At 67.3% G+C, this 111066-nt stretch carries 110 protein-coding genes, 1 tRNA gene and 1 pseudogene (2 of these 112 running past the window's edge); 68 read left to right on the top strand and 44 right to left on the bottom strand.

The genetic code is table 11. The features are described from left to right. Positions 1-893, bottom strand: the 5' portion of a protein-coding gene (locus tag EJO71_RS03140; RefSeq protein ID WP_125946847.1) for a LysR family transcriptional regulator. It extends 4 nt beyond the left edge of the window; the window shows 893 of its 897 coding nt (coding positions 1-893); its start codon is at positions 891-893; its stop codon lies off the left edge, out of view. Between the two features lie 125 nt (positions 894-1018). On the opposite strand from EJO71_RS03140, the gene EJO71_RS03135 reads away from it, so the two are divergent. The 3 genes and pseudogenes from EJO71_RS03135 (at position 1019) to EJO71_RS03125 (ending at position 2980) form a co-directional block, all read left to right on the top strand. Continuing rightward, a complete protein-coding gene (locus EJO71_RS03135; RefSeq protein ID WP_125946848.1) occupies positions 1019-1762 on the top strand; it encodes an SDR family oxidoreductase in 744 nt (247 codons plus the stop codon). Between the two features lie 47 nt (positions 1763-1809). Continuing rightward, a pseudogene (locus EJO71_RS03130) lies at positions 1810-2706 on the top strand (SDR family NAD(P)-dependent oxidoreductase). 46 nt (positions 2707-2752) lie between these two features. Beyond that, on the top strand, positions 2753-2980 hold the full coding sequence (locus tag EJO71_RS03125) for a SlyX family protein (RefSeq protein WP_019656666.1): 228 nt from the start codon (positions 2753-2755) through the stop codon (positions 2978-2980). A 108-nt stretch (positions 2981-3088) separates the two neighbouring features. Here EJO71_RS03125 and EJO71_RS03115 read toward each other — a convergent pair whose 3' ends face one another. The 8 genes from EJO71_RS03115 to cyoA form a co-directional block, all read right to left on the bottom strand. Continuing rightward, complete coding sequence (locus tag EJO71_RS03115; RefSeq protein WP_125947402.1) at positions 3089-3706, bottom strand: hemolysin III family protein; 618 nt, start codon at positions 3704-3706, stop codon at positions 3089-3091. 130 nt (positions 3707-3836) lie between these two features. Beyond that, positions 3837-4385, bottom strand: a complete 549-nt coding sequence (locus EJO71_RS03110; RefSeq protein WP_125946850.1) for a response regulator transcription factor — start codon at positions 4383-4385, stop codon at positions 3837-3839. Next, the gene (locus EJO71_RS03105; RefSeq protein WP_240651239.1) at positions 4366-5823 is read right to left on the bottom strand and encodes an ATP-binding protein; all 1458 of its coding nucleotides are present in this window, start codon (positions 5821-5823) and stop codon (positions 4366-4368) included. The genes EJO71_RS03110 and EJO71_RS03105 overlap by 20 nt, the downstream gene beginning before the upstream one ends. Then, the gene (locus tag EJO71_RS03100; RefSeq protein WP_125946851.1) at positions 5777-6577 is read right to left on the bottom strand and encodes an SURF1 family protein; all 801 of its coding nucleotides are present in this window, start codon (positions 6575-6577) and stop codon (positions 5777-5779) included. Before EJO71_RS03100 ends, EJO71_RS03105 begins: the two co-directional genes overlap by 47 nt. Beyond that, a complete protein-coding gene (gene cyoD, locus EJO71_RS03095) occupies positions 6577-6981 on the bottom strand; it encodes a cytochrome o ubiquinol oxidase subunit IV (protein ID WP_093198007.1) in 405 nt (134 codons plus the stop codon). The genes EJO71_RS03100 and cyoD overlap by 1 nt, the downstream gene beginning before the upstream one ends. Next, positions 6978-7628 carry a cytochrome o ubiquinol oxidase subunit III gene (gene cyoC, locus EJO71_RS03090; RefSeq protein ID WP_093198004.1) on the bottom strand — a complete coding sequence of 217 codons (651 nt, stop codon included), beginning with the start codon at positions 7626-7628 and terminating at the stop codon, positions 6978-6980. The genes cyoD and cyoC overlap by 4 nt, the downstream gene beginning before the upstream one ends. Further along, entirely contained in the window at positions 7621-9624 is a 2004-nt protein-coding gene (cyoB, locus tag EJO71_RS03085; RefSeq protein WP_125946852.1) for a cytochrome o ubiquinol oxidase subunit I, read from the bottom strand. Before cyoB ends, cyoC begins: the two co-directional genes overlap by 8 nt. A gap of 1 nt (position 9625) precedes the next feature. Beyond that, entirely contained in the window at positions 9626-10651 is a 1026-nt protein-coding gene (cyoA, locus tag EJO71_RS03080) for a ubiquinol oxidase subunit II (protein WP_125946853.1), read from the bottom strand. A 180-nt stretch (positions 10652-10831) separates the two neighbouring features. Between cyoA and EJO71_RS03075 the strand changes: the two genes are divergently transcribed. The 3 genes from EJO71_RS03075 (at position 10832) to EJO71_RS03065 (ending at position 13250) form a co-directional block, all read left to right on the top strand. Then, positions 10832-12172, top strand: coding sequence for an MFS transporter (locus EJO71_RS03075; RefSeq protein WP_125946854.1), 1341 nt, complete (start codon positions 10832-10834; stop codon positions 12170-12172). Between the two features lie 62 nt (positions 12173-12234). Further along, positions 12235-12924, top strand: coding sequence for an HAD family phosphatase (locus EJO71_RS03070; RefSeq protein ID WP_125946855.1), 690 nt, complete (start codon positions 12235-12237; stop codon positions 12922-12924). Continuing rightward, a complete protein-coding gene (locus tag EJO71_RS03065) occupies positions 12921-13250 on the top strand; it encodes a hypothetical protein (RefSeq protein ID WP_125946856.1) in 330 nt (109 codons plus the stop codon). The genes EJO71_RS03070 and EJO71_RS03065 overlap by 4 nt, the downstream gene beginning before the upstream one ends. Here the strand turns inward: EJO71_RS03065 and EJO71_RS03060 are convergent. The 5 genes from EJO71_RS03060 to EJO71_RS03040 form a co-directional block, all read right to left on the bottom strand. Continuing rightward, positions 13193-14197, bottom strand: a complete 1005-nt coding sequence (locus tag EJO71_RS03060; RefSeq protein WP_125946857.1) for a 2-oxoglutarate and iron-dependent oxygenase domain-containing protein — start codon at positions 14195-14197, stop codon at positions 13193-13195. The genes EJO71_RS03065 and EJO71_RS03060 overlap by 58 nt on opposite strands. Further along, positions 14194-14937 (bottom strand): amino acid ABC transporter ATP-binding protein, encoded by a 744-nt coding sequence (locus EJO71_RS03055; protein WP_125946858.1) that lies wholly within the window; start codon positions 14935-14937, stop codon positions 14194-14196. The genes EJO71_RS03060 and EJO71_RS03055 overlap by 4 nt, the downstream gene beginning before the upstream one ends. Continuing rightward, the gene (locus tag EJO71_RS03050) at positions 14934-15644 is read right to left on the bottom strand and encodes an amino acid ABC transporter permease (protein ID WP_125946859.1); all 711 of its coding nucleotides are present in this window, start codon (positions 15642-15644) and stop codon (positions 14934-14936) included. The genes EJO71_RS03055 and EJO71_RS03050 overlap by 4 nt, the downstream gene beginning before the upstream one ends. Positions 15645-15660: 16 nt before the next feature. Beyond that, positions 15661-16356: an amino acid ABC transporter permease gene (locus tag EJO71_RS03045; protein ID WP_125946860.1), complete on the bottom strand. Its 696-nt coding sequence runs from the start codon at positions 16354-16356 to the stop codon at positions 15661-15663. Positions 16357-16460: 104 nt separating this feature from the next. Beyond that, positions 16461-17291 (bottom strand): ABC transporter substrate-binding protein, encoded by an 831-nt coding sequence (locus EJO71_RS03040; protein ID WP_125946861.1) that lies wholly within the window; start codon positions 17289-17291, stop codon positions 16461-16463. Positions 17292-17497: 206 nt separating this feature from the next. Between EJO71_RS03040 and fabV the strand changes: the two genes are divergently transcribed. Genes fabV through EJO71_RS03025 form a run of 3 tightly spaced genes read left to right on the top strand, consistent with a single transcriptional unit; the run spans position 17498 to position 20407 of the window. Continuing rightward, on the top strand, positions 17498-18694 hold the full coding sequence (fabV, locus tag EJO71_RS03035) for an enoyl-ACP reductase FabV (RefSeq protein ID WP_125946862.1): 1197 nt from the start codon (positions 17498-17500) through the stop codon (positions 18692-18694). Between the two features lie 27 nt (positions 18695-18721). Then, a complete protein-coding gene (locus tag EJO71_RS03030; RefSeq protein ID WP_125946863.1) occupies positions 18722-19141 on the top strand; it encodes a group II truncated hemoglobin in 420 nt (139 codons plus the stop codon). A 42-nt stretch (positions 19142-19183) separates the two neighbouring features. After that, positions 19184-20407 carry an FAD-dependent oxidoreductase gene (locus tag EJO71_RS03025; protein ID WP_125946864.1) on the top strand — a complete coding sequence of 408 codons (1224 nt, stop codon included), beginning with the start codon at positions 19184-19186 and terminating at the stop codon, positions 20405-20407. 25 nt (positions 20408-20432) lie between these two features. Here the strand turns inward: EJO71_RS03025 and EJO71_RS03020 are convergent, their stop codons facing one another. Further along, the gene (locus EJO71_RS03020; RefSeq protein WP_125946865.1) at positions 20433-21089 is read right to left on the bottom strand and encodes a Smr/MutS family protein; all 657 of its coding nucleotides are present in this window, start codon (positions 21087-21089) and stop codon (positions 20433-20435) included. Beyond that, the gene (radC, locus tag EJO71_RS03015) at positions 21089-21766 is read right to left on the bottom strand and encodes a DNA repair protein RadC (RefSeq protein ID WP_125946866.1); all 678 of its coding nucleotides are present in this window, start codon (positions 21764-21766) and stop codon (positions 21089-21091) included. Before radC ends, EJO71_RS03020 begins: the two co-directional genes overlap by 1 nt. Positions 21767-21872: 106 nt before the next feature. On the opposite strand from radC, the gene EJO71_RS03010 reads away from it, so the two are divergent. From EJO71_RS03010 to EJO71_RS03000, 3 genes are read left to right on the top strand one after another with little or no spacing between them, the layout of a single operon-like run. Continuing rightward, on the top strand, positions 21873-22316 hold the full coding sequence (locus tag EJO71_RS03010; protein ID WP_125946867.1) for an FKBP-type peptidyl-prolyl cis-trans isomerase: 444 nt from the start codon (positions 21873-21875) through the stop codon (positions 22314-22316). Then, on the top strand, positions 22313-23284 hold the full coding sequence (ispH, locus tag EJO71_RS03005; protein ID WP_125946868.1) for a 4-hydroxy-3-methylbut-2-enyl diphosphate reductase: 972 nt from the start codon (positions 22313-22315) through the stop codon (positions 23282-23284). Before EJO71_RS03010 ends, ispH begins: the two co-directional genes overlap by 4 nt. After that, positions 23281-24246 (top strand): threonine/serine dehydratase, encoded by a 966-nt coding sequence (locus EJO71_RS03000; RefSeq protein WP_125946869.1) that lies wholly within the window; start codon positions 23281-23283, stop codon positions 24244-24246. The genes ispH and EJO71_RS03000 overlap by 4 nt, the downstream gene beginning before the upstream one ends. Before the next feature lie 103 nt (positions 24247-24349). Here the strand turns inward: EJO71_RS03000 and EJO71_RS02995 are convergent, their stop codons facing one another. Further along, positions 24350-24751, bottom strand: a complete 402-nt coding sequence (locus EJO71_RS02995) for a VOC family protein (protein ID WP_125946870.1) — start codon at positions 24749-24751, stop codon at positions 24350-24352. 62 nt (positions 24752-24813) lie between these two features. Here EJO71_RS02995 and serS point away from each other — a divergent pair, with 62 nt between their 5' ends. From serS to EJO71_RS02970, 5 genes are all read left to right on the top strand, one after another. Then, positions 24814-26145: a serine--tRNA ligase gene (serS, locus tag EJO71_RS02990; RefSeq protein WP_125946871.1), complete on the top strand. Its 1332-nt coding sequence runs from the start codon at positions 24814-24816 to the stop codon at positions 26143-26145. Positions 26146-26204: 59 nt separating this feature from the next. Continuing rightward, a tRNA-Ser gene (locus tag EJO71_RS02985) sits at positions 26205-26294 on the top strand. A gap of 230 nt (positions 26295-26524) precedes the next feature. Then, entirely contained in the window at positions 26525-27898 is a 1374-nt protein-coding gene (gene chrA / locus EJO71_RS02980; protein ID WP_125946872.1) for a chromate efflux transporter, read from the top strand. Between the two features lie 11 nt (positions 27899-27909). Continuing rightward, complete coding sequence (locus tag EJO71_RS02975; RefSeq protein ID WP_125946873.1) at positions 27910-28824, top strand: Fe-Mn family superoxide dismutase; 915 nt, start codon at positions 27910-27912, stop codon at positions 28822-28824. Then, on the top strand, positions 28821-29276 hold the full coding sequence (locus EJO71_RS02970) for a chromate resistance protein ChrB domain-containing protein (RefSeq protein ID WP_125946874.1): 456 nt from the start codon (positions 28821-28823) through the stop codon (positions 29274-29276). The genes EJO71_RS02975 and EJO71_RS02970 overlap by 4 nt, the downstream gene beginning before the upstream one ends. A gap of 4 nt (positions 29277-29280) precedes the next feature. On the opposite strand, the gene EJO71_RS02965 is transcribed toward EJO71_RS02970, so the two are convergent. The 3 genes from EJO71_RS02965 to EJO71_RS02955 form a co-directional block, all read right to left on the bottom strand. Next, on the bottom strand, positions 29281-30330 hold the full coding sequence (locus EJO71_RS02965; RefSeq protein WP_276311637.1) for a DMT family transporter: 1050 nt from the start codon (positions 30328-30330) through the stop codon (positions 29281-29283). A gap of 100 nt (positions 30331-30430) precedes the next feature. Continuing rightward, positions 30431-31357 carry an OmpA family protein gene (locus EJO71_RS02960; RefSeq protein WP_240651240.1) on the bottom strand — a complete coding sequence of 309 codons (927 nt, stop codon included), beginning with the start codon at positions 31355-31357 and terminating at the stop codon, positions 30431-30433. 32 nt (positions 31358-31389) lie between these two features. Further along, a complete protein-coding gene (locus EJO71_RS02955; protein WP_125946876.1) occupies positions 31390-35103 on the bottom strand; it encodes an ESPR-type extended signal peptide-containing protein in 3714 nt (1237 codons plus the stop codon). A 498-nt stretch (positions 35104-35601) separates the two neighbouring features. Between EJO71_RS02955 and EJO71_RS02950 the strand changes: the two genes are divergently transcribed. Beyond that, positions 35602-36420, top strand: a complete 819-nt coding sequence (locus tag EJO71_RS02950) for a hypothetical protein (RefSeq protein ID WP_125946877.1) — start codon at positions 35602-35604, stop codon at positions 36418-36420. Here the strand turns inward: EJO71_RS02950 and EJO71_RS02945 are convergent, their stop codons facing one another. The 6 genes from EJO71_RS02945 to flgA form a co-directional block, all read right to left on the bottom strand. Next, positions 36421-37206, bottom strand: coding sequence for a 4'-phosphopantetheinyl transferase superfamily protein (locus tag EJO71_RS02945; RefSeq protein WP_125946878.1), 786 nt, complete (start codon positions 37204-37206; stop codon positions 36421-36423). 179 nt (positions 37207-37385) lie between these two features. Then, positions 37386-38204, bottom strand: a complete 819-nt coding sequence (locus EJO71_RS02940) for a winged helix-turn-helix domain-containing protein (RefSeq protein ID WP_125946879.1) — start codon at positions 38202-38204, stop codon at positions 37386-37388. 59 nt (positions 38205-38263) lie between these two features. Next, complete coding sequence (locus EJO71_RS02935; protein ID WP_240651241.1) at positions 38264-38686, bottom strand: YadA-like family protein; 423 nt, start codon at positions 38684-38686, stop codon at positions 38264-38266. Between the two features lie 4 nt (positions 38687-38690). After that, positions 38691-39149 carry a flagellar protein FlgN gene (locus EJO71_RS02930; protein WP_171022495.1) on the bottom strand — a complete coding sequence of 153 codons (459 nt, stop codon included), beginning with the start codon at positions 39147-39149 and terminating at the stop codon, positions 38691-38693. Next, positions 39146-39454 (bottom strand): flagellar biosynthesis anti-sigma factor FlgM, encoded by a 309-nt coding sequence (flgM, locus tag EJO71_RS02925; protein WP_125946880.1) that lies wholly within the window; start codon positions 39452-39454, stop codon positions 39146-39148. Before flgM ends, EJO71_RS02930 begins: the two co-directional genes overlap by 4 nt. 77 nt (positions 39455-39531) lie before the next feature. Further along, on the bottom strand, positions 39532-40236 hold the full coding sequence (gene flgA / locus EJO71_RS02920) for a flagellar basal body P-ring formation chaperone FlgA (protein ID WP_125946881.1): 705 nt from the start codon (positions 40234-40236) through the stop codon (positions 39532-39534). A gap of 222 nt (positions 40237-40458) precedes the next feature. Between flgA and flgB the strand changes: the two genes are divergently transcribed. From flgB to EJO71_RS02800, 24 genes are all read left to right on the top strand, one after another. Continuing rightward, a complete protein-coding gene (gene flgB / locus EJO71_RS02915; protein ID WP_125946882.1) occupies positions 40459-40869 on the top strand; it encodes a flagellar basal body rod protein FlgB in 411 nt (136 codons plus the stop codon). 27 nt (positions 40870-40896) lie between these two features. After that, positions 40897-41319 (top strand): flagellar basal body rod protein FlgC, encoded by a 423-nt coding sequence (gene flgC, locus EJO71_RS02910; protein ID WP_125946883.1) that lies wholly within the window; start codon positions 40897-40899, stop codon positions 41317-41319. 35 nt (positions 41320-41354) lie between these two features. Beyond that, positions 41355-42041, top strand: a complete 687-nt coding sequence (locus EJO71_RS02905) for a flagellar hook assembly protein FlgD (protein WP_125946884.1) — start codon at positions 41355-41357, stop codon at positions 42039-42041. A gap of 70 nt (positions 42042-42111) precedes the next feature. Continuing rightward, the gene (flgE, locus tag EJO71_RS02900; protein ID WP_125946885.1) at positions 42112-43332 is read left to right on the top strand and encodes a flagellar hook protein FlgE; all 1221 of its coding nucleotides are present in this window, start codon (positions 42112-42114) and stop codon (positions 43330-43332) included. A gap of 34 nt (positions 43333-43366) precedes the next feature. Then, complete coding sequence (locus EJO71_RS02895; RefSeq protein WP_125946886.1) at positions 43367-44113, top strand: flagellar basal body rod protein FlgF; 747 nt, start codon at positions 43367-43369, stop codon at positions 44111-44113. 56 nt (positions 44114-44169) lie between these two features. Next, the gene (gene flgG, locus EJO71_RS02890; RefSeq protein WP_125946887.1) at positions 44170-44952 is read left to right on the top strand and encodes a flagellar basal-body rod protein FlgG; all 783 of its coding nucleotides are present in this window, start codon (positions 44170-44172) and stop codon (positions 44950-44952) included. Between the two features lie 53 nt (positions 44953-45005). Beyond that, positions 45006-45677 (top strand): flagellar basal body L-ring protein FlgH, encoded by a 672-nt coding sequence (locus EJO71_RS02885; RefSeq protein WP_240651272.1) that lies wholly within the window; start codon positions 45006-45008, stop codon positions 45675-45677. A 152-nt stretch (positions 45678-45829) separates the two neighbouring features. Further along, entirely contained in the window at positions 45830-46888 is a 1059-nt protein-coding gene (locus EJO71_RS02880) for a flagellar basal body P-ring protein FlgI (protein ID WP_346428054.1), read from the top strand. A gap of 10 nt (positions 46889-46898) precedes the next feature. After that, positions 46899-47876 carry a flagellar assembly peptidoglycan hydrolase FlgJ gene (gene flgJ, locus EJO71_RS02875; protein WP_125946890.1) on the top strand — a complete coding sequence of 326 codons (978 nt, stop codon included), beginning with the start codon at positions 46899-46901 and terminating at the stop codon, positions 47874-47876. Between the two features lie 34 nt (positions 47877-47910). Continuing rightward, positions 47911-48423: a chemotaxis protein CheW gene (locus EJO71_RS02870; protein ID WP_125946891.1), complete on the top strand. Its 513-nt coding sequence runs from the start codon at positions 47911-47913 to the stop codon at positions 48421-48423. A 45-nt stretch (positions 48424-48468) separates the two neighbouring features. Next, positions 48469-50034, top strand: coding sequence for a methyl-accepting chemotaxis protein (locus tag EJO71_RS02865; RefSeq protein WP_276311639.1), 1566 nt, complete (start codon positions 48469-48471; stop codon positions 50032-50034). A 7-nt stretch (positions 50035-50041) separates the two neighbouring features. Beyond that, a complete protein-coding gene (locus tag EJO71_RS02860; RefSeq protein ID WP_125946893.1) occupies positions 50042-50323 on the top strand; it encodes a hypothetical protein in 282 nt (93 codons plus the stop codon). A gap of 13 nt (positions 50324-50336) precedes the next feature. Further along, complete coding sequence (locus EJO71_RS02855; RefSeq protein WP_125946894.1) at positions 50337-52058, top strand: methyl-accepting chemotaxis protein; 1722 nt, start codon at positions 50337-50339, stop codon at positions 52056-52058. A 77-nt stretch (positions 52059-52135) separates the two neighbouring features. Beyond that, entirely contained in the window at positions 52136-53701 is a 1566-nt protein-coding gene (locus EJO71_RS02850) for a methyl-accepting chemotaxis protein (protein WP_125946895.1), read from the top strand. Between the two features lie 15 nt (positions 53702-53716). After that, positions 53717-55333: a methyl-accepting chemotaxis protein gene (locus tag EJO71_RS02845; RefSeq protein ID WP_125946896.1), complete on the top strand. Its 1617-nt coding sequence runs from the start codon at positions 53717-53719 to the stop codon at positions 55331-55333. A gap of 44 nt (positions 55334-55377) precedes the next feature. Further along, positions 55378-55893: a chemotaxis protein CheW gene (locus EJO71_RS02840; protein ID WP_125946897.1), complete on the top strand. Its 516-nt coding sequence runs from the start codon at positions 55378-55380 to the stop codon at positions 55891-55893. Positions 55894-55956: 63 nt separating this feature from the next. Further along, positions 55957-57558: a methyl-accepting chemotaxis protein gene (locus EJO71_RS02835; protein WP_125946898.1), complete on the top strand. Its 1602-nt coding sequence runs from the start codon at positions 55957-55959 to the stop codon at positions 57556-57558. Positions 57559-57566: 8 nt separating this feature from the next. Continuing rightward, positions 57567-59267 (top strand): methyl-accepting chemotaxis protein, encoded by a 1701-nt coding sequence (locus EJO71_RS02830; RefSeq protein WP_276311640.1) that lies wholly within the window; start codon positions 57567-57569, stop codon positions 59265-59267. Between the two features lie 17 nt (positions 59268-59284). After that, positions 59285-61333, top strand: coding sequence for a methyl-accepting chemotaxis protein (locus tag EJO71_RS02825; RefSeq protein WP_125946899.1), 2049 nt, complete (start codon positions 59285-59287; stop codon positions 61331-61333). Between the two features lie 59 nt (positions 61334-61392). Beyond that, complete coding sequence (locus tag EJO71_RS02820; RefSeq protein ID WP_125946900.1) at positions 61393-63111, top strand: methyl-accepting chemotaxis protein; 1719 nt, start codon at positions 61393-61395, stop codon at positions 63109-63111. Between the two features lie 20 nt (positions 63112-63131). After that, complete coding sequence (locus EJO71_RS02815) at positions 63132-64853, top strand: methyl-accepting chemotaxis protein (protein WP_125946901.1); 1722 nt, start codon at positions 63132-63134, stop codon at positions 64851-64853. Between the two features lie 132 nt (positions 64854-64985). Next, positions 64986-66950: a flagellar hook-associated protein FlgK gene (flgK, locus tag EJO71_RS02810; RefSeq protein ID WP_125946902.1), complete on the top strand. Its 1965-nt coding sequence runs from the start codon at positions 64986-64988 to the stop codon at positions 66948-66950. 52 nt (positions 66951-67002) lie between these two features. Then, positions 67003-68214, top strand: coding sequence for a flagellar hook-associated protein FlgL (gene flgL / locus EJO71_RS02805; RefSeq protein ID WP_125946903.1), 1212 nt, complete (start codon positions 67003-67005; stop codon positions 68212-68214). Between the two features lie 136 nt (positions 68215-68350). Continuing rightward, on the top strand, positions 68351-70375 hold the full coding sequence (locus EJO71_RS02800; RefSeq protein ID WP_125946904.1) for a GGDEF domain-containing phosphodiesterase: 2025 nt from the start codon (positions 68351-68353) through the stop codon (positions 70373-70375). 26 nt (positions 70376-70401) lie between these two features. Here the strand turns inward: EJO71_RS02800 and EJO71_RS02795 are convergent, their stop codons facing one another. The 14 genes from EJO71_RS02795 to fliF form a co-directional block, all read right to left on the bottom strand. Next, entirely contained in the window at positions 70402-70710 is a 309-nt protein-coding gene (locus EJO71_RS02795) for a hypothetical protein (RefSeq protein ID WP_125946905.1), read from the bottom strand. A 331-nt stretch (positions 70711-71041) separates the two neighbouring features. Beyond that, positions 71042-71791: a flagellar biosynthetic protein FliR gene (gene fliR, locus EJO71_RS02790; protein WP_125947407.1), complete on the bottom strand. Its 750-nt coding sequence runs from the start codon at positions 71789-71791 to the stop codon at positions 71042-71044. Between the two features lie 77 nt (positions 71792-71868). Beyond that, positions 71869-72138: a flagellar biosynthesis protein FliQ gene (gene fliQ, locus EJO71_RS02785; RefSeq protein WP_125946906.1), complete on the bottom strand. Its 270-nt coding sequence runs from the start codon at positions 72136-72138 to the stop codon at positions 71869-71871. 38 nt (positions 72139-72176) lie between these two features. After that, on the bottom strand, positions 72177-72938 hold the full coding sequence (gene fliP / locus EJO71_RS02780) for a flagellar type III secretion system pore protein FliP (protein ID WP_125946907.1): 762 nt from the start codon (positions 72936-72938) through the stop codon (positions 72177-72179). Then, entirely contained in the window at positions 72935-73360 is a 426-nt protein-coding gene (fliO, locus tag EJO71_RS02775; protein WP_125946908.1) for a flagellar biosynthetic protein FliO, read from the bottom strand. Before fliO ends, fliP begins: the two co-directional genes overlap by 4 nt. After that, entirely contained in the window at positions 73357-73812 is a 456-nt protein-coding gene (fliN, locus tag EJO71_RS02770) for a flagellar motor switch protein FliN (RefSeq protein ID WP_125946909.1), read from the bottom strand. The genes fliO and fliN overlap by 4 nt, the downstream gene beginning before the upstream one ends. After that, complete coding sequence (gene fliM / locus EJO71_RS02765) at positions 73805-74803, bottom strand: flagellar motor switch protein FliM (protein WP_125946910.1); 999 nt, start codon at positions 74801-74803, stop codon at positions 73805-73807. Before fliM ends, fliN begins: the two co-directional genes overlap by 8 nt. 36 nt (positions 74804-74839) lie before the next feature. Continuing rightward, positions 74840-75343 (bottom strand): flagellar basal body-associated protein FliL, encoded by a 504-nt coding sequence (gene fliL / locus EJO71_RS02760; RefSeq protein WP_125946911.1) that lies wholly within the window; start codon positions 75341-75343, stop codon positions 74840-74842. Positions 75344-75502: 159 nt separating this feature from the next. After that, a complete protein-coding gene (locus EJO71_RS02755) occupies positions 75503-76942 on the bottom strand; it encodes a flagellar hook-length control protein FliK (protein ID WP_164546719.1) in 1440 nt (479 codons plus the stop codon). Positions 76943-76985: 43 nt separating this feature from the next. Beyond that, on the bottom strand, positions 76986-77441 hold the full coding sequence (gene fliJ, locus EJO71_RS02750) for a flagellar export protein FliJ (protein ID WP_125946913.1): 456 nt from the start codon (positions 77439-77441) through the stop codon (positions 76986-76988). Beyond that, positions 77438-78892 (bottom strand): flagellar protein export ATPase FliI, encoded by a 1455-nt coding sequence (fliI, locus tag EJO71_RS02745; protein ID WP_125947408.1) that lies wholly within the window; start codon positions 78890-78892, stop codon positions 77438-77440. The genes fliJ and fliI overlap by 4 nt, the downstream gene beginning before the upstream one ends. An 8-nt stretch (positions 78893-78900) precedes the next feature. Next, entirely contained in the window at positions 78901-79725 is an 825-nt protein-coding gene (fliH, locus tag EJO71_RS02740; protein ID WP_125946914.1) for a flagellar assembly protein FliH, read from the bottom strand. Next, positions 79712-80710 carry a flagellar motor switch protein FliG gene (gene fliG / locus EJO71_RS02735; RefSeq protein WP_125946915.1) on the bottom strand — a complete coding sequence of 333 codons (999 nt, stop codon included), beginning with the start codon at positions 80708-80710 and terminating at the stop codon, positions 79712-79714. The genes fliH and fliG overlap by 14 nt, the downstream gene beginning before the upstream one ends. Beyond that, positions 80703-82439 carry a flagellar basal-body MS-ring/collar protein FliF gene (gene fliF / locus EJO71_RS02730; RefSeq protein ID WP_125946916.1) on the bottom strand — a complete coding sequence of 579 codons (1737 nt, stop codon included), beginning with the start codon at positions 82437-82439 and terminating at the stop codon, positions 80703-80705. The genes fliG and fliF overlap by 8 nt, the downstream gene beginning before the upstream one ends. Positions 82440-82724: 285 nt before the next feature. Between fliF and fliE the strand changes: the two genes are divergently transcribed. The 24 genes from fliE to EJO71_RS02610 all read left to right on the top strand — a co-directional run bounded on the left by fliE (position 82725) and on the right by EJO71_RS02610 (position 107106). Continuing rightward, complete coding sequence (gene fliE, locus EJO71_RS02725; protein ID WP_125946917.1) at positions 82725-83042, top strand: flagellar hook-basal body complex protein FliE; 318 nt, start codon at positions 82725-82727, stop codon at positions 83040-83042. Between the two features lie 189 nt (positions 83043-83231). Next, on the top strand, positions 83232-84890 hold the full coding sequence (locus EJO71_RS02720; RefSeq protein ID WP_125946918.1) for a FliC/FljB family flagellin: 1659 nt from the start codon (positions 83232-83234) through the stop codon (positions 84888-84890). Positions 84891-85059: 169 nt separating this feature from the next. Beyond that, positions 85060-85401, top strand: coding sequence for a flagellar protein FlaG (locus tag EJO71_RS02715; RefSeq protein ID WP_164546720.1), 342 nt, complete (start codon positions 85060-85062; stop codon positions 85399-85401). A 69-nt stretch (positions 85402-85470) separates the two neighbouring features. Next, positions 85471-86916: a flagellar filament capping protein FliD gene (gene fliD, locus EJO71_RS02710; RefSeq protein ID WP_125946920.1), complete on the top strand. Its 1446-nt coding sequence runs from the start codon at positions 85471-85473 to the stop codon at positions 86914-86916. A gap of 45 nt (positions 86917-86961) precedes the next feature. Further along, on the top strand, positions 86962-87381 hold the full coding sequence (fliS, locus tag EJO71_RS02705; protein ID WP_125946921.1) for a flagellar export chaperone FliS: 420 nt from the start codon (positions 86962-86964) through the stop codon (positions 87379-87381). A 28-nt stretch (positions 87382-87409) separates the two neighbouring features. Next, a complete protein-coding gene (locus EJO71_RS02700) occupies positions 87410-87742 on the top strand; it encodes a flagellar protein FliT (RefSeq protein WP_125946922.1) in 333 nt (110 codons plus the stop codon). A gap of 43 nt (positions 87743-87785) precedes the next feature. Then, on the top strand, positions 87786-89087 hold the full coding sequence (locus EJO71_RS02695; protein WP_125946923.1) for a flagellar hook-length control protein FliK: 1302 nt from the start codon (positions 87786-87788) through the stop codon (positions 89085-89087). A gap of 5 nt (positions 89088-89092) precedes the next feature. Next, positions 89093-89380: an EscU/YscU/HrcU family type III secretion system export apparatus switch protein gene (locus tag EJO71_RS02690; RefSeq protein WP_125947409.1), complete on the top strand. Its 288-nt coding sequence runs from the start codon at positions 89093-89095 to the stop codon at positions 89378-89380. 324 nt (positions 89381-89704) lie between these two features. Beyond that, positions 89705-90073, top strand: a complete 369-nt coding sequence (flhD, locus tag EJO71_RS02685; RefSeq protein ID WP_240651844.1) for a flagellar transcriptional regulator FlhD — start codon at positions 89705-89707, stop codon at positions 90071-90073. Continuing rightward, positions 90070-90660: a flagellar transcriptional regulator FlhC gene (gene flhC, locus EJO71_RS02680; protein ID WP_125946925.1), complete on the top strand. Its 591-nt coding sequence runs from the start codon at positions 90070-90072 to the stop codon at positions 90658-90660. Before flhD ends, flhC begins: the two co-directional genes overlap by 4 nt. Before the next feature lie 78 nt (positions 90661-90738). After that, on the top strand, positions 90739-91599 hold the full coding sequence (gene motA, locus EJO71_RS02675) for a flagellar motor stator protein MotA (protein ID WP_125946926.1): 861 nt from the start codon (positions 90739-90741) through the stop codon (positions 91597-91599). A 42-nt stretch (positions 91600-91641) separates the two neighbouring features. After that, positions 91642-92514, top strand: a complete 873-nt coding sequence (motB, locus tag EJO71_RS02670) for a flagellar motor protein MotB (protein ID WP_125946927.1) — start codon at positions 91642-91644, stop codon at positions 92512-92514. A gap of 25 nt (positions 92515-92539) precedes the next feature. Next, complete coding sequence (gene cheA, locus EJO71_RS02665) at positions 92540-94597, top strand: chemotaxis protein CheA (RefSeq protein WP_125946928.1); 2058 nt, start codon at positions 92540-92542, stop codon at positions 94595-94597. A 20-nt stretch (positions 94598-94617) separates the two neighbouring features. Further along, positions 94618-95910 carry an HDOD domain-containing protein gene (locus EJO71_RS02660; protein WP_125946929.1) on the top strand — a complete coding sequence of 431 codons (1293 nt, stop codon included), beginning with the start codon at positions 94618-94620 and terminating at the stop codon, positions 95908-95910. A gap of 99 nt (positions 95911-96009) precedes the next feature. After that, positions 96010-96846, top strand: a complete 837-nt coding sequence (locus EJO71_RS02655; RefSeq protein ID WP_125947410.1) for a CheR family methyltransferase — start codon at positions 96010-96012, stop codon at positions 96844-96846. Then, on the top strand, positions 96843-97484 hold the full coding sequence (cheD, locus tag EJO71_RS02650) for a chemoreceptor glutamine deamidase CheD (protein ID WP_125946930.1): 642 nt from the start codon (positions 96843-96845) through the stop codon (positions 97482-97484). Before EJO71_RS02655 ends, cheD begins: the two co-directional genes overlap by 4 nt. Next, on the top strand, positions 97481-98569 hold the full coding sequence (locus EJO71_RS02645; protein WP_125946931.1) for a chemotaxis response regulator protein-glutamate methylesterase: 1089 nt from the start codon (positions 97481-97483) through the stop codon (positions 98567-98569). The genes cheD and EJO71_RS02645 overlap by 4 nt, the downstream gene beginning before the upstream one ends. A 40-nt stretch (positions 98570-98609) precedes the next feature. Next, positions 98610-99005: a chemotaxis response regulator CheY gene (gene cheY, locus EJO71_RS02640; protein WP_164546721.1), complete on the top strand. Its 396-nt coding sequence runs from the start codon at positions 98610-98612 to the stop codon at positions 99003-99005. Between the two features lies 1 nt (position 99006). Beyond that, on the top strand, positions 99007-99648 hold the full coding sequence (cheZ, locus tag EJO71_RS02635; protein WP_125946932.1) for a protein phosphatase CheZ: 642 nt from the start codon (positions 99007-99009) through the stop codon (positions 99646-99648). A 132-nt stretch (positions 99649-99780) separates the two neighbouring features. Continuing rightward, positions 99781-100932 (top strand): flagellar biosynthesis protein FlhB, encoded by a 1152-nt coding sequence (gene flhB, locus EJO71_RS02630; protein WP_125946933.1) that lies wholly within the window; start codon positions 99781-99783, stop codon positions 100930-100932. Further along, the gene (gene flhA, locus EJO71_RS02625) at positions 100929-103031 is read left to right on the top strand and encodes a flagellar biosynthesis protein FlhA (protein ID WP_125946934.1); all 2103 of its coding nucleotides are present in this window, start codon (positions 100929-100931) and stop codon (positions 103029-103031) included. Before flhB ends, flhA begins: the two co-directional genes overlap by 4 nt. Continuing rightward, positions 103028-105532, top strand: a complete 2505-nt coding sequence (flhF, locus tag EJO71_RS02620; RefSeq protein WP_125946935.1) for a flagellar biosynthesis protein FlhF — start codon at positions 103028-103030, stop codon at positions 105530-105532. Before flhA ends, flhF begins: the two co-directional genes overlap by 4 nt. Positions 105533-105542: 10 nt before the next feature. Beyond that, positions 105543-106346 carry a flagellar biosynthesis protein FlhG gene (locus tag EJO71_RS02615; RefSeq protein WP_125946936.1) on the top strand — a complete coding sequence of 268 codons (804 nt, stop codon included), beginning with the start codon at positions 105543-105545 and terminating at the stop codon, positions 106344-106346. Between the two features lie 25 nt (positions 106347-106371). Beyond that, entirely contained in the window at positions 106372-107106 is a 735-nt protein-coding gene (locus EJO71_RS02610; RefSeq protein WP_125946937.1) for an RNA polymerase sigma factor FliA, read from the top strand. 12 nt (positions 107107-107118) lie between these two features. Here EJO71_RS02610 and EJO71_RS02605 read toward each other — a convergent pair whose 3' ends face one another. Genes EJO71_RS02605 through EJO71_RS02595 form a run of 3 tightly spaced genes read right to left on the bottom strand, consistent with a single transcriptional unit; the run spans position 107119 to position 108519 of the window. Continuing rightward, complete coding sequence (locus EJO71_RS02605; RefSeq protein ID WP_125946938.1) at positions 107119-107457, bottom strand: hypothetical protein; 339 nt, start codon at positions 107455-107457, stop codon at positions 107119-107121. 53 nt (positions 107458-107510) lie between these two features. After that, complete coding sequence (locus EJO71_RS02600) at positions 107511-107753, bottom strand: hypothetical protein (protein WP_125946939.1); 243 nt, start codon at positions 107751-107753, stop codon at positions 107511-107513. A gap of 4 nt (positions 107754-107757) precedes the next feature. Beyond that, complete coding sequence (locus tag EJO71_RS02595) at positions 107758-108519, bottom strand: SDR family oxidoreductase (RefSeq protein WP_125946940.1); 762 nt, start codon at positions 108517-108519, stop codon at positions 107758-107760. A 151-nt stretch (positions 108520-108670) separates the two neighbouring features. Between EJO71_RS02595 and EJO71_RS02590 the strand changes: the two genes are divergently transcribed. Together EJO71_RS02590 and EJO71_RS02585 are read left to right on the top strand one after the other, a co-directional pair. Then, positions 108671-109624 (top strand): 2-hydroxyacid dehydrogenase, encoded by a 954-nt coding sequence (locus EJO71_RS02590; protein WP_125946941.1) that lies wholly within the window; start codon positions 108671-108673, stop codon positions 109622-109624. 22 nt (positions 109625-109646) lie between these two features. Continuing rightward, positions 109647-110720, top strand: a complete 1074-nt coding sequence (locus tag EJO71_RS02585; protein ID WP_125946942.1) for an L-idonate 5-dehydrogenase — start codon at positions 109647-109649, stop codon at positions 110718-110720. Between the two features lie 24 nt (positions 110721-110744). Here EJO71_RS02585 and EJO71_RS02580 read toward each other — a convergent pair whose 3' ends face one another. After that, positions 110745-111066, bottom strand: the 3' portion of a protein-coding gene (locus EJO71_RS02580) for a LysR substrate-binding domain-containing protein (protein WP_125946943.1). Its footprint extends 605 nt past the window's final position; 322 of the gene's 927 nt are visible here — the last part of the coding sequence; the start codon falls outside the window, past its right edge; it ends in the stop codon at positions 110745-110747.

The raw sequence follows: 111066 nt of genomic DNA, 5'->3' as shown, positions 1-111066 counted from the left end.
GCTGCTTCGGCCGCCTCGAAGATGTCGCGCAGCCACTGCGTGAACACGCGCACGCGCGACGACAGCTGCCGGTTCTGCGCATAGAGCACCGAGACCGGCATCGGCGGCGGCGCGAAGCCGGGCAGCAGCACCTTCAGCCGACCGTCCGCCAGCTCTGCGGCCACGCGGTAGCGCGGCACCTGCACCAGCCCCAGGCCGGCGACGGCCGAGCCGGTGTACAGGTCGGCGCCGGTCACCGAGACGATGCCGCCGAGCTGCACGCTCGTCACCCGCCCATCGACGGTGAATTCGAGCGGCACCGCCTTGCCCGTGGCGCTGGAGATGTAGTGGATGGCGCGGTGCGATGCCAATTCCTCCGGGCTGCGGGGCTCGCCGTGCGCCGCCAGGTAGGCCGGGCTCGCGACCGTGACCTGCGGCAGCAGCGCCACGCGCCGCCCGACCATCGATGAATCCTGCAGCGTGCCCGCGCGCAGCACGCAGTCGACGCCTTCGCGCACCAGGTCGACGAGGCGGTCGTCCTCGCCGATGTGCAGCTCCAGCTCGGGGTAGCGGGCCAGGAAGCCCGGCAGCGCCGGCACCACGAAATGCCGCGCCAGCGTGCCCTGCAGGTTCACGCGCAGCAGGCCCTTGGGCGCCGCGTCGCGGAACAGGCCCTCGGCCTCCTCCACGTCGGCCAGCAGCCGTACGCAGCGGCGGTAGTAGGCCTCGCCGTCCTGCGTGAGGCGTACGGTGCGGGTGGTGCGCTCCAGCAGCCGGGTGCCGATGCGCTGTTCGACGCGCTTGATCAGGTTGGTGACGGTCGCGCGGGGAATCTGCAGGTCTTCGGAGGCCTGCGTGAAGCTCTGGCGCTCGGCGATGCGCACGAAGGCCTGCATTTCCTGGAAGCGGTCCATTGGCGTCGCCGGGTTTTATTGTTGAAGTAAATGGAATGGTAATGGCAAATGGCGGTTGATTATCTTTTGAATGGAACGATCGAAGATTCGCTTCACCAACCAACCACCACTGTGAAGGAACAGCCATGACCCACTCATCCCAATCCAAGGTCGCCATCGTCACCGGCGCCTCGCGCGGCATCGGCGCCGCCGTCGCGCAGCGCCTCGCCAAGGACGGCTTCGCGGTCACCGTCAACTACGCGTCGAGCCCGGCGCAGGCCGAGGCCCTCGTGGCCGAACTGCAGGCTGCGGGCGGCAAGGCCATGGCCGTCAAGGCCGACGTGGCCAGCGCCCAAGAGGTGCGCGCCATGTTCGACGCCGTCGAGGCGCAGTTCGGCAAGGTCGACGTGCTGGTCAACAACGCGGGCGTGCTCAAGACCCAGCCGCTGGCCGAGCACACCGACGCGCTCTACGACCAGACCTTCGACATCAACGTGCGCGGCACCTTCAACACGCTGCGCGAGGCCGCCGGGCGCCTCAACGAGGGTGGGCGCATCGTCAACTTCTCGAGCACGGTGCTCGCGCTGAACCTGCCGGGCTATGCGGTCTACAACGCCACCAAGGCGGCGGTGGAAGCCTTCACGCAGGTGTTCGCCAAGGAACTGCGGGGCCGCAACATCACGGTGAACGCCGTGGCGCCGGGGCCGATTGCCACGGCGCTCTTCCTCGACGGCAAGACCGAGGAGCAGATCCAGAGCTTCGCGAAGGCGCCGCCGCTGCAGCGCCTGGGCCAGCCCGAGGACATCGCCTCGGTGGTCTCGTTCCTCGCCGGCCCCGATGCGGGCTGGGTCAACGGCCAGATCCTGCGCGCCAACGGTGGCCTGGCCTGACGGGCGGCGAGCGTCCATCCGAAACGAATCAGACGGAGAAATCACTCATGCAAAAGCAGATCGTCCTCGTCACCGGTGCGGGCACCGGCATCGGCAGGCTCAGTGCGCAATCGCTGGCCGAGGCCGGGCACGTCGTCTACGCGTCGATGCGCGACATCGCGGGTCGCAATGCCGGCCGTGCCGCCGAACTGCGCGCGCTCGCCGCGGCCAAGAACATCCAGCTGCATCCGCTCGAACTCGACGTGCTCTCGCAGGAATCGGCCGATGCGGCCGCCGCGACCATCGTGCGGGAGCAGGGCCACATCGACGTGGTGATGCAGAACGCCGGCCACCTGGTGGTCGGCCCGACCGAAGCCTTCACGCCCGAGGAGATCGTGAAGGTGTTCGACACCAACGTGCTCGGTGCGCAGCGCGTGAACCGCGCGGTGCTGCCGCATCTGCGCAGGCAGGAGTCGGGCCTGATGCTGTGGATCAGCAGCACCACCACCAAGGGCGGCTTTCCGCCTTTCATGGGTCCCTACGGCGCGGCCAAGGCGGCGATGGATTCGCTGGCCGTCACGCTGGCCTACGAGATCGCGCGCTTCGGCGTCGAGACTTCCATCGTCGTGCCCGGTGCCTTCACCCGAGGCACCGACCACTTCCCGAGTGCGGGCAAGCCGGCCGATGCAACCACGGCGGCGGCATACGCCCGCTACGACGGCCTGATGGACCAGATCGGCGCACGCCTCTCCGCGCTGACGCCCGACAACGCCGACCCGTAGGCCGTGGCCGACGAGATCGTGCGCATCGTGGGCCTGCCCGCCGGTACGCGGCCTATGCGTTCGCTGATCGACTTCGTGGGCGACGGCGCGGCGGAGGTGTTCGAAGTGTCGGAACGCGTGCGCATCGAGTTCGCGAAGCGCATCGGCATGGGCGACCTGCTCGAGGCGAAGGTGCGGCGCTAAGCCGGGCGTCACAAAGGGTGGGGCGGTCTTCCTGTCCAATAGCGGCATGGAAAACCCGTCCCACGACCTCATTGCCGAACGCGTGACCGAGCTCGAGATCAAGTCGAGCTACGCCGAAGACCTGCTAGACCAGCTGAACATGACGATCTACCGCCAGCAGCAGCAGATCGACAGGCTGATCTTGCAGGTCACGCAGCTGAAGGAGCAGATGCAGAGCTCAGGTCAGGATGGCGCCGCACGCAACCCACGCGACGAACTTCCTCCGCACTATTGATCGGAGATTTTTCGCGGAGCGCCGCGGAACCGGCTTTGCCGGGCCGCCGGTGCTGCCGCCGGTGAGGGGGTTGGCGAAGCGACACGAAGTGCGCGAAGCCTGGGGGAGTTACCCATGTGCGTGCCAGAGCACGGCGAAGAAGTGGCAGGTGCTGCCAGCGAGCACGAACAGGTGCCACACCGAATGGGCGAAGCGCACCTTGTTGTCGAACAGGAACACCACCGCGCCGGCCGTGTAGAACAGCCCGCCGGCAACCAGCCAACCCAGGCCCGCCGCCGACATGCGCTCGTACAGCGGCACGGCCGCCATCAGCGCCATCCAGCCCATCGCCACGTAGAGCCCGGTCGACCACAGCGGATGCTGCAGCCGGTTGAACAGCTTGGCGCTCACGCCCAGCGCCGCCGCCGCGCTGATGGCGCCGAACAGCGTCCAGCCCAGCGGGCCGCGCAGCACGCCGAACACGAAGGGCATGTAGCTGCCCGCGATGAAGAGGTAGATGGCTGCATGGTCCAGCCGGTTGAACCAGGCCTTGGCACGGCCGATGGGCAGCGCGTGGTACAGCGTGGAGATCAGGTACAGCACGATGGCCGTGCCCGCGAACAGGCTGGCGCCGACCACGCCCGCGGCCTGGCCCTTCTGGGCCGCGCTGTAGACCAGGATGGGCAGCGAGGCGATGGCCAGCGCAAGGCCCAGGCCATGGCTCAGCGCGTTGAAGAGCTCTTCCATCGCCGTCTGGTCGCGCGCCGCGAGGACGGAGGCTTTGCTGCGTTGAGAGGCGGTGCGTGTCTGCGAGGGAAGGGAAGAAGTCATCGTCGATCCGTGCGCAAGGGTGGTTTGTCTGATGAAAGCCGGTTGGCTACTTGACCTGCTGCTTGCCCAGCTTGCGCGCCAGCGTGCGCCGGTGCATGCCGAGCCTGCGCGCGGTCTCCGAGATGTTGAAGCCGGTCTCGGCCAGCGTCTCGTGGATGCGCTCCCATTCGAGCGTCTTGATGGAGGTGGAGCGGTTGGTCAGCTCCACCTCGGTGGTGCCGGTGGCGCGGCCGAAGGCGGCCTCGATGTCGTCGGTGTTCGAGGGCTTGGCCAGGTAGTGGCAGGCGCCGAGCTTGATGGCTTCCACGGCAGTGGCGATGCTGGCGAAGCCTGTCAGCACCACGATCAGCATCTTCGGGTTGTGCCGGTGCAGCATCTGCACGCAGGCCAGGCCCGATGCCTCGCCGTTGAGCTTGAGGTCGACCACCGCGTAGCCGGGCGTGGCGCCGGCCAGCAGGGCTTCCACTTCAGCGAGGTTGCTCGCATGCGTCACGCCATAGCCGCGGCGCTCGAACGAGCGGCCGAGCGCGCGCGCGAAGGCGCCGTCGTCTTCGACGATCAGCAACTGGCGCTGCTCAGCTTCTGTTTCGCTCATTGCCTTCCATTCCGATGGTCCTGCTGGCGGCGGCGAGGGCTTCCTCGTCGTCCGCGTCGTCGTCCACTTCCGTCTCTTCTTCCTCGAGCACGATGGCCGCGAGCGGCAGCGTGATCTTCACGATGGCGCCGCCCTCCGGCCGGTTGGCCGCGGCGACGCGGCCGCCCACGGTACGCGCCACGTTCACCACCAGGAACAGCCCCAGCCCGCCGCCCGCGCGGCCCTTGCTCGACTGGTAGGGTTTGCCGAACTCCTTGAGGATGGCCGGCAGGAAGCCGGGGCCCGCGTCGGTGACGGTGATCGTCAGTGCGTCGGCGTCGTGCGCCGCCTCGAGGCGCAGCCAGTGCGGCGACGCCTCCAGCGCATTGTCGAGCACGTTGCAGATCATCTGCTTGAGGGCAGAGTCGGAAACCATGGGCAGGTCGCGGCCGAAGCGGTTGTCGTACTCGAAGTCCTCCACCGGGCGGGTGGTGCGCCATTCCTCGACCAGATCGTCGAGGAAGGTGCTGACGGTGGTTTCTTCCGACGATTCGCCGCGCGCCTCGCCGGCCGACAGCAGGATGCCGCTCACGATGCTCTTGCAGCGCTGGATCTGCAGTTCCATCTCGGCAACTTCGGTCAGCAGCTCGGGATCGGAGCTGAAGTGCGGCAGCCGGCGCCAGTCGCCGAGGATCACGGCCAGCGTGGCCAGCGGAGTGCCCAGCTCGTGCGCCGCGCCCGAGGCCAGCAGGCCCATGCGAACGATGTGCTCTTCTTCCGAGGCGCGCTGGCGCAGGTCGGCCAGCCGCGCGTCGCGCGCGCGCAGGTTGCGGCTGATGCGGGTGATGAAGATGACGAGCAGCGCCGCGTTCAGTGCGAAGCACACCAGCATGCCCTGGATGTAGGGGCTCCACAGGCCCCGGTCATGGTCCAGCGGCAGCGCCAGCGGGCGCGAGAACAGCGCCAGCCCGGCGAAGCAGATGCTGGTGATGACGACCATGGTCCAGGTCGACCAGGCCTTCAGCAGCACCGCGCCCAGCGTCACCTGCAGCAGGAACAGGAACACGAAGGGGTTGGTCGCGCCGCCGCTCAGGTAGAGCTGCGCCGTGAGCGTGGCCACGTCGACCAGCAGTGCGAGGAACAGTTCGCCGTTTGTCACGCGCCGGTGGCTGCGCGAGCGCAGCAGGCTCACCATGTTGAAGAGGGCGAGGCAGGCCAGCACCTGCAGCATGTGGTCCAGCGGCAGCCGGATCTCGAAGCCGTAGTGCACCACCAGGATGGTGGCGACCTGCCCGACCACGGCGAACCAGCGCAGCTGTATCAGCTGCTGCATGTTCTGGTGGCCGATGGCGTTGTCCAGGCTCGCGACACCGGCGCGCGGGGCGTGCAGCTCGCCCGCGACCGCGGCGGACTCAGCCGTCGCGGCGGGCATCTTGGGTGACGGGGCTGGCGTCGGCATGGGCCGCATTTTCGCTGCGCCGCACGAACCAGGCTGCGATCAGCACCATGAGGGCCAGGCCATACCAGGTCAGGGCGTAGACGAGGTGGCTGTTGGGAAAGGCAATGACCGTCAGGCCACCGGCCGGCCAGGCGGGAGTGTCGGCGCCGGTTGCGGGGGCTTGCGCGGCCTCGGCATCGACGAAGTAGGGCGCCGCGTCGTTCAGGCCGCGCGCGGCCGCAATGGCCTGCACGTCGCGCGAGAACCAGCGGTCGCCTGCCGGATCGTTCTTGCGCAGGAAGCCGCCCTTGGGCTCGGTCAGTCGCAGCAGGCCGGTGACGGTGGTTTCGCCCTGGGGCTCGGGTGCGGTGCGGGCCGTGCGCTTCTGCGCTTCGGGCGGCACGAAGCCGCGATTGACGAGCACCACGCTGCCGTCGGCGCTGTTGCGCAGCGGGGTCAGCACCCAGAAGCCGGCGCCGAGCTTGGTGCTGGCCTGCACCAGCGTCTCTTTGTCGTGGAGGAAGGTGCCGGCAAGGCGGACATGCCGGTATTCGTCGTTGGCCGCGTTGACCGTGGGCCATTCGGTTCGCCCGGGCGGCGTGGCCGCCGGGGCATGCACGCGCTGGTCGACGCGTGCGATGAGATCGAGCTTCCAGGCCCTGCGCTCGACCTGCCAGGTGCCGAGCGCGAAGAACCCGGCGAAGGCGAGGACTGCGCAGACCGCCAGCGCCACCCGTGCGGCGGTGGAGCGCTGGCGGGCGGCCTGCTCCGCCATCAGGGCATGTTCTTCATGTCGTGCATCGAGTGCGGCATCATGTTGGTGTTCATGTGGTACATGACCCACAGCGAACCGGCCAGCGTGATGACCACGAGCACGAGCGTGAAGATGAGCGCCAGCATGTTCCAGCCGCCCTCGGACTTGGCGTCCATGTGCAGGAAGTACACCATGTGCACCACGATCTGCACCACGGCGAAGGCCAGGATGACGAGCGCGGTGGTGTTGGGCTTGTCGAAGACCTTGGCCATCACGAGCCAGAACGGAATGGCGGTGAGGATCACGGCCAGCACGAAGCCGGTCATGTAGCCCTTGAAGGTGCTGTGGCTCACCGGGCCGTCGTCGTGCCCGTGGTCGTCGTGGCCATGTGCGCCGTGGCCGGCGGTTTCGGTGTGCGCGCTCATTGCAGCGATCCCATCAGATACACGAAGGTGAAGACGCCGATCCAGACCACGTCCAGGAAGTGCCAGAACATCGACAGGCACATCAGGCGGCGGCGGTTGGCGGCGGTGAAGCCGTGCTTGGGCAGCTGGATCATCAGCACGATGAGCCAGACGATGCCGAAGGTCACGTGCAGGCCGTGGGTGCCCACCAGCGCGAAGAACGACGACAGGAAGGCGCTGCGCTGCGGGCCCGCGCCTTCGTGGATCAGGTGCGCGAACTCGTACAGCTCCAGGCCGATGAAGCCCGCGCCCAGCAGGCCGGTGATGGCCAGCCAGATCAGCATGCCGCGCATGCGGCGCTTCTGCATCTCGAGCACGGCGAAGCCGTAGGTGATGGACGACAGCAGCAGCAGCGAGGTGTTGATCGCCACCAGCGGCAGGTCGAACAGGTCGGCGCCCGAGGGGCCGGCCGCATAGCTGCGGCCCAGCACGCCGTACACCGCGAACAGGCAGGCGAAGATGAGGCAGTCGCTCATCAGGTAGAGCCAGAAGCCCAGCAGCGTGCCGTTCTCGGGGTGGTGGTCTTCGTTGCGGACGTTGAAGACCTCGAACGCGGGCGCGCTCGCGGCCACGTTGCCAGGGGAAGAGATAGCGGTGGTATTAGACATTGGCAGCCAGCAGGCGCGTGCGCGCGTCTTCGGTGCGGACGACATCTTCCGCGGGGATGTAGTAGTCGCGCTTGTAGTTGAAGGTGTGGATGATCGTGGCGGCGAGCATGGTGACGAAGCCGATGCCGGCGACCAGCCACATCTGCCAGATCAGGGCGAAGCCGCACACCGCAGCCAGCGCCGCGATGATGAAGCCGGCGGCCGTGTTCTTGGGCATGTGGATCGGGCTGAAGCCTTCCAGCGGGCGCTGGTAGCCGCGGGCCTTCATGTCGGACCAGGCGTCGTTGTCATGCACGCGCGGCGTGAACGCGAAGTTGTAGGCCGGCGGCGGCGACGAGGTCGCCCACTCCAGCGTGCGGCCGTTCCACGGGTCGCCCGTGGCGTCGCGCAGCGATTCGCGGCGGAAGAAGCTCACCACCAGCTGGATGATGAACGAGGCGATGCCCAGTGCGATCAGCACGGCGCCGAAGGCGGCGACCTGGAACCAGATCTGCAGCGACATGTCCTGGAAGTGGCTCATGCGGCGGGTGACGCCCATCAGGCCCAGGATGTACAGCGGCATGAAGGCGAACCAGAAGCCGACGATCCAGAACCAGAACGAGCACTTGCCCCAGAACGGGTCGAGCTTGTAGCCGAAGGCCTTCGGGAACCAGTAGGTGATGCCCGCCAGCATGCCGAACAGCACGCCGCCGATGATCACGTTGTGGAAGTGGGCGATCAGGAACAGGCTGTTGTGCAGCACGAAGTCGGCCGGGGGAACGGCCAGCAGCACGCCGGTCATGCCGCCGATCACGAAAGTGATCATGAAGCCGATGGTCCACATCATGGGCAGCTCGAAGCGGATGCGGCCGCGGTACATGGTGAAGAGCCAGTTGAAGATCTTCGCGCCCGTCGGGATCGAGATGATCATCGTCGTGATGCCGAAGAACGAATTCACGCTGGCGCCGGAGCCCATGGTGAAGAAGTGGTGCAGCCAGACGAGGTACGACAGGATGGTGATCACGACCGTGGCGTACACCATCGAGGCGTAGCCGAAGAGGCGCTTGCCGGAGAAGGTGGACACCACTTCCGAGAAGATGCCGAAGGCCGGCAGGATCAGGATGTACACCTCGGGGTGGCCCCAGATCCAGATCAGGTTCACGTACATCATGGCGTTGCCGCCGAGGTCGTTCGTGAAGAAGTTGGTGCCTGCGTAGCGGTCGAGCGACAGCAGGGCCAGAACGGCGGTCAGCACCGGGAAGGCGGCGACGATCAGCACGTTGGTGCACAGGGCGGTCCAGGTGAAGACGGGCATCTTCATCATGGTCATGCCGGGCGCGCGCATCTTCACGATGGTGGCCAGCAGGTTCACGCCGGAAAGCAATGTGCCCACCCCCGCTATCTGCAACGACCATATGTAGTAGTCGACCCCCACGTCAGGGCTGAAGAGAATGCCCGACAGCGGCGGGTAGGCCAGCCAGCCGGTCTTGGCGAACTCGCCGACGAACAGCGACGCCATCACGAGGCCGGCGCCGAAGGTGGTCATCCAGAAGCTGAAGTTGTTCAGGAACGGGAAGGCCACGTCGCGCGCGCCGATCTGCAGCGGCACCACGAAGTTCATGAGGCCCGTGACCAGCGGCATCGCCACGAAGAAGATCATGATCACGCCGTGGGCGGTGAAGATCTGGTCGTAGTGGTGAGGCGGCAGGAAGCCGGCGTTGTCGCCGAAGGCGATGGCCTGCTGGGCCCGCATCATGAGCGCGTCGGCGAAGCCGCGCAGCAGCATCACCAGGCCCAGGATGATGTACATGATGCCGATCTTCTTGTGGTCGATGCTGGTGATCCAGTCGCGCCACAGCATGCCCCACAGCTTGAAGTAGGTCAGTGCGCCCAGCACGGCCAGGCCGCCCAGGATCACGCCGGCAAAGGTCACGAGCAGGATCGGCTCGTGCAGGGGAATCGCCTCCCAGGTGAGGCGGCCGAAGACGAGCTTCGTCAGGTCTAGGTTCTGCAACATCTTATTCTTCGGTGGTGCACATCGCGGTGACGTACTTGCGCTTGGGCGTATCGAGCGAGTCGATGTCCCAGGCCTGCTTGGTGGCAACGTTGAAGGCGCCGGGCTTGCCCATGCCGCCGCTGGCGTCGATGGCCATCATTTCCTTCATGCACATCTTGTTGCGGTCCACGCACTGGTTGAGGATCGCGTCGTACAGGTCGGAGGCAACGGTGGGGTAGTGGCGCACGGGCTCGCGCTCGCTGGGCACTTCGAGCTTCTTGTAGAGATCGCGCGAGAGTTCGCCGTCCTTGCCGGTCTTGACCTTCTGGACCCACTGGTCGAAGCCTTCGTTGCTCAGGCCGTGGAACTTGAAGCGCATGCCCGAGAAGCCGGCGCCGCTGTAGTTGGCGGAGAAGCCTTCGAACTCGCCCGGCTTGTTGATCACCGCGTGCAGCTTGGTCTCCATGCCCGGCATGGCGTAGATCTGGCCGGCCAGCGCGGGGATGAAGAAGGAGTTCATGACCGAGGAGGCCGTGATCTTGAAGGTGATCGGGCGGTCCACCGGGGCGGCCAGTTCGTTCACCGTGGCGATGCCCTGCTCGGGGTAGATGAAGAGCCACTTCCAGTCGAGGGCCACCACTTCGACCGTCAGCGGCTTGGTTTCCGCCGGGATCGGGCGCTGGGCGTCGAGGCGGCGCAGCGGCTGGTAGGGGTCGAGCACGTGGGTGCTGATCCAGGTGATGGCGCCCAGCGCGATGATGATGAGCAGCGGCGCCGCCCAGATCGCCAGCTCGAGCTGGGTGGAGTGGTCCCAGTCGGGGCTGTAGGTGGCCTCCTTGTTCGACTGGCGATAGCGCCAGGCAAAGAAGATGGTCAGGGCGATCACCGGAATGATGATGATCAGCATCAGCACGGTGGAGACGACGATGAGGCGTCCCTGCTGATGGGCGATGTCGCCGGAGGGGTTCATCAGCACCGTGTTGCAGCCCGCCAGTAGCATGGCGGAGAGCAGCAGGAGTGCTCGGCGAAGGTTCTTGAGGATGTGCATGCCGGGGGAAAAGAGGTGCAGGGGCGACGCAAAAAGACCCCACAATCTACGCTCGAAGACGGGTTTCGCCTATTGGACGTTTTGTCCTATGGCGGTAAATGTGATTCGGTGCGACGCTCTGGGGTCTCCCATGGTCTTATGGTGTCGCGCCGCGGCGTTACACCTGAATTACAGCAAGCAATGACGACGTCCAGCATCATTTCGCAAGGCGCACAGCCGCTGCCGAATCCGGCCGATCACGGCGGCGCCCGGCAGGGCGACGACCACTCGCACATCGCCCCCGGCGAGATCGCGGTCGGTGTGGTCATCGGCCGCGCCTCCGAATACTTCGACTTCTTCGTCTACGGCATCGCCTCGGTGCTGGTGTTCCCGGCGGTCTTCTTCCCGTTCGAGCAGCACCTTGAGGGTGTTCTCTATTCGTTCCTGATCTTCTCGTTCGCCTTCATCGCACGTCCGTTCGGAACTGTCATCTCGATGATGATCCAGCGACGTTTCGGGCGGGAAGCCAAGCTCACGCTGGCGCTTTTCGTGCTGGGCACCTCCACCGCCGGTATCGCCTTCCTGCCGGGCTATTCGAGCCTGGGCTTCACGGCCATCGTGCTGCTGTCGGTGTTCCGTTTCGGCCAGGGCCTGGCGCTGGGCGGTTCGTGGGACGGCCTGCCGTCGCTGCTGGCGCTGAACGCGCCCGCCAACCGCCGTGGCTGGTACGCCATGCTGGGCCAGTTGGGCGCTCCCATCGGCTTCTTCATCGCCAGCGCGCTGTTCGCCTACCTGTACTCGAGCCTGCCGTCGGAAGACTTCCTCGACTGGGGCTGGCGCTATTCCTTCTACGTGGCCTTCGCGATCAACGTGGTGGCGCTGTTCGCCCGCCTGCGCCTCGTGGCCACCGACGAGTACTCGCGCCTGCTCGAAGAGCGTGAACTGGAGCCCACCAGCGTGACCGAGTTGGTCAGCTCCCAGGGCAGCAACATCCTGATCGGCGCGTTCGCCGCGCTGGCCAGCTACGCGCTGTTCCACCTGATCACGGTGTTCCCGCTGTCGTGGATCACGCTGTATTCCGACCAGTCGGTCACCGAGTTCCTGGTGATCCAGATGATCGGCGCGGCCTTCGGCGCTGCCGGCATCGTGGCTTCGGGCCTGCTGGCCGACCGCATCGGTCGCCGCTTCACCCTGGGTGGCCTGGCTGCCGTGATCGCGGCCTTCAGCGGTTTCGCTCCCACGCTGCTCGACGGCGGCCGCATCGGGCAGGACATCTTCATCCTGCTTGGCTTCGTGATCCTGGGCCTGTCGTACGGCCAGGCGGCCGGCGCCGTGACTTCCAACTTCGCGCCGAAATACCGCTACGTCGGTGCCGCGCTCACGGCCGACGTGGCCTGGCTGATCGGCGCGGCCTTCGCTCCGCTGGTCGCCCTCGGTCTCTCGGCCCACTTCGGCCTGGCCTACGTGAGCGTCTACCTGCTGTCGGGCGCGATCGCCACGCTGGCGGCGCTGGGACTGAACCGGGCGCTGGCGCGCGACTGAGCGGTTCTTCCAGAATCATCCAAAAGGGGCCGTTTCGGCCCCTTTTTCATTAGGATGCCCCGATGTTCACCGCTGCAATCTTCGACATGGACGGGCTGCTGATCGACTCGGAGCGCCCCATCATGGCTGCCTGGATCGAGGCCGCCCGCACGCTCGACATCGAGCTTTCGCACAGCCAGTACCTGCAGGTGGTGGGGCTGGCCACCGCCGAGTCCGAGCACATCCTCGCATCGCTGCTGGGCGGGCCGGACGCCTACGACCACGCCGTGGCCCATGTCCGCCGGCGCCTTCAGCTGGAGCGCTCCGACGGTACGCCGCTGTTCCCCATCAAGCCCGGCGCGGCCGAGTTCCTGGCCGCGCTGCACGAACGCGGTACGCGTTGCGCCGTGGCCTCGTCGTCGACCAGCGGGCAGATCCAGGCCTGCCTGGGCAGCCTCGGCGTGCTGCATCATTTCTCGGCCTTCGCGGGCGGCGACGAAGTGGCGCGCGCCAAGCCCGACCCGGCGCTCTACCTGCTCGCGGCCGAACGACTGGGCGTGGACCCGGCGGAATGCATCGCCTTCGAGGACAGCGAGAACGGCGCCAAGGCCGCGCTGGCGGCGGGCCTGCGCGTGGTGGTCGTGCCCGATCTGAAGCACCCGCCCGCGTCCATCGTCGAGCGGGCGTTCCATGTGCTCGATTCGCTGCACGATGCAGTCGCGCATCTGCCGCGCTGGTTTCCGCAACCGGCGGAGAGGCAGCAGCCCGCATGATCAAGATCGGCATGCTCTGCCACGTGGTCGACAGCTGCCTGGCGTCGCCTTTCACGGAGCGTGCCGTGGGCCGGATCGTGGAAGTGGCCTCGCTGCCCTACGAGGCCCCCAGCGAGCGCTACCTGCCCGGCACCTACTACGACGTGCTGTTCGAGGGCTGGACCTTCTACTGCCGCAGCGACAAGCTCGTGCCCATCTCCGACCCCGATGCCGAGATCGAGCGATGGGAAGACGCCTTCCTCGATGAGCCTGGGCCTGCTCCAGCCATTCAGAGCACTTCGTCGCGCAACTGCGGAAACACCTTCGACACCTTCGCGAGCAGGTAGTCGCCGTAGCGCCCGCGGAAGGCGTGGACGTTGGCGCGGTCCCAGCGCTCGGCGCTGTCGTCGCGAGCCTCCGCGCCCGCGAGACCCTCGATGCGCTGCACGCGCGCCTCGAAATTCGGATCGAAGAACAGTGGGAACGACAGCCGGTCATGCCCCGAGGTGTTGCGCTTCACGCGGTGCGGCGTCGACTTGTAGAGCCCGCCGGTCATGCGGTCGAGCATGTCTCCGATGTTGCAGACGAACGAGCCCGCCACCGGCGGCGCATCGATCCAGCCGCCGGGCGTGTTCACCGCGAGACCGCCGATGTGGTCCTGGTGCAGGATCGTCAGCAGCCCGTAGTCGGTGTGCTCGCCCACGCCCCACTGCACGTCGAGACCTTCGGGCACCGGCTGAGACGGGTAGTTGAAGAGGCGGAACAGGATCAGCGGATCGGCCGTGTAGCGCTCGGCGAAGTAACCCGCCTCCAGGCCCAGGCTCAGCGCGATGCCTTCCATCAGCCGGTGGCCCAGCTGCGTGACGGCTGCCATGTACTCGAGGATGGTCTCGCGAAAGCCCGGCACGTCGGGGAACAGGTTGGGCCCGTGCACCGGCGTCTTTGCCTGCACCAGCGGATGCGTGGCGGGCAACTCGGTGCCGAGATACAGGCCTTCTTTCCAGTCGGGCCGGCCGGAGGTCAGCTCGCCGCCGAGCGGAAAGTAGCCGCGCCACGCGCGCCCGCCGAGGGCCATGCGCCACTGCATCTTGGTTTCCTCGGGCAGTTCGAAGAAGCGGTGGCTCAGGTCTTCGAGCCGCTTCACCAGCGCGGCATCGACGCCGTGGCCGGTCACGTAGAAGAAGCCGTGGGCGCGGCATGCGGCGCCGATCTGCGCGGCGACGGCGTCGCGCCCGTCCGTGCCATCCACGAGTGCGGCGACGTCGATGAGGGGGAGGGTGGTGTTGTCGGTCATGCGTCTCTCGCAAAAGGCGATCGGATGTCGGACAGGAACTGCTGCGCGCGCGGATGCTGCGGCCGGTTGAAGAAGTCGTCCGGCGTGGCGCGCTCCAGCACCTTGCCTTCGTCCATGAAGAGCACGCGGTCGGCCACTTCGCGAGCGAAGCCCATCTCGTGCGTGACGCAGACCATGGTCATGCCGTCGCGCGTGAGGTCGCGCATCACCAGCAGCACCTCGCCGACCATCTCGGGGTCGAGCGCGCTGGTGGGCTCGTCGAACAGCATCAGCGGCGGCTGCATCGCGAGCGCGCGGGCGATCGCCACGCGCTGCTGCTGGCCGCCCGACAGCTCGCCCGGCCATGCATTGGCCTTGTTCGACAGGCCCACGCGGCTCAGCAGCGCCATCGCGCGCTCGTCGGCCTGCTTGCGCGTGAGGCCGCGCAGCTGCATCGGCGCCATGGTGCAGTTCTGCAGCACCGTGAGATGCGGGAACAGGTTGAACTGCTGGAACACGAAGCCGATGCGCGAGCGGAATTCGTTCACGTCCAGGCCCGGCGCGTGGATGTCCTGGCCGTCGACGACGATGCGGCCCGACTGGATCGGCTCCAGCCGGTTGAAGGTGCGGATCAGCGTCGACTTGCCCGAGCCCGAGGGCCCGCACACGACGACGACCTCGCCCTTGTGGATGGTCTCGGTCACGTCGACCAGCGCGTGGTAGCTGCCGTACCACTTGTTGACTTTTTCGAGTTCGATCATGCGGACACCTTGGGTGCGACGGTGGACATGCCGCGGCGCGCGAGCCGGCGTTCGAGCCAGTAGGCGAAGCGCGACAGTCCGAAGCACAGAATGAAGTACGTGCCGCCCAGGATCAGGTAGATCTGCGCGGGCTTGGTGAACACCTGCGTGTTGATCTGCGTCGCGATGAACGACACCTCGGCCAGCCCGATGATGTAGCCCAGCGAGGTCTCCTTGATGGTCGAGACGAACTGGTTCACCAGCGAGGGCAGCATGCTGCGCAGCGCCTGCGGCAGCACCACGAGGCGCATCGCGGCGCCGTAGCCCAGGCCCAGCGCGCGGGCGGTTTCCATCTGCCCGCGCGGCAGGCCCTGGATGCCGGCGCGCACGATCTCGGCGAGGTAGGCGGCGTCGAACACCACCAGCGCGATCAGCATGGTGGTGAACTGGTCTGTCTTCACGCCGGTGACGCTGGGCAGGAAGAAGTAGGCCCAGAAGATCACCATCAGCAGCGGCAGCCCGCGCACCACGTACACGAAGCCCGTGACCGGCCAGCGCAGCCAGCGCCACGGGCTCACGCGAGCGAGCCCGAGCACGATGCCCAGCGGCAGCGCGAGCACGAGCCCGCAGGAGGCCAGCAGCAGCGTGAGCACCAGCCCGCCGAGCGGGCCGTTCGGGTACTGCCCGATGAGGAAGTAGACCCAGTAGTCGTTGATGATCTGAAGCATCGCGCCGTTGCCTTCCTCAGATCGTCCGCACCGGATACCGGTGGTGATACCAGGTGGCGATGGCCGTGATGGCGAGCGACACGCTCAGGTACGCCGCGCTCGCGAACGCGAAGGACTCGAAGCTGCGGAAGGTCGCGCTCTCCACCTGGCCGGCCTGGTACATCAGCTCCGCCACGCCGATCACGGTGGCGATGGAGGTGTTCTTCCACAGGCTCAGCGTCTGCGAGATCAGCGGCGGAATGGTCACGCGCAGCGCCTGCGGCAGCACCACGCGGCGCATGGTGGCCAGGTAGCTGAAGCCCATCGCCCGGCCGGCCTCGAACTGCACGGTGGGAATCGCGCGGATACCGCTGCGGATGTCTTCCGCCATGAAGGCTGCCGTGTACAGCGCGAGCGCGATGATGGCGCTGTAGGCCTCGATGTGCCCTGCGTAGAGCCACTGCTTGATGCCCTCGGGCAAAAGCTCGGGCGCGCCGAAATACCAGAACAGCATGTGCGCGAGCAGCGGGATGTTGCGGATCGACTCCACGTACGCAAAGCCGAGCCAGCGCAGCGGCGCGAGGGGCGACAGCCGCAGCAGTGCCACCACCAGCGCGATGGGCAGCGCCAGCACCAGCGATGCCGCGAGCAGCTGCAACGACAGCAGCAGGCCCGCGACAAGCATGTCGTGGTACTTGCCGGTGAGCAGCAAGGAATAGTCGAACAGGGGCATGGGGGGCGACAGTATCACCGCCGCGAGGGGCGGGGGCCGCTGGCCCCGTCCCGGCCCTCCCCGAATGGGGAAGGCGAAAGGCAAAGTCCCGGGAGGAGGGCGGATCAGTCGATCTTGTCGCTCTCGAGCTTGAAGTCGCGGGTCTGGAAGCCCGAAGCCGTGTCAGGGCCGTACCACTTGATGAAGATCTTCTGCGCCTCGCCCGACTTCTCGAGCTCGCGCAGCGTGTCGTCCACCACGGCCTTCAGGCCGGTCTCGCCCTTCTTGATGCCGATGGCCAGCGCCTCGGTGCTCAGGTTCTGCTTGAGCACCACGTACTGCGCCTTCTGCGGGCCCAGCTTGGCGTAGCTGCGCAGCAGCGCTGCCTCGTCGTCCACATAACCCACGCCCTTGCCCTGCTGCAGTGCCTGGAAGGCCTGCTGGCTCGTGTCGAAGGTCACGACCTCGACGTTGGGCACGGCCTTGCGGATGTTGGGCTCCTGCGTGCCGCCGCGGATGGTCAGCACCTTCTTGCCTGCGAGCTGTGGCACTTCGCTGATGCCGCTGTCCTTCTTCACGATGGCCTTCTGGCCGGTGACGAAGGTGGTGAGCGAGAAATCGATCTGCGCCTCGCGCTCCTTGTTGTGCGTGAGGCCGGCGGCCACCAGGTCCACGTGGCCCTGCTGCAGTTCCGGAATGCGCGCGGCCACAGCGATCTGCTTGAGCACCGGCTTCACGCCGATCTTCTTGGCGATGGCGTTCACCAGGTCCACCTCGTAGCCGACGATCTGGCGCGTCTTCGGATCGACGAAGGTCGCGGGCTCGTCGGTGCCGAGCACGCCGACGACCAGTTCGCCCTTCTTCTTGATGTCGGCCAGCTGGTCGGCGTGGGCGACGGTGCCGAGCAGGAAAGTGGAAGCGGCGACGGCCGCGGCTGCAATCAGGTTCATGCGCATGTTCTTCTCCTTGGTGGAAAGCAGAGGGGCGAGACCATATCAATAAAACCCCTGATTATTAAATCGTCAATCGACATATGCATATGGTTAAGCTGAAGGCCGCCTTTTCGGGCTGGGTTAAATTCGCGGCGCAAAAAAAAGCGCTTCGGGCGCCTTTCTCCCGGTCCTTCCCGCCTTCCTCCAGCATCTCTTCGAGCGAGATCCTCATGATCATCAAACCCCGCGTGCGCGGCTTCATCTGCGTCACCACTCATCCCACCGGCTGCGAAGCCAACGTCCGCCAGCAGATCGAATACGTCAAGGCCAGGCCCGCCATCGAAGGCGGTCCGAAGAAGGTGCTGGTGATCGGCGCATCGACCGGCTACGGCCTGGCCGCGCGCATCACGGCCGCCTTCGGCTGCGGTGCCGACACGCTCGGCGTGTTCTTCGAGCGCGCCGGCAGCGAGACCAAGCCCGGCTCGCCCGGCTGGTACAACACCGCCGCCTTCGAACGCGCGGCACACGCCGAAGGCCGCTACGCCAGGAGCATCAACGGCGACGGCTTTTCCGATGCGATGAAGCAGCAGGTCATCGACACCATCCGTGCCGATCTCGGGCAGGTCGACCTCGTGGTCTACAGCCTGGCCGCGCCGCGGCGCACGCATCCGAAGACCGGCCAGGTCTTCAACTCGGTGCTCAAGCCCATCGGCAAGGCGGTGAACCTGCGCGGTCTCGACACCGACAGCGGGACCGTGAAGGAAACAGTGCTCGAGCCCGCGACGCAGGAAGAAATCGACAACACCGTGGCCGTGATGGGCGGCGAAGACTGGCAGATGTGGATCGACGCGCTGCAGCAGGCCGGCGTGCTGGCCGACGGCGCGAAGACCACGGCCTTCACCTACCTGGGCGAGCAGATCACGCACGACATCTACTGGAACGGCTCCATCGGCGCGGCCAAGAAGGACCTGGACCAGAAGGTGCTGGACATTCGCGCACAGCTGGCAGCCAAGGGCGGCGACGCACGCGTGTCGGTGCTGAAGGCGGTGGTCACGCAGGCCAGCTCGGCCATTCCGATGATGCCGCTGTACCTGTCGCTGCTGTTCAAGGTGATGAAGGCGCAGGGCACGCACGAGGGCTGCATCGAGCAGGTGCACGGGCTCTACGCCGAAAGCCTCTACGGCGGCACGCCGCACATCGACGAGGAAGGCCGCCTGCGCGCCGACTACAAGGAACTGGCGCCGCAGGTGCAGTCGCGCGTGCTGGAGCTCTGGCCGCAGGTGACCGACGCCAACCTCGACGAGCTCACCGACTTCGCGGGCTACAAGACCGAGTTCCTGCGCCTCTTCGGCTTTGCGGTGGAGGGCGTCGACTACGAGGCCGACGTGAACCCCGATGTGGGCATTCCGGGCCTCGTGCAGGTCTAGAGGACGCCTCAAGGGATACTTCCGCCCATGCAGATTCAAGAAAAGCCGCCCGCCGGCACGCCGTTCGACTGGATCGGCGGCGAGCCCAAGGTGGAGGCGCTGGTCGAGCGCTTCTACGACCTGATGGACCTCGAACCGGCCTATGCGCAACTGCGCGCCGTGCACGGCACCAGCCTCGACAACGCGCGCCAGCGCCTCTTCTGGTTCCTGTGCGGCTGGCTGGGCGGGCCGCAGCACTACACAGACCGCTTCGGCCATCCGATGCTGCGCGCGCGCCACCTGCCGCAGAGCATCGGCGGCCACACCATCGGCATCAAGGAGCGGGACCAGTGGCTGGCCTGCATGGATCAGGCGATGGGGGAGACCGAAGTGCCCGAAGACTTGCGCGCGCGTCTGCGCGACTCTTTCTTCAAGACCGCCGACTGGATGCGCAATCGCGGTGAATGACCGCCGGCCAGAACACACAACGACTTCGAAAGACGCTTCTCCATGAATTCCATCGTCATCATCGGCGGCGGCCACGCCGCGGCCCAGCTCTGCGCCGGCCTTGCTGAAGCCGGGCAGGGCGCGCGCGTGCACCTGGTCTGCGAGGAGGCTTGCGAGCCGTATCACCGGCCGCCGCTCTCCAAGGCATTCCTCAAGAGCGCGGAGGAAACCACGCAGCCGCACAAGGCCGCCGACTGGTATCGCGAAGCGGGCATCACGCTGCACCTGGGCGATGCCGCCGTTGCGATCGACCGCGAGGCGCACACCGTCACGCTGCGTTCGGGCGCGATCCTGCCGTGGCAACAGCTGGTGCTGGCCACCGGCACGCGGGCACGCCAGATGCCCGACCTGAAGCCGGGCCTCGAGAACGTCGCGAGCCTGCGCGCGGCCGACGAAGCGCATCGCCTGCGCGAGCGGCTCGCAGCGGCCCAAAGCGTGACGGTGCTCGGCGGTGGCTTCATCGGGCTCGAAGTGGCGGCCACCGCCAAGGCGCTGGGCAAGACGGTGCAGGTGATCGAGAGCGCGCCGCGCCTGCTGGGGCGCGCCGTGTCGCCCGAGCTGTCGGCGCACGTGCTGGCCACGCATCGCGCGGCGGGTATCGACATCGTGCTCGGCGCACGGACGGGCGCGTTCGAGGTCGAGGGTGACCGGCTGGTGTCGCTGCAGGTCAACGGCGTGAAGCAGCCGGTCGACCTGCTGCTGCTGGGCATCGGCGCCGTGCCGGAGACAGTGCTCGCGCAGGCGGCCGGCATCGAGTGCGCGGACGGCATCGTGGTCGACGGCCACATGCAGACCAGCGCGACCGACGTGCTCGCAGTGGGCGACTGCACGCGCTTTCCCGACCGCCGCGCGGGCCGCGCGCTGCGGCTCGAATCGGTGCAGAACGCCAACGACCAGGCGCGCACGGCGGTCGCCACGCTGACCGGCGCGGCGCGTGCGCACGATGCGATAGCGTGGTTCTGGTCCGACCAGGGCAGCATGCGCCTGCAGATGGTCGGCCTGATGCCGGCCGAGGGCACGCCGGGCCTGAGCAGCGTGCGCCGCGCGGGGCCGAAGCCTGAAGCGTTCTCGCTGTTCCACTACGTCGACGGGCAGCTCGTGTGCGTCGAATCTGTGAACGCGCCGGTCGACCACATGATGAGCCGCAAGCTGCTCGAAGCGGGCCGCAGCCCGGATGCGGCGGCAGTGGCCGATGCAGCGGTGCCGCTGAAGAACCTGCTGGCCTGAGGAAACGCGGAAGGCTCCGTGCGGCTCAGCGCCGCGCAGGCGCCAGCAGCACCACCAGCGCCCCGGCACCACCTTCGGCCGGCTTGGCCTGCACGAAGGCGATCACCTCGTTCTTCTGGATCAGCCAGCGCTGGGTCTTGGTCTTGAGCACGGGCTGCTTGCCCGGAGAGCCCAGGCCCTTGCCGTGCACCACGCGCACGCAGCGCAGCCCCTGCTTGTTGGCATTGCGGATGAAGCTGCCGAGCGCCTCGCGCGCCTCGTCGCTGCGCAGCCCGTGCAGATCGACTTGCGCCTGGATGGCCCAGTCGCCCTTGCGCAGCCGTGCCGTCACGTCGGTGCCGATGCCGGGCCGGCGGAAGCTCATGGCGTCGTCCACGTCGAGCAGCGTGGTCACGTCGAACTCGTCGGAGAGCGATTCGCGCAGCACGCGCTGCTCGTCGAGCTGGTGCTGCACCGGGATGGGGGCGGGTGGCTCCGGCGCGAGCGGCACCACGGCCTTGCGGCGCAGCGGCTCGGTGGCGCCGATGGCGCGGGCGAACAGGTCTTTCTCGGCGGCGCGCTTGCGTTCGGCCTGGGCCTTGGCTGCAGCCTCGGCGGCTTCGCGCTCGCGGGTTTCGGCGAGCGCGCGCTGCACCTGCTTGAGGTCGGCGAGGTTCTTGAGGGAAGGGGAGCGCGCGGCCATCAGATCAATCCCTTTTCGGCCATCGAAAGGCTCTGTCCGGGGCTTACGATGATGTGGTCGAGCACCCGCACGTCCACCAGCGCGAGGGCGGCGCGCAGCGTCTGCGTGAGCGATTCGTCGGCGCGCGAGGGCTCGAGGCTGCCGCTGGGGTGGTTGTGCGCCAGCACCACGGCCGCGGCCCGGTGGTGGATGGCGCGCGTGACCACCTCGCGCGGATAGACGCTGGTCTGCGTGAGCGTGCCGCGGAACATTTCCTCCAGCGCGATCAGGCGGTGCTGCACGTCGAGGAAGACCACCGCGAACACTTCGTGGGGGCGCGTGCCGATGTGCAGCTGCAGGTACTGCTTGACCGTCTCGGGCGAGTCGAACACCGCGCGCTCGCGCAGTCTTTCGCCCATGGCGCGGCGCGCCAGCTCGAGCACCGCGATCAGTTCGGAGCGCTTGGTGCTGCCGCCCATGCCCTTGACCGACTTGAGGTCTTCGGCGCCGGTGTGCAGCAGCCCCGAGAGCCCGCCGAAGCGTTCGAGCAGCTGCTGCGCGAGCTGCAGCACGTTCTTGCCCGCCACGCCGGTGCGCAGCAGCAGGGCCAGCAGCTCGGCGTCTGCCAGCGCGGAAGCGCCGCGCGAGATGAGCTTTTCGCGCGGGCGGGCGTCTAGAGGGAGGTCCTTGAATGCCATGAAACCCTGGGTGAAACCTTGGCGGAGCCGGGTGGAAGTCCCGGTCCTTAAAATGAAGCCCAGTTTATCGGGACACCTCCCTCTCTTTGCCCACCTCCGCTGCTCCATGTCCCAAGTCGTGAATTCCGGCTCTTTTCTCACCCTGCACTACCGGCTGGCCGGCCCGGCGGGCGACATCATCAACACTTTTGCCGACAAGCCCGCGACCCTGTCGCTGGGGACCGGCGAGCTTTCTCCAGCCATGGAGCAGCGCCTGATGGGCCTGGAAGAGGGCACGCACGCCACCTTCGAGCTGCCCGCCGGCGAGGCTTTCGGCGATCGCAATCCCGACATGCAGCAGTGGGTGGCCAGGAAGCTGCTCGCGCAGATGGGCGACCCCGACGAGCAGTACGCCGTCGGCGACGTGGTGCAGTTCCCCACGCCGGACGGCACGGGCAGCTACGCGGGCGCGGTGATCGAATCGAACGAGACCGGCGTGCGCTTCGACTTCAACCATCCGCTGGCGGGCCAGCCCGTGACCTTCGAAGTGAAGCTCATCGGCGTGCTATGAACACCACCGGCATCTCCGAAGTCATCCTTGCCGAGCCGCGCGGCTTCTGCGCGGGCGTGGACCGCGCCATCGAGATCGTCGAGCGCGCCATCGCCAAGTTCGGCGCGCCGATCTATGTGCGCCACGAGATCGTGCACAACACCTACGTGGTGAACGAGCTCAAGTCCAAGGGTGCGATCTTCATCGAGGAACTGTCCGACGTGCCGCCCGGCGCCACGCTGGTGTTCAGCGCGCACGGCGTGAGCAAGGCGGTGGAGCAGGAGGCGCGCGACCGCGGCTTCTCGATCTTCGACGCCACCTGCCCGCTGGTGACCAAGGTGCACGTCGAGGTCGCCAAGCTCGCGAAGGAGGGCTACGAGTTCATCATGATCGGCCACAAGGGGCACCCCGAGGTCGAGGGCACGATGGGCCAGCTGTCGAGCGGCATCCACCTCGTGGAAGACGTGGAAGACGTGGCGAAGGTCTCGCCGGCGCAGACCGAGAGGCTCGCGGTGGTCACCCAGACCACGCTGAGCGTGGACGATGCCGCCGACATCGCCGCCGCGGTGCGCGCGCGCTTTCCCAGCGTGCGCGAGCCCAAGCAGCAGGACATCTGCTATGCCACCCAGAACCGCCAGGACGCGGTGAAGATCATGAGCCCGCAGGTCGACCTCGTGATCGTGGTCGGCAGCCCCACCAGCTCCAACAGCAACCGGCTGCGCGAACTGGCGCAGCGGCTGGGCACCGAGAGCTACATGGTCGATTCGGCCGCCGAACTGAAGCCCGAGTGGTTCGAGGGCAAGACGCGCATCGGCCTCACGGCCGGCGCCTCGGCCCCCGAAGTGCTGGTGCGCGAGGTGATCGACCGCGTGCGTGCGTTCGGCGCGGTGTCGGTCCGCAAGATGGACGGCATCGAGGAGACCATCAAGTTCCCGCTCCCCAAGGGCCTCAAGCTCGACGACATTCCGCCTCCTGGACACATCTCTTGAATCACACGCAAACCATCGACTGGCGCTCCGAAATCAATAGCGCCTCGCAAAGACTGGGCGAGCGCGCCGGCCACTTCCTGCGCGAAACGCCGCTGTGGAAACTGCCTGCGGCGGCCTTCGGCATCGAGGCGCCGGGCGCCGAGATCTGGCTCAAGCTCGAGCACACGCAGGTCAGCGGCAGCTTCAAGGCGCGCGGCATGATGAACCGGCTGCTGGCCAACGACATCCCGCAAAGCGGCGTGGTCGTCGCCTCCGGCGGCAACGCGGGCATCGCCACGGCCGCCGCTGCGCGCGCGCTGGGCGTGCCCTGCCAGGTGTTCCTGCCGGGCGTGTCGCCCGAAGCCAAGCGCGCGCGGCTGCGTGCGCTGGGGGCGGAAGTGGTCGTCGTCGGCGAGCTGTATCCCGATGCGCTGGCCGCGTGCCTGACGCGCCAGAAGGAATCGGGCGCCTTGCTCACCCATGCCTATGACCAGCCCGAAGTGGTGGCCGGTGCCGGCACGCTGGGCCGCGAGATCGAGCAGCAGGGCGGCCTGCCCGATGCAGTGCTGGTGAGCGTGGGCGGTGGCGGCCTGATCGGCGGCCTCGCCGCGTGGTTCGAGCAGCGCGCCCGCGTCGTGGCACTCGAACCCGAGAAGGCGCCCACGCTGTTCCGTGCCCGCGAAGCCGGCGAGCCGGTCGATGTGGAAGTGGGCGGCATCGCGGCCGACTCGCTCGGCGCGCGCCGCATTGGCGCCATTTCGTGGGAAATCACGCAGCAGCAGGTGCGGCAGGCGCTGCTGCTGTCCGACGAATCCATCCGCGCCGCCCAGCAGTGGCTGTGGAAGGAACTGAAGCTGGCAGTGGAACCGGCCGCAGCACTGCCGCTGGCGGCGCTGCAGACCGGTGCCTACGTGCCGGGCGCGGGCGAGAAGGTGTGCCTGATCGTCTGCGGGGCGAACGTCGATCCTTCGACAGTCGCCTGAAAAGCAGGGCGGCCGCCGCCGGGCCGCCCCAAGGCGAGCCGCGCCTCCCCCTTGGGGGGTGGCGAATTACACGGAGCGAAGCGCAGTGAAAAGCCGGGGGGCTCTACTTCTCGCAGTTCACCATCCAGGCCACGCCGAACTTGTCGGTCAGCATGCCGAAGCCCGTGGCCCAGAACTGCGGGCCATAAGGCATCGTCACCTGGCCGCCTGCGGCCAGCGCGTCGAACAGCTTCTTGCCCTCGTCCACGTTGTTGGCCTGCACCGACAGCGAAAAGCCCTTGTAGCCCTCGAAAGGCCATTCGGGCGGGGCATCGGAGGCCATCAGCTTGTGGCCGCGGGCCTCGAGCGTGGCGTGCATGATCTTGTCCTTGTAGGCAGCGGGCGTGTCGCCGCCAGCCGGGCTCTCGCCGAAGGTCATGCTGAAGACAACCTTGCCGTCCAGCGCCCTGGCGTAGAACGCGAGCGCTTCGGCGGCGTTGCCGTTGAATGTCAGATAGGCTTCCATCGTTGAATCCCTTCGAGGTGGGGTGGTGGGGCGCCGATGCTACGCCCACCTAAAATCCCCCCATGCTTGACATCACCCTGCTCCGCAAAGACTTGGCCTCCGCAGTGGCCGGCCTCGAAAAACGCAAGAAGAACCAGCCTTATCTCGACGTGTCGGCGTTCACCGCGCTCGAGGCCGAGCGCAAGACGCTGCAGACCCGAACCGAGGAAATCCAGGCGCGCCGCAACACGCTGAACAAGCAGATCGGCCCGCTCAAGGCCAAGGGCGAATCGGTCGATGCGCTGATGGCCGAGGTCAACGCGCTGAAGGCCGAGCAGGAGTCGCAATCGAAGCGCCTCGACGAGATCCAGCCCGAGCTGCACGCGCTGCTGCTCGCCGTGCCCAACCTGCCGCACGCCAGCGTGCCGGTCGGCGAGGACGAGACCGGCAACGTCGAGATGCGCCGCTGGGCTCCGCAAGGCGGCGCCGATGCCAACGCCACGCCGCTGGCCTTCGCGCCGAAGGACCACGTCGACCTCGGCGCGCCACTGGGCCTCGATTTCGAGATGGGCGCCAAGCTCGCGGGCTCGCGCTTCACGGTCATGAAGGGTCCGATCGCCCGCCTGCATCGTGCGCTCGCGCAGTTCATGCTCGACATCCAGACCGAGAAGCACGGCTACAGCGAGTGCTACGTGCCCTACATCGTCAACGCCGCCACGCTCAGCGGCACCGGCCAGCTGCCCAAGTTCGAAGGCGACCTGTTCGCCGCGAAGAAGGGCGGCCAGGACGGCGAGCCCGCGCCCGACCATTCGGCGCTGTACCTCATTCCGACCAGCGAAGTGCCGCTGACGAACTTCGTGCGCGACGAGGTGGTGGCCGAGTCGCAACTGCCGATCAGGCTCACGGCTCACACGCCGTGCTTCCGTTCAGAAGCCGGCAGCGCGGGCCGCGACACGCGCGGCATGATCCGCCAGCACCAGTTCGACAAGGTCGAGATGGTGCAGATCGTGCACCCCGAGAAGAGCTACGACGCGCTCGAGCAGATGACGGGCCACGCCGAGGCCGTGCTGCAGGCGCTGGAGCTGCCGTACCGTGTCGTGCTGCTGTGCACGGGCGACATGGGCTTCGGCTCCACCAAGACCTACGACCTCGAAGTCTGGCTGCCGGCGCAGGACACCTACCGCGAGATCAGCTCGGTCTCGAACTGCGAAGCCTTCCAGGCGCGCCGCCTGCAGGCCCGTTTCAAGAACGCGCAGGGCAAGAACGAACTCGTGCACACGCTCAACGGCTCCGGCCTGGCGGTGGGCCGCACGCTCGTGGCCGTGCTGGAAAACCACCAGAACGAAGACGGCTCGATCAATGTGCCTGCGGCGTTGCGCCCGTACCTCGGCGGACTCGAAGTTTTGCGCGGTTGATTGCAGGGGGCTTCAAAAGCCCCGTTTTTGTCTGCTAGAATCGTAGGCTCGACAGCACCGGAGAGGTGGCAGAGTGGTCGAATGTACCTGACTCGAAATCAGGCGTACTAGCGATAGTACCGAGGGTTCGAATCCCTCCCTCTCCTCCAAGAATGGCCCCGCAAGGGGCTATTTTTTTGCCCATTTCTCTCTGAAACGCAGATTGGCGGAAGCGGCGCGCGCCCGGAAACGGCGGCCCCTGGCGCGTCGATCCGCAAGAGAAAACCAACCGGGAAGCCGGTCGTCCTGCTACGATTCCCGTCCCGGGAAAACAGCCTCCCGGTCTGCAAAGTCAGACGGTGTCCCGTCCAAGCGCTGGTGACTCATAACGGAGCCATCCGTGGACACCGCATTGCCTGAGCCTTCTTCCCCTGCGCAATCCGCGCCCATCCAGCCCATCTCCTTCGCCGAAGCATTCCGCTTCTGGCTCAAGCTCGGCTTCATCAGCTTCGGTGGCCCCGCCGGGCAGATCGCGATCATGCACACCGAGCTGGTCGAGCGACGGCGCTGGATCAGCGAGAAGCGTTTTCTGCACGCGCTGAACTACTGCATGCTGCTGCCCGGCCCCGAGGCCCAGCAGCTGGCCACCTACATCGGCTGGCTGATGCATCGCACCCGGGGCGGCATCGTCGCTGGTGCGCTGTTCGTGCTGCCGTCGCTGTTCATCCTGATCGCGCTGTCCTGGATCTACATGGCCTACGGCAACGTGCCGGCGGTGGCCGGCATCTTCTACGGCATCAAGCCGGCCGTCACCGCGCTGGTGCTGCACGCGGCCCATCGCATCGGCACCCGGGCGCTGAAGAATCCGTGGATGTGGGGCATTGCGGGCGCGGCTTTCGTGGCCATCTTCGCGTTCGACACGCCGTTCCCGGCCATCGTGGTCGGTGCCGCGCTGATCGGCCATTTCGGAGCGCGTCGGGCGCCGGGCGTGTTCGCGCCGGGCGGTGGCCACGGCGGTGCCAAGGAGGGCTACGGACCGGCGCTGATCGACGACGACACGCCGACCCCGGCGCACGCCCGCTTCACGCGCGGCCGTCTTGCCAAGGTGCTGGGCGTGGGGCTCGGCCTGTGGGCCCTGGCGATGATCGTGCTCGTGGCAACCCAAGGCTGGCAGAGCGCGCTGGCGCAGATGGGCTGGTTCTTCACCAAGGCTGCCCTGCTGACCTTCGGTGGCGCCTACGCCGTGCTGCCCTACGTGTACCAGGGGGCGGTCGAGCACCACCACTGGCTCAACGGCACGCAGATGATCGACGGCCTTGCGCTCGGAGAGACCACGCCAGGGCCGCTGATCATGGTGGTGGCCTTCGTCGGCTTCGTGGGCGGCTGGCTGCAGCAGGTCGCGGGGCCGGGCGCCCTGTTCGCCGGCGGCGCGCTGGCGGCCACGGTGGTGACCTTCTTCACCTTCCTGCCGTCGTTCATCTTCATCCTCGCCGGCGGGCCGCTGATCGAGGCCACGCACGGCAAGCTCGGGTTCACCGCGCCGCTGTCGGCCGTCACGGCCGCGGTGGTCGGCGTGATCCTGAATCTCGCGCTGTTCTTCGCGTACCACGTGCTGTGGCCGCAGGGTTTCGGCGGGCGTTTCGACGCGCTGTCCGCGGTCATCGCGGTGGCGGCGGCCGTGGCGCTCTTTCGCTTCAAGGTCGGCGTGATGCCGCTGCTCGGCGCCTGCGCGGCCGTCGGGCTGCTGGCGACCCTGGTGCCCGGGCTGCGCTGAGGAGATGCGCCATGGACGCCATCGCACAACCGCTGCCGTTCGACCCCGCGACGATCCGCGGGCTGTCCGCAAGGCTGCTGAGCAGCCATCACCAGAACAACTATGGCGGGGCCGTGAAGCGGCTCAATGCCATTCGTGCGCAGCTGGCGAAGGAGCCCGTTGCGGGCCTGGCCGGTTTCCAGCTCAACGGCCTCAAGCGCGAAGAGCTGGTCGCCACCAATTCAATGCTGCTGCACGAGCTGTACTTCGGCGGCCTCGGCGGCGACGGCCAGGCCATGGAGCCTGCCATGGCGCTGGCCCTGGCCGCCAATTTCGGCAGCGTCGAGCGATGGCGGGATGAATTCACCGCGATGGGCAAGGCGCTCGGCGGTGGCTCCGGCTGGGTGCTGCTGGTGTTTCAGCCGCGCGAGGGCACGCTGGTCAACCAGTGGGCAGCCGATCACGCGCATGCGATTGCCGGCGGCGTGCCGATCCTTGCGCTGGACATGTACGAGCACGCCTATCACATGGACTTCGGCGCGTCGGCGGGCGCGTACGTCGATGCCTGCGTGGCCTGCATCGACTGGGCGCGCGTCTACGAGCGCTACCAGCTCGCGGTGCACGGTGCGAGTGAGCCTTTCGGTGCCGGGCAGCACGAGCTGGCCGGAGCCCTGGTGCTCGACGTGCGACGCGCGGGCGTCTTCGAGCGCGCCCAGGCGCTGATTCCCGGCGCGCACTGGCGCGACCCGGCCGCCGTTTGTGACTGGTCGCGCGAGCTTCCGACCGATCGCGACGTCATCGTCTACTGCGTCTACGGCCACGAAGTAGGCCGGTCGACGGCCATGCGGCTGCGTGCGGCCGGCGTGAAGGCCCGCTACCTGCGCGGCGGGATCGACGGCTGGCAGGCAGCCGGCCTCCCGCTTGCCGCGAAAGGAGACACGCCATGAAATGGATCACGCGCGAGCGCCCGAAGATCGACCGCATTGCCTGCCCGTGGCTGGTCCTGCGTTTCATCGACCGGGAGGCCGAGTTCCTGTACGTGCCGAAGACCGACGTGCTGCGCATCGCGGCCGAGACGGGCGCCGTGCCGTATGACATTCCCGGCGTCGAGCTCAGCCACGTCGGGGAGCTGTGCAGCTTCGATGCCTTCCTTGCGAAGTATGGGCTGGCCGATCCGGCGCTCCAGACGCTGGCAACGATCGTGCGGGGCGCCGACACCTCGCGGCTCGACCTGGCGCCGCAGTCGGCGGGCCTGTACGCCATCTCGCTCGGCCTCTCGCGCGTTTTTGCGGACGATCACGAGATGCTGCGCCACGGCCTGGTGATGTACGACGCGCTCCATGCCTGGTGCCGCGACGGCCAGGGCGAAACGCACAACTGGCCGCCGGCCATGGCCTGAGGCCTCAGTGCGGATGCGCGTGATGCGCGTCCGGCACATGCGCATGCGTGTGGCGCAACGGCGCGTGGTGGTGCGAATGGCTGTGCTCGCCCGCTGGCATCGGGTCGTGCACGTGGTCGTGATGGCCGTCGTCATGCCGATGCGCGTGCTCGTGATCGAGCGGCTCATGGTCGTGTGTGTGACCATGGGATTCCGCCAGATGGAGGGCGACACCGGCAAGCATCAGAAGGCCGCCGGTCGCCATGCCCCAGCTCAAGGCGCGGTCCCCGAGCGCGATGGCGACCAGCGCACCGATGAACGGCGCGAAGGCAAACACCGAGCCGGTGCGTGCCGCGCCGAAGGCCCGCTGCGCCAGCAGGTAGAGCCGCAAGCTGAGTCCGTAGCCGCTCGCGCCGATGGCGAGCAGTGCAAGGGCGGCGGTCCAGCCGGGCAAGGGCTCGCCCGCCGCAACGGCGAGCACTGCCGTGGCGCCTGCGCCAAGCAAGGATTTGCCGAGCACCACCTGGCCTGGATCGCGCTCGGCCAGCGCGCGCGACAGGGTGTTGTCGATGCCCCATGCAGCGGTGGCCGCCAGCACCGCGAGCAGCCCCAGCAATTGCACGCCGCCGCTGAGGCCGCGGTCGATCACAAGCACCATGCCGCCGGCGAGCAGCAGCAACATCGCGCTCCAGACGCGGCGGTCCATCACCTCGCGGTAGAGCGTGCGCGCCAGCACCGCGGTGAACAGCGCTTCGAGCGCGAGCATGAGCGAGGCGCTGGTGCCGCTGGTGTGCTGCAGGCCCCAGGCCAGCGCCACGGGGCCGATGACGGCTCCGAACAGGGCCATCCACGACAGCCGCTTCAGGTCGGCGCGCCGCAGGGCTGCTTCGCGCTCCACCGGCTGGCGCAGCCAGGCGCCCATGAATGCGGCACCGGCATAGAGCAGGGCGGCGGTGGTGAAGGCGCCGAGTCCCGCGCCGGCGCGCTGGACCAATGGCGTGCTGATGCCGAACAGCGCCGCCGCCATCAAGGCTAGCAGGCCGCCGCGCAATGCAGGGAGATGAAAGAGGGGCACGTCTTCAGTCCTTCGATGGCCGTTGCCGCGATTCTGCCCGGCAGCGGGCGGAACCGGTGCCGCGGTTCATCCGGGATCGAGGCGGGCGTACCGCGCGAGTTCAAGACCCTGGCCGTCTCTGCGCAACCTCGATCTCGACACGCCGGTTCGGAGCGAGGCAGTCGATCAGTTCTGCTCGCTTCGCCTGTGCACATTGCACCTTCGGCTCCGATGCGCCCTTGCCCTGGACCTGCATGGCCTGCGCCGGTACACCGGCCTGCGCCAGGTAGTTGCGCACGGTATCGGCGCGCGCCAGCGAGAGTGCCTGGTTGTAGCTGCTGCTGCCGAGCCGGTCGGTATGGCCCGTGATCCTGATCGAATCCACCGATCCGGCGCTGCCCTTGATGTCGCTCGCCAGGGCGTCCAGCTTGCGCCGGCCTTCGGGCAGCAGGTCGGCCAGCGAACGGCCGTCGAAGCGGAAGAGGCCGTCGGCGCCGAGCGTCGTCTTCACGGGAGCGACCGCCGGCTGAACGGGCGCGACAGGTCTCGCCGCCACGGGCGCGGGCCTGAGCAAGTCCGCGCAGCCCGGTCCCTTCCAGTACAACCCGTTGGCCAGCACGTCTGCATTGAAGCGGACCATGTACTGGCAGGTGATGTACTCCGGCCCCGCGCCGGTGCGGAAGTGGAAGATGTAGTTCCACTCGCGCACGCCGCCCAGCCCCTCGCTGAAGTGCGGAAAGCCCAGCAGCTCGCGCACTTGGTCCTTGCCCATGCCGGTGCGCATGGTGCGCAAGGCCTCGAGGCTGGGGAAGGCGCCCTGCTGCCACTTGGCCGAGGTCGGTGCGGGAAAGTCTTCGTCTTTCGGCGGCGCCGGGTTTTCCGAAGCGGCCCTGGCCTGCATCTCCGGCGTGATGGTGTAGCTCGGGCTGGCGCAGCCGCCAGCCATCAGTGCAGCGAGGCAGAGCGCGGCGAGCGGCGCGACGCGAACCGCGGGAACAGTGGAAAGGGAAAGAGAAGGGGTCTCGGCCTGAAGAGTCTTGTTGTTCATGATGGAGTTCGTCCTGTTCATCGGTATCGCGATCAGTTGAAGACCCATTCCGCGCCGACCGTGGCGCCCACCCCGGCACGGCTGGTGGCCACGCCGCCGGTGATGCTCCAGGCGTTGTTGTCGGAGGTGCGACGGAAGCTGACGCCCACCGCGCTCTGGCCCTTGAAGGAGCCCGCGCCGATGCGCATGACCGTCTTGCCCGGCACGTAGCTCCCGGGCATCTGCAGCGCCATGGCGGCAGCGACACCGGCATAGGCGTTCTTCTCGACGCCGTCGAGGCGGTCGCCGAGGGCGTTGATGCGGTTGTTCAGGCCGCCGCTGACCGCGTTGAGCTGGTTGACGTTGACGGCGTCGGTGCCCGCCACGCCCGGCGCCACGTTGTGCACCGTGACCGGGCCGGTGGAGTTGCTGCCGCCCATGGTCACGCTGTTGTAGTTGACCGTGCCGTTCGCGTTGGTGTCGTACTTGACCGTCGACTGGTCGATGGCTGCGACTGTGCCCTGCACGCCCCTGAGCTGCGAGACGTTGACCGCGTCGCTGTCGGCCGTGCCCGCTGCCACGCCGGTGATCTGCCGGAACTGGCCGCTGGCCGCATTGCCCACCGACACGGCCGCCAGCGTGCTGGTGGTCGCGCCGATGGCAATGCGTTGCGCATCGGTGGCGGTGGGCGGCACGTAGCCCGCCACGCCCGCGGCCGTCGAAGCCACCGAGCCCGCGCCCAGCGCAACACCGCCGGCCTGCGTCACGTTGGTGCCCGCGCCCAGCGCGACGCCCTGCACCGCGGCTGCGGACGACTGCGTGCCCAGCGCGATGGAGTCGGCCAGGTGCGAGGTCGCGCCCTGGCCGATCGCGATGCCGCCCGGCGCGGTCTGCTGCACCACGGCGCCGTTGCCGATGCCCACGCCGTTGTTGCCGTTGACCACCGTCTGCGGGCCGACCGCCACCGACTCCGTGCCGATGGCCAGCGAGTCGGCCGCCGCGGAGTTGGCGTGGAAGTACTTGATCGGCGTGACCGCGAAGGACTGCAGCGCACCGCTGAGCTGGCGCACCGTGACTGCGTCCTGCGCCTGCGTGCCGTCGGCGACGTTGGTGATCTGGCGATAGGTGGTGGCGCTGCCCACGGAGACCGCGCCGAGCAGCGTGCGGTCGGCGGTGTTGAAGGGGATCAGCGCGCTGCCGGCGGGGATGTTGCCGGTGCCGGCCGCGATCGCCCGGTCGGAGACGGAGCCTGAGCCGAGCGCGACCCCGCCGTCGACGGTCGCGCTGGCGTTCTTGCCCGAGGCGACGGCGTCGGCGCCTGTCGCGCCGAGGTTGTCCTCGTTGCCGCCGCCGGTGGAGTTGACGCTGTAGTACTTGATCCTGTTGGCCGTGATCGTGGTGTTCAGCTGGCTCACGTTGACCGCGTCGGTAGGCGCCACGCCGGGCGCCACGTTGGTGATCACGGTGTTGTTGGCGTTGATGCCCGTGATCGTCACGCTCGGGCCGCCCGTGATCGTGAGGCCGCTGTTGTTCATCACCGTGCCGCCCGTGGTCACGCTGGTGAAGCTGGGCGTCGCGCTGGTGGCGATCTGCACTTCGGCACCGTTTTGCGTGATGGCGATGTTGTTGCCCGCCGTGTAGGTGACGGCGGTGCCCGGCGCGATGTTCTGCAAGCTGGTGCCCGTTGCCGTGCCGGTGCCCGTCTGGGCCGTGGTCAGGTTCCAGCCCTTGCCGGCCGTGGTCGCCACCTCCGCGATCGCGTCGTTGGTGGCGGACAGCTGGCTGCCGTTGATGGCATCGGTGGAGGTCCCGGAGATCCTGCCGGCGGCCACATTGGTGATGGTGCGCTCGGTGCCCGGCGCACCGACGCTGACGGTGCTCGTGGGGTTGACGCCCTGGAACTTGTGCGTCGTGCCGTTGATCGTGACGCTGGGAGTTCCCACGGCCGTCGCGGTTACCGAGCCGGAGCCGAGCGCTACGTCACCTGCATTGTTGGCAATGGCCGTATCGCCGAAGGCGACCGCACCGGCCGCCAGTGCCTGGCTGGTGCTGCCGATCGCCACACTGCCTTGTCCGATCACGGTGTTCTGAAAACCGATGCCGACCGCGCCCTGCGCCGGCGTGCCGGGCACGCCCACACCCTGGCCGCCGCCGCCGACCTTGTTGGTGTTGCCCATCGCCACGGTGCCGTTGCCGGTCGCGGTGTTGTCGAGGCCGCTTGCGATCGCGCCGTTGCCGGTGGCGGTGTTCGGGTCGCCGATGGCCACCGCGCCGTTGCCGTTGGCGACGTTGCCGGAGCCGATGGCCACGGCCTTGCCGCCGGTGGCCTTCGAACTGTTGCCGATGGCGACTGCGTCCGCGGAGTCGGCAACGGTGTTGAAGCCCATAGCGATCGCATTGAGCGCGGAGGCCTTGGCGCTGCTGCCGATGGCGACCGCCTGCTCACCGGTCGCTGCGGCAAGCGTGCCCACCGCGGTGGCGTTCTTGGCGGCCGAGGTACCGAATCCCAGTGCGGTCGCGCGCGTGGCACTCGCGGTGGCGTTGTTGCCCATCGCCACGGTGCCATCGGCCGCTGCGTTGGCGCCCGACCCCGCCGCGACCGAGCCGACGCCGCTCGACAGGGCCTGGTTGCCCATGGCCAGAGAGAAGTCCGCCGAAGCATTGGCGAGGTTGCCGAGCGCCGCGGAACTGGTGCCCGCCGCGTTGGTCAGGGGGCCGATCGCAACCGCGTTGTTCGCGCTGGCATTCGCATTGAGGCCGATGGAGGTCGTCGCGTTGCTGGCGACGCCGATGCCTGCGTTGGTGCCGATGGCGACGTTGTCGTTACCCGTCACCAGGCTGCCCGCGGATGCCTTCAAAGTGGCGTCGTAGGCGACGCTGCCGTCGCCTGTGCCGAAGGCGACATTGCGCGCTCCCGTGACGCCCGAACCCGCACCCCGCATCGCGCTCGCAATGCCTCCCCCCATGGCGGTGTTCTGCGCGCCGCTGACCAGCGTTCCGGCTGCGATACCCACCGCGGCCGAGCCCGTATTGGCGATCGTCGAGCCCGCGCCGGCACCCTGGCCGACCGCGACTGTGCTGTCGCCGACAGCGATCGCTTGCGCACCGAGCGCAAGCGAACTGTTCCCTTGCGCTCGAGTACCGTTCCCGAAGGCGGTGGCTGCTTCACTGGTTGCCATTGCCTGGTTTCCCACCGCGACGGCGCGCAACGCGGTTGCCTGGGACAGGGAGCCAATGGCAACGGTGCTGAGGGCGTTGGCGGTCACGTCCGTGCCGATGCCGATGGCGCCATCGGCCAGTGCGCCAGTGGTGGGCCCGGTGCGGGCGCCCAGATAGATGGAATTGACGCCTGAGCTAAAGGCCTGAAACCCCAGGGAGATCGAATTCTGTGCGGAGCTCAGGGAGTTGTACCCCACAGCGAGCCCGCCGAGTTGCTGGGCTTGCGCAAGAGAACCGAGCGCGGTTGCTCCGATTCCTGAGGCCTTGGACTGGAAGCCCATGCACGAGGCAGTGCCGTTGTACAGGTTGAAGGGCGAGGCCGAGCAGTCGACCGACTGCGCCTGCGCCACAGAGGCCCCACCGATCCCGCCCATCGCCAGCAGCGCGGTCATGACTCCTGCGCGCAAGCGCCCCGACGGGGGCAATGTGAGCGCGCCGACCGCCGTGACGCAGGCGCCGCTGCGCTTGCCCCGGGAACAGGTGAGTTCCGACGCCGCGACCCAGGCGCCCAGGGATTCGTTCCAGAGCGAGCGATAAGTTGTGTTCATGTGCCCCATCCATCCGTTTGAAAAGCCATTGAATGGCTGCAATTCCATTCAGGCTGAGAAATATTTGGAAATTATTGTTAAACCAAATAAATCTTAGGAGTGAGGCGATTTATTGCAACCAGTCGTGTCTCATTTTGGAGTCATCGTGTCGAATTGATCTGAATTTTCAATCGCAAATGTAGATTGGATAGTAATATTAAGTTACTAATAAATTAAATATCTACCATGTTTATTTAACCTGATCAATGAAGTTATTTTTAGTAATCATTATTTTGGTATCTCATGCGCCAAAAATGTGATGCCATTATTTGGTGCATCGTTGATTCTGTTGAAATTTGATGTATTAAGTGGCGACTCCTTATGAATATTCATAAAAATTGACTCAGTTAGTATTCAATCCGTGCATTTCCACGGAGAGACGGCCCGAAGTCCGTTCGGCCGGCTTATAGAATCAGGCAAAAGCGCCCGAACAATTGCGCGCGAACCGGGGAGTTCCAGATGGCCAACCGTTCCTATCTCTACAGTCTCGGCAATAGGCCCGCCTCATATGCCGATCGCCCGGACACGATCTCGGGCCTGTCCGAATGGGCGTACGACGTGCCGTTCATGTATCGGCTCCTGATGTCGGGCGATCCGCAGTTGTGTGCCTCGCTGGTGTCGGACGGGTTCGACGGCGACGAGCCCGGGCGCAAGACCAGGCTTCATGCAATCAGCAGCGGCTTCGATCCCGGTTTCGAGCGCGTTCGGCGATTCATCGGCATCGTTCGCGCTCTTCTCGCGGCGCAGGCTTCCAGCACGGAGCCCGGGCCGCAACCCACCGTCGCGGCACAGCCGGATTCCTTCCTCGGGCGTCTCAAGCGGCTTGTCTCACCGCGGACGGCCGCTCCTGCAGTAGCAGCGGCGCCGGTCATTGCTTCGACGCAACTGTCCATCTGGCTGGACGAGACGATCGCCTTCCTCGAAGCCCATCGCGACCGCTACCTGCTCCTGGAGACCATCGAGCTCGACACCATGTCCGAAGAGGAGGAAGCGGCGCTGCGATCCTGCGTGGAGCAGGAGATCGCGCGATGCCTCCACGTGGGCGCCGCCATCGATGCCTTGCCTGCCGACCTCGCCGAGGCCGCGCGGCTGCTGAAAAAGGCGACCGTGCAGAAGTGCGCGGCCCCGCTGGACGCCTTCTTCGGGCTTCGCCTGGACGACGACTGCGACAGCACCCGCACCCGCGCCACGGAGCACCCGCTCGGGCTGCAGTGGTCGGAGGTGTTGTACTTCGAGCTGTGGAACCGGGCCGAATTCGAGGCGCAGCGCAGCCAGTAGTCAGCCGCCCGGCGACCGGCGCACCACCGTGCCCCGGAATTCCTCGACCGTCGCAAGCAGCGGCGTCGCCTTCCAGCGCAGGATCTGCACGTCTTCCGGCTTCTTCCGCTCGAGGCAGAGAGCGATGGCATGCGCGTTGTCCGGCTGGAACTGCCAGAACTGCCAGCGCTCGGCGGAATCGTCGAGCCCGTCCTCGAAATCGATCGCCACGCCGTCGGTGCCCTCGAAGCTGAAGGAGAACCTGTCCAGGGGCAGCGACAGGCCCATGCCGCGCGCCTTGATGTAGCTTTCCTTGAGCGTCCAGAGATCCCAGAAGCGCGAGGCCTGAAGCCCGGCCGGCAGCTCGTGCAGTTCGCGCGCCTCCCTGGCGGAGAAGAATCTCTCGGCAATTTCCAGCGGTGCGGTCCGCGCCGTGTGCTCGACGTCCACGCCCACTTCGCGCTCCACCGTCAGCGCCGCCACGACGAGCGAGGCGCTGTGCGAAATGTTGAAGCGCAGGCGCTGCGCCTGCGGCAGCGCATTCGCGATGCCCGGGCGCCCGTAGGCGTTGTTCTCGAATCTCCAGTCCCGCGGCGCGACGGGCGCATAGCGCGAGAGAAGCGAGCGGATCAGCCCCCGCGTCATGAGATACCTGCGCCGGTCCCGGGCGAAGTGAAAGCGCCCGTGCTTCTCGCGCTCCTCGGGCGTCAGCAGGGCCATGGTGGCCTCTTCGCAGGCGGCGTCGTCATGTTCCGGAACGTGCAGGTGCCAGAGATGCACCTGGCGGGGGTCGATCTGCAATTGCATGCACCGGATTCTGGCGCGACCCGCCGGGATTCAGCCCGGCTTAAGTTTGCGCGCCGATACTGGAGGGGACGGTCCGCCGGCGTTGGTAGAGGTAGCCCAGGCACCCGCCCCGTTCGATGGTGGCGGTTCCTCGAGGCCGGCGATCGTCACGCTTTCTGCCGCCCCGCGATGCGTTTGCGTCACGCGCGGGCAGCTTCCCTCAGCCAGACCGGTTCGTTCGACGTGTCCGGAAAGCCCGAGTCGTCCACCGGCCCCGCAATCGGCCGGGCCGTCACATGACGAAGCTCGTAGCCGCGCCCGTATACCGAATGCAGGACGAATTCATTGCCCTTGTGCAGCGACAGCTTGCGGCGGACGTTCGCCACGCAGCAGTCGAGCACGCGGCTCTTGCGCTCGATGCGCGACTCCGTCCATAGCGAGCCCAGCAGCCATTCGCGCTCCAGCAGCCTGTCGGCATTGCGGAACAGCAGCAGCGCCAGTTCGAACTCGCGCGGCTTCAGGCGCACTTCCTCACCCTTGTTCACCACGACCTTGCGGCTGCCGATGAAGCGGTAGTCGCCGAACGTCGCGCTCACCGCCGGCGCATGCAGCAGCTTCTCGTTGCGCCGCAGCGCCTCGCGCACCCGCAGCTCCACCTCGAAGTCGTCGACCGGCAGCACCGCGAAATCGATGCCCGCGCCCTGCGATTCGGGGCCCGATGCCGAAAGCACCTCTGCCAGCAGTTCGCGCTGCATCGCGTTGGCCACCAGGAAGATCGGCATGCGCAGGGCCTTGCACATGGCCGTCAGCACCGGCCACGCGCCCTCGTCCCTCAGCACGACCAGCAACAGGTCGAAATGGCTGCCCTGTGTCGCCGCGCGCAGGAAGTCGGCGCTGCTGTCGAAGGAAACCGGCGTGCAGCCCATCAGGCGCAGCTTCTGGCCCCAGGCCCGTGCCTGAGCCTCGTCGCAGCCCACCATGGCCACCTGTCGCGAGTCGCCGTGAGCATCGTTGTCCATGTCGGGAGCTTCCTTGTCTGGATGGTGGTGGTGTTGGTGAGGCGGCCCGGCCGGCTGCCTCAGCGGTCGCCCGTGCGCGGCAGCTTCCAGCCGATGCCGGCGTTGAAGCCCCAGTCGCGGCCCGTGCTGGCGACGGTCATGCCCCAGGCCGTCTGTCCGTCGTCCGACAGCGTCCTGAAACCCAGGCTGGCCGCCGTGTAGCCCTTGTAGCTGCCGACGGCTAGGCCGATGGCCTTCTCGCCCGGTTGCAGCACTGGCACATACGCGGCCGTCATGGCCACGGCCATCGCCGTGCCCGAGTACGCAATGCGCTCCATGTCGCGCAGTGCGGCGCTTGCCTGGTTCAGTTGTCCGAGGTTGATCGCGTCGCCCGGCTGCACGCCCGGCGCCACGTTCGTGATCAGCACGCCGTCCGCCGCGCCTGCCGCGCCGTGCGCGGCGGTGGCGCACAGCCACAGCACGACCAGCAGCCCGGCGCGCACGCGATCAGCCCGCCGCGAGGCGGTTGCCGGAGCCCGCCTGCGTCCTGCGCACGCCGTCCGGTCCGTAGAACAGCTGCGCGCTGGCCTGCAGGAAGTGCAGTGCCTGTTGGGTGAAATCGAGCTGCGCATAGACCATCGAGCCGTTGCGCAGGTTGTGGTCTCTTGCCTGCGAGGCGACCTCCAGCAGCGCCTGCCAGGCCCGTTCCGTCTCCGGGCCGCTGGCCGCCGAGGCCGCATCGGCGCCCGTGCGGCCGGGCCCGAAGCCCAGCGCCGCCTGCAGCGCCTCGCGCTGGGCATCCAGCTCGGCCATGCGTTCCAGCAGTACCGTCTTCTGGGCGGCAATGGCTGCCAGGTCGTTGAATGCGCCGTCCGACATCGCCCGGGCCTCGCGGTCCAGCACCGACAGGAATTCCTCGATGCAGGCGGTCTCGGTGCGCAGGTGGCCCAGCAGGCTCGGTTTCATTCGTTGCCGCCCTCGCGTTTCGGGCCGAGCAGGTCGCGCACGCTTGCCAGCAGGCCGTCGGCGATGCGCTCGGGGCGGACCTGGTAGCGCCCGGCGCGGATGTCCTCGCGGATCGCCGCCACGCGGGCCGCGTCGAAGTCCGCGGCGGCGGCACCAGTGGCGCCGGGCAGCGAGCGAATGTGCGCGGAAGCCGGCGCCGCGTCCTTGGCGCGCTGGGCTGCGTCGGCGCCGTTCGCCGGGGCGGGGCCGGCCGCGGTCGTTCGGGGGAGGGGCGTGGCCGAGGGGGCGGGGGGATCGATTTTCAAGGTGATTCCTCAGGGGCTGACCCGTATATCGGCAGCCGGCGCAAGAACTTTAGGCAGGGTATGCACGAGGCGGCTTGTCACTGGGCCAGCTGGATCTGCCCCTCTTCGTCCGCCACGCCGCTGACCAGCCGCCCGTCCCGGGTCTTGGCCTGCACCACGGCGCCCACGGCGGCCCCGGTCATGGCCCTGGCCTCGGTGCTGACGACGAAGCCCTGGCCCTGCGCCACCACTTTCACTGCCTGTCCCTGCTGGATGACGGTCACGCCGCGCACCAGCTCCTTGCGCAGCGGCGCTCCCGGTGCCACGCGGTTGACCGTCACCACGCCGGCCAGCTCGGTCGCGCTGGTGATGACCGAGCGCGGCAGCCGCGTGAGATCGCCGGTGCGCTCCGCGACGTCGCCGGCGCCCAGCGGCCGGCCCGCGTCGATTGCGCGCGCGGCCACGAAATAGCTGCCTTCCACCGACACGTGCGCCTGCACGAAGCGCGTCCACGGCCGCTCCGTCTGGCAGCGAACGCCCACGGACACACGGCCCCATGGCGTCGCGCCCGGCGGCAGGAAGGCCTCGGGCGTGTCGCAGGCGGGCAGCGCGGCGGTGCCGCGTCCTTCGAGGCTGATCGTCACCTTGCCCGGCAGGCCGGCCGTCTGCACCTGCAGGTATTTCTCGATGACCGCGCTCGCGGTGTCGGCGGCGAACGCGGGCGCGGATGCCGTGCACGCCGCAGCCACAAGTGCCGGCAGCACGGTGCGCAGGACGTGATCGCGAAGCTCGGAAAAGGTCATCGGATATGTGTGCAAGAGAGGGCCTGGGTCGCGGTGCGCCACGCTGGAGGAAGGCATGACGCCGCCCGGAAATTCTAGAAATCCATCCGCCGATCGAAGGTGCGAGCAGCAGGCGAAAACCCCCTTTGTTCGGGCGATTGCAAACGCGGGCCATGCATAGACTCGCTTTCCATCTGTCGCTGCGCCTTGTGCGTTGGCGATGCCTCAACGGATGGAAAGAACATGATCGACAAGCTGGATGCGGCGCTTCGCTTCAACCGCGAAGCCCTCAACCTCCGCGCGGAGCGCCAGGAGGTTATTGCGGCCAACATCGCCCATGCGGACACGCCCAACTACAAGGCGCGCGACTTCGACTTCAGCGCCCGCCTGAGCGACGCCGTCGAGCGCGGCCGCACGTCGTCGCAGTCGGTGTCGCTCGCCACCACCTCGTCGCGCCACCTGGCGGGGCAGGCGCAGGCCGTGTCCGACAAGGACCTGCTGTATCGCGTGCCCAACCAGTCCAGCCTCGACGGCAATACCGTCGAGATGGACGTCGAGCGCATCGCCTTCGCCGACAACGCGCTGCGCTACGAGTCCAACCTCACCGTCATCAACTCGAAGATCAAGTCGATGCTCTCGGCGATCCAGCAGTAAGCCCGCAAGCAACCGGCAGAAGCCTCCATGCCCTTCAACAGCACTTCCATGAACATCTTCAACGTGGCGGGTTCCGCCATGGCCGCGCAGTCGCAGCGCATGAACGTGACCGCGAGCAACATGGCCAACGCCGAGAGCGTGGCCGGCCCCGACGGCATGCCCTACCGCGCGAAGCAGGTGGTGTTCCAGGTCGCGCCCTCCGCATACGGCGGGGGAGACATCGGCGGCGTGAAGGTCGCCGGTGTCGTCGAGGACCCATCGCCGCCGCGGCTCGTGTTCGACCCGAAGAGCCCGCACGCCAACGCCGAGGGCTACGTCGCGATGCCCAACGTCAACGTGGTCGAGGAGATGACCAACATGATCTCCGCCTCGCGCAGCTACCAGGCCAACGTCGAAGTGCTCAACACGGCCAAGACGCTGATGGTCAAGACGCTGTCCATCGGCCAGTAACCCCCCCAACACGAAAGAACAGGCACGAACGCGCCATGGCCATTTCCGACACCTCGTCAATCACCGGTCAGAACGCCGCTTCCGCGGTGAACAGCAACAGCAGCACGTCGAACGCCGACAGCGAGCAGCGCTTCCTGAAGCTGCTCGTCACGCAGCTGAACAACCAGGACCCGCTCAACCCGATGCAGAACGCCGAGCTCACCTCGCAACTCGCGCAGATGAGCACCGTGAGCGGCATCGAGAAGCTCAACAGCACGCTGTCGGGCCTGGTGAGCCAGACCAGCTCCAACCAGCTGCTGCAGGCCACCTCGCTCATCGGCTACAACGTGCTGTCGCCGGGCGACGTGCTCACCACCAAGACGCCCGAAGCCGGCAAGGACCCGGCCACGCAGGCCTTCGCCGTGCAGCTGCCGGGCACGGCATCCGACGTCGACATCAAGATCGTCGACTCCACCGGCAAGGTGGTGCGCACCATCAACGGCGGCTCCATGACCGAGGGCGTCAACGCCGTCACCTGGGACGGCAAGGACGACGCCGGCAACGTGGTGCCCGCGGGCGCCTACCGCTTCACCGTCGACGCAAGCAATGGCGGCACGACGGTGAAGGCCACCGCGCTGACCTTCTCGCAGGTCGCGGCCGTGAAGCAGGGCGCCAGCGGCATCACGCTCGAGCTGGCCTCGGGCGCGAGCATCGGCCTGTCCGACGTGCGCCTGTTCCTCTGAGCGCCCTCCCGGACGTACCCAGCACACCCATCGCATCCAACGCACCGAAACCAACAAGCAAGGAACCATCATGGCTTTTTCCCAAGGTATCAGCGGGCTCGGCGTGGCCGCAGCCAATCTCGACGTCATCGGCAACAACATCGCCAACTCCGGCACCGTCGGCTTCAAGTCGGCCGCCGCCACCTTCCAGGACGTGTATGCCGGCTCGCGCGTCGGCCTCGGCGCATCGGTATCGGGCGTGGTGCAGAACTTCACGCAGGGCGTGACGCAGTCGAGCAGCCGCCCGCTGGACGTGGCCATCCTCAACGGCGACGGTTTCTTCCGCCTGAGCAGCGCCACCGGCGAAGTCATGTACTCGCGCAACGGCCAGTTCACGCGCGACAAGGACGGCTACATCGTCAACTCCTCGGGCCTGCGCCTCACCGGCTTCGGCGTGAACGCCAGCGGCGGCATCAGCGGCGGCACGCCGGCGGCCATCCAGATCCCGACCGCGGCCATGACGCCCAAGGCCACGACCGCCATCGACGCCGAGTTCAACCTCGACGCGCGCCTGGTCACGCCCACCAAGACGCCCTTCAACGCGACCGATTCCGGAACCTTCAACTACTCGAACGCCGTCGGTCCCATCTACGACTCGCTGGGCAACCCGCACGACGTGTCCGTCTACTTCGTGAAGAGCGCCACCCCCGCCAACACCTGGAGCGTGTACGGCACGGCCGACGGCACGGCGCTCAACGCCGGTGCCGCGCTCGGCACCCTGACTTTCGACTCCGCCGGAAAGATGACCGCGCCGGCCAGCGGCCAGTTGAGCCTCGGCACGCTCAACTTCACCAACGGCGCCGCGGCGCTCACCGCTTCGGTCGACCTCACGGGCACCACCCAGTTCGGCGCCGCCAACGCCATGAGCAAGCTCGCGCAGGACGGCTACCGCTCGGGCGAACTCACCTCGTTCTCGATCAACGCCGACGGCACCATCACCGGCAAGTTCTCCAACGAGCAGACCAAGCTGCTGGGCCAGATCGTGCTGTCCTCGTTCGCCAATCCCAACGGCCTTGCGCCCAAGGGCGACAACGTGTGGGCCGAGACGCAGGCATCGGGCAATGCGCTCACCGGCACGCCGGGCGAAGGCACCAAGCTCGGCGCGCTGAAGTCTGGCGCGCTCGAGTCGTCCAACGTCGACCTCACGTCCGAGCTGGTCAACCTCATCGTCGCGCAGCGCAACTACCAGGCCAACGCGCAGACCGTGAAGACGCAGGACCAGGTCATGCAGACGCTGATGAACATCCGCTGACGCAACGCCCAACGACCGACACCAGGAGCACCCAGTGGATCGCATGTTGTACGTCGCCATGAGCGGCGCCAAGCAGGTCATGGAGCAGCAGGCCGCTGTCGCCAACAACATGGCGAACGTCTCGACGCCGGGCTTCCGCGCGCAGATCGCCAACTTCCGCGCGGTGCCCGTGGTCGGCCAGGAGGCGCCCACGCGCGCCTTCGTGGCCGCCACCACGCCCGGCGCCGACTTCACCCACGGCCCGCTCACCGAGACCGGTCGCGCGCTCGACGTGGCCGTGAGCGGCGAGGGCTGGCTGGTGGTGCAGACGCCCGATGGCGGCGAGGCCTACACGCGCGTCGGCAACCTGCAGATCGGCGCCGACGGCCAGCTCACCACCATGGGCGGGCGCCCGTTGATGGGCGACAACGGCGCGCTGACCGTGCCGCCCGGCTCCCAGGTCAGCATCGCCTCCAACGGACTGGTGGGCGCGCGCGACGCGAGCTCGACCACGCTCACGGGCATTGCCGAAGTCGGCCGCCTCAAGCTGGTCAACCCGGCCGTCACCGAGCTCGAGCGCGGCGACGACGGCCTGTTCCGCATGCGCGCCGGCCAGCCGCCGGCCGAAGCCGACGAGGCCGTCACGCTGGTCAGCGGCGTGGTCGAAGGCAGCAACGTCAAGCCGGTCGATGCCATGGTGGCAATGATCGCCAACGCGCGCAGCTTCGAGATGCAGATGAAGTCGCTGCAGACCGCCGACACCAACGCGCAGGCCGCCAACAAGCTGCTGGCCTACGGCTGATCGATCCGCAGCCCGGCCCGCCCGCCCCGCAACACACACGCAGGACTCTCCAGAAAATGATCCGCTCCCTCTACATCGCCAAGACCGGCCTCGACGCGCAGCAGACGCAGCTCGACGTGGTTTCCAACAACCTCGCCAACGTCGGCACCACCGGCTTCAAGCGCAGCCGCGCCGTGTTCGAGGACCTGGTCTACCAGAACCTGCGCCAGGTCGGCGGCCAGTCGTCGGACCAGACGCGCCTGCCTTCGGGCCTGCAGGTCGGCACCGGCGTGCACGTGGTCGCCACCGAGCGCATCCACTCGCAGGGCAACCTCACCAAGACCGACAAGCCGACCGACGTTGCCATCAGCGGCAGCGGCTTCTTCCAGGTGCTGATGCCGGACGGCACCACCTCGTACACGCGCGACGGTTCGTTCCAGACCGACCGCGACGGCCAGCTCGTCACGGCCAGCGGCTTCCCTGTGCAGCCGGCCATCACCGTGCCGGCCAACGCCACCAGCATCACCGTGGGCCGCGACGGCATCGTCTCGGTGGTGCAGGCGGGCAGCACCAACACCGTGCAGATCGGCCAGCTGCAGCTCGCCACCTTCGTCAACCCGACGGGCCTGCAGAGCAAGGGCGAGAACCTGTATGCCGAGACCGACGCATCGGGCGCGCCCAACCAGGTGAACCCGGGCGTCGACGGCGCCGGCACGCTGAGCCAGGGCTATGTCGAAGCCTCGAACGTGAACGTGGTGGAAGAGCTGGTCAACATGATCGCCACCCAGCGTTCGTACGAGATCAACAGCAAGGCGGTCCAGACTTCGGACCAGATGCTGCAGCGCCTGGCCCAGCTGTGATGTTGCGGGCGTTGCGTCTTCTTCTCGGTACTGCCGCCGCCGCGAGGGCGCGGCTGCTGCCGCTGCTCGTGGTCACGGTGGCGGTGCTGGCCACCGGCTGCGCGCAGGTTCCGCGCGAGCCGCTGGTGCACCAGCCGATGACGGCGCGCGCCGACAACTACGCGGCGGTGCAGAGCAGGCGCTCGCCCGGTGCGATCTTCCAGGACGGCCCGGGCGCCAATGCGCTCTTCGAAGACCGCCGCCCGCGCAACGTCGGCGACATCCTGACCATCCTCATCAGCGAGAAGGTCAACGCCACCAAGAATTCGGGCGCCAACGCCAGCCGCACCGGCAACACCACCAGCGTGTTCGCCGCCATTCCCAAGCTCATCGGCGGCCTGCTCGACGGGCAGGACACCAAGCTCACGGGCACCAACACGCTCAACGCCAAGGGTGGCGCCAACGCCAACAACACGTTCAACGGCGTGATCACGGTCACGGTGACGGACGTGATGGGCAACGGCAACCTGCTCGTGAGTGGCGAGAAGCAGATGGGCATCAACCAGGGCACGGAATACATCCGCTTCTCGGGCGTGGTGAACCCGCGCACCGTCTCGGGCAACAACACCGTGCCCTCGACATTGGTGGCCGATGCACGCATCGAGTACTCGGCCAAGGGCTATATCGACGAGGCGCAGCACATGGGCTGGATGCAGCGCTTCTTCCTCAACGTCATGCCGTTCTGAATATGGAAAACCCCCAGGCTTCGCGCACTTCGTGTCGCTTCTCCTACCCCCTTGCAGGGAGCGATGCCTGCGGCCCGGCAAAGCCGGTTCCGCGGCATCCCGCGAATTTTCGGGCTCGCTTGCGCATCGCGGCGGTTGCGGTGGTTGCGTCCTTGTTCCTTGCTCCTGTGCATGCGGAGCGGCTCAAGGAGCTGGCGAGCATCCAGGGTGTGCGCGACAACCCGCTGATCGGCTACGGGCTGATGGTGGGGCTCGACGGCACGGGCGACCAGACGATGCAGACGCCGTTCACCACGCAGAGCCTGAACAACATGCTGCAGCAGCTGGGCATCACGATTCCGCAGGGCGTGAACATGCAGCTGAAGAACGTGGCGGCGGTGATGGTGACGGCCACGCTGCCTTCGTTCGCGCGGCCGGGACAGAACATCGACGTGACGGTGTCTTCCATGGGCAACGCGAAGAGCCTGCGCGGCGGCACGCTGCTGATGACGCCGCTCAAGGGCGTGGACGGCATGACCTACGCGGTGGCGCAGGGGAACATGGTGGTCGGCGGCGCGGGTGCGTCGGCCAACGGGAGCAAGGTGCAGGTCAACCAGCTCAGCTCGGGACGCATTCCGGCCGGTGCGCTGGTGGAGCGCACGGTGGAAGCGGCGGTGGGCGCCGAAGGCACGTTCTCGATCGAGCTCAACCGCTCGGACTTCGGCACCACGCAGCGCGCGGTCGATGCGATCAACCGGCAGTTCGGTTCGGGCACGGCCGAGGCCATCGATGCGCGCTCGATCCGCGTGCGCGCGCCCGAACCGCAGCAGCGCGTGGGTTTCCTCGCGCGGCTCGAGGATCTTGAAGTGACGCCCACGCAGGCCGGTGCCCGCGTGGTGGTGAATGCGCGCACAGGCTCGGTGGTGATGAACCAGGCCGTTCGCGTGAAGGACTGCGCCATCGCACACGGCAACCTGTCGGTGGTCATCAACACCGAGCCCGTCATCAGCCAGCCGGGTGCGTTCTCGGGCGGCAGCACGGTGGCGACGCAGACCTCGCAGATCTCGGTGAACCAGGGCGGCGGTGCTATCCAGATGGTGCGCGGCGGCGCTTCGCTGTCGGACGTGGTCAAGGGGCTCAACAGCCTGGGCGCGAATCCGCAGGACCTGGTGTCGATCCTCCAGGCCATGAAGTCGGCCGGCGCATTGAGCGCCGAGCTGGAAATCATCTGAGGCCCATGCGATGACGGTATCGGCCACCAACGACCGCAGCGGCGCGCTCGATCAGCGTTTCGCGCTCGACGTGCAGGGCGTGGACGCCCTGCGGCGCACCGTGCGCAGCTCGCCGGAAGAGGGCCTGCAGCAGGTCTCGCGGCAGTTCGAGGCGCTGTTCATGGGCATGGTGCTCAAGAGCATGCGCGAGGCGACGCCTTCGAGCGGGCTCTTCGACAGCCAGGACCAGAAGGTCTACCTCTCGATGTTCGACCAGCAGCTCACGCAGAACCTCTCGGGGCGCGGCGTGGGGCTGGCCGAGGCGATGCTCGCGCAGCTGCGCCGCAGCATGCCCTCGGGCCCGCCCGATGCGGAAGCCGACGCGGAGATCGGAACGAAGCCCATGTCGCTCGAGCCGCGCGGCGGCCTGCCGTACGGGCCGCGCGCGGGTATTCCCATCGGCTCGGCGCCGACAGCGCGCGCGGGGGCCGACCTCGGCATCTATCAATTCAACAGCGATCGCCGTGCGCCAGGTGTCGGCGCCAATGCATCGCTGCAGGGGCAGGTCGACGAGTTCGTGGGCCGCATGGGCGCATCCGCGCAGGCGGCCAGCACGGCCAGCGGCGTGCCCGCGCCGCTGATCCTGGCGCAAGCCGCGCTCGAATCGGGCTGGGGCAAGCGCGAGATCCGCGCCGACGACGGCACGCAGAGCTTCAACCTGTTCGGCATCAAGGCCGACCGGGGCTGGAAGGGTGCGACGGTCGAGACCACCACCACCGAGTACGTCGACGGCGAGCCGCAGAAGGTTCGCGCGAAGTTTCGCGCCTACGCCTCGTACGAAGAAGCCTTCACCGACTACGCGCGCTTCATCACCCGCAACCCGCGCTACGCGAACGTGCTCGCCACCGACGACCCGAACGAGGCCGCGCACGGCCTGCAGCGCGCCGGCTATGCGACCGATCCGCGCTACGGCGAGAAGCTGGTTCGCATCATGCAGAAATTCGGCTGAGCCGCCAGCGCGCTCACCGCACCGAGGAACTCCCATGGCAGAAACCGCAGCAGGCATGGCGCGCGCACAGGCGCCGCAGCATCAGGGCGCCGACGCCCGCCTGGAGGTCGTGACCTTCAAGCTCGGCGAGGAAGAGTACGGCATAGACATCCAGAAGGTGCAGGAGTTGCGCGGGTACGACGCGGTGACGCGCATCGCGAACGCGCCGGAATACATCAAGGGAGTGGTGAACCTGCGCGGGATCATCGTTCCGATCATCGACATGCGCATCAAGTTCAGGCTCGGGGAGCCGACGTACGACCAGTTCACGGTGGTGATCGTGCTGAACATCGGGGGCCGAGTGGTGGGGATGGTGGTGGACAGCGTGTCGGACGTGATCACGCTGACGGGCGATCAGATCAAGCCTGCGCCGGAGATGGGATCGGTGCTGGATGCGGACTACCTGATCGGGCTGGGCACGCTGGAAGAGCGGATGCTGATCCTGGTGGACATCGACCGGCTCATGTCCAGCGAGGAAATGGGCCTGGTCGAGAAGATGGCGGCCTGAACGCCCGAGCCCATACAACGAAGAGACAAGCAAAGGTTCCGCATGATGAAGAACTGGACAGTGGGACGGCGCATGGGCGCCGTATTCGCATGCATGCTGGCACTGCTGGTGCTCATCGCCGGCATCGGTGTCATGCGCCTGCAGGCCGTGGGTGACGCGACCGAGACCATGGCCGGACAGTCGTTCACCAAGGAGCGGCTTGCCGCCGCCTGGCAGCTGGGAACCAAGACCAACAGCGTTCGCACCTTCTCGCTGCTCAAGAGCGACGACCCGGCCGTGCAGGAGTACCTGCAGAAGAACATCTCGGCCACCAGCGCCGTCATCACCGAGACGCAGAAGAAGCTCGAGGCCATGCTGGAGTCGCCCGAAGAGCTGGCGCTGAGCGCGGACATCAAGAAGAAGCGTGGCGACTACGTCGAGCTGCGCAACCAGATCCTCAAGCTCAAGGCCGACGGCCGCAAGGACGAGGCCGCGAAGCTGACCGACACGCAACTGATGCCCGCGCTCGACAACTACGACGCGAGCATCCGTGCCATGGTGAGCCACCAGCAGCAAGAGATCGACAGGTCCGCCGCCGGCATCGGCGCGCAGTACCGCTCGGGCCGCAGGTGGATCTTCGGCCTGGCCGCCCTCGCGATCGTCGCCGGCTCGGTGATCGCCTGGCTGCTGACGCGCAGCATCGTTCAACCCATCGGCGAGGCGCTGCTCATCGCCGAGACCGTGGCCTCGGGCGACCTGAGCAAGGAATTCGAGACCGACCGCGGCGGCGACTTCGGACGGCTGCTGCGGGGCATGGGCGAAATGGAAGACACGCTCACCGATCTGGTGACGCGCATCAAGGCTTCCACCGATTCGATCGCGGTGGCTTCCCGGCAGATCGCTGCCGGCAATCAGGACTTGTCGTCTCGCACGGAAGAGCAGGCCAGTTCGCTGGAGCAGACGGCGGCTTCGATGGAGGAACTGACTTCGACGGTCAAGCAGAACGCGGACAACGCGCGGCAAGCGAACCAGCTGGCCGTATCCGCTTCGGAAGTGGCGGTGAAGGGCGGCGGTGTCGTCTCGCAAGTGGTCGACACGATGGGCTCGATCAATGCGTCTTCCAAGAAGATCGTCGACATCATCGGCGTGATTGACGGCATCGCCTTCCAGACCAACATCCTCGCGCTGAATGCGGCGGTTGAAGCAGCCCGCGCGGGCGAGCAGGGCAAGGGCTTCGCTGTAGTGGCCTCGGAAGTCCGCAGCCTCGCTCAGCGTTCGGCTGCTGCAGCAAAGGAAATCAAGACGCTCATCGGCGACTCGGTGGAGAAGGTCGAAGAAGGCAGCAAGCAGGTGGAAGAGGCCGGCCGCACGATGGAAGAGATCGTCGGCAGTGTGAAGCGCGTGACGGACATCATGGGCGAGATCACCGCAGCCAGCCAGGAGCAGACCTCGGGCATCGAGCAGATCAACCAGGCCATCACGCAGATGGACCAGGTGACGCAGCAGAACGCCGCACTGGTCGAAGAGGCTTCCGCAGCAGCCCAGTCGCTGCAGGAGCAGGCCGACAGCCTCGTGCGCGCGGTCAGCACCTTCAAGCTCGACTCCGATGTCGAAGAAGCAGAGGCGGTCTGAAGCACCCATGCGCACACGTCTCAGTCCCAGGCGCGCCTTGCGTATCGGCGCGGGCTTCGCTGTTCTGTTGTTCATGTTGACCGTGGCGCTGAGCCTCGGCTTCAAGGCTGGCGCCGGCTACGAATGGGCGCGCCTGACGGTTTGCGCGCTGGCCGTGGCCGCATTGCTCACCGCGGTTGCCATCGTATGGCTCGTCATGCGCTCGGTCACCCGCTCGACCCACGATGCCGTGAAGGTCTCCGATCGGCTCGATCGGGTTCTCCAGCACGTCAACGCCCAGGATTCCTAAAAAAACTCTCCCCATGAACTCGTTTCTCAATCTCAAGATAGGTACCCGCCTCGGCGCGGGCTTCGCCATTGTTCTCCTGCTGCTGGCCGGCATGGCCGGTCTCGGACTCAACGCGATGACCGACATCCAGTCGCGGCTGAACGGCATCGTCACCGGCAACAACGTCAAGGTGGCAGCAGTCAACAGGATGGCGGACGCGATCCGCGACATCGCCATTCTCGACAGCAACCTGATCCTTCTGACCGACGACGCCGCCATGCGCGAGGAGTCGAAGAAGATCGTCGCGGCGCGCGAGCGCTTCACCGAAAACCGCGCCGCGCTGGCCAAGCTGCTGGCCACCCCCGAGGGCAAGGCGCTGCTCGCGCGGATCGACGAGAAGGTGGCGGTGCTCGTGCCGTTGAACGCCCAGCTCAGCGAACTCGGGCTGCAGAACAAGAACGAGGAGGCATCGGCGCTCTTCATCTCGAAGTTCCAGCCGGCCGTTCGCGCGACGATCGCGGAGCTCGATGCGATGAGCGAGCACCAGGAAAGACGCTCGCAGGCGGCCAACGCCGAAGCCAGCGCCGGCTATGCGTGGTCGCGCAACCTGATGCTGGCACTGGGCAGCTTCGCCATCCTGCTCGGCGCGGGCATTGCATGGCTCATCACGCGTTCCATCACCCGTCCGATCGGCGAGGCTGTGCAGGTGGCCGAGAAGGTTGCGGCCGGCGACATCAGCTCGCGCATCGAGGTGAAGTCGAAGGACGAAACGGGCCGGCTGATGCTGGCGCTCAAGGAGATGAACGAGAGCCTCGTGAAGATCGTGAGCGAAGTGCGCACGGGCACCGACACGATTGCCACTGCCTCGAGCCAGATCGCTTCGGGGAATCAGGATCTGTCGTCACGTACCGAGGAGCAGGCCAGTTCGCTGGAGCAGACGGCTGCCTCGATGGAAGAGCTGACCTCGACGGTCAAGCAGAACGCGGACAACGCGCGGCAGGCGAACCAGCTTGCGGTCTCCGCTTCCGAGGTGGCTGTGAAGGGTGGCAGCGTCGTGTCTCAGGTGGTGGACACCATGGGTTCGATCAACACTTCGTCCAAGAAGATCGTCGACATCATCGGTGTGATCGACGGTATTGCCTTCCAGACCAACATCCTCGCGCTGAACGCGGCGGTTGAAGCCGCCCGTGCTGGCGAGCAAGGCCGTGGCTTTGCCGTGGTGGCCTCCGAGGTCCGTAGTCTCGCTCAACGCTCGGCCGCAGCCGCGAAGGAAATCAAGACTCTTATCGGCGACTCGGTCGAGAAGGTCGAAGAGGGCAGCAAGCAGGTGGAAGAAGCAGGCCGCACGATGGAAGAGATCGTGGGCAGCGTGAAGCGCGTGACGGACATCATGGGCGAGATCACAGCGGCCAGCCAGGAGCAGACCTCGGGCATTGAGCAGATCAACCAGGCCATCACGCAGATGGACCAGGTCACGCAGCAGAACGCTGCCCTCGTGGAGGAAGCCTCCGCGGCAGCCCAGTCGCTGCAGGAGCAGGCCGGCAGCCTCGTGCAAGCCGTGAGCATCTTCAAGCTCGATGCCAACGCCGTCGCCACCCAGCGGCGCCCCGGCTTCACCCGCATCACGCCGATCCCGAAGCCAGCCAAGCCCGTTCCCAAGCGCCCGGCCAAGGCCTTGCCCGCCCGCCGCGAGGCTGCAGCCGCCCCGCAGCTCGCCATGGCCGGCGACGCCAAGGGCGACTGGACCGAGTTCTGAGAAAAAAGGACTCAAGTCCGACGCTCCGATGCCGATAACAGGATGAACCCGTTCCCTGTTGTTGAAGAAAGAGAGCAATGAGTCTGAAGGATCTGAAAATCGGCACCCGCCTGGGTCTCGGCTTCGCGGCAATGCTGCTGCTGATGGCGCTCATTGCAGGAACGGGCGTACTGCGGCTCACGAACGTGGGCAATGCGACCGACGAGATGGTGGCGCAGGCATTGGTCAAGGAGCGCCTTGCGAGCGAATGGCTCAGCAACCTGCGCTCCAACACCGTGGCCAATTTCGCCATGGTCAAGACCACCGATCCGGAGATCGCAGCCTATTTCTCGAAGATCCAGACAGCAGGCTCGGCCCGCATCAGCCCGGCGCAGAAGAAGCTCGAATTGATGCTGAGCACGCCGGAGGAGAAGGCGCTCTACGCGAAGATCGCCTCTTCGCGTGCGGTGGTGCTGGAGACCGTGGGCGTCCTCAACAAGCTGAAGGACGCGGGCAACCTGGCGGAGGCCAATACGCTCGTGGACACCAGGTTCTCCGATGCGCTGGCCGTGTACGGTGGTGCCGTCGAGGCGCTGGCCAACCACCAGCGCGAGAAGATCGACGAGGCCGCCAAGGGCATCGGCGCGGACTTCACCGCCGGCCGCACCACGCTGCTGGTGCTTTCGGGCATTGCGCTGGTGCTGGGCGCGCTGTTCTCCTGGCGCCTGACGCGGGGCATCGTGCGCCCGCTGGGTCATGCGGTGGAGGTGGCCGAGACAGTGGCGGCCGGCGACCTGAGCGCGCGCATCGAGGTGGAGAGCCGCGACGAGGCGGGGCAGCTGCTGCAGGCGCTGAAGAACATGAATGAGAGCCTCGCCAAGGTGGTGGGCGAAGTGCGCGAAGGTACCGACACGATCGCTACCGCTTCGAGCCAGATTGCATCGGGCAATCAGGATCTGTCTTCGCGCACGGAGCAGCAGGCGAGTTCGCTGGAGCAGACGGCTGCCTCGATGGAGGAGCTGACTTCGACGGTCAAGCAGAACGCGGACAACGCTCGGCAGGCAAACCAGCTTGCTGTATCTGCCTCGGAAGTCGCGGTGAAGGGCGGCAGCGTCGTGTCCCAAGTGGTCGACACGATGGGTTCGATCAATGCGTCTTCCAAGAAGATCGTCGACATCATCGGCGTGATCGATGGCATTGCTTTCCAGACCAACATCCTGGCGCTGAATGCGGCGGTTGAAGCTGCGCGTGCTGGTGAGCAAGGGCGTGGCTTTGCCGTGGTGGCTTCCGAGGTCCGCAGCCTCGCGCAGCGTTCGGCTGCTGCAGCGAAAGAGATCAAGACTCTTATCGGCGACTCGGTCGAGAAGGTCGAAGAGGGCAGCAAGCAGGTGGAAGAAGCCGGCCGCACGATGGAAGAGATCGTGGGCAGCGTGAAGCGCGTGACGGACATCATGGGCGAGATCACCGCAGCGAGCCAGGAACAGACCTCGGGCATCGAGCAGATCAACCAGGCCATCACGCAGATGGACCAGGTGACGCAGCAGAACGCCGCACTGGTCGAAGAGGCTTCGGCAGCAGCCCAGTCGCTGCGCGAGCAGGCCAGCAGCCTTTCCGATGTCGTCGGCGTGTTCCGCCTCGGCGGCAACCGGCTGGCCCTGAGCTGAGGGGACGACAAGACCATGCGTGTCAACCTCCCCGTCACCGGCATCGAATACGAACTGTCGGCCGATGCCGCACTGGTGTCCCGCACCGACCTGAAGGGCCGCATCACCTACGCCAACCCGGCCTTCATCGAGGCCAGCGGCTTCGCCACGGCCGAACTCATGGGCAAGGCGCACAACATCGTGCGCCACCCCGACGTGCCGCCCGAGGCTTTCGCCGACCTGTGGCAGACGCTGGCCCAGGGGCTGCCATGGACAGGGCTCATCAAGAACCGCCGCAAGAACGGCGATTTCTACTGGGTGCTGGCCAACGTCACGCCCATTCGCCGCAACGGTCGCACGCAGGGCTACATGTCCGTGCGCAGCAAGCCCGGCCGCGCCGAGGTTGCCGAGGCCGAGGCGCTGTACGCCCGCATCCGCGAAGGGCGGGCGAAGGACATCGAGCTGCTGCAGGGCGAAGTGGTCTCGCGCGGCTGGTCCAGTCCGCTGGCCCGGCTGCGCCGCATTCCCGTGCGCCAGCGCGTCTTCGGTGTGACTTCCGTGGCGGCGCTGCTGTCGCTGGGTCTCGGCATTGCGGGCTGGGCGGAGGCCTCGCGGCTGGTCGCGTCCGCCGGAGCGCACAGCTGGCTGCCGGGCGCCGTTGCCGCTGGCGGCGCGGGCTTCGCGCTCGCATGGCTGGGGCTGGGCCAGTTCCTCGTACGCACGGTGTTCCGTCCGCTGGACGAGGCGGTGCACGTCGCTCGCGCCATCGCCGGCGGCGACCTCGCGCGCTTCGAGGTGCGGCGCGGCGACGAAATCACCGGACTGCTGCGTGCCCTGAACCAGATGAGCGCGAACCTGTTCGCGATCGTCGCGGACGTGGGCGCCAATGTGGCGGGCGTGATGTCGGCTTCGAGCCAGATCGCCTCGGGCAACCAGGACCTGTCGTCCCGCACGGAACAGCAGGCGAGCTCGCTGGAGCAGACGGCCGCCTCGATGGAGGAGCTGACCTCCACGGTGAAGCAGAACGCGGACAACGCACTGCAGGCCAACCAGCTGGCCGTATCCGCTTCGGAGGTCGCTGTGAAAGGCGGCAGCGTTGTCTCGCAGGTGGTCGACACGATGGTGTCGATCAATGCCTCGTCGAAGAAGGTCGTCGACATCATCGGCGTGATCGACGGCATCGCTTTCCAGACCAACATCCTCGCGCTGAACGCAGCGGTCGAAGCCGCGCGTGCCGGCGAACAGGGCAAGGGCTTCGCGGTGGTGGCTTCCGAAGTCCGGAGCCTCGCTCAACGCTCCGCTTCCGCTGCCAAGGAGATCAAGACCTTGATCGGCGACTCGGTCGAGAAGGTCGAGGAAGGCAGCAAGCAGGTCGAAGAAGCGGGTCGCACGATGGAAGAGATCGTGGGCAGCGTGAAGCGGGTGACCGACATCATGGGCGAGATCACCGCTGCCAGCCGCGAGCAGACCCAGGGCATCGAGCAGATCAACCAGGCCATCACGCAGATGGACCAGGTGACGCAGCAGAACGCCGCGCTGGTCGAGGAAGCCTCGGCCACCGCCCAGCTGCTGCAGGAACAGGCCGACGGCCTCGTGAAGGCCGTGCGCGTGTTCAGGGCCGAAACCGCCGAGGCGGTCGCCGAAGCCGCCTGAACCCGCGCGAAGACACCAACCCCATTCAAACCGGAGAAGAAAAGATGCTGAACAAGGCAAAGGATCCCCTGCAACAAGCCGCCTCCACCTCGGCCGCTGTCGCAACCCGCCTGGAGGTCGTGACCTTCAAGCTGGGCGAGGAAGAGTACGGCATAGACATCCAGAAGGTGCAGGAGCTGCGCGGGTACGACGCGGTGACGCGGATCGCGAACGCGCCGGAATACATCAAGGGAGTGGTGAACCTGCGCGGGATCATCGTTCCGATCATCGACATGCGCATCAAGTTCAGGCTCGGGGAGCCGACGTACGACCAGTTCACGGTGGTGATCGTGCTGAACATAGGTGGTCGGGTGGTGGGGATGGTGGTGGACAGCGTGTCGGACGTGATCACGCTGACGGGCGATCAGATCAAGCCTGCGCCGGAGATGGGTTCGGTGCTGGATGCGGACTACCTGATCGGGCTGGGCACGCTGGAAGAGCGGATGTTGATCCTGGTGGACATCGACCGGCTCATGTCCAGCGAGGAAATGGGCCTCGTGGAGGCAGCCGCCACCGCCTGAGCCCGGCGCCATGGCCGCACGGCCAGGTCCGGTTCCATACCTTCACCCTTGAACGCCTGCTCCATGAAGCTTCTTTCCAATCTCCGCATCGGCAACCGGTTGGCGCTCGCCTTCGCCGTCGTGCTGGGCCTTACCGTGGTCTCGACCGCCATCGCGCTGGTCTCCTCGCGCAACAACGCGGAGGCCACCCGGGTCATGATGGAAAGCCCGCTCGCCAAGGAGCGGCTCATCTCCGACTGGTATGTGCTCACCTATTCGGCCATCGCGCGCACTTCGATGATTGCCCGCACGGCCGACGAGACCTTGCCGGTCATCTTTGCCGACGTCATTTCCGACAGCGTGAAGAAGGGCAGCGAGACCATCGCCAAGGTCGAGAAGCTGCTGGTGACGGAGGAGGAAAAGGCCCTCCTGAAGTCCATCCAGGAGCTGCGCGCGAAGTACCAGGCGGCCAAGGACGACGTGGGCAAGGCCAAGGCAGCGGGCAACACGGCCGCCACCGAGCGCGTCTTCAAGGAGACCTTCCAGCCCGCCGCCAAGGCCTACGAGACGCGCGTGCTCGACCTGCTGTCGATGGAGCGCAAGGCCATCGACGACATGAGCAAGGCCATCGATGCCGCGAACGCACGGGCCTTCAACCTGCAGCTGCTGCTGACCTTCCTGACGGTGGTGAGCGGCGCCATCTTCGCGTTCTTCATCTCGCGCAGCATCGTGCGCCCGCTCGCGCAGGCCGTCGAGGTCGCCGAGACGGTGGCCGCTGGCGACCTGAGCGCCGACATCGAAGTGCACAGCCGCGACGAGACCGGCCAGTTGATGCAGGCGCTGAAGAACATGAACGAGAACCTGGCGAAGGTGGTGGGCGAGGTGCGTACCGGCACGGAGACGATCGCCACGGCCTCGGGGCAGATTGCTTCGGGCAACCAGGATCTTTCCTCCCGCACGGAGCAGCAGGCGAGCTCGCTGGAGCAGACGGCTGCCTCGATGGAGGAACTGACCTCGACCGTGAAGCAGAACGCGGACAACGCGCGGCAGGCGAATCAGCTGGCCGTGTCCGCTTCGGAAGTGGCGGTGAAAGGCGGCGGGGTTGTCTCGCAGGTGGTCGACACGATGGGTTCGATCAATGCGTCTTCCAAGAAGATCGTCGACATCATCGGCGTGATCGACGGCATCGCCTTTCAGACCAACATCCTCGCGCTGAATGCGGCGGTTGAAGCTGCGCGTGCTGGCGAGCAAGGGCGTGGCTTTGCCGTGGTGGCCTCCGAAGTCCGAAGCCTCGCCCAGCGTTCGGCCGCAGCCGCGAAAGAAATCAAGACCCTGATCGGCGACTCCGTTGAGAAGGTCGAAGAGGGAAGCAAGCAGGTCGAAGAAGCCGGTCGCACGATGGAAGAGATCGTGGGCAGCGTGAAGCGTGTGACCGACATCATGGGCGAGATCACTGCCGCAAGCCAGGAGCAGACCTCGGGCATCGAGCAGATCAACCAGGCCATCACGCAGATGGACCAGGTCACGCAACAGAACGCTGCCCTCGTGGAAGAAGCCTCTGCGGCAGCGCAATCGCTGCGGGAGCAGGCCGGCAGCCTGTCGCAGGTGGTCGGCGTGTTCCGCCTGGGAGGCAGCCACGCTGCGGGCCCGGCCCATCGGCTGCCGTTCGCTGCGCCGGCGGCATGAAGAAAGAAATGGAAGTCAAGACAATGCAGTGGTTCCAGAACCTTCGAGTCACCGTCCGGCTGATCCTCAGCTTTCTCGTGGTCGCGGCCATCGGCGCCTTCGTGAGCGCGTTCGGCGTCTTCCAGATGGGGCGCATCAGCGCATCGACCGAATCGCTCTATGCCAACGAGCTTCGCGCCCTGCAGGCCGTGCAGGATGCCAACATCCGCCTGCTGTATGCCAGCCGAGCGCAGATGACGCTGCTGTCGGCCGGCACGCGCGGTGAGCGCAATGCAGGCGCGAACGAGGTCAAGGCGTCCATCGAAAGCCTCTCGGCGCGCGCCGCAGAGGTCAAGTCCTTCTTCGCTGAAACCGAGGAGGGCACGAAGCTGTTCAGCCAGTTCGAAGGACTCATCGGGCCGCTGACGACGCACATGAACGACTTCGTGGCCCTGCTGAACAAGCAGCCGCTGGACAGCTCCCAGTTCGACAACCAGGTGACCGAGGACAGTGCGCGCCTGCTGAAGGAATCGCGTGGTCTGGAAGAAGTGCTCAAGGCCATGGTCGCCTACAGCAAGGATCTTGCACGCGAGCGTGCCGAGCAGGCCGACGGAACCTACAAGACCTCCAGGCTGACGATGCTCGTGCTGGCGCTGGCCGGCATCGTGGCCAGCGTCGGCCTGGGCGTGCTGGTGGCGCGCCTGATGGGGCGGCAGCTCGGCGGTGAACCGCAGTACGCCGCCGACGTGGTCGGCCGCATCGCGGATGGCGACTTGTCGCTGGCAGTCGAGGCCGACGCCGCGCATGACGACAGCCTGCTGCGCTCCATCCAGAAGATGCAGTCGCAGCTGACATCGGTCATCGGAAAGATCAAGGATTCGAGCGACACGATTGCCACGGCCTCGGCGCAGATCGCTTCGGGGAATCAGGATCTGTCTTCGCGCACGGAAGAGCAGGCGAGCTCGCTGGAGCAGACGGCTGCCTCGATGGAGGAACTGACTTCGACTGTGAAGCAGAACGCGGACAACGCTCGGCAGGCGAACCAGCTTGCGGTCTCTGCTTCCGAGGTGGCTGTGAAGGGTGGCAGCGTCGTGTCCCAAGTGGTGGACACGATGGGTTCGATCAATGCGTCTTCCAAGAAGATCGTCGACATCATCGGCGTGATCGATGGCATTGCTTTCCAGACCAACATCCTGGCGCTGAATGCGGCGGTTGAAGCTGCGCGTGCTGGTGAGCAAGGGCGTGGCTTTGCCGTGGTGGCCTCCGAAGTCCGCAGCCTGGCTCAGCGCTCGGCTGCAGCTGCCAAGGAAATCAAGACCTTGATCGGCGACTCCGTTGAGAAGGTCGAAGAAGGCAGCAAGCAGGTCGAAGAGGCAGGCCGCACGATGGAAGAGATCGTGGGCAGCGTGAAGCGCGTGACGGACATCATGGGCGAGATCACAGCCGCGAGCCAGGAGCAGACCTCGGGCATCGAGCAGATCAACCAGGCCATCACGCAGATGGACCAGGTCACGCAGCAGAACGCCGCATTGGTCGAAGAGGCTTCCGCAGCAGCCCAGTCGTTGCAGGAGCAGGCCGGCAGCCTCGTGCAGGCCGTGAGCATCTTCAAGCTCGGCGATGAGCAGCACGTCGCGCCTCGCGCGCAGGCCAGGCGCGCCGACCCGGTGCTGTCCGGGCCGCCGCAACTGGCGGTGGCCGGCGCGGACGCCGGCGACTGGCGCGAGTTCTGAGTCTGGAAGCTCCTCCAATGAAAACCGTGAACCCCGCGCGGCGCGAACTCGCCTTCGTCCCGCTGGCCCGCACCATGACGCTCGGTGCCGCCGCGGGCATGCTGCTGGTGGCAACGCTGGTGCTGGCGGTCTTCTACGCAATGACTTCCGCGCAGCAGAAGCGCAGCGCCGCCCAGTACGCCAATGCCAAGGCCGAAGCCATCGCCCGTTCGCTGGACATCTTCGACCAGACCATGCGCCTGACGGCGGAGAACGCCTTCGGCGTCTTCCGGCGCCAGTTCGCGTCCAGCTTCGTGCTCGAGGGCACGGGGCAGGGAACGCTGGACAGCGACGGCACGCCGATCGACGCAGCGCGCATCGCCGAAGTGGATGCCTTCGCGCGCGATTTCCCCGGCGCCAATGCCACCGTGTTCATCGCGCAGGGCGAGGATTTCCGCCGCGTCACCACCTCGGTGAAGAAGGAGAACGGCGAGCGGGCCGTCGGCACGCTGCTGGACCGCAAGAGCGGGGCCTATCCGGTGCTGCGCGATGGCAAGCGCTTCGTGGGCCGCATCACGCTGTTCGGGCGCCCCTACATGACGGTCTACGAGCCGGTGCGCGACGCGGCCGGCCGCGTCGTCGCGGTGCTCTACATCGGCCTGGACATCTCCCGGCAGCAGGCCTCCTTCGGCGAAGCCGTCAGCAAGACGCGGATCTTCGAGACCGGCGGGCTCTACATCGTCGACCCCGCAGGTGGCGCCGGCGCGGCAACGCTGGTCTTCCATCCGACGGCGGCCGGCAAGAAACTGGCCGAGCTCCTGCCGGACGATGCATCGGCTGACTGGCTGTCGCGGCTCTCGGCAGCGGACGCGACATGGATCGACGATGCGCGCCCGGTGCTCTCGCCGGCCGACGGCCACCGGCGCTATGCCTCGGTGGCCAGGAGCGAAGCGGCTGGCTGGCTGGCGGTGGCGGAGTTTCCCGCTTCGGAAGTTCTGGACGTGCTCTATCGCCAGATGGCGTGGATCGGCGCCTGCATTGTGCTGGCGGCCCTGGTGCTGGGCGCGGCGCTGATCGTCTTCATCCGCCGCACGGTGCGGCCGCTCGGCCTGCTGAGCGAGCACGTGCAGGCCCTTGGCCAGGGCGACCTGTCGCGGCAGCTGGCCTCGGACCGCCGCGACGAGATGGGCGTGATCACCCGCGCCGTCGAAAGCATGCGAGAGAGCCTGGCCGGTGTGGTGGGCGGCGTGCGCGCCGGCACCGATGCCATCGCCACCGCCTCGGGCCAGATCTCGGCCGGCAACCAGGATCTTTCTGTGCGTACGGAAGAACAGGCCAGTTCGCTGCAGCAGACGGCGGCGTCGATGGAGGAACTCACCGGCACCGTGAAGCAGAACGCCGACAACGCACGGCAGGCCAACCAGCTGGCGCTCTCGGCCTCCGGCGTGGCGCTCAGGGGTGGCGAAGTGGTCGGCCAGGTGGTCGGCACCATGGCCTCGATCCATGCCTCGTCGAAGAAGATCGTGGACATCACCGGCGTGATCGACGGCATCGCCTTCCAGACCAACATCCTCGCGCTGAACGCAGCGGTCGAGGCGGCCCGTGCGGGCGAGCAGGGCCGTGGCTTCGCCGTGGTGGCTTCCGAAGTCCGCAGCCTGGCCCAGCGATCGGCTGCCGCGGCCAGGGAAATCAAGAGCCTGATCGACGACTCCGTCGGCAAGGTCGACACGGGCACCGCCCTGGTGGGCGAGGCCGGAAAGACCATGGAAGAGATCGTGGGCAGCGTCCGGCGCGTGACCGACATCATCGGAGAGATCAGCGCGGCGAGCCAGGAGCAGACCTCGGGCATCGAACAGATCAACCAGGCCATCGCGCAGATGGACCAGGCGACGCAGCAGAACGCGGCGCTCGTCGAGGAGGCCTCGGCCGCCGCCCAGTCGCTGCGCGAACAGGCCGGTGGCCTCGTGCGGGCCGTCAGCATTTTCAAGCTCGGTGAAGAACCACGGCTGCCCACGCGCGCCGGGTCGTCGCCGTTGGCGGCACCGCGGCTGGCGGTTGCCGGCGCCGGCGGCTGGCGCGAGTTCTGAGCCCGGCCAAGGACCGGCAACCACACACGCTATCGGGCTGCGGCCCCCAAGGAAAGATCATCAAAACCTTCTACAACCTCAAGATCGCGACCAAGCTGCTTGTGTCGTTCGTCGCGGTTCTCGTGCTCACGGCCTGCCTGGGCGTGATCTCGGTCATGCAGCTCGGCAAGGTCCACGAGATGTCCACCGACCTCTCGACCAACTGGCTGCCGGCCACGCGCTCGCTGCTCGAGCTCAAGGGCATGGTGACGGGCTTCCGCTCGCAGGAAATGGCGCATGCGCTGTCGGGCTCGTTCAACGAGATGACTGAATACGAGAAGGCGATGGACGCGTCGTGGGCGGCGCTGCAGAAGAAGCGCGCCGAATACGAGGCGCTCATCTCGGAGCCCGAGGAGCGCGAGGTCTATCCGGTGTTCGCGAAGCTGCTCTCGCAGTACGAGCTGGAGCACAAGAAGATCATTGCCGTTTCCCATACGCAGGACACCGACCAGGCGAGCAACATGATCCGCGGCAAATCGCTGCAGCTCAGCCGCGAGATGAATGCCGCGCTGGACAGGCTGACGCAGGTGAACCTGGCGGGCGCCGTCCGGGCCGGGCAGACCGCCGACGCCGTGCATGCGCAGGCCAGGCTCTGGGTGATCGGCCTGCTGGTGGGCGCCGTGGCGCTCGGCCTGGGGCTGGCGCTGTGGATCGCGCGCATCGTGGCCCGGCCGCTGGAAGATGCCGTGAAGGTGGCGCAGTCGGTGGCCGCGGGCGACCTGACCAGCCGCATCGAGGCACGGACGACGGACGAAACCGGGCAATTGCTCGATGCCCTGAAGGGCATGAACGACAGCCTCGTGAAGATCGTGAGCGAGGTGCGTACGGGCACGGACACGATAGCGACCGCCTCGGCGCAGATCGCTTCGGGGAATCAGGATCTGTCTTCGCGCACGGAAGAGCAGGCGAGTTCGCTGGAGCAGACGGCTGCTTCGATGGAGGAGCTGACCTCGACCGTGAAGCAGAACGCGGACAACGCTCGGCAGGCGAACCAGCTTGCTGTGTCCGCTTCGGAGGTCGCGGTGAAGGGCGGTAGCGTCGTGTCCCAAGTGGTGGACACGATGGGCTCGATCAATGCGTCTTCCAAGAAGATCGTCGACATCATCGGTGTGATCGATGGCATTGCTTTCCAGACCAACATCCTGGCGTTGAATGCTGCGGTGGAAGCCGCTCGCGCTGGCGAGCAAGGCCGTGGCTTCGCAGTTGTGGCTTCTGAAGTCCGCAGCCTGGCCCAGCGTTCGGCTGCAGCCGCCAAGGAAATCAAGACCCTGATCGGTGACTCGGTCGAGAAGGTCGAAGAAGGCAGCAAGCAAGTCGAAGAAGCAGGCCGCACGATGGAAGAGATCGTCGGCAGCGTGAAGCGCGTGACGGACATCATGGGCGAGATCACGGCAGCAAGCCAGGAGCAGACCTCGGGCATCGAGCAGATCAACCAGGCCATCACGCAGATGGACCAGGTGACGCAGCAGAATGCCGCACTCGTCGAAGAGGCTTCGGCAGCAGCCCAGTCGCTGCAGGAACAGGCCGGCAGCCTTGTCCAGTCCGTGAGCATCTTCAAGCTGGACGCCAACGCCATGGCCACCACGCGCCCCGGTTTCACGCGCATCACCCCGATCCAGCAACCCACCAAGCCCGCTCCCAAGCGCCCGGCCAAGGCTCTGCCAACGCGCAAGGAGCCCAAGGTAGCCCCTCAGCTCGCCATGGCCGGTGACGCCAAGGGCGACTGGACCGAATTCTGAACAATGGAGAAGGAAGTCAAATGAACCTGAACAACCTGAAGATCGGCACCCGCCTGGGCCTTGGTTTCGCGATGGTGCTGCTCCTGATGGCGGTCATCGCCGTCACCGGCGTGTCGCGCCTGGCGAGCGTGGGCAAGGCCACCGAGGACGTGATGCAGAACGCCCTGGTCAAGGAGCGCCTGGCCAACCAGTGGTCCGTACTGCTCGGGCCGGCGATCGCGAACTCGTTCGCGATGGTCAAGGCGACCGATCCCAAGGTCGTCGCCTATTTCGAGAAGGCCCGGGCTGACAAGTCGGCGCAGATCAACCCGGTGCAGAAGAAGCTCGAGGAACTGCTGAGCTCCCCGGAAGAAAAGAAGCTGTATGCCGGCGTGGCCGAGCCGCGCGGGCTGGTGCTGTCGATCATCGGGAAGATCAACAAGCTCAAGGCCGAAGGAAAGAACGAGGAGGCCATGGAGATGGCCGACACCCAGTTCGCGGCCGCGCTCGCTGTCTACGAGGAAGCCGTGGCCAGGATCTCGGCCTACCAGCGTGAACGCATCGACGGGCTGGCACGGAACATCGAAGCCGAGCACAAGGCCGGCGAGACCACGCTGCTGGTGCTTTCGGGCATTGCGCTGGTGCTGGGCGCGCTGTTCTCCTGGCGCCTGACGCGGGGCATCGTGCGCCCGCTGGGCCATGCGGTGGAGGTGGCCGAGACGGTGGCGGCCGGCGACCTGAGCGCGAACATCGAAGTGCGCAGCCGCGACGAGACGGGACAGCTGATGCACGCGCTGCGCGAGATGAACGCCAGCCTGGCGAAGGTGGTGGGCGAAGTGCGGATGGGCACGGACACGATCGCTACGGCCTCGGGGCAGATCGCCGCCGGCAATCAGGATCTTTCTTCGCGCACGGAGCAGCAGGCGAGTTCGCTGGAGCAGACGGCGGCTTCGATGGAGGAGCTGACCTCGACGGTGAAGCAGAACGCGGACAACGCGCGGCAGGCGAACCAGCTGGCTGTGTCCGCCTCGGAAGTGGCCGTGAAGGGCGGCAGCGTCGTGTCCCAAGTGGTCGACACGATGGGTTCGATCAATGCGTCGTCCAAGAAGATCGTCGACATCATCGGCGTGATCGACGGCATCGCTTTCCAGACCAACATCCTGGCGTTGAACGCAGCGGTGGAAGCTGCACGGGCCGGTGAACAAGGCCGTGGCTTTGCTGTCGTCGCTTCCGAAGTCCGCAGCTTGGCCCAACGCTCTGCTGCTGCAGCCAAGGAGATCAAGACGCTCATCGGCGATTCGGTTGAAAAGGTCGAAGAAGGCAGCAAGCAGGTCGAAGAAGCCGGCCGCACGATGGACGAGATCGTGGGCAGCGTGCGCCGCGTGACCGACATCATGGGCGAGATCACAGCCGCGAGCCAGGAACAGACCTCGGGCATCGAGCAGATCAACCAGGCCATCACGCAGATGGACCAGGTTACGCAGCAGAACGCCGCGCTCGTTGAAGAAGCCTCGGCAGCGGCCCAATCGCTGCAAGAGCAGGCCGGCAGCCTCGTGCAGGCCGTGAGCATCTTCAAGCTCGATGCCAACAACGCCGTCGCCACCCAGCGGCGCCCCGGTTTCACCCGCATCACGCCGATCCCGAAGCCCGCCAAGCCCGCTCCCAAGCGCCCGGCCAAGGCCCTGCCAACGCGCAAGGAGCCCAAGGCGGCGCCGCAGCTCGCCATGGCCGGCGACGCCAAGGGCGACTGGACCGAGTTCTGACCCTCAACTTTCGGCGCTTGCCGCCGATATAGGCACAGAGGCATCGAATCGCAGCGAAAGAAGTGAAAGAAGCGAAAGATGCCACCCCAGTTCACGTACCTCATCGACAGGTAAAGCCACAGGTAAAGCCATATGTCCGGAAGTTTGTTCTACACGGGTCTGAGCGGTCTCGGCGTCGCGCGCACCGCGCTGATGACCACGGCCCACAACACCGCCAACGCCTACACCACGGGCTACAGCCGCCAGGTGGCGGAGATCGCCACCGGCAGCCCCAACGCCACCGGCTCGGGCTTCATCGGCTCGGGCGCCAATGTCTCGACCGTCTCGCGCAGCTACGACCGCTACCTGACGGCGCAGCTGTCCATCGCGCAGTCGGCCTCGGCCGCGCTCGCCACCAACGGCACGCAGGTCACCCGCGTCGACACCCTGCTGGCGGACAAGACCTCGGGCATCGCGCCGCTGATGCAGAGCTTCTTCACCAGCATCCAGGGCGTGGCCAACACGCCGGCCGACCCGGCCGCGCGCCAGCAGATGATCAGCTCCGCGCAGGCGCTGGCCGGCAAGTTCCGCTCGACCGACCAGTACCTGTCGGACATGAACTCCTCTGTCAACGACCAGATCGTCGGCAGCGTGAACCAGATCAACACCTACGCCGGCAAGATCGCCAGCCTCAACCAGCAGATCAGCCAGATCAGCGCCATGGCCGGCGGCCAGCCGCCCAACGACCTGCTCGACCAGCGCGACCAGCTCGTGAGCCAGCTGAGCCAGATCGTCGACGTGAAGGTGCTGCAGCAGGACAACGGCAAGTACAACGTGTTCATCGCCACCGGCCAGTCGCTGGTGGTGGGCGACTACGCCGCCACGATGGCCGCGGTGAACTCCGCGGCCGACCCGTCGCGCAAGGCCATCGCGCTGCAGGGCTTCGCGGGCAACACGTCCGAGCTGGGAGACGGCGTCATCACCGGCGGCACGCTCGGTGGCCTGCTTGCCTTCCGCCGCGACACGCTCATTCCCACGCAGAACGCCATCGGCCGGCTCGCAATGTCGGTGGCCGACGCGGTGAACGCGCAGCACAAGCTGGGCGTGGACCTGAGCGGCGCACTGGGCAAGGACTTCTTCACGCAGGCCGTGCCGGTCGCGCTCTCGAACGCGAAGAACGCGGGCAATCTCCAGCTCGGCGCATCGCTTTCGAACGCCTCGCAGCTCACGACCAGCGACTACAGCGTGGAAGTCACCAACGTGGCCGGCACGCTCACCTACAACGTCACCCGCCTGTCGGACAAGCAGTCGATGGGCAGCTTCACCACCTTCCCGATCACCTTCGACGGCGTGAGCCTCGCGGCGACCAGCGGCACTGCGCAGGCGGGCGACTCGTTCCTGATCCAGCCCACGCGCACCGGCGCGCGCGACCTCGACGTGCTCACGCGCGACCCCTCCAAGGTGGCGGCAGCCTCGCCCATCGTCACCGGCAACACCGCCGGCAACAAGGGCACCGGCGCGCTGGGCGCGGCCACCGTGGACGCGAGCTACCCCGCGACCCCGCTGGCCACCAACCTCACGCTGAGCTACGACGCCGCCACCGGCAACCTGACGGGCTTTCCCGCCACCTCGGCCGTGACCGTCACGCTGGCCAACGGCACCAGCACCACCTACGCGGCCGGCACGCCCGTGCCCTACACCGCCGGCGCGAAGATGAGCTTCGACGGCGTCAGCGTCACGATGACCGGCGCGCCCGCGAACGGCGACACCTTCACCATCGGCAAGAACAGCTCGGGCGTATCGGACGGCAGCAACGCGCTGCTGCTGGGCGCGCTGCAGCGCAAGACCACCATGGCCAACGGCACGGCGACCTTCAACGGCGCCTACTCGCAACTGGTCAGCGAAGTCGGCAACCGCTCCATGGCCATCAAGGTCGCAGCCACCACGCAGGACAGCGTCACCAGCCAGATCAAGGCCAGCCGCGACTCCATCTCGGGCGTGGTGCAGGACGAGGAAACCGCCAACCTGCTGATGTTCCAGCAGATGTACCAGGCCAATGCGAAGGTGATCCAGACCGCCTCGACCATCTTCGACACCATCCTCGGCATCGGCCGCTGAGTTCGGGCAGAACCCGTCCGGAAGAGTCACCAAGTCAAGTCAGGGCAAAGCGATGCGCATCAGCACCCAATCCTTCTACGATCAGAACGTGCTGGCCATGGGCCAGCAGCAGCAGAAGCTGTTCAGGGTCCAGCAGCAGCTGGCCACCAACTCCAAGTTTCTCTCGGCCGGCGACGACCCCGTGGGCGCGGCCCGCGCGCTCGGCGTGAGCCAGACGCTGTCGGAGATTTCGCAATACGCCACCAGCCGCCAGCGCGCGTCGCTCTCGCTCTCCAACGAGGAGAACGCGCTCGACTCGGTGACGTCGATCCTGCAGAACATCAAGACCCTGACCGTGCAGGCCGGCGGCGCCGCGCTGTCGGACGCCGACCGCGCATCCATCGCCACCGCCATCCAGAGCAGCTACGACCAGCTGGTGGGCGTGGCCAATTCCACAGACAGCAGCGGCCAGTACCTGTTCGCCGGCTTCAAGAGCGGAACGCCGCCCTTCGTGACCGCTGCAGGTGGCGGCGTGCAGTACGTGGGCGACCAGGGCCAGCGGCTGATGCAGGTCGACGTGGCGCGCCAGATGGCCACCTCGGACGACGGCCGCACCGTCTTCCAGTCGGTGCAGGGCAGTGCGGGCTACGTGGCCTCGGGCGCCGCAGGCAACACCGGCACCGGCGTGTTCGGCTCCGTCAGCGTGACCGATGCAACGGCGCCGAACTACGGCAAGGACTTCACCATCACCTTCAGCGCCACCGGCTACACGGTGACGACCAAGGACACCCCGCCCGTGGTGGCAGGCGTCGGCCCGATCTCGCCGGACACGCCCGTCACTTTCGGCGGCGTGCAGGTCAAGATCACCGGCACGCCGGCGCCTGGCGACAGCTTCGACGTGTCTACCGCGAAGAACGCCGGCACCGACGTGTTCGCTTCCATCGGCGAGCTGGTGACCGCACTGCGCACGCCACTGGCCGGCGGCGGCGCGGCCGCGCAGGCGAAGCTGCTGAACGCGCTGAGCACCGCCAACGTGAAGGTGACGAACGCGCACGACAACGTGCTGACGGTGCTGTCGTCCGTCGGGTCGCGCCAGAGCGAGATCGACTCGCTGAATTCGGGCGGAGCGGATCGCAAGCTGCAGGAAGACTCGTACCTGTCCTCCATCGAAGACCTGGACCCCTACAGCGCCATCGCGGAGTTCTACCAGCGCCAGTCCTCGCTGCAGGCCACGCAGATGACCTTCGCGAGGCTCAACAGCATCTCGCTGTTCAACTATCTGTAGGAAGAGGGCGCGGCATCCGCGGAGACGCCGCGGCTCCCTGGTTGACGAGGCGACAACAACAACTCCCGGATCTTCGATGCCGCTTGGGGGCCAGGCCGGAGTCCCCTGTCGCTGCGTACGGAGATGAAAGGAATGTGTGGGCGTCGTCAGCGCGACGCGAAAAACCGGGAGCACCAGCGTGTGGGAATTCGTACTTTCGGTTTGGAAGGCTGAGGTAGCCAACTACCCCATCCTCCTGATGCAGGCGGCGGCGCTGCTGGGTGTCTTCAGCCTGGTGCTCATGGTGTCGAAGTCGTCCGAAGCGGCGCTCCATCGCCGGGCGACCTTCTACGGATGGACGGTGGGATTGACGGGGTTCGTCCTTCTCGGGATGGCATTCCAGCTGATGAACCTGCCGTCCAAACCCTACCTCGGGTCCGACCTGCTCTTCCTGTCGGGGTTGCTGGGCGGCTGGCGCGGCGGGGCTATCGGCTGGACGCTGATCGTGGGCGCCAGGCTCCTGTTCGGCGGCTTCCACCAGGCGCCGGCGTTCCTGCTCGACATGACCCTGATGGTCGCCGGCGGCATCGTCATGCACTACCGCCTGCGCCACAAGCCGATCACCTCCTTCGGCTGGCGCGACATCTGCAGCGCCTGGCTCGCGCGGGTTGCGTTCACCATGCTCTCGATCGGCCTGGTCCATGCGTTCGAGCTGGTGCCTCCCATCGTCAACGCGCGCGTCCTTGTCCTTCACGTCTTCGGCTGTGCGCTGTCGCTGATGATCATTGCCTGCGTGCTGGCGCTTCTTCGAGGGGATGCCCGGGAAAGGGAGTCGCGCGCCCGCGCGCTGGTCGCGTCGCGCACGAACCATCTGACGGGGCTTCCCAACCGCCGGGCGCTCGGCGAATTTCTCGAGAAGCTGCTGGCGGCCGACGACAGGCAGCATGCCCTGATGACCTTCCAGGTCGCGAACCTCAAGGAGATGGTGCGCACGCTCGGCCACGACTGGACAGACCACCTGTGGGAGCATCTCTCTTCCATCATGACCCGGGGGCAGGCAGGCCAGTCGCTCGAGACATTCAACCCCCTGTGCTTTCAGCTGAACGACTTTTCGCTCACCGTGGTGGTGCAGGGAACCTCGCTGGAGTGGATGGAGCAGCATCACCTGGCGCATCGCGTGCTGGCCGAAGTGGTGGCGGCGCTGCGGAGGATTCATGTCGCCTACATGCCGCTGCAGCTGCGGATCGGCGTTTCCAATGTCCGGGCGGGTTCGAAGGCGAACGCCGCCGCGATCCTTCGAGAGCTGAACCTCGCGTTGCAGAGCAACGAGCAAACGGTGCGCTATTTCCACGGCTCGTTTGCGGACCAGGCCGACAGGGACGAGGACGTCCGGCGCATGCTGATCGACTGGATCCGCACCGCCAGCCCGCCGATGCAGTACCAGCCGAAGTTCCACCTGCTGACGCGCCACGTGTGCGGGGCCGAGGCGCTGCTGCGCGCGCATCCGCTGAACGGCCATCTGCTGCCACCGCCGTACGTGATCGAGATCGCGACCCGGCACCAGCTCCTGTCGCAGTTCGAGTGGTGCACGCTGGAAGTCGTCGGGCGCGACATCAAGCGCTGCCTTGCCGCCGGCTGCCACATACCTCTTTCGGTCAACATCTCCGCCACCACGCTGACGCTGCCGCTCTTCGGCGACCGCGTGCTGTCGTTCCTCAAGCTGCTGCACGTTCCGCCCCGGCTGCTGTTCGTCGAAATCACGGAAAGCGGCCATGTGCCCGATGTGGAAACGGTGCGCACCAACATCGCCGTGCTGCAAAGCGCGGGCGTGGGACTTTCGCTCGACGACTTCGGCACGGGCTACTCGGCGCTGACGACCCTGGCGACCATCCCGTTCACGGAGGTGAAGATCGACCACAGCATGATCTCAAGGATCGACCAGCCGCGCATGCGCGAAGCCGTGTCGCTCGCGTTGGAAAGCGCGACTCGCTACAACGCCACGCTGGTTGCGGAGGGCGTGGAGACGGAGGACCAGTCGACGCTGCTGCTGGAGATGGGGGTGCTTGTGGGGCAGGGGTATCTTTTTTCGAAGGCTGTTCCGATGGATACGCTCATACAGATTGCTTGCCATGATGGGGCGATCTTTGGGGAAGGAGGGGCGGGAGTGCGACCGTCTGCTTGACTTCCCGACTTACGGAGCTGCGCGTATCAGTCCTGATTGCTTAGGGTTGCACGAAGCGATTGCAAGGTACTGTCCATCGCTTCTATCCGTCGCTGCAAATCCTCATTGATTACCCGGATCAGTGCGCCGAGTTCGACCCGGTTCGGATAGACCTCTTCCGTGTCGTTCACCCCTTGCGGAAGAACGAGTTTTTCGAGGCACGAGTACGCCCGCTGCATTTCTCGCAGGCTGTCGATGTCATCGCATGCCTGCAGCGCAAGCGATTCAATGCTGGCGGCTTCAGAAGATTCGGGAAACGAAGAGACGTGCGCAGACGCGCGAGCAGATGCAGCCATGAATGGCCTCCAAGTGATTGCAGTTTGCTGAAACCGACGCGCTCAACGCCAATTGAGGGCGGCAGCTCGACGGGTTGGCGTACCGGGCAATCACTTGCGTGAAACCGGCAGGGCGCGAGCCCTCCCGTCGAGCCGCCAAAACTGGAGGCACGAACGACAAAGCCGCAGACCCTGCGGGAAACTGCGGCTTACGTCGCAGTGATTGCACGGGACGCCAATCCCGATCACGCCTGTAGTCGACGTGACGGGCGCAGTATAGCCACGCACCTATCTGCGATTCGAGGAAAGCGGGGATGCCCCCATCGCTTGTAGCTTCAGCTACCGCGAAAGATCAAGGCCGCAACCCTTGCGTAAACCGAAGCATGTTGGCAATAGCCTCCCCAAACCTCGGCTCCAAGAAAGCCCCGAGATTCGGCATCAACAACTGCAACATGAAGATCCCCGCCAGCAGCGTCAGCGGAAACCCCACCGCAAAGATGCTGAATTGCGGCGAAGCACGATTCAGGATGCCCATCGCCAGGTTCAGCGTAAGCAGCGCTGTGATCAGCGGCAGCGACAGCATCAGCCCGCTCGCAAAGATCTCGCCGATGGCCAGCGCCAGGAACATCCACCCGCGAGACGCCAGCTGCGCATCCGCAATCGGCAGCGTGTGAAAGCTCTCCGCCAGCGCGTTCACCATCAGCAGGTGGCCGTCGAGCGCCAGGAAGATCAGCATCGCCAGCATGTTCAGCAGGCGCGACACCACCATGGTGCTGCCGTGGCTCATCGGATCGAAGAAGGACGCGAACGACAAGCCCATCTGCAGGCCGATGTATTCCCCCGCTGCAAGCACTGCGGTGAACACGAGCCGCACTGTGAAGCCCATGGCCGCGCCGATCAGCACCTGCTGCACGATGATCCACACGCCGCCCGCGGACACGACCGGCACGGCGGGCAGCGGGCCGATGGTGGGCGAGATCACGAAGGCCAGCATGGCTGCGATCAGCACCTTCACCTGCCTCGGTACCCATGCTTCGCCGAAGATGGGCGCGGTGCTCACCAGCGCGAGCATGCGCACGAAGGGCCAGAGAAAGGCCACCATCCAGCCCTCGAGCTGGGCCGAGGTGACCGAGATGATCGACGGGGTCACGTCAGCTCACGTCGCGTCGGGAAGCCAGATCAGTTCAACAGCAGCGGAATGCCGGCGAACAGCGCGCGCATGTAGTCGAGCATGCGGTCCAGCATCCAGGGCCCGGCGACCACGAGCGTGGCGAACACCGCGAGCAGCTTGGGAATGAAGGACAGCGTGGCCTCGTTGATCTGCGTGGCCGCCTGGAAGATGCTCACGATCAGGCCGATGATGAGCGCCACCAGCAGCAGCGGGGCACCGATGAGCAACGATATTTCCATGGCCCGGTGGCCCATGGTCATGACGGATTCGGGGGTCATCTCTGCCTGTACCTGGAGATAGAGCCTGGGGATGGAACCTAGAGATAGAAGCTCTGCGCCAGCGCGCCGATGAGCAGCTGCCAGCCGTCGGCCAGCACGAACAGCATCAGCTTGAAGGGCAGCGCAATCGAAGCAGGCGGCACCATCATCATGCCCATGGACATCAGCACGCTGGCCACCACGAGGTCGATGATGAGAAACGGTATGAAGATGGTGAAGCCGATCTGGAACGCGGTCTTCAGCTCGCTGATGACGAAGGAGGGCAGCAGTATGCGCAGCGGCACGTCTTCGGGGCCCTGCATGTCGGGCACCTTCGCGAGCCGCGCGAACAGCGCCAAGTCGCTCTCGCGGGTCTGCTTGAGCATGAAGGTCTTGAAGGGCGCGATGCCGCGCTCCATCGCCGCTTCGGCGCTGATCCTGTTTTCCGAGAAGGGCTTGTAGGCGTCGGTGTAGGCCTTGTCGAGCACCGGAGACATCACGAAGAAGGTGAGGAAGAGCGACAGCCCCACGAGGATCTGGTTGGGCGGCGAGGTCTGCGTGCCGATGGCGGTGCGCAGCAGGCCCATCACGATGAGGATGCGCGTGAAGCTGGTCATCGACAGCAGCAGCGCGGGAAGGAAGGTGAGCGAGGTCAGCAGCACCATGGTCTGCACGCTCAGTGACCAGGTCTGGCTGCCGCCGGGGCCGGGCGTGCTGGTGATGCCGGGCAGGCCCTGGGTCCAGGCCACTGCCGGCACGAGCGTGGCGGCGAGCAGCAGCAGCGCGGCTCGCAGGCCGCGGCGCAATGCGGAGTGCGTCATGGGGCGGGGCTTGCCTTGCCGGTGATGGCTTCGCGCAGCTTGCGGGCGAAGAGCTCCACTGCGCGGGGTGCGGCGGCGGTCGTCGTCGAGGCGAATGCCGTCGATGCGGTATGAGGCTGCACCTGGGCCGGCAGCGTATGCAGCGTGTTGACCTGGCTCGGCGTGACGCCCAGCACCAGCCAGGTGTCGGCCACTTCCACCACGACCACGCGTTCGCGCTGGCCGACAGCGGCGCTCGACACCACCTTCACGACTTGCCCGCCGCCGAGGCGCTGCAGGCCGAAGCGCCGCGCCGCCCATGCGCACAGGAAGATCAGGCCGACCACCACCGCCATGCCGAAGCCGGCCTGCAGCAGGCCCGAGGCACCGACGGCGGCCGGAGCCACTTCGTGGACTGGTGTTGGCACGGTGGGAAGACTCATGCGCGCGCGAGCTTCTGCATGCGCTCGGAGGGAGTGACGATGTCGGTCAGGCGGATGCCGTACTTCTCGTTTACCACCACCACTTCGCCCTGCGCAATCAGGTAGCCGTTGATCAGCACGTCCAGTGGCTGGCCGGCCAGGCCGTCGAGCTCCACCACCGAGCCTTGCGACAGTTGCAGCAGGTTCTTGATGGTGATGCGCGTGCGTCCGATCTCGGCGGTGAGCTGCACCGGCACGTCGAGAACGCGCGCGATGTCCACCGGCGCCACGCCCGAATGCGCGGCGGCCGGCGTGTCCTGGATCTGCTGGAAGACCTGCGCGGTGGCGGGTGCCACGGCGGGTTCGGTGGAGGCCGGAGCCGTGGGGGCCGGTGCGGAGGCCGCCGTCTGCTCTGCCAGGGCGGCTGCCCAGTCGTCCGCGTCGTTGCCGGCGGAAGAGGTGTTGTCAGTCATGTTCGTTCTTCAGGTCGCTGTCTTGATGGGAGATCATGTTTTGCACGCGCAGCGCATAGCGCTCGTTGGAGGTGCCGTAGCCGCACTCCATCACCGGAACGCCGCCGACCTTGGCGACGACGGTCTCGGGCAGCTCGATGGGAATGACGTCGCCGACCTGCAGCTTCATCACTTCGCCGATGGTCGAGGGCATGGAGACGAAGTCGGCCACCAGTTCCACGTCGGCGGACTGCATCTGGCGCGACATCTGCGTGACCCAGCGCTTGTCGACCTCGACCTCGTCCTGTATCGGGTTGGAGAGCAGGTCGCGGATCGGCTCGATCATCGAGTAGGGCAGGCACACGTGCAGGAAGCCGCCCACGGGGCCGAACTCGATCTGCAGCGTGGTGTTGATCACCACTTCGTTGGGCGCGACGATGTTGGCGAGCTTGCCGTGCATCTCGGCGCGCACGTAGTCGAAGTCGAGCGGAAACACGGGCTGCCACGCATCGCCGTAGCACTGCAGCGACAGGTCGAGCAGGCGCTTGATGATGCGCTGCTCGGTGCGCGTGAAGTCGCGGCCTTCCACGCGCACGTGGTAGCGCCCGTCGCTGCCGAAGAGGTTGTCCACCACGAGGAACACCAGCTTCGGGTCGAACACGAAGAGGGCTGTGCCGCGCAGCGGCTTCATGTGGATCATGTTGATGTTCGCGGGCACCGGCAGGTGCCGCACGAACTCGCCGAACTGCTGGATCTGCACTGGCCCCACCGAGATGTCGGGGCTGCGCCGCATGAAGTTCAGCAGCGCGCCGCGCAGGCCGCGCGCGAAGCGGTCGTTGATGACCTCCAGCGTGTGCATGCGGTTGCGCACCACGCGGTCGGGCGCGCCGAGGTCGTAGGCGGGCAGGCCGTCCTTCGGCGGCGCAGGGGGAACCACCTGGTCGACGTCGCCGGTGACGCCCTGCAGCAGCGCATCGACCTCGTCCTGCGAGAGCACCTGTTCATACGCCATGGATCGCTTGTCGTCCGGAGAAAGGTGACGTGGTGCTCACTGCACGACGAAGATGTTGAACGAGACGCTGGAGATGCCCAGCTCGGGCGTCTCGGGCGTGAGCGGTGCGTTCAGCGCCTTGCGGATCTCGTCGGCCAGCTTGGCCTTGTCCTCGGGCGTGACCAGCGACTCGGGCGGGCGGTTCGACAGCAGCACCAGCAGGCGGCTGCGCAGTTCGGGCATGAACTCCACGATCTGCGACTTGGTGTGCTCGTCGCGTACGCGCAGTGCCATGCCGATCTGCAGGAAGCGGCTGCGGCCCTCCGCCTGCAGGTTGACGGTGAGCGGCTCCAGCATCACGAAGATGGGCTTCTCGGGCGTCGCCGGCTTTGCGGCCTCGGCGGTGGAAGCGGCACCGCCCGTGAAGCGGGGGAGAAGGAAGTACGCGGCAGCGCCGATGGCGGCGATGAGGCCGACGGCGACCACGATCCAGATGAGCAGCTTCGGTGAGCGGCCTGGTGCCGGCAGTGAGGCGGTTGCGACAGTTGTTGGGGGAGCCATGTTGAAGCGGTTTTCTTGTCCGATCTATTCTTTGCGAAGTCCCGCGCGGACGAACGGCCGAACAAGCGCACAAAGGCGTTTCATATCCGTTCATTGAGAGGCGCCGGTCAGGCCGGCGCCGTCGCGCGCGTGGGGCGAAGGTGTGGCGTGTACGTGGCCTCAGGCGAAGGTGTCGACGCCGGAGCGCGCGTCGCCGGTCGGGGAGGTGCGAACGGCGGCAACCGGTGCGGCGGATGCGCCGCCGATCGCGCGGCCCGCTCCGGGGTAGGGCGAGCCTGCCTGCTGCCGCGCGGCACTCTGCTGTTGCTGGCCCTGTTGCTGCGCGAACGCGGCGCCGTTGCCGAAGGGCTGGCGCGTTTCCGCGCCGACCGATGCCTGGCCCAGCGTGATGCCTTGCTCCGACAGCGAGTTGCGCAGCTGCGGCAGCGCGGCCTCGATGGCCTTGCGCACGCTTTCATGAGCCGACACGAACATGGCCTGTGCCTGGTTGTCGCCCATCGACAGCGTGACCTTGAGCGGACCGAGGCCTGCCGGGTTCAGGTTGAGCTCTGCCGTGTGGTTGCCGCTGGTGCTCATGCGCGCCAGGTGCTGGCCGAGGGCAGGCGCCCACTTGTCGCTGCCGACTTCGGGGGCGATGGTGTGCGTGGAAGCGCGCGCAGCAGAGGCCGTGTCGTTCGCGTGTTCCGAGGGAGCCGTCGTCACCGCGGCCGGTTGCTGGAGCGCACTCGGCGGCACGGAGGACTGGCTGTCGGTGTTGTCTGCTGCCGCTGCAGCCGCAACGGCCGTCACCGCAGCCGGGGCAGCCTTGTCGGCCTGTGTGTCGCCGGCGGCCGCGGGTTGCGCGGCGCTCGCGAGTTGTTCGGCGGTGGTGGCGCTCATGGGGGCACGCGATGCGGCACCGCGACCGCTTGCGACAGTGCCCACGGGCGCGCCGGCGGGTGCGGATGCGGGCTTCGCGAAGCCGGCGCTCATGGTCTGCGCGGCGATGGCGGCTCGGGCCAGTTCGTGCAGCGAAGCCGCCTGGGCGGCGTCGGACTGGAGGGGGGCTGCCTGCGTGCCGGGCAGTGCCGGCGTCGCGGGCTTCACCGCAGCGTCTTTCGCGGCCGCGACGGCTTCGGGCGTGGCCTTGGCATCGGCGGCGGCCGAGGCCGCGTCGCCGGCGAGCGTCTTCGCGACGGGAGCCTGCAGGGCCGGGTCCAATGGAATATCCGTTGCCGCACCGGCGGGCGCTGCCGTCGCCGCGGCGGCATCGGCCGCGCCATTGCCGCCTTGCTGCTGGGCTGCGCGTCCCGCGAGCGTCAGCGCATGCAAGGGGCTGTTCACCGGCGCGAGAAAGGCCAGGTTCGGGTCGGCGGGCAGCGCGCCTTCATCCTTCGTCTCTTCGTCCGCGCCGGGTTTGCGTACGGGCTTGCGGTCGATGGTGGCGACGTCCTGTGCGGTCGAGTCGGTCCGGGCGCCGTCGTTGCTGTTGTTCGCGCGCGAGCGTTCCAGCGCCGCGCCGAAGCTGCGGCCCTGGTCCTCGTCCGCGCCGCGGCTGCGCGCACCGGCCTGCGTCGCGGCCTGGCTGGCGGCGTTCGTCATGACGGGGGGCGTGATCATGGGAGTCATGTCGGTTCCTGGGTGGAGATTCGCTGGTGGAGGCTCAAAGCGGCGGGTGCGAGGCACGGTCGATGAACTTGCGCGCCGCGCGCTCGTCGCTGTCGCGCTGCTCGCGCTTGGCCTCGGCCATCATTTCCTGCATGCGCACGCGCTCGGCCAGGGTGTCGAAGGAGCTCAGGCGGCGCTTCTGCTGCCGCCAGTCGGTGCGGCCGTGGTCCAGCCGGCTTTCGGTCTGGGCGGCGATGGCGCGCTGCTGCTCGATGGCACCGTCCAGCGTGCCGAGGAAGTTGCGGTAGTTGCGCCACTGCGAAGAGGCCAGGCCGTCGCGCATCAGCGCGTCGAGCTGGTCGTGGTAGTCCTGCCGGTACTGCAGCAGCAGTTCGAGCTTCTGGCTGGCATCGAGGTGTGCGTTCTGCAGCGCACCGAGGCGCCGCGCGGCGTCGTCGGTCTGCGTGTGCGCCAGGTCGATCAGCATGCCGAGGGGGAGCTTGCGTGTCATGTCTTCTGGAGTTTTTGTGGTGTGGATGCGCGTGCTTCGGGCGTGAACAGGCTCTCGAGGTGCGCGATCGACTCCTCGTAGCCCGCGCGCTCGTCCATCGACTGCTGCAGCAGGCCTTCGATGCGCGGGTACATCGCAATCGCCTGGTCGAGCTGCAGGTCGTGGCCGGGGGCGTAGGCGCCCACGCTGATGAGGTCGCGGTTGCGCTGGTAGCGCGAGAGCATCTGCTTGAAGCGGCGCACGGTGTCGAACTGCGAGGACGGAATCAGCGCGGTCATGGCGCGGCTGATGGAGGCCTCGATGTCGATGGCGGGGTAGTGCCCGGCCTCGGCCAGCGCGCGAGAGAGCACCACGTGCCCGTCCAGGATGGCGCGCGCCGAGTCGGCAATCGGGTCCTGCTGGTCGTCGCCTTCCGACAGCACCGTGTAGAAGGCGGTGATCGAGCCGCCGCGCCCGTTCGCGTCGCGCGCGCCGTTGCCCGCGCGTTCGACCAGCGCCGGCAGCTTGGCGAACACCGAAGGCGGGTAGCCCTTGGTGGCGGGCGGCTCGCCCACGGCCAATGCGATCTCGCGCTGCGCCATCGCGTAGCGGGTGAGCGAGTCCATGATGAGCAGCACGTCCTTGCCGCGATCGCGGAAGTACTCGGCCAGGCAGGTCGCGTACGCCGCGCCCTGCAGGCGCAGCAGCGGCGAGTTGTCGGCCGGCGCGGCTACCACCACCGCGCGGGCCAGGCCTTCCTCGCCCAGCGTGTTCTCGATGAAGTCCTTCACCTCGCGGCCGCGCTCGCCGATCAGGCCGACCACGATGATCTCCGCGCTGGTGTAGCGCGCCATCATGCCCAGCAGCACGCTCTTGCCCACGCCGGAGCCTGCGAACAGGCCCATGCGCTGGCCGCGCCCGACGGTGAGCATCGCGTTGATGGCGCGCACGCCCACGTCGAGCACCGAGTCGATCGGCGCGCGGGACAACGGGTTGATGGGCGGCGAGCTCAGCGGCACCTTGCGCGCCATGTCGAGCGGGCCGAGCCCGTCGAGCGGGCGGCCGGCCGCATCGACCACGCGGCCGAGCATGCCTTCGCCCACGGGAAGGCGCTTGGTGTGGGCGTTGCCGGTAATTCCTGCTTCGTCGGGCTCCGGCGCGCCGGGCCGTGCGTACACGCGCGCACCCGGCAACAGGCCGGCGACTTCGGTCTGCGACATCAGGAAGAGCCGGTCGCCCGCGAAGCCCACCACCTCGGCTTCGGCATGCCGCTGCGGGTGGCCGGGCGGCAGCTCGATGAGGCAGTCGCTACCCACGGGCAGCTGCAGGCCCACGGCCTCGAGCACCAGCCCCACGGCGCGCGTGAGACGGCCCGAGGCGATGGTGGTCTCGCAGCGCGCGATGTTGGCGCGCGCCTTCTCCAGCGTGCCGAGCACGGATTGCAGATGCGGATTCGGGGCGATGGCCTGCATGTTCGTGGTCACTGCGCCTCGGCCTGGCCGTCGGCGTCGCCGTTGAGAGCGGCCGTCACGCGCTTCCAGCGCGTCTCCAGCGTGCCGTCGAGTTCGCCGGTGGCCGATTGAACGCGGCAGCCGCCGCGCGTGATGGCGTCGTCCGCGCGCACCTGCCAGCCGGCGGCCTCGATCTCTTGGCCGAGGCTGCTCCTCACCAGCGCCACGTCGTCGGGGTGCAGCAGCAGGCGCGGCTCGCCGCGCAGGGCGGGCTCGGTGTTGAGCAGGTCGCGCACCACGGGCAGCACCCACTCGGGCTCGGTCTTCAGGGTGCGGTGCACCACCTGCCGTGCCACGTCGAGCGCCAGCGCGAGCACGGTGCGCGAAAGTTCTTCTTCGGCGCGCCGCAGCGCATCGGGCAGCGACTGGGCCAGCGCGCGCAGGCGTTCGGCATGCGCGCTGGCGGCGGCGAGACCGGTGGCCAGGCCTTCGGTGTGGCCCGTCTTGCGGCCTTCGGCAAGGCCCGTGGCCCGGCCCTCGGCTTCGCCGTCGATGCGGGCTTCCTTGCGGATGCGCGCGAGGTCGGCGAGATCGATCTTCGGCTGGGGCGGTGGTGGTGGTGGCGGCACGCTCCTGCGTTCGGCGGCCTTGCGGCTCGCCGATGGCTGCGGGTTGCCGTCGATGGTGCCCATCTCCCAGCGCTCCCATGCGGAGAGCGCCGGCGGGTTCACGGCGGCTGCTATGGGACGCGCGGCCCTCGGCCCGCCGGCCGCATGGCGCGCGGCTGCGTGGATGGCGGCGAGTCGCTCGCGCGAGTCGCCGAAGGCGCCGGAGGTGGTGTCAGACGAATTCATCGGTGCCAGGCGTAGCGATCACGATTTCGCCGGCCTCCGCAAGGCGGCGGGCGACCTGCAGGATGGCCTTCTGCTCGGTCTCGACCTGCGACACGCGCACGGGGCCGCGCAGCTCCATGTCCTCGCGCAGCGTCTCGGCGGCACGCTGCGACATGTTGTTGAGGAACTTGTCGCGCAGCTCCATCGGCGCGCCCTTGAGCGCGATGATGAGCGAGTCGCTCTCGATGTCCTTGAGCAGGCGCTGGATGCTGCGGTCTTCCAGACCCAGCAGGTTCTCGAACACGAACATCTCGTCGACGATGCGCTGGGCCAGCGCCTCGTCCTGCTCGCGCACATGGGCGATGGCTTCTTCTTCCACCGCCGTGCTCATCAGGTTGACGATCTCGGCCGCGGTGCGCACGCCGCCCAGGCGGCTGCGGCGCAGGCCCTGGCCCGCGAGCATCTCGGTGAGCACGTCGGTCAGCTCGTGCAGCGCCGTGGGCTGCACGCCGCCGAAGGTGGCCACGCGCATGATCACGTCGTGGCGCAGGCGCGCGGGCAGCTTCTCCAGCACCTCGGAGGCTTTCATGCGGTCCAGGTGAATGAGCAGCGTGGCCAGGATCTGCGGATGCTCGTCGCGGATGAGCTCGGCCACTTCGCCGGCTTCCAGCTCGTTGAGCCGCTCGATGCCGCCGTGCGGCTCGTCGGGCTGCAGGATATCTTCCAGCAGGTTGCTGGCGCGGTCGTCGCCCAGCGCCTTCTTCAGCACCGCGCGGATGTAGCTGGTCGAGCCCAGGTGCAGGGCCGACAGCTGCTCGGTCTCCTCGCGGAACTCGGCCAGCACGGACGCCAGCTCTTCCTTGGAGACGGAGGTCAGCTTCGACATTGCCAGGCCCAGCGCCTGCACCTCGGAGGTGGGCAGCTGGTGCAGCGCGGCGGCGGCGCGGTCTTCGCCCAGCGCCATCAGGAGGATGGCGCTCTTGCGGGTTCCCTGTTCGCTACTCATCGTTGTTCATCCAGTGCTGGATCAGGGCCGCGACCATCTTCGGATCCTTGTCGGCGGCCTGGTGGGCGTATTCCATGTCGGCCTTGCGGCGGTTGGCTTCGCGTTCGCGCATGCTCTCTTCGGGCGAGGGCGCGTTCGGGTCCGGCTCGGCGGCGGCCACGAAGGCCGGGGCTTCCGCCGCCGCGGGCGCGGCCGGCGGTGCCAGGTGCCGGCGCATCAGCGGACGCAGCACGGCAAACCATGCGAAGAGCGCGAGCAGCGCATACAGCAGGTACTGGCCGGCCGTCTTCGCGAGATCGACGTTCTCGCGGTCGCGCCAGAACGGCACCTCGGGCGCGGGGGCGCTGTCGGCATCGCGTGCGAAGGCGCTGTTCACCACGTTGAGCGAGTCGCCGCGCTCCTGGCTGAAGCCCATGGCTTCCTTCGCGAGGTTGCGGATCTGCTCCAGCTCGCCCGGGGTGAGGGCGCGGCTGGCGGTCTTGCCGCTCGCGTCCGCCGCGTCGCGGTTGTTCACCACCACGGCGACCGACAGGCGCTTCACGCCACCGGCCGATTGCTGCACGTGGCGGATGGTGCGGTCGAGCTCGTAGTTGGTGGTGGTGTCCTTGCGCGTGCTGCTCGGGCCGGTGGGAGCGGTGCCGGTCGTGGCGCCGGCCGCGCCCGGTGCACCTGGCGCGCCGGGCGTTCCCGGAGCGGGCGGCGTGCCCGGGGCATTCGGCGCCCTCGGCCCGACGATCGGCGCGGTCGGGTTCACCGGCGGCTGGTTCGACAGCGCTCCCGGCACGCCGCCGGGCTGGCCGCCGCCATGCTGCGCCGACTCGCTGCTCTGCTGGCTGCGGATGGCGATCTGCGTCGGATCCTGGTTGGGCTTGTATTTCTCGTCGGTGTGCTCGACCACCGAGAAGTCGATGTCGGCCGCCACCTGCGCGCGCACGTTGTTCGCGCCCACGATGGGCTGCAGGATCGCCTCGATGCGGCGGATGTAGCCCTGCTCGATCTCCTGCGTGTACTTGAGCTGGCTCACGTCCAGCCCGCGGTCGGTGCCGCGCGCGGAAGACAGCAGGTTGCCGCGCTGGTCGACCACGGTGACGCTCTTGGCGTCGAGGTCGGGCACGCTGCTGGAGATCATGTGTACGATGGCGCTGACCTGGCCTTCGTCGATGCTGCGTCCGCGCGTCAGCGCGAGCACCACCGAGGCCGAGGGCTTCTTCTGGTCGCGCACGAAGAGCGATGGCTTGGGCAGCGCCAGGTGCACGCGGGCCGACTCGATGGCGCCGATGGATTCGATGGAGCGCGCCAGCTCGCCTTCGAGCCCGCGCTGGTAGTTGACCTGCTCGGCGAACTGGCTGGTGCCGAACTTCTGGTTGTCCATCAGTTCGAAGCCCACGCCGCCGGCCTTGGGCAGGCCCTGCGCGGCGAGCTTGAGGCGCGTCTCGGCCACCTTGTCGCCCGCGATCAGGATCGCACCGCCGCCCTCGGCGAACTTGTAGGGCACGTTCATCTGCTGCAGCGACGCGATGATCGCGCCGCCGTCGCGGTCCGACACATTGGTATAGAGCACCTTGTAGTCGGGCCCGCGGCTCCAGAGCATGAACGCGGCCGCGGCGGCCACCAGTGCGGCGCCGCCGATGATCAGCGGCAGCCGTGGCTGCGCGCGCATGCGTTCCAGGAGCGGGGTGGGGCCGTTGCCGGCCTCGGGCAGTGCGCCCGCGGGCGCCGCCGTGCTCATGGATGCACCTTCTTCTTCGCGGCCATTGCCATGCTGGGAGAGGGATTTCGATTTAGAGATTTCATTCCGGATGGCCGGTGATGTCGTCCACGGCCTGTTCGTTTCGCGGACGATTGTCAGCAGTCACCCGGATTTCGAATGGCCGAACAGCCGGGGTTTTCGCCCTCAGTTGCGCGCTTGAATCGGGGTCTTCCCTTGATACGCTGCAAGCCAGCCGGAGGACTTCCGTTCCTCCGTGTCAAGTCACGCAGAAGTGTTCAGACATACAAGAGGAAGAGGATCACCATGTCCATCAGCGCCATCGAATCGGTCCTGCAGCAGATGCGGGCCACCGCGGTCCAGACGGGCATCGCGCCCATGGCCACCGCCCCGGCCGAGGCCGGCGGCTTCGCGGCCGAGCTCAAGCGCTCGCTCGCCAACATCAGCGGCGCGCAGCAGCAGGCCTACGCGCAGGCCGAGTCCTTCGAGCTGGGCAAGCCCGGCGTCGCGCTCAACGACGTGATGGTCGACCTGCAGAAGGCGAACGTCGCGTTCCAGACCGGGCTGCAGGTGCGCAACCGCCTTGTGACGGCCTACCAGGAAGTGATGAACCTGCAGGCCTGACGGATTGAAGGCTTGAAAGGTGTGGCCCCCGGGAGCGCTGGCGAACTTTTTCGTACTGCCCCCTAAAGGTTCGAGGACGCTGGCCGATAACCAAGTCAACGATGGCTTGAGTCTCACAGTGGAAGCGGGTCCAGCGTTACGGCCGAAAGCCGGAGTCCACAACCTTTTTTCATCAATCAGGAGTCGAACATGGCGCAAGTCATCAATACGAACAGCCTCTCTCTCATCACGCAGAACAACCTGAACAAGTCGCAGTCGGCGTTGAACAGCGCCATCGAGCGCCTGTCTTCGGGCATGCGCATCAACAGCGCCAAGGACGATGCCGCCGGCCAGGCCATCGCCAACCGTTTCACGGCCAACATCAACGGCCTGAAGCAAGCAACGCGCAACGCCAACGATGGCATCTCGATCGCCCAGACGACCGAAGGTGCGCTGACCGAAGTCAACAACAACCTGCAGCGCATCCGCGAACTGTCGGTGCAGGCCGCCACGGGCACGAACTCGGCCAGCGACCTGGACTCGATCCAGTCGGAAATCGGCCAGCGCCTGGACGAAATCAACCGCGTGTCGGACCAGACCCAGTTCAACGGCGTGAAGGTCCTGTCGGCAGACGCTGGCAAGCTGACCGTGCAAGTCGGCGCGAACGATGGTGAAACCATCGACATCGACCTGAAAGAGATCAGCGCCAAGACCCTGGGCCTGGACGGCTTCAACGTCAACAACACTGGCTCGAAGAACAAGACCGCCACGGCTTCCGACCTGCTGGTCGCCGGCTTCACCGCTGGTGCGACGACCAACGGTGTCACGTCCTACAGCCGCACGCTGACCACTGCCGCCAACGGCGCAACGGCCAACGACGTGCTGGCCAAGATGCAGGACGGCGGCACGGTCACCATGACCGGCGGCGCAACCTACACCTACAGCGCAGCAACCAAGAGCTACACCGCCACGGAAGCCGCCCGCAGCCAGGCCAACACGCTCGCATCCCTGACCCCGCCGGCCGGCACCAGCGTGACCGCCACGGTCAAGCTCGGCAACCGTTCGATGGACGTCAAGATCGACAGCAACGGCGCCATGACCGACGCCGCCGATGGCTCGGCCCTGTACCTCGACGGTTCGAAGAACCTGACGAAGACCGGCGCTGGCGCGACGTCCGCCGCCACCCTGTCGGCAGTGCTCGAGCAAGCCACCGGCATGTCCGCCGCTGGCGACTCGATCACCATCGGCGCGACCGGCGCTTCGTACACCGTGGTGACGGCAGCCGCCGGCGCCAGCACCTTCGCGGTTGCAGGCGAGCGCGCCACGGCCGACCAGGTTGCCGCCAAGATCAACGCTGGCGCAGGCAGCATCGACATCGACGGCGCAGGCGCTACCGCTCCCTACGTGGTGGCAGCAGCCGGCGGTGCCGTGACCGGCGCCTACATCGGCGTGAGCGGCCTGACGACGACCGCCGCCGAATCGATCAACCTGAACGCCAACGGCGTGGTGACCGACGCGCAAGGCAGCGTCGTGTACGCCGACTCCGCCAAGCCCGGCAAGCTGACGACCAACGCCGTGAGCAACGCCAAGTCGACGGTCGATCCCCTGAAGGCACTGGACGCCGCCCTGTCGAAGGTCGACAAGCTGCGCAGCTCGCTGGGTGCGGTGCAGAACCGTTTCGACTCGGTGATCGCCAACCTCGGCACCACGGTGACCAACCTGTCCTCGTCGCGTTCGCGCATCCAGGACGCCGACTACGCGGTCGAAGTGTCGAACATGACGCGCGCCCAGATCCTGCAGCAAGCCGGTACCTCGGTGCTGTCGCAAGCCAACCAGACCACGCAAGGCGTGCTGTCGCTCCTGCGTTGATCGAAAGGACCTAGCCAGAAGCAAAGGAATGCCGGGCCCCACCCGAAAGGGTGGGGCCCGGCGGGCGCAGGCACCCGGAGCAAGCCGGGACCGCCTGCGCTGTCCTCTGCGGCCATGCCCTCCCGGGCGAGGCCGCAGAGGACAGCGAAACCAGCGGAACAAGGTGGAAATGATGTTGAACCCCGTGTCGGCGACTTCCGTGAAGGACAACCAGTGGACGCAACTGCTCGTCGGCGGCGTCGCAGGCGCGGCCACGGCCGGGAAGGACGACGCGAAGAAGGACGCGACGCCGGTGCAGGTCGAGCATGCGGTGCGCCAGGTGAACGAGGCGCTCGCGCTGCGTGAAGTGGGCCTGCAGTTCGAAGTCGACAAGGACACCGACATCGTCATCGTCAAGGTGGTGGATCGCTCGAGCGGCGAGGTCATCCGCCAGATTCCCAACGAAGAAGTCGTGCGCATCGCGAAGTTGATGAGCGACGGCAACGGCCTGCTGGTGGACCACGCGGCCTGAGGCCGCGGCATACGGTTCTTCATCTCCAGCGGCAGCAGCACTCTCTATCCAGGACAGGAAAGCATTCACATGGCAACCATCAGCAGCCTCGGCGTCGGCGCCAATCTCGACCTCGCATCCTTGCTCACGCAGCTCCAGACCGATGAGAGCAAGCCCCTGGTGGCACTGCAGGACAAGGCCAAGAGCTACACGAGCAAGCTGTCGGCCTACGGCTCTATCCAGAGTGCCCTCGCCACGCTGCAGACGGCCGCCAAGAAGCTGGGCGACCCGACGCTGTTCCAGAGCGTGACGGGCACGCCGACCGTCAGCGGCATCCTGTCGGCATCCGCCACGGACGTGAGCGCCGCGGGCAACTACACCATCGACGTGTCGCAGCTCGCGCAGGCGCAGACCGTGATCACGGCGGGCCAGGCCAGCTCGAAGACCGCGATCGGCAACGGCAAGATCACCATCGACTTCGGCGCCATCACGGGCGGGACCTTCGACGCCGCGACGGGCAAGTACACCGGCTCCACGTTCACCGCGGATGCGAGCCAGACCGCCAAGTCGATCACCATCGATCCGACCAACAACACGCTGGAAGGCATCCGCAATGCGATCAACGGCGCGAAGGCCGGTGTGACCGCCACCATCGTGAACGACGGCAGCGGATCGCCCAACCGCCTGGTGCTGACCTCCACGGCGACCGGCGAGAAGTCGAGCATGCGCATTTCGGTGGACGGCGACGCGGCGCTGCAGAACCTGCTGAACAACGACCCGGCCGGTACGCAGAACCTGAAGCAGACGGCGGCGGCGCAGAACGCGAAGCTCAACGTCAACGGCATCGACGTCATCAGCGCGACCAACACCGTGAAGGAAGCCATCCAGGGCGCCACGCTGACGCTGGTGAACACCGGCAAGACCGGCCTTTCGATGAAGGAGAACTCGGCGTCGGCGAAGACGGCGATCAACGACTTCGTGAAGGCCTACAACGCCCTGCAGAGCACCGCCAAGACGCTGACCGCATACGACACCAACACCAAGACCGGCGCCGCGCTGGTGGGCGACAGCACGCTGCGCAACCTGCAGACGCGCATTCGCCAGGCGCTCATCACGCCACAGGCCGGCGGCGCGAACGACATGAAGGTGCTCACCGAGATCGGCGTTGCCTTCCAGAAAGACGGCACTTTGGCCGTGGACTCCGACAAGCTCGACAAGGCCCTCGCCGGCAACCTGAAGGGCGTGGCGAACCTGTTCTCCAGCGCCACCGGCAGCACGGCCGGCTACGGCAAGCAGATCGACGCACTGGTGGACGACGTCACCAAGGGCTCCCTGAAGGTTGCGAGCGACGGCGTGACCGCGACGATCAAGGAGCTCGACACCCAGTACGACGCGATGCAGCTGCGCGTGGATGCCACGGTCGCCCGCTATCGCGCGCAGTTCAATCAGCTGGATGTGCTCATGAGCAAGCTGAACAGCACGAAGACCTACCTCACGCAGCAGTTCGCGGCGATGTCGAGCAGCAGCAGCAAGTAAGCAGGCAGGCATACAGGAAGAAGAAGCAGACCCGGAGACCAGCGGATGTACACCTCCCACAACATGCGTACCGGCGCCGGTGCCTATGCCCGCGTCGGCGTGGAAACCAGCGTGATGAGCGCGTCGCCGCACCAGCTCATCGTGATGCTCTTCGATGGCGCGAAGACCGCCATCGGCATGGCCCGCCATCACATGGCGACCGGCGAGATCGAAGCCAAGGGCATGTCGATCTCCAAGGCCATCGGCATCGTCGAAAACGGCCTGAAGGCCGCGCTCGATGCCAAGGCGGCCGGCGAAGCCGGCGCCGAACTCGTGGGAAACCTGTCGGCGCTGTACGACTACATCGTCCAGCGGCTGTTCCGGGCCAACCTGCACAACGACGTGCAGGCCCTGGACGAGGCCGACCGGCTGCTCGAGAACGTCGCTTCCGCCTGGCGGGAGATTGATGACCGGGGTCGCAGCTGAAATGCAATCGCAAGAGAAACAGGAAAACATGGCATTCCGGAGTGAAGTAGTTCATTGCTACGAAGAGCTGGCCACCAGCGTCGCGTCGATGCTCGTGCTGGCGCGTGCCAAGGAATGGGGTCGGCTCCCGGCGCTCGAGGAACGCTGCTCGGCCATGGTGGACCGCCTGCGCGCCATCGAGCCGCACGAGTCGCTGGACGAGACGCAGGTCGAGCACGTGCTCGACCTGCTGGAACGCATCCGCGCGGACCAGGCCGAGGTGTCGGGGCTCATCAAGCCGCAGCTCGAGGACCTGATCGGCCGCATGGGTTACCTGACCCAGCAGAAGAACCTCGGCAGGGCCTACGGGCCGTCGCACTGAGCGCGCCCGTCGACCGAACGCGACACGCTGAAGAAACCGCACCATGACAGGACTCGCCGGACTGCTCGACGCACTGCTGGCCGCAAGGCTGGCGCCGCGGCTCGACGTGCTCGGCATCAAGCCCGAGGCCACGATCGGCGCACCCGGTCCGGCGGCGGCGATCGGCAGGATCGAGAACGACGTACGGCTGCCTTCCAATGCCGCGCTCGACAGGCAGATTCCGGGCGCGGTAACCGGCGGCACGCCGCATGCCGCCTCGGGGGCGGCACCATCGATGTCCGCGCGGCTGTCGGTGGCGGCGCGCGTCATCGGCGCCGTGCTGGCCGATCTGCAGGCGCAGCCGGGGCCGGTGCGCGGCGCGGCGCCGCTGGTGCCGCTGGTGCCGTCGCGTGCGCAACCCGCGAACCCGGCCGTGCTGGCTGGCGTGCTCGCGCAGACGGTGTCGGACAGCGGCCTTTTCTATGAATCGCACCTGGCGTCGTTCGCGGCCGGCGGCCGCACGCTCGAGCAGATGAAGCAGGAGCCGCAGGGGCGCTGGGCAGTGCCCATGCCGGTGCTGCCGGCTGTGAAGGCGGAGGCGAATGCGCCGGCCTCGCTGGCCATGGCCGCGGCGGCCGGAACGGTGCCGGCCCTCGCGGACGTGCCGGATGCCTTGCCGTCGTTCGGTGTGCCGGCACAGGCCGGGGCATCGGCGCCGCAAGGCAATGCACAAGGCGTGGCGAGCGCGTCCGTGCCGCAGGCGTCTGTTGCCGATGCCCTGCCGCAGGACGGCGCCCAGGCTTCGGGGCAGGCCGCGACGCACGATGCCGCTCGCGTGCAGGCCGCCTATCGCCAGCCCGAAAGCGCGGCGTCCGGCGCTGCCTCCGACTCGATACCCGCGCACCGTGCGGGCGAATCCGCTCGCCAGGTCGACAGCACCTCCGCCGCGCCGGCGTCGCGCGGCGCCGAGGTGATTCATCCGCAAGCCGTCACGATCGTGCACCAGCAGCTCGACCTGCTGGCAGGCGGCGTCTTCCGCTGGAACGGACAAGCCTGGCCCGACGTGCCGATGAGCTGGTCCGTCGAGGAAGAGCAGGCACAGCCCGATGCGCGCGGCGGCGCAACGCCGGAAGCTGAAGCGGGCGCTCGCCGCTGGTCGACCACGGTGTCGCTCGCGCTGCCGAAACTCGGTGAGGTCGATCTGCGCCTGAGCCTCGAAGGCTCCGCCGTGCAGGCGCATCTTCTTGCGCGCGAGGCCTCCACCACGGCTCGCTTGCGCAGCGACACCGGCCGGCTCGCGAAGCGCTTCGACGCAGCGGGCCTCCAGCTGCAGCAGGTGCTGGTCGCGGCGAAGGAGGCGGCATGAACGGGATGCACGAAGCGCTCGACAACCGCAGCAGCGCCGTCGCCCTGTCGTATGCGGACAAGACGCGCGCGCCGGTCGTGGTGGCCAAGGGTTATGGCGTGGTCGCCGAATCGATCATGCGCGAGGCGCGCGAGCACGGGTTGTATGTGCACTCGTCGGCCGACCTCGTGAAGCTGCTCATGCAGGTCGACCTGGACCGGCAGATTCCGCCGCAGCTGTACCTCGCGGTGGCGGAGGTGATGGCCTGGATCTACGGTCTCGAAGGTCGTGCAGGCGACCAGTCGCCCAAATAGACCAATGTGAAATCATGAATCGAGATATTCACTCGAACGGTTTTTCATCGAAGTGAAATGAACCCATAGTATTTGTTAATTCAATGTTGTTGATGAATAAATTACAGCCCGAAAAAGTTGCCAAAGTAACATTTGTTACTCCGAAGGCTGGCGTTTGTAAACCACACGTTTCACAGGGAAGTCAGGCGTAGCTCGTCAGACGTCTCCTACTTTTTTTATCCTCTTGTCATACAAAACACTTCAACATGTAAAACTTTGTGTATATAATGTATACACGATTGTTAGGAGCACGAAGTGAGCTTTGAATCGGAAATGGGATCAGACGTGGAAAACTGCAACATCACCGTCAGTGGCGCGATTTCGAGGGAAATCGGCGAGATAAATCTGGCCTATATGCTGCTGGCGCAGAAGCTGGTCAAGCAGGACCGGGCCGAGGCGATGTTCCGCCTCGGCGTGGGCCGCGAACTGGCCGATCTGCTGGCGAACATGTCGCTCAGCCAGATCGTGAAGCTGGCCGCCTCCAATTTCCTCCTGTGCAGCTTCCGGCTGGACGACCGCCCGATGTTCGCGGTGGTCGGCGAGGGCAAGGAGCCCGCGCTGCAGCAGGCGCACATGTCGATACTGATGGCCGCGCGACAGGCGCAGGCCCAGGCTCAATCGCAGGCGCCGATGCGCGGAGCGAGCGCGGCGTGACCGGCAAGAGCGTCCTGGGCGAGGTGCGCCAGGTCCAGCTGGCGATCGAGCTGATCGGGCTCGGTGCGCGCCTGCAGTTCCTGGAGGCCGCGGTGACGCTGAGCCGCGAGCGGCTGATCCGCCTGTACAAGGAACTCAAGGGCGTTTCCCCGCCCAAGGGCCTGCTGCCGTTCTCCACCGACTGGTACATGACGTGGCTGGCCAACATCCACTCGTCGATGTTCTACAACATCTACCGCTTCATGCTCGACGAGGCGGACGAGAACGAACTGCCCGCGCTCATCAAGGCCTATCGCCTCTACACCGAGCAGGTCGAGGCCAATGGCGGCGAGGTGGTGCTCGACTTCACGCGTGCCGAGACCATGGTTCGCTTCTTCGACAGCGACATGCTGCAGCTGAGCACCTGCTGCCGGTGCGGCGGTCATTTCGTGGCGCATGCGCACGACAACAAGAACGGATACGTGTGCGTGCTGTGCCGCCCGCCTTCGCGCGCGGGCAAGGCGCGCAAGCCCGGCAAGGTCACTGAAGGGCGCCGCGGCGGGCTGGTCGCGGTGGCGCCCGGCATGGAGATCGGCGGCGCCGTCTAGGAAGAGTGTCCCCCGCCCGCGAAGACCGCGGGCCAGGGCTTTTTTGGTTCGACGCCCTATGGGCGATAGGGGAAGCGCGTGCTGGTTCTGGTTGGATATCTCGTGGTGATAGGTGCCGTGTTCGGTGGCTACGGCCTCATGGGCGGGCACTTCGGCGTCCTGTTCCAGCCGGTCGAGCTGCTCATGATCGGCGGCTCCGCGCTGGGCGCGTTCATCGCCGGCAACAACGGCAAGACCATCAGGGCCACCATCAAGGAACTGCCGCTCCTGCTGCGCACTTCCAAGCACAACCGCCAGCTCTACATGGACCTGCTCGCACTGCTGTACGAGCTGCTCGCCAAGGCCCGCAAGGAAGGGATGATGAAGCTGGAGTCCGACGTCGAGGATCCGTCCCAGAGCGAGATCTTCCAGCGCTACCCGAACATCCTGGCGCACGAGGGCATCACCGTCTTCCTGTGCGACTACCTGCGCCTGGTCATCAGCGGCAACACCGACGCGCACGAGATCGAGGCGCTGATGGACCACGAGATCGAAACCATCCGCCACGAGGCCGAAGTGCCCGGCCACAGCCTCTCGCGCGTGGGCGACGCGCTGCCCGCCCTGGGCATCGTCGCGGCCGTGATGGGCGTGGTGCACGCGCTCGGCTCCGCCCACCTGCCGCCGTCGGAGATGGGCGCGCTCATCGCGCACGCCATGGTGGGCACCTTCCTCGGCGTGCTGCTGGCCTACGGCTTCGTCTCGCCGCTGGCCTCGCTGATCGAGCAGAAGGTGGAAGAGGGCATGAAGATCTACCAGTGCGCCAAGGTGACGCTGCTGGCAAACCTCAACGGCTATGCACCGCAGCTCGCGGTCGAGTTCGGCCGCAAGGTGCTGTTCTCCACCGAGCGCCCGTCCTTCACCGAACTGGACGACCACGTCCGGGAAGTCAAGGCGCGCTGACGCGCCCGCGCGGCGAGTGAAGCAGCGAACGAACGAGCGAACATGAGCGACGACGGCAAGCCACGGATCATCGTCAAGCACGTCCACAAGGGCGGCGGTGGTGCCCATCACGGCGGCGGCTGGAAGATCGCCTATGCCGACTTCATGACGGCCATGATGGCCTTCTTCCTCGTGATGTGGCTGCTGTCCATCTCCAGCCCGAAGCAGCGCGAGGGCATCGCCGAGCACTTCCGCATGCCGCTGCGCGTGGCGCTGAGCGGCGGCGACAAGTCCAGCCTCAGCACCAGCATGATTCCCGGCGGCGGCGCCGACGTGATGCACGTCGAGGGCGAGGTCAGACAGGCCGACGCCGAGGAGCAGGCCGATGCCGAACGCCTGGCCGAAATGAAGAAGAAGCTGGACGAGCTGATCGAGAAGAGCCCGGTGTTCCAGCAGTTCCGCTCGCAGATCCTGATCGACATCACCACCGAAGGCCTGCGACTGCAGATCGTCGATACCGAGAACCGGCCCATGTTCGAGCTGGCCAGCGCCCGCGTGGTGCCGCACATGCGCGCCATCCTGCGGGAGCTTGCGCCCGCGCTCAACGGCCTGCCCAACAAGATCACGCTGTCGGGCCACACCGACGCCATCGTCTACACCAACGACCGTTCCTACGGCAACTGGGAGCTCTCGTCCGACCGCGCCAACGCCTCGCGGCGCGAACTCGTGGCGGGCGGCATGACTGACGGCAAGGTGCTGCGCGTGATCGGGCTGGCCGACAGCATGCACCTGGACAAGGCCGACCCGCGCAACCCCATCAACCGCCGCATCAGCATCATCCTGCTGAACCACCGCACGCAGGAGCGCATCGAGCGCGAGAACAGCGTCGAGCCTGCCGGCATGCGCATCGGCAAGGCGGCCGCGAAGGCGCCGTGACAACAAAACAACAAGAGCTCAAGAGATGGACCTCAGCCAATTCACCCAAGCCTTCTTCGTCGAAGCCGTCGAACTGCTCGCAGAGATGGAACAGCTCCTGCTGGAGCTCGACCTCGACGCGCCGGACAACGAGCAGCTCAACGCCATATTCCGCGCCGCGCATTCCATCAAGGGCGGCGCCGCGACTTTCGGCTTCACCGCCCTGACCAACACCACGCACGTTCTCGAGTCGCTCCTGGACCGCGCCCGCCACGGGCAGCTGCGCCTGACCGGCCGGATGATCGATGCATTCCTTGAAACGAAGGACGCCTTGCAAGAACAACTCACTGCCTACCAGGCCGGCAAGGAGCCGGACCCGGACATGGTCGCGCACATCTGTGGCGTGCTTCAGCAACTCGCGCTCGAAAGCGGCGACGCCAGCGCCGCTGCTCCGGCACCGGCGCCCGCTCCGGCCCCCGCGCCGGTGGCCGCCCCGGAGCCCCCGGCGGCAACGGCCAGTGCCGGCGGCAGCGGTGCGCTGCGCATCCGCTTCGCGCGCCTGTCGGACAGCGAATGCGACCTGCTCGCGGGCGAACTCGGCAACCTCGGCAAGGTGCTCTCGCGCACGCGCAGCAACGACCAGCTGACCGTGCTGCTGGAAACCACCTGTTCGCCCGACGACATCGTCGCGGTCTGCTGCTTCGTCATCGACGAGTCTCAGATCGACATCACGCATGAAGCCGTTGCGGCCGCCGTGGTCGAAGCCCCGGCACCGGCACCTGTGCCCGAAGCGCCCGTACCCGTCGAGGCCTCGAAGCCGCAGGCCGCTTCCGCCGCGGCTCCAGCCGCCGCGCCGGCAGGCTCGCCCGCTGGCGCGAAGGAGTCCAGCTCGATCCGCGTCGACGTGGAGAAGGTCGACCAGCTCATCAATCTCGTGGGCGAACTGGTCATCACGCAGTCGATGCTCACGCAGGCCGCGACCATGCTCGATCCGGTGGCCTACGAGCGCTTCCTCAGCGGCCTGGGCCACCTGGAGCGCAACGCGCGCGACCTGCAGGAATCGGTCATGTCCATCCGCATGATGCCGATGGACTACGTGTTCAGCCGCTTCCCGCGCGTGATCCGCGACGTGAGCGCCAAGCTCGGCAAGCAGGTTCGCCTGGACACCTACGGCAAGGAGACCGAGCTCGACAAGGGGCTCATCGAGCGCATCGTCGACCCGCTCACGCACCTGGTGCGCAACAGCCTCGACCACGGCATCGAGACGCCCGAAGTGCGCCTGGCCAAGGGCAAGGACGCCACCGGCCAGCTGCTGCTGTCGGCGCAGCACCACGGCGGCAACATCGTGATCGAGGTGAGCGACGACGGCGCCGGCCTCAACCGCGAACGCATCCTGGCCAAGGCCATGCAGCAGGGCCTGCCGGTCAGCGAGTCGATGCCCGACGACGAGGTGTGGCAGCTCATCTTCGCGCCCGGCTTCTCCACCGCCGAGCAGGTCACCGACATCTCGGGCCGCGGCGTGGGCATGGACGTGGTCAAGCGAAACATCCAGGAAATGGGCGGCCACGTGGAAATCCATTCGCGCGGCGGGCAGGGCACCACCACGCGCATCGTGCTGCCGCTGACGCTGGCCATCCTCAACGGCATGTCGGTGAAGGTGGGCAGCGAGGCCTACATCCTGCCGCTGAGCTACGTCATCGAGTCGCTGCAGCCGCTGCCGGAGCACCTGCATTCCATCACCGCCGACGGCCACGTGATCCGCGTGCGCGGCGAGTACCTGCCGCTCATCGAGCTGCACCGCGTGTTCGACGTGGCGGGTGCGCAGACGCACCCGACGCAGGGCATCCTGGTGATCGTTCAGGCCGACGACAGCCGCTTCGCTCTGCTGGTGGACGAGCTTCTCGGCCAGCACCAGGTGGTGGTGAAGAACCTGGAGACCAACTACCGCAAGGTTCCCGGCATCTCCGCCGCGACCATCGTCGGCGACGGCAGCGTGGCCTTCATCATCGATGTGGGCGCCATGCCGCGAATCCAGCGCGCGCAGGCCGCGAGCACGGCCGCACTCGCGGGCGCGGCCCGAAGGACGGACGCCATTGCGCTCTGACACACGACGGAGACAGCTGAATGCGGTTTGATTTCTTCCGTCGCTCTTCCGAAGACACCGGCAGCGAAGCACCCGCGCATGCGGAGGCCGGTGCCGACGGTCGCGTGGCCTACGCCATGCTGCTCGACGCGCAGCGGCGCGTCATCGGCTATCGCATGGCATGGCGTTCCGCGGACCAGGGTTCCGAGGCGTCCGGCGCCGCGGGCGTCAAGGCGCTCACGGACACGCTCGCCATGCACCTCAATCCCGGGCCCGGCGGCTGGCTGCTGGGTTCGCAGATGCTGTTCGTCGACGTGACGGTCGATGCGCTGTTCCAGAGCGACCTGCAGTCGCTGCCGCCGCAGCAGGTGGTGCTGTGCATGGGCGCCGAGGAAATGCTCGACGCCGACCTGCGCTCCATCGTGCTGTTCCTGCGCGAGCAGGGCTTCGGCTTCATGCTGTGCGGCGCCTCCGGGCTGCCTGAAGACCCGGAGCTGCGCTCCATCGTCACCCACTTCGAGGTGGGCGCGCACGACGCCGAGACCGTGATGCGGCTGCGGCAGGATGCCCAGCTGGGCCACCCCCCGGTGGAGCCCATCGTCTCGCGCGTGGAAGACTGGGCCGCATTCGACGCCTGCGCCGGACGCCGCGTGAGCGTGTTCGTCGACGGCGCGTTCAGCAATCCGCCCGTGCGAGAGACCGAAGACGCGCTGCAGCCCGAGGCGCTGCTGATCGTGCAGCTGATGCAGATGCTCCAGCGCAACGAAGACCTGCGCGTCATCGAGGCAGCGCTCAAGCACGACGCCGCGCTCACCTACCGCCTGCTGCGCTATATCAACTCGCCCGCGGTGGGCATGGCGGTGGAGATCCATTCGCTGCGCCATGCGGTGGCCATGCTCGGCTACTCGCCGCTGTACCGCTGGCTGTCGCTGCTGCTGGCCACCAGCAACAAGGCGGGTTCGCCCTACATGATGAAGAAGGCCATCCTGCGCGGGCGCTTCGTCGAGCTGGTCGGGCAGGGCATGCTGCCGGCCAGCGAGGCCGACAACCTCTTCGTGGCCGGCATGTTCTCGCTGCTCGACCAGTTGCTGGGCGTCTCGATGGAAGGCGTGCTGCGCAAGGTGCAGCTCACCGAGGCGGTGCAGCAGGCCATTCTTTCGCGTGGCGGCCTTTACGGCCCCTTCGTGGCGCTCGCCGAGAGCTGCGAGCGCGACGACGGAGAGGCCGCGCGCCTGTCGGAAGCCCTGTTCCTGAGCCCGGCGCAGGTCAACGCGGCGCAGCTGTCGGCACTGGTGTGGGCGCAGGACGCCAGCCCGGCCGCGGGTGGACCATGACGAAAACGAGGCCGGAAGTGCGGGGCATTCGCGCATCTGATCGGTCCATTGGAAACGGTGGTCGCTATGTACATTGAAAGCCAACCCTCCAGGCTGGCCGTGACAACCGAGTTCCACTTCACCGACAGCGACTTCTCGCGCGTGCGCACGCTCATCCATCGCCGCGCGGGCATCGCCCTGGGCGAGCAGAAGCGGCAGATGGTGTACAGCCGGCTCTCGCGCCGGCTGCGGGAGCTGCAGCTGCCCGACTTCGCCTCGTACCTCGACTGGCTCGAACAGCGCCAGGACGGCGACGAGTGGCAGCTCTTCATCAACTCGCTGACCACCAACCTGACCTCGTTCTTCCGCGAGGCCCATCACTTCCCGACGCTGGCCGACCACGTCCGCAAGGCGAAGCAGCCCGTCACCGTGTGGTGCGCGGCGGCATCGACCGGCGAGGAGCCCTATTCGATCGCCATCACGCTGATGGAGGCCCTTGGCGACAAGGCCGCCTCGTCCCGCGTGATCGCCACCGACATCGACACCGCCGTGCTGGCCAAGGCCGCCACCGGCGTGTTCACCACCGAGCAGGTGCGCAGGCTCGCGCCCGAGCGGTTGCGGCGCTTCTTCAACAAGGGCACGGGGGCGAACGCCGGCAAGGTGCGCGTGCGCCCCGAGGTCGCGGCGCTGGTGAAGTTCTCGCGGCTCAACCTGCTCGACGGCGGATGGCCCGTGAAGGAGCCGGTGGACGCGATCTTCTGCCGCAACGTGATGATCTATTTCGACAAGCCGACGCAGAAGAAGGTGCTCGACCGCTTCGCGCCGCTGCTCAAGACCGACGGCCTGCTGTTCGCTGGGCACTCCGAGAACGCGTCGCTCGTCAACCAGGCCTTCAAGCCGCTGGGCCAGACCGTGTACGAGCTGGCGCGTTCGCGTACGCCGGGTGCTTCCTCATGACGGACCCGAACGCGGCGGCGCCGGAATCGGTGGCCAGCCATCACTACTTCGACCGCGACGTCGGCCTCATGGCCGTGAAGCTGCTGCCTTCCGAGTACTACGTGACGTCGAGCAACACCGCGCTGAGCACGGTGCTGGGCTCCTGCGTGGCCGCCTGCCTTCACGACAGGGAAGCCGGCGTGGCCGGCATGAACCATTTCATGCTGCCCGACGACGGTGAGTCGGGGGCAGGAGCCGGCACGCGCGATGCCGCCGAGTCGATGCGCTACGGCGCCTACGCCATGGACGTGCTGATCCGCGAACTGGTGCGCGCGGGCGCACGCCGCGAGCGGCTGCGCGCCAAGGTGTTCGGCGGTGGCGCGGTGCTGGCCAACATGACCACGCTCAACATCGGCGACCGCAACGCCGACTTCGTGCTGCGCTATCTGCGCGACGAGCGCATCGAAGTCGCCGCGCAAGACCTGCGCGGGCCGCATGCGCGCCGTGTGTGCTTCGTGCCGGCGACGGGCAAGGCCATCGTGCGCAAGCTGCGCGCGCAGACCGAGGTGCGGCAGGTGCAGCACGAAGAGGGCGAGCTGCTGCGCAGGCTGTCCGGCTCGCGCGTGGCGCCGGCGGTCGAAAACAAAGGAAACCAGTGAGCGTCAACAAGAAAATCAAGGTGCTGTGCGTCGACGACTCGGCACTCATCCGCAGCGTGATGACGGAGATCATCAACAGCCAGAGCGACATGACGGTGGTGGGCACGGCCGCCGACCCGCTGGTCGCGCGCGACCTCATCAAGGTCACGAACCCCGACGTGCTCACGCTCGACGTGGAAATGCCGCGCATGGACGGGCTGGAGTTTCTCGAGAAGCTCATGCGGCTGCGTCCCATGCCGGTGGTCATGGTGTCTTCGCTGACCGAGCGCGGCTCCGAGATCGCGCTGCGCGCGCTCGAGCTGGGCGCCATCGACTTCGTGACCAAGCCGCGCCTGGGCGTGCGCGACGGGCTGCTGAGCTACACCGAGCTGATCACGGGCAAGATCCGCACGGCAGCCAGCGCGCGCCTGCTGCCCGCCCGGCCTGCCGCGGGCGCCCGCACCGGCGGCGACACGCCGCAGGAATCGCTGCTGCGCAGCCCGCTGCTGAGTACCGAGAAGCTCATCATCATCGGCGCCTCCACCGGCGGCACCGAGGCCATCCGCGAGGTGCTGCAGCCACTGCCGCCCGATTCGCCCGCCGTGATGATCGCGCAGCACATGCCCGCCGGCTTCACCCGCTCGTTCGCGCAGCGGCTGGACGGCCTGTGCCGCATCACCGTGAAGGAAGCCGAGCACGGCGAGCGCGTGCTGCCGGGCTATGCCTACATCGCGCCCGGTGGCTTCCACCTGTCGCTCGCGCGCAGCGGCGCGAACTACGTGGCCCACCTCGACCAGGAGCCGCCGGTGAACCGCCACCGGCCGTCGATCGACGTGCTGTTCGATTCGGCCGCGAAGCACGCGGGCAAGAACGCCATCGGAATCATCCTGACCGGCATGGGCAAGGACGGCGCCGAGGGCCTGCTGCGCATGCGGCGCGCCGGTGCCCACACGCTGGCGCAGGACGAGGCCAGCTGCGTGGTCTTCGGCATGCCGCGCGAGGCCATCGCGCTGGGCGCGGTGGACGACGTCTCGCCCCTTGGCGAAGTGAGCCGCCGTGTGCTGACTCACCTGCGCACGTTCGGCGAACGTGCGAACCGAGTTTGAGAAAAATGGAAAACGACCTGTTGGAGCTGGAAATATCGTGATGGACAAGAGCATCAAAATCCTGGTTGTGGACGACTTCCCGACCATGCGCCGCATCGTGCGCAACCTGCTGAAGGAACTCGAGTTCCACAACGTCGACGAGGCGGAAGACGGCGCCGCCGGCATCGAGAAGCTGCGCGGCGGCAACTTCGGTTTCGTGGTGTCCGACTGGAACATGCCCAACATGGACGGCCTGACCATGCTGCAGACCATCCGCGCCGACCCTGAGCTGAAGAAGCTGCCGGTGCTGATGGTCACGGCCGAGGCGAAGAAGGAGAACATCGTCGCGGCGGCGCAGGCTGGTGCCAACGGCTATGTGGTGAAGCCTTTCACCGCCGCCACGCTGGAAGAGAAGATCACCAAGATCTTCGAGAAGCTCGCCAAAGAGGCGGCGTGACATGAGCCAGAACACATCTGGAGCCGCGGACTCCGCCAACACCACCGAAGAACTGCTGGGCCGCATCGGCCAGCTCACGCGCCAGTTGCGCGACGGCCTGCGCGAGCTGGGCCTCGACAAGCAGGTGGCCAAGGCCGCGCAGGCCATTCCGGATGCGCGCGACCGCCTGAGCTACGTGGCCGCCACCACCGAGCGCGCGGCGCACCGCGCGCTCAACGCCATCGACGTGGCGCAGCCGCTGCAGGAAGCGCTCGCCACCGACGCGAAGAGCCTCAGCAAGCGCTGGGACCAGTGGTTCGAGAACCCCATCGAGCTCGACCATGCGCGCGAGCTCGTGCTGGACACGCGCGGCTACCTCGACGAGGTGCCGGAGCGCGCCAGCGCGATCAACACGCAGCTCATGGAGATCCTGATGGCGCAGGACTTCCAGGACCTGACCGGCCAGGTCATCAAGAAGATGATGGAAGTGGTCAACGACGTCGAGACGCAACTGCTGCAGGTGCTCATCGACAACTCGGCGCCCGAGAAGCGCCACGAGGCCGTGCAGAGCCTGCAGAACGGCCCGCAGATCAAGCCCGGAAACCCCGACGCGGTGACCGACCAGGCGCAGGTCGACGACCTGCTGGAGAGCCTCGGCTTCTGAGGCCGCAAGCCGTTTTCATTGGCCGAATTGCGGGGCTATCAGGGCCCTGATCGGCAGATTGTTCCGAGGGGTCGAATTCAATAATTTGGCCATGAGCAAGGCGTACTTCGCCAGTGCTGGTTCGGAGCATGAATGGCTGAGGAAAGCGATCTCGAGAAAACGGAACCCGCCTCCGAGCGGCGCCTGGAAAAGGCGCGCGAGGAAGGCAACGTGGCCCGTTCGCGCGAGCTCACCACCTTCGTGATGCTGGGCACCGCAAGCGCGGGCCTGTGGTTCACCGCGAGGATGCTCAGCAAGAGCATGGACGGCTCGCTGCGCCGCGGCCTGCAGTTCGAGCGCGCCAGCGCGTTCGACCCCTCGCACATGCTGGCCCAGACCGGGCTCATGGCGCTGCAGACGCTGATGGCCGTTGGCCCGCTGTTCGGGATGATGATGGTCGCGGCCGTGGCCGCGCCGCTGATGCTCGGCGGCTGGATGTTCTCCTCCGAGGCCGTCGCGCCCAAGTTCAGCAAGCTCAATCCGCTGGCCGGCATCGTGCGCATGTTCTCCGCGCAGTCGCTGGCCGAGCTGGTCAAGGCGCTGGCCAAGTCGGCGCTGATCGGCGGGGTGGCGTGGTGGGTGATCGTGAGCGACATCGAGGCGGTGATGGCGCTCATGGCGCAGCCCGCGCACTATGCGCTGCCCCATGCGATGGTGCTGGTGGCCAAGCACTGCGTGCTGATCGCGGCCACGCTGTTCCTCGTGGCGCTGATCGACGTGCCCTTCCAGCTCTGGAGCTACTACCGCAAGCTGCGCATGTCGCGCGAGGACGTTCGCCAGGAGCACAAGGAAAGCGAGGGCGACCCGCACATCAAGGCCGCGATCCGCCGCCAGCAGCAGCAGATGGCGCGCCGCCGGATGATGTCCGAGGTGCCCAAGGCCGACATCGTGCTGACCAACCCGATGCATTTCGCGGTGGCGCTCAAGTACACCGACAACGGCATGCGCGCGCCGCGCGTGGTGGCCAAGGGCACCGAGCTGGTGGCCGCGCGCATCCGCGAACTCGCGAAGGAGCACAAGGTGGCGATCCTCGAGGCGCCGCCGCTCGCGCGTTCTCTCTACAAGCACACGAAGCTGGGCGACGAGATTCCCGCCGGCCTCTACACCGCGGTGGCCGAGGTGCTGGCCTGGGTCTACCAGCTCAGGCGCTGGAAGGCCGAAGGCGGTGAAGCGCCGCGCACGCCCACCGACCTGCCGGTTCCCGCAGAACTCCAATACACCGTCGACACGGCGGCACACGCATGAACGCGATGACAAACCTGATGCGCCTGCCGACGCGCATGTTCGCCGGCTCGCAGCTCAAGGGGCTGGCCGGGCCGATCCTCATCATCCTCATCCTGAGCATGATGGTGCTGCCGCTGCCACCGTTCCTGCTCGACCTGCTGTTCACCTTCAACATCGCGATGTCGGTGATGGTGCTGCTGGTGAGCATGTACACGATGAAGGCGCTGGACTTCGCGGCCTTCCCGGCCGTGCTGCTGTTCTCCACGCTGCTGCGCCTGTCGCTGAACGTGGCCTCCACGCGCGTGGTGCTGATGAACGGCCACACGGGCCCCGACGCGGCGGGCAAAGTGATCGAGGCCTTCGGGCACTTCCTGGTGGGCGGCAACTTCGCCGTGGGCGTGATGGTCTTCATCATCCTCGTGCTCATCAACTTCATGGTGATCACCAAGGGCGCGGGCCGCATCGCCGAGGTGGGCGCGCGCTTCATGCTCGACGCGATGCCGGGCAAGCAGATGGCCATCGACGCCGACCTGAACGCCGGCCTGATCGGCGAGGACGTGGCCCGCAAGCGCCGCACCGAGGTTGCGCAGGAGGCCGACTTCTACGGCTCGATGGACGGTGCCAGCAAGTTCGTGCGCGGCGACGCGATCGCGGGCCTGCTCATCATGGTGATCAACATCATCGGCGGGCTGGTGGTGGGCATGGTGCAGCACGGGCTGGACTTCTCCACCGCCGGCAAGACCTACACGCTGCTGGCCATCGGCGACGGCCTGGTGGCGCAGATTCCTGCGCTCGTGATCTCCACCGCCGCCGGCGTGATCGTCTCGCGCGTGACCACCGACGAGGACGTGGGCAGCCAGCTCACGGGCCAGCTCTTCTCCAACCCGCAGGTGCTGTTCCTCACGGCCGGCATCGTGGGCCTGCTGGGCATGATTCCCGGCATGCCGAACCTGGCCTTCCTGCTGATCGCGGGCGGCCTGGTGTGGCTGGGGCGCGGACTGCTGCTGCGCAAGCCGAAGCAGGAGGCCGCGCAGGAAGCGGCCGCCGCGCAGGCAGCGAACCTCGCCGCCACTTCGGCCGAGACGGCAGAGGCGACATGGGACGACGTGGCGATGGTCGACCCGCTGGGCATGCAGGTCGGCTACCGGCTGATCCCGCTGGTGGACCAGTCGCAGCAGGGCGAACTGCTGGGCCGCATCAAGAGCATCCGCAAGAAGATCGCGCAGGAGGTCGGCTTCCTGGTGCCGGTGGTGCACATCCGCGACAACCTGGAGATCAAGCCCAACACCTACGTCATCAGCCTGAAGGACGTGGAGATCGGGCGCGGCGAAGCCTTCCCGAACCAGTGGATGGCCATCAACCCCGGGCAGGTGACGGGCTCGCTGCCCGGCACGCCCACGCGCGACCCGGCATTCGGCCTCTCGGCGGTGTGGATCGACGCCAGCCTGCGGCAGCAGGCGCAGGTGTACGGCTACACGGTGGTCGATGCCTGCACCGTGATGGCCACGCACCTGAACCACCTCATACAGACGCACGCCGCCGAGCTGCTGGGCCGGCAGGAAGTGCAGCAGCTGCTCGACCAGATCGCCAAGACCGCGCCCAAGCTCACCGAAGACCTGGTGCCCAAGGTGCTGTCGCTCAGCACGCTGCACAAGGTGCTGCAGAACCTGCTCGACGAGGAAGTGCCGATCCGCGACATGCGCACCATCCTCGACGTGATGGCCGAGCACGCGCCGACCGTCAAGGACCCGACCGAACTCACCACGCTCACGCGCCTGGCGCTGGGCCGCGCGATCACGCAGCAGCTCTTCCCGGGCGACACCGAGATGCAGGTGATCGGCCTGGACGGCTCGCTCGACGGCGTGCTGCAGCAGGCCCTTTCCAACAGCAGCGGCATCGAGCCAGGCATCGCCGACAACCTGCTGCGGCAGGCGCAGGCCGCCATCGTGCGGCAGGAGCAGATGGGCCTGGCGCCCGTGCTGGTCGTGCAGCACGCGCTGCGCGTGCTGCTGTCGCGCTTCCTGCGGCGCAGCCTGCCGCAGCTCAAGGTGCTGTCGCACGCCGAGATTCCTGATTCCCGAACCATCAAGATCACCACCGCCATCGGAGGACGAGGTTGAATTTCCCCCAACAGACCGACGTGCGCACCACCGCGCGCAAATTCGTCGCGGCCACCAGCCGCGAAGCCCTGCGACTGGTGCGGGAGGCGCTGGGCGCCGACGCCATCGTGCTCACGCATCGCGCGACCGCCGAGGGCGTGGAGATCGTCGCCATGGTCGAAGGCGAAGTGCAGGGCGTGCTGCAGGGCGGCGCGGCCGCGAAGCCCGTGGCAGCCGTTGCCCCTGTTGCGGCACCGGCCGTTCGCGTGGCGCCCGCTCCCTTGCCGACTGCTCCAGCTCCAGCTCCCGCGCCGCTGCCTGCGCCCGTGCAGATCCACGTGCCCGCCGCTGCACCCGCCGACACCGTGCTCGAGGAGCTGCACTCCATGCGCGGCATGATCGAAGAGCAGCTCGCCAGCGTCGTGTGGAACGACAGGCAGCGCCGCGACCCCGTGCGCGGCCGCCTGCTGCGCACGCTGCTCGGTGCCGGCTTCAGCGCTCGCTTGTCGAAGGCCATGCTCGAGAAGCTTCCCACCGGCCGCACCTACGCCGAGGGCATGGCCTACGTGCGCTCGGAGCTGATCCGCGCCGTGCCCGTGCATGAGGACGAGGACGCCCTGTTCGCGCAGGGCGGCGTCTACGCGCTGATGGGCCCGACGGGCGTCGGCAAGACCACCACCACCGCAAAGCTGGCCGCGCGCTGCGTGATGCGCTTCGGCGCCGACAAGCTCGCGCTCGTGACCACCGACAGCTACCGCATCGGCGCCTACGAGCAGCTGCGCATCTATGGCCAGATCCTCCACGTGCCGGTGTACGCGGTGAAGGACGCCGCCGACCTGCACCTGGTGCTGCAGGACCTGCGCGAGAAGCACATGGTGCTGATCGACACCGTCGGCATGAGCCAGCGCGATCGCGCGGTGCCCGAGCAGATCGCCATGCTGGGCCAGAGCCCGAGGCCGGTGAAGAAGCTGCTGCTGCTCAACGCCACCAGCCACGGCGACACGCTCAACGAGGTGGTGCACGCCTATCGCCAAGGCAACGAGCTGGCCGGCTGCATCTTCACCAAGGTGGACGAGGCCACGCACCCCGGCGCGCTGATCGACACCGTGATCCGCCATCGCCTGCCGGTGCACTACATCTCCAGCGGCCAGAAGGTGCCCGAGAACCTGATGCAGGCCGACCGCGCGCAGCTGGTGGACAGCGTGTTCCAGCCGCGCCAGCACAGCCCGCTGTTCGTGCCCGCGGAAAGCGACATGCAGGAAGAAGCCGCTTCGGCGGGCGTCTCGCAGCAGGTGGTGCAGGCGAAGGGCGAGACTGACCTGCTGCGCCTGAAGTACCAGAACCTGATCCGCGCCATGGCGCACGATGCGCAGGAACTCGCCACCACCGCGAGCGCGCTGTCCGGCGCGCAGATCGGTTTCGAGCGCGCACGCGCGCTGTGGCGACAGGCCGGCGACGAGGAAGCGGGCCAGAAGGCCGTGCTGCAGGACCTGCTGGTGCATGCGCGCGGCGAAGTGGCCGCTGGCTGCGAAGCTCATGTGCTCGCGCTGTGCGGGCAGGTGGGGCTGCGCTCCAACGAGGGCGGCGACGCCTACGAATGCCACGGCAGCCTGCTGCTGTCCGACCGCACGGGCCTGCCGCTGTCGGCGCCCAACCAGTGGCTCTCGACCGCCGCCACGCGCGGCACGAATGACGCCGCGCGCAAGCCCGGCGCGCGCCAGGTTCCGTGGCTGCGCCAGCAGGACTTCGGCCATCGGCCGCTGGTGCACCTGCTGACCCGGCTGCCCGGCGTCGAGGCCATGGTGCAGTGGCAGGCCGCGGGCCAGCGCTGGCTGGCGCGCGCGCCGGGCTCCACTGCAGTGATCGACATGCGTACGGGTTCGCCCGACACGCTGGCGCGCATGGACTTCGAATTCGGCGAGGGCCGACCGGTGCGCTTCAGGGGCAAGGCGGCGCTGCTTGCGGAGGCGCATGCCGACGTGGTGCTGCGCTTCAACGCGGCAGCCATGGCGGCGGGCATCGCCCGCGACGAGATGCCCGCGCTGCGCTGCGTCGCCACGCGCGTGGTCGATGCGCGCACGGGCAACGTGCTGGCGCAGACGCACGCGCTGTCGAACATCGGCGCGGAGGTTTCCACGCACCAGCTCGCGCAATGGCTGGGCTGGGCCGTGGACGCCGAGCCCTGCTTCCGCCTGCTGCGCGACGGCGTGCAGCTCGTGGGCGGCATCGGCGAACTGGGCGACCCCGACATCATGAAGCGGCTGCTGATCGCCGGCCAGATGAGCACCACCGTGTGGCGCCTGCTGCAGGCCGAGGGCGAATGGGCCGACCGTGCGCGCGCATTGATGGGCCAGCTCATGGGGCGCCCGGCGCGCAATGGCCGCGCCATGAGCGGCAGCGCGCTGTTCGCGGGCGTCGGCAAGCTCTTCCTGCTGCTCGATGCGCTGGGCACCGAATCGACCGCGCCCGTGCAGGCGCCCCGCGCGCTCGGGGAGCCGCAGAAGCTGGAGAAGCAGGATTGAGGGTGGCGCAATGAACAAGCTGGTTGCGGATCAGGCGGACGGCCTCCGGCGCCTGCTCGCGCCGACGCAGGCGCGCGTGGTCGCGGTGGCCGGCATGGGGCGCGGCGCGGGGGGCACCACCGCTGCGATGAATCTCGCGGTGGCATTGGTGGGGCAGGGCCGCAACGTCCTGCTGCTCGACGAGCACTGCCCGGCCGAGGGCTCGGCCTGCGAGGTCTGGGACATCGATCCGCTGGGCAGCCTGGCCGACGTGGCCGGCGGGCGCCTGACGCTCGACGGCGCCGAGGTGCGCGCGGCCTGCGGCGTGCGCGTGCTGCCGGCGCCGCCCGGTGCGCCGGGTGGCGCGGGGAACGATCCGCGCAGTTTCTGGGACGACGGCGTCGTCATCGTCGATGCCGCCTTCGATCGCGAGGGCCGGCTGTCTGCGCTCGCGCAGGGCGCGGACGACCTGCTGCTGGTGCTGCAGCCGCACCCCGCTTCGGTCACTTCGGCGTACGCGGGCATCAAGCACCTGCATCGCGCGCACGGCATGAAGCAGATGCGGTTCATGGTCAACGGTGTGATCGACGTGCAGTCCGCGCGCCAGATCATGAACAACCTCGCCCACGCCGGAAGCCGCTACCTCGCGCTGTCGCTGCAGCCCGCGGGCTGGGTGCGCTTCGATCCGCTGGTCGCCGACGCGTGGCGCCTGAAGAAGACCATCGCCGAGGCATTTCCCGCGAGCCATGCGGCGGTCGACTTCCGGCGCGTCGCCAGCGAGATGGACGGTTGGCCATGGCCCGCGGCGGAGCCGCAGCAGGCCGTGGTGGCCTGAGCCGGGGAAGGAAGGACGGACCACCGTGTACACCGCACAGGGAACCATCGAGAAATCGCACCTGCTCGCGCAGCACCAGCCGCTGGTGCGCCGCATCGCGCTGCAGATGATGTCCAAGCTGCCCGCCAGCGTGGAGCTGGACGACCTGATACAGGCCGGCATGCTGGGCCTGCTGGACGCATCCAGCCGCTACCAGGACAACCGCGGGGCGCAGTTCGAGACCTTCGTCAGCCAGCGCATCCGGGGCGCCATGCTCGACGAACTGCGCGCCAGCGACTGGGGCTCGCGCGGCCTGCGCCAGTCGGCGCGCGGCATCGAGAAGGCGATCCAGGCGCTGGGCCACAAGCTCGGGCGAGCTCCCACCGAGGGAGAGATCGCCCGGGAGCTGAAGATGGACATCGAGGCCTACCAGTCGCTGCTGCAGGAGATACAGGGCTGTCAGCTGCTGTACGTGGAAGACTTCTCGAAGGACGACGCGGACAACGGCTTCCTCGACAGCCATTCGCAGGACGCGCGCAAGGACCGGCGCAGCAGCGACGACCCGCTGGAGCAACTGCTCGAAAGCGGCTTTCGCCACCAGCTGGTGGATGCCATCTCCGCACTGCCCGAGCGCGACCAGCTGCTGCTGAACCTCTACTACGAGGAAGAGCTGAACCTGCGCGAGATCGGCGCCATCCTGGAAGTGAGCCAGTCGCGCGTGTGTCAGCTGCACAGCCAGGCGATCACCAGGCTGCGGGCGAAGCTGAAGGACGTGCTCTAGGCTGCCCCGCAACTAGGCCGCTGCTAGCGCGAACTCCTCTGCGCCGAACACGGTGTGGAAGACCGTGCCGTCGAACATCTCGAACAGCTTCTTCGAGACCTCGCGGCTTTCGTATCGCACGGGCGAGTCGAGCGCGCGGGCGATGTCCTCGCGGCTCGCCCAGCGGATGGCCACCGCCATCGCCAGCTCGGGGTCGCTCACATCGCTTTCGAGCTGGCGCAGCACGCGCACTTCGAGCGCGCCGGGAAAGCGGGTCCACAGCGGCACGAGCTTCTCGTGCACATGGCGGTCGAAGGCTTCTTCCATGCCGGCCTTGACCTTGCCCTTGAAGAACGCACAGCGGATGAACATGGGCTTTTCCTTGCTGGTTCGGGTCTGCGTGCAGTGCGGCAGCGCCGCGGCCGTCAGGCGGAGACTTTTGCCGTAGCGTCCTGCGGGCGATGAAGCAGCCGCGCGCCGACGTTGGCGACGATCAGCGCAACGGGCATGTCGATGGCGGCGTGCAGCACGTCGGGCTCGCTCGCATCCGGCCTTTCGAGCGCCAGCCACTGGCTGTCGAGCAGGGCGGCGGGCATGTAGTGGCCGGTGCCCGACACGCCCATCACCACGAGGGGACGGCGCGATGGCTGCAACTGCGAAGGCGGCACGGCGCTACAGGCTTGCCGTGATGCCGCCGTCCACATACAGGATGTGGCCGTTGACGAAGCTCGATGCGTCGGAGGCCAGGAAGATGGCCGCGCCGCCCAGTTCTTCCACGTCGCCCCAGCGGCCGGCGGGCGTGCGGCCCGAGAGCCAGGCGGTGAAGGCCTCGTCGGCCACCAGCGCCTGCGTGAGCTCGGTCTTGAAGTAGCCCGGCCCGAGGCCGTTGACCTGGATGCCGTATTTGCCGAGGTCGATCGCCATGCCCTTCGTGAGCATCTTCACCGCGCCCTTGGTGGCGGCGTAGGGCGCGATGCCCGGGCGGCCCAGCTCGCTCTGCACCGAGCACACGTTGATGATCTTGCCGCGCTTGCGCTCGATCATGCGCTGCGCGACCGAGCGGCCGACCAGGAACACGCTGTCGATGTTGGTGGTGGTGATCTTGTGCCAGGCATCGACCGGAAACTCGGCGAACGCGCCGCGGTGCTGCATGCCGGCGTTGTTGACGAGGATGTCGATGGGCCCGATGTCGGCCTCGATGGCGGCCACGCCGGCTTCCACCGCGGCGGCGTCGGTGACGTCGAAGGCCACCGCCTCGGCCGCGATGCCCCTGGCGCGCAGGGCGTCGCGGGCGGCGGTGAGCGACGCGGCGTCGCGTGCGTTGAGAACCACGCGCGCGCCGGCGTTGCCGAGCGCGCCCGCCAGCGCGAAGCCGATGCCCTTGCTGGAGCCGGTGACGAGGGCGGTGCGCCCGGAAAGATCGAACAGTTTCAAAGAAGGCTCCAAGTACGTATCTGGCGGCATAAGTTACCGGTATCCATCAAATCAGTCAATGGTGAAACCTCCGCTGGCGTTATCAGCTGCGGTCGATTAAAGTTACCGGTATCAGATCGAATTGCAACCTCTGCACGCAGGAGACACCCGCTTGACCGCTACCGCTACATCCCCGCACGTGCTGATGGCAGGCGCCTACCCGGAGTGGGACATGGCCCCGATGCGGGCCGCCTACACGCTGCATCACCTGTGGGAGGCGCCCGACCGGCAGGCCTTCATTGCCGCGCACGCACCGGAGATCCGCGCCATCGCCACGCGCGGCGAGCTGGGCGCGAGCGCCGAGCTCATCGCCGCGTTGCCGAAGCTGGAGCTGGTCGCCTGCTACGGCGTGGGCACCGACGCCATCGACCTCGCCGCCTGCCGCGCGCGCGGCATCCGCGTGACCAACACGCCCGACGTGCTCAACGGCGACGTGGCCGACCTCGCCGTGGGCCTCACGCTGGCGGTGCAGCGGCGCATTCCGGCTGGTGACGTCTTCGTGCGCAGCGGAGCCTGGGCCAAGGGCGCCATGCCGCTGGCCACGCGGGTCTTCGGCCAGCGCATCGGCATCGCGGGCTTCGGCCGCATCGGCAGCACCATCGCGCGGCGGCTCTCGGGCTTCGACGTGGAGCTGGGCTACTTCAGCCGCACGCCGAAGGCCGACAGCCCGCATCGCCACTTCGCCAGCCTGAGCGCCATGGCCGACTGGTGCGACGTGCTCATCGTGATCCTGCCGGGTGGCGAGGCCACGCGCGGCATCGTGAACGCCGAGGTGCTGCAGGCGCTGGGCCCCAGGGGCTGGCTGGTGAACGTGTCGCGCGGCACCACTGTCGACGAAGGCGCTCTGCTGCAGGCGCTGGAGACGCGCGGCATCGCCGGCGCGGGGCTCGACGTGTTCCTCAACGAGCCGGGCATCGATCCGCGATTCGCCGCGCTCGACAACGTGGTGCTGACCCCGCACCATGGCAGCGGCACCGAACAGACGCGCCGCGCCATGGGCGAACTGGTGCGCCGCAACCTCGAGGCCCACTTCGCTGGCCAGCCTCTCGTGACTCCCGTCATCTGAACCTGAAGCAGAAAGAACCATCATGCGTCTGCGTTGCATGTGCCTCGTGATCCACGCCCCCGACGACCTGCGCCTGGACGAACAGGATGCCGGCGAGATCGGCCCCGGCCAGGTGCTGGTGAAGGTCGGAATGGGCGGCATCTGCGGCTCCGACCTGCACTACTTCCACAACGGCGGCTTCGGCACCGTGCGCATCAAGGAGCCGATGGTGCTGGGCCACGAGGTGGCCGGCACCGTGGTGGCGGTGGCGCCCGGCGTCGAGAGCGTGCGCATCGGCGACAAGGTGGCCGTCAACCCCAGCCGACCCTGCGGCGCCTGCAAGTTCTGCCTCGAGGGCCTGCCCAACCAGTGCCTCGACATGCGCTTCTACGGCAGCGCGATGCGCACGCCGCACGTGCAGGGCGCCTTCCGCAACATGCTGCTGTGCGAGGCCACGCAGTGCGTGAAGGTGGCCGACCACGTGCCGCTGCGCCTCGCCGCGCTGGCCGAGCCGTTTTCCGTGGGGCTGCACGGCGTGTCGCGCGCCGGTCCGCTGCTGGGCAAGCGCGTGCTGGTGTCGGGCTGCGGGCCCATCGGCGTGCTGGCCATCGCGGCGGCACGCGCGCACGGCGCGGCCGAGATCACCGCCACCGACGTGGTCGACGAGCCGCTGGCCATCGCGCGCGCCATGGGCGCAGACAACACCATCAACGTCGCGCAGGACAAGACCTGGGTGGCTCGCCATTCGGCCGACAAGGGCACCTTCGACGTGATGCTCGAATGCTCCGGCAACGAGCGCGCACTGCGCGACGGCCTGGAGGTGATGCGCCCGCGAGGCGTGGTCGTGCAGCTGGGGCTGGGCGGCGACGTGAGCATTCCGCAGAACATGGTGGTGGCGAAGGAACTCAGCATCTGCGGCTCGTTCCGCTTCCATGCCGAGTTCGCACTGGCGGTGAAGCTCATCAACGAAGGGCGCGTCGATCTTTCCCCGGTCGTGTCGCACACCTTCCCGATGCTGCAGGCGCGCCAGGCCTTCGAGCTGGCGAGCGACAGGCAGAAGGCGATGAAGGTGCTGATCGATTTTACGGATGCGGGGGCGGAGAGCGTAGCCGCCTGACCGTACTCTGGCGTGGTGGCGAGGCTAAGTGCCTTGCTGCTTCCCGCTGCTTCGCGCCGTCCTGCGCTTCAACGCTGCGCGAAGCTCCTTCAGGATCAGGCCCACGTACGGATTCGGGTCGTCCTGCCGGTGCGCAAGGTAGAGGCTCGACACGGCCTCCTTGTCGAGCACCGTCTGGTAGAGCACCCCGTCCGGCTGGATGCAACGCGTATCGCCCGGCACCAGCGCGATGCCCACGCCGGCTGCGACCAGTCCCGCGATGGTCGACGCCTCGCGCGCTTCCTGCACCATGCGCGGCCTGAAGCCGGCCTTGGCGCACAGGTCCTGCACCTTCCAGTAGAGGCCG

The sequence above is a fragment of the Variovorax sp. 679 genome, assembly GCF_003952185.1.
GTDB lineage: Bacteria > Pseudomonadota > Gammaproteobacteria > Burkholderiales > Burkholderiaceae_C > Variovorax.
The sequence above is the reverse complement of the archived record's forward strand: the minus strand, read 5'-3'. Positions and strand labels throughout refer to the sequence as shown.

What these genes read in the sequence shown, in the direction of transcription:
- EJO71_RS03135 (WP_125946848.1), top strand. Translation starts at nt 1,019, where the DNA reads ATGACCCACTCATCCCAATCCAAGGTCGCCATCGTCACCGGCGCCTCG.
- EJO71_RS03125 (WP_019656666.1), top strand. Translation starts at nt 2,753, where the DNA reads ATGGAAAACCCGTCCCACGACCTCATTGCCGAACGCGTGACCGAGCTC.
- EJO71_RS03115 (WP_125947402.1), bottom strand. Translation starts at nt 3,706, where the DNA reads ATGGAAGAGCTCTTCAACGCGCTGAGCCATGGCCTGGGCCTTGCGCTG.
- EJO71_RS03110 (WP_125946850.1), bottom strand. Translation starts at nt 4,385, where the DNA reads ATGAGCGAAACAGAAGCTGAGCAGCGCCAGTTGCTGATCGTCGAAGAC.
- EJO71_RS03105 (WP_240651239.1), bottom strand. Translation starts at nt 5,823, where the DNA reads ATGCCGACGCCAGCCCCGTCACCCAAGATGCCCGCCGCGACGGCTGAG.
- EJO71_RS03100 (WP_125946851.1), bottom strand. Translation starts at nt 6,577, where the DNA reads ATGGCGGAGCAGGCCGCCCGCCAGCGCTCCACCGCCGCACGGGTGGCG.
- cyoD (WP_093198007.1), bottom strand. Translation starts at nt 6,981, where the DNA reads ATGAGCGCGCACACCGAAACCGCCGGCCACGGCGCACATGGCCACGAC.
- cyoC (WP_093198004.1), bottom strand. Translation starts at nt 7,628, where the DNA reads ATGTCTAATACCACCGCTATCTCTTCCCCTGGCAACGTGGCCGCGAGC.
- cyoB (WP_125946852.1), bottom strand. Translation starts at nt 9,624, where the DNA reads ATGTTGCAGAACCTAGACCTGACGAAGCTCGTCTTCGGCCGCCTCACC.
- cyoA (WP_125946853.1), bottom strand. Translation starts at nt 10,651, where the DNA reads ATGCACATCCTCAAGAACCTTCGCCGAGCACTCCTGCTGCTCTCCGCC.
- EJO71_RS03075 (WP_125946854.1), top strand. Translation starts at nt 10,832, where the DNA reads ATGACGACGTCCAGCATCATTTCGCAAGGCGCACAGCCGCTGCCGAAT.
- EJO71_RS03070 (WP_125946855.1), top strand. Translation starts at nt 12,235, where the DNA reads ATGTTCACCGCTGCAATCTTCGACATGGACGGGCTGCTGATCGACTCG.
- EJO71_RS03065 (WP_125946856.1), top strand. Translation starts at nt 12,921, where the DNA reads ATGATCAAGATCGGCATGCTCTGCCACGTGGTCGACAGCTGCCTGGCG.
- EJO71_RS03060 (WP_125946857.1), bottom strand. Translation starts at nt 14,197, where the DNA reads ATGACCGACAACACCACCCTCCCCCTCATCGACGTCGCCGCACTCGTG.
- EJO71_RS03055 (WP_125946858.1), bottom strand. Translation starts at nt 14,937, where the DNA reads ATGATCGAACTCGAAAAAGTCAACAAGTGGTACGGCAGCTACCACGCG.
- EJO71_RS03050 (WP_125946859.1), bottom strand. Translation starts at nt 15,644, where the DNA reads ATGCTTCAGATCATCAACGACTACTGGGTCTACTTCCTCATCGGGCAG.
- EJO71_RS03045 (WP_125946860.1), bottom strand. Translation starts at nt 16,356, where the DNA reads ATGCCCCTGTTCGACTATTCCTTGCTGCTCACCGGCAAGTACCACGAC.
- EJO71_RS03040 (WP_125946861.1), bottom strand. Translation starts at nt 17,291, where the DNA reads ATGCGCATGAACCTGATTGCAGCCGCGGCCGTCGCCGCTTCCACTTTC.
- fabV (WP_125946862.1), top strand. Translation starts at nt 17,498, where the DNA reads ATGATCATCAAACCCCGCGTGCGCGGCTTCATCTGCGTCACCACTCAT.
- EJO71_RS03030 (WP_125946863.1), top strand. Translation starts at nt 18,722, where the DNA reads ATGCAGATTCAAGAAAAGCCGCCCGCCGGCACGCCGTTCGACTGGATC.
- EJO71_RS03025 (WP_125946864.1), top strand. Translation starts at nt 19,184, where the DNA reads ATGAATTCCATCGTCATCATCGGCGGCGGCCACGCCGCGGCCCAGCTC.
- EJO71_RS03020 (WP_125946865.1), bottom strand. Translation starts at nt 21,089, where the DNA reads ATGGCCGCGCGCTCCCCTTCCCTCAAGAACCTCGCCGACCTCAAGCAG.
- radC (WP_125946866.1), bottom strand. Translation starts at nt 21,766, where the DNA reads ATGGCATTCAAGGACCTCCCTCTAGACGCCCGCCCGCGCGAAAAGCTC.
- EJO71_RS03010 (WP_125946867.1), top strand. Translation starts at nt 21,873, where the DNA reads ATGTCCCAAGTCGTGAATTCCGGCTCTTTTCTCACCCTGCACTACCGG.
- ispH (WP_125946868.1), top strand. Translation starts at nt 22,313, where the DNA reads ATGAACACCACCGGCATCTCCGAAGTCATCCTTGCCGAGCCGCGCGGC.
- EJO71_RS02995 (WP_125946870.1), bottom strand. Translation starts at nt 24,751, where the DNA reads ATGGAAGCCTATCTGACATTCAACGGCAACGCCGCCGAAGCGCTCGCG.
- serS (WP_125946871.1), top strand. Translation starts at nt 24,814, where the DNA reads ATGCTTGACATCACCCTGCTCCGCAAAGACTTGGCCTCCGCAGTGGCC.
- EJO71_RS02975 (WP_125946873.1), top strand. Translation starts at nt 27,910, where the DNA reads ATGGACGCCATCGCACAACCGCTGCCGTTCGACCCCGCGACGATCCGC.
- EJO71_RS02970 (WP_125946874.1), top strand. Translation starts at nt 28,821, where the DNA reads ATGAAATGGATCACGCGCGAGCGCCCGAAGATCGACCGCATTGCCTGC.
- EJO71_RS02960 (WP_240651240.1), bottom strand. Translation starts at nt 31,357, where the DNA reads ATGAACAACAAGACTCTTCAGGCCGAGACCCCTTCTCTTTCCCTTTCC.
- EJO71_RS02955 (WP_125946876.1), bottom strand. Translation starts at nt 35,103, where the DNA reads ATGAACACAACTTATCGCTCGCTCTGGAACGAATCCCTGGGCGCCTGG.
- EJO71_RS02950 (WP_125946877.1), top strand. Translation starts at nt 35,602, where the DNA reads ATGGCCAACCGTTCCTATCTCTACAGTCTCGGCAATAGGCCCGCCTCA.
- EJO71_RS02945 (WP_125946878.1), bottom strand. Translation starts at nt 37,206, where the DNA reads ATGCAATTGCAGATCGACCCCCGCCAGGTGCATCTCTGGCACCTGCAC.
- EJO71_RS02940 (WP_125946879.1), bottom strand. Translation starts at nt 38,204, where the DNA reads ATGGACAACGATGCTCACGGCGACTCGCGACAGGTGGCCATGGTGGGC.
- EJO71_RS02930 (WP_171022495.1), bottom strand. Translation starts at nt 39,149, where the DNA reads ATGAAACCGAGCCTGCTGGGCCACCTGCGCACCGAGACCGCCTGCATC.
- flgA (WP_125946881.1), bottom strand. Translation starts at nt 40,236, where the DNA reads ATGACCTTTTCCGAGCTTCGCGATCACGTCCTGCGCACCGTGCTGCCG.
- flgB (WP_125946882.1), top strand. Translation starts at nt 40,459, where the DNA reads ATGATCGACAAGCTGGATGCGGCGCTTCGCTTCAACCGCGAAGCCCTC.
- flgC (WP_125946883.1), top strand. Translation starts at nt 40,897, where the DNA reads ATGCCCTTCAACAGCACTTCCATGAACATCTTCAACGTGGCGGGTTCC.
- EJO71_RS02905 (WP_125946884.1), top strand. Translation starts at nt 41,355, where the DNA reads ATGGCCATTTCCGACACCTCGTCAATCACCGGTCAGAACGCCGCTTCC.
- flgE (WP_125946885.1), top strand. Translation starts at nt 42,112, where the DNA reads ATGGCTTTTTCCCAAGGTATCAGCGGGCTCGGCGTGGCCGCAGCCAAT.
- flgG (WP_125946887.1), top strand. Translation starts at nt 44,170, where the DNA reads ATGATCCGCTCCCTCTACATCGCCAAGACCGGCCTCGACGCGCAGCAG.
- flgJ (WP_125946890.1), top strand. Translation starts at nt 46,899, where the DNA reads ATGACGGTATCGGCCACCAACGACCGCAGCGGCGCGCTCGATCAGCGT.
- EJO71_RS02870 (WP_125946891.1), top strand. Translation starts at nt 47,911, where the DNA reads ATGGCAGAAACCGCAGCAGGCATGGCGCGCGCACAGGCGCCGCAGCAT.
- EJO71_RS02865 (WP_276311639.1), top strand. Translation starts at nt 48,469, where the DNA reads ATGAAGAACTGGACAGTGGGACGGCGCATGGGCGCCGTATTCGCATGC.
- EJO71_RS02860 (WP_125946893.1), top strand. Translation starts at nt 50,042, where the DNA reads ATGCGCACACGTCTCAGTCCCAGGCGCGCCTTGCGTATCGGCGCGGGC.
- EJO71_RS02855 (WP_125946894.1), top strand. Translation starts at nt 50,337, where the DNA reads ATGAACTCGTTTCTCAATCTCAAGATAGGTACCCGCCTCGGCGCGGGC.
- EJO71_RS02850 (WP_125946895.1), top strand. Translation starts at nt 52,136, where the DNA reads ATGAGTCTGAAGGATCTGAAAATCGGCACCCGCCTGGGTCTCGGCTTC.
- EJO71_RS02845 (WP_125946896.1), top strand. Translation starts at nt 53,717, where the DNA reads ATGCGTGTCAACCTCCCCGTCACCGGCATCGAATACGAACTGTCGGCC.
- EJO71_RS02840 (WP_125946897.1), top strand. Translation starts at nt 55,378, where the DNA reads ATGCTGAACAAGGCAAAGGATCCCCTGCAACAAGCCGCCTCCACCTCG.
- EJO71_RS02835 (WP_125946898.1), top strand. Translation starts at nt 55,957, where the DNA reads ATGAAGCTTCTTTCCAATCTCCGCATCGGCAACCGGTTGGCGCTCGCC.
- EJO71_RS02830 (WP_276311640.1), top strand. Translation starts at nt 57,567, where the DNA reads ATGGAAGTCAAGACAATGCAGTGGTTCCAGAACCTTCGAGTCACCGTC.
- EJO71_RS02825 (WP_125946899.1), top strand. Translation starts at nt 59,285, where the DNA reads ATGAAAACCGTGAACCCCGCGCGGCGCGAACTCGCCTTCGTCCCGCTG.
- EJO71_RS02815 (WP_125946901.1), top strand. Translation starts at nt 63,132, where the DNA reads ATGAACCTGAACAACCTGAAGATCGGCACCCGCCTGGGCCTTGGTTTC.
- flgK (WP_125946902.1), top strand. Translation starts at nt 64,986, where the DNA reads ATGTCCGGAAGTTTGTTCTACACGGGTCTGAGCGGTCTCGGCGTCGCG.
- flgL (WP_125946903.1), top strand. Translation starts at nt 67,003, where the DNA reads ATGCGCATCAGCACCCAATCCTTCTACGATCAGAACGTGCTGGCCATG.
- EJO71_RS02795 (WP_125946905.1), bottom strand. Translation starts at nt 70,710, where the DNA reads ATGGCTGCATCTGCTCGCGCGTCTGCGCACGTCTCTTCGTTTCCCGAA.
- fliR (WP_125947407.1), bottom strand. Translation starts at nt 71,791, where the DNA reads ATGGTGGCCTTTCTCTGGCCCTTCGTGCGCATGCTCGCGCTGGTGAGC.
- fliQ (WP_125946906.1), bottom strand. Translation starts at nt 72,138, where the DNA reads ATGACCCCCGAATCCGTCATGACCATGGGCCACCGGGCCATGGAAATA.
- fliP (WP_125946907.1), bottom strand. Translation starts at nt 72,938, where the DNA reads ATGACGCACTCCGCATTGCGCCGCGGCCTGCGAGCCGCGCTGCTGCTG.
- fliO (WP_125946908.1), bottom strand. Translation starts at nt 73,360, where the DNA reads ATGAGTCTTCCCACCGTGCCAACACCAGTCCACGAAGTGGCTCCGGCC.
- fliN (WP_125946909.1), bottom strand. Translation starts at nt 73,812, where the DNA reads ATGACTGACAACACCTCTTCCGCCGGCAACGACGCGGACGACTGGGCA.
- fliM (WP_125946910.1), bottom strand. Translation starts at nt 74,803, where the DNA reads ATGGCGTATGAACAGGTGCTCTCGCAGGACGAGGTCGATGCGCTGCTG.
- fliL (WP_125946911.1), bottom strand. Translation starts at nt 75,343, where the DNA reads ATGGCTCCCCCAACAACTGTCGCAACCGCCTCACTGCCGGCACCAGGC.
- EJO71_RS02755 (WP_164546719.1), bottom strand. Translation starts at nt 76,942, where the DNA reads ATGATCACGCCCCCCGTCATGACGAACGCCGCCAGCCAGGCCGCGACG.
- fliJ (WP_125946913.1), bottom strand. Translation starts at nt 77,441, where the DNA reads ATGACACGCAAGCTCCCCCTCGGCATGCTGATCGACCTGGCGCACACG.
- fliI (WP_125947408.1), bottom strand. Translation starts at nt 78,892, where the DNA reads ATGCAGGCCATCGCCCCGAATCCGCATCTGCAATCCGTGCTCGGCACG.
- fliH (WP_125946914.1), bottom strand. Translation starts at nt 79,725, where the DNA reads ATGAATTCGTCTGACACCACCTCCGGCGCCTTCGGCGACTCGCGCGAG.
- fliG (WP_125946915.1), bottom strand. Translation starts at nt 80,710, where the DNA reads ATGAGTAGCGAACAGGGAACCCGCAAGAGCGCCATCCTCCTGATGGCG.
- fliF (WP_125946916.1), bottom strand. Translation starts at nt 82,439, where the DNA reads ATGAGCACGGCGGCGCCCGCGGGCGCACTGCCCGAGGCCGGCAACGGC.
- fliE (WP_125946917.1), top strand. Translation starts at nt 82,725, where the DNA reads ATGTCCATCAGCGCCATCGAATCGGTCCTGCAGCAGATGCGGGCCACC.
- EJO71_RS02720 (WP_125946918.1), top strand. Translation starts at nt 83,232, where the DNA reads ATGGCGCAAGTCATCAATACGAACAGCCTCTCTCTCATCACGCAGAAC.
- EJO71_RS02715 (WP_164546720.1), top strand. Translation starts at nt 85,060, where the DNA reads ATGATGTTGAACCCCGTGTCGGCGACTTCCGTGAAGGACAACCAGTGG.
- fliD (WP_125946920.1), top strand. Translation starts at nt 85,471, where the DNA reads ATGGCAACCATCAGCAGCCTCGGCGTCGGCGCCAATCTCGACCTCGCA.
- fliS (WP_125946921.1), top strand. Translation starts at nt 86,962, where the DNA reads ATGTACACCTCCCACAACATGCGTACCGGCGCCGGTGCCTATGCCCGC.
- EJO71_RS02700 (WP_125946922.1), top strand. Translation starts at nt 87,410, where the DNA reads ATGGCATTCCGGAGTGAAGTAGTTCATTGCTACGAAGAGCTGGCCACC.
- EJO71_RS02695 (WP_125946923.1), top strand. Translation starts at nt 87,786, where the DNA reads ATGACAGGACTCGCCGGACTGCTCGACGCACTGCTGGCCGCAAGGCTG.
- EJO71_RS02690 (WP_125947409.1), top strand. Translation starts at nt 89,093, where the DNA reads ATGCACGAAGCGCTCGACAACCGCAGCAGCGCCGTCGCCCTGTCGTAT.
- motB (WP_125946927.1), top strand. Translation starts at nt 91,642, where the DNA reads ATGAGCGACGACGGCAAGCCACGGATCATCGTCAAGCACGTCCACAAG.
- cheA (WP_125946928.1), top strand. Translation starts at nt 92,540, where the DNA reads ATGGACCTCAGCCAATTCACCCAAGCCTTCTTCGTCGAAGCCGTCGAA.
- EJO71_RS02660 (WP_125946929.1), top strand. Translation starts at nt 94,618, where the DNA reads ATGCGGTTTGATTTCTTCCGTCGCTCTTCCGAAGACACCGGCAGCGAA.
- cheD (WP_125946930.1), top strand. Translation starts at nt 96,843, where the DNA reads ATGACGGACCCGAACGCGGCGGCGCCGGAATCGGTGGCCAGCCATCAC.
- cheY (WP_164546721.1), top strand. Translation starts at nt 98,610, where the DNA reads ATGGACAAGAGCATCAAAATCCTGGTTGTGGACGACTTCCCGACCATG.
- cheZ (WP_125946932.1), top strand. Translation starts at nt 99,007, where the DNA reads ATGAGCCAGAACACATCTGGAGCCGCGGACTCCGCCAACACCACCGAA.
- flhB (WP_125946933.1), top strand. Translation starts at nt 99,781, where the DNA reads ATGGCTGAGGAAAGCGATCTCGAGAAAACGGAACCCGCCTCCGAGCGG.
- flhA (WP_125946934.1), top strand. Translation starts at nt 100,929, where the DNA reads ATGAACGCGATGACAAACCTGATGCGCCTGCCGACGCGCATGTTCGCC.
- EJO71_RS02615 (WP_125946936.1), top strand. Translation starts at nt 105,543, where the DNA reads ATGAACAAGCTGGTTGCGGATCAGGCGGACGGCCTCCGGCGCCTGCTC.
- EJO71_RS02605 (WP_125946938.1), bottom strand. Translation starts at nt 107,457, where the DNA reads ATGTTCATCCGCTGTGCGTTCTTCAAGGGCAAGGTCAAGGCCGGCATG.
- EJO71_RS02585 (WP_125946942.1), top strand. Translation starts at nt 109,647, where the DNA reads ATGCGTCTGCGTTGCATGTGCCTCGTGATCCACGCCCCCGACGACCTG.